The 115,343-nt window shown below is 41.2% G+C and carries 117 protein-coding genes, 1 rRNA gene and 1 riboswitch (1 of these 119 running past the window's edge); of the genes, 55 read left to right on the top strand and 63 right to left on the bottom strand.

Translation table 11 applies throughout. From position 1 onward, the window contains the following. The 8 genes from G509_RS0118920 to G509_RS23595 form a co-directional block, all read left to right on the top strand. On the top strand, positions 1 to 268 hold the end of the coding sequence (locus G509_RS0118920) for a class I SAM-dependent methyltransferase (RefSeq protein ID WP_026992974.1). 467 nt of this gene lie to the left of the window's left edge; only the last 268 of its 735 coding nucleotides appear in the window; its start codon lies beyond the left edge, outside the window; its stop codon occupies positions 266 to 268. Positions 269 to 360: 92 nt separating this feature from the next. After that, on the top strand, positions 361 to 777 hold the full coding sequence (ruvX, locus tag G509_RS0118915; RefSeq protein ID WP_026992973.1) for a Holliday junction resolvase RuvX: 417 nt from the start codon (positions 361 to 363) through the stop codon (positions 775 to 777). 82 nt (positions 778 to 859) lie between these two features. Beyond that, entirely contained in the window at positions 860 to 2,398 is a 1,539-nt protein-coding gene (locus G509_RS0118910) for a malate:quinone oxidoreductase (protein WP_316931117.1), read from the top strand. 90 nt (positions 2,399 to 2,488) lie between these two features. Further along, a complete protein-coding gene (locus G509_RS0118905; RefSeq protein ID WP_026992971.1) occupies positions 2,489 to 3,142 on the top strand; it encodes a hypothetical protein in 654 nt (217 codons plus the stop codon). A gap of 99 nt (positions 3,143 to 3,241) precedes the next feature. Next, positions 3,242 to 4,336, top strand: a complete 1,095-nt coding sequence (locus G509_RS23015) for a M48 family metalloprotease (protein WP_131450732.1) — start codon at positions 3,242 to 3,244, stop codon at positions 4,334 to 4,336. 147 nt (positions 4,337 to 4,483) lie between these two features. Continuing rightward, complete coding sequence (locus tag G509_RS22535; protein WP_051200375.1) at positions 4,484 to 5,044, top strand: putative glycolipid-binding domain-containing protein; 561 nt, start codon at positions 4,484 to 4,486, stop codon at positions 5,042 to 5,044. 5 nt (positions 5,045 to 5,049) lie between these two features. Beyond that, the gene (locus G509_RS0118890) at positions 5,050 to 5,421 is read left to right on the top strand and encodes a nuclear transport factor 2 family protein (protein WP_026992970.1); all 372 of its coding nucleotides are present in this window, start codon (positions 5,050 to 5,052) and stop codon (positions 5,419 to 5,421) included. Next, entirely contained in the window at positions 5,379 to 5,552 is a 174-nt protein-coding gene (locus G509_RS23595) for a hypothetical protein (RefSeq protein ID WP_154657784.1), read from the top strand. The genes G509_RS0118890 and G509_RS23595 overlap by 43 nt, the downstream gene beginning before the upstream one ends. Before the next feature lie 103 nt (positions 5,553 to 5,655). Here G509_RS23595 and G509_RS0118880 read toward each other — a convergent pair whose 3' ends face one another. Continuing rightward, entirely contained in the window at positions 5,656 to 7,149 is a 1,494-nt protein-coding gene (locus tag G509_RS0118880; RefSeq protein ID WP_026992969.1) for an ATP-binding cassette domain-containing protein, read from the bottom strand. A gap of 94 nt (positions 7,150 to 7,243) precedes the next feature. Here G509_RS0118880 and G509_RS0118875 point away from each other — a divergent pair, with 94 nt between their 5' ends. Then, positions 7,244 to 8,242, top strand: a complete 999-nt coding sequence (locus G509_RS0118875) for a phosphotransferase enzyme family protein (protein ID WP_026992968.1) — start codon at positions 7,244 to 7,246, stop codon at positions 8,240 to 8,242. A gap of 2 nt (positions 8,243 to 8,244) precedes the next feature. Further along, positions 8,245 to 8,934: an HAD family hydrolase gene (locus tag G509_RS0118870; protein ID WP_026992967.1), complete on the top strand. Its 690-nt coding sequence runs from the start codon at positions 8,245 to 8,247 to the stop codon at positions 8,932 to 8,934. A 156-nt stretch (positions 8,935 to 9,090) separates the two neighbouring features. Here the strand turns inward: G509_RS0118870 and G509_RS0118865 are convergent, their stop codons facing one another. The 23 genes from G509_RS0118865 to G509_RS0118745 form a co-directional block, all read right to left on the bottom strand. Continuing rightward, the gene (locus tag G509_RS0118865; protein WP_026992966.1) at positions 9,091 to 11,241 is read right to left on the bottom strand and encodes a DUF349 domain-containing protein; all 2,151 of its coding nucleotides are present in this window, start codon (positions 11,239 to 11,241) and stop codon (positions 9,091 to 9,093) included. Positions 11,242 to 11,385: 144 nt separating this feature from the next. Further along, positions 11,386 to 12,129, bottom strand: coding sequence for a shikimate dehydrogenase family protein (locus G509_RS0118860; RefSeq protein WP_026992965.1), 744 nt, complete (start codon positions 12,127 to 12,129; stop codon positions 11,386 to 11,388). A 125-nt stretch (positions 12,130 to 12,254) separates the two neighbouring features. Continuing rightward, positions 12,255 to 12,650, bottom strand: coding sequence for a hypothetical protein (locus G509_RS0118855; RefSeq protein ID WP_026992964.1), 396 nt, complete (start codon positions 12,648 to 12,650; stop codon positions 12,255 to 12,257). A 122-nt stretch (positions 12,651 to 12,772) separates the two neighbouring features. Next, positions 12,773 to 14,170 (bottom strand): tetratricopeptide repeat protein, encoded by a 1,398-nt coding sequence (locus tag G509_RS0118850; RefSeq protein WP_026992963.1) that lies wholly within the window; start codon positions 14,168 to 14,170, stop codon positions 12,773 to 12,775. Positions 14,171 to 14,272: 102 nt separating this feature from the next. Further along, a complete protein-coding gene (locus G509_RS0118845) occupies positions 14,273 to 15,466 on the bottom strand; it encodes an aspartate aminotransferase family protein (protein ID WP_026992962.1) in 1,194 nt (397 codons plus the stop codon). A gap of 346 nt (positions 15,467 to 15,812) precedes the next feature. Further along, positions 15,813 to 17,510: an OstA-like protein gene (locus G509_RS22530; RefSeq protein WP_035739346.1), complete on the bottom strand. Its 1,698-nt coding sequence runs from the start codon at positions 17,508 to 17,510 to the stop codon at positions 15,813 to 15,815. Between the two features lie 301 nt (positions 17,511 to 17,811). After that, the gene (locus G509_RS0118830; RefSeq protein WP_026992961.1) at positions 17,812 to 19,083 is read right to left on the bottom strand and encodes an adenylosuccinate synthase; all 1,272 of its coding nucleotides are present in this window, start codon (positions 19,081 to 19,083) and stop codon (positions 17,812 to 17,814) included. A gap of 110 nt (positions 19,084 to 19,193) precedes the next feature. Further along, complete coding sequence (locus G509_RS0118825; protein ID WP_026992960.1) at positions 19,194 to 19,652, bottom strand: Fur family transcriptional regulator; 459 nt, start codon at positions 19,650 to 19,652, stop codon at positions 19,194 to 19,196. An 81-nt stretch (positions 19,653 to 19,733) separates the two neighbouring features. Further along, entirely contained in the window at positions 19,734 to 20,135 is a 402-nt protein-coding gene (locus G509_RS0118820) for a hypothetical protein (protein ID WP_026992959.1), read from the bottom strand. A 3-nt stretch (positions 20,136 to 20,138) separates the two neighbouring features. Continuing rightward, complete coding sequence (locus G509_RS0118815; protein WP_026992958.1) at positions 20,139 to 22,361, bottom strand: RelA/SpoT family protein; 2,223 nt, start codon at positions 22,359 to 22,361, stop codon at positions 20,139 to 20,141. Between the two features lie 143 nt (positions 22,362 to 22,504). Next, complete coding sequence (locus G509_RS0118805; protein ID WP_026992957.1) at positions 22,505 to 23,257, bottom strand: SDR family NAD(P)-dependent oxidoreductase; 753 nt, start codon at positions 23,255 to 23,257, stop codon at positions 22,505 to 22,507. Positions 23,258 to 23,421: 164 nt separating this feature from the next. Further along, positions 23,422 to 23,697: an ArsR/SmtB family transcription factor gene (locus G509_RS0118800; RefSeq protein WP_026992956.1), complete on the bottom strand. Its 276-nt coding sequence runs from the start codon at positions 23,695 to 23,697 to the stop codon at positions 23,422 to 23,424. A gap of 435 nt (positions 23,698 to 24,132) precedes the next feature. Continuing rightward, the gene (locus tag G509_RS0118795) at positions 24,133 to 24,687 is read right to left on the bottom strand and encodes a cupin domain-containing protein (protein ID WP_035739345.1); all 555 of its coding nucleotides are present in this window, start codon (positions 24,685 to 24,687) and stop codon (positions 24,133 to 24,135) included. A 1-nt stretch (position 24,688) separates the two neighbouring features. Further along, positions 24,689 to 25,207, bottom strand: a complete 519-nt coding sequence (locus tag G509_RS0118790; protein WP_026992954.1) for a hypothetical protein — start codon at positions 25,205 to 25,207, stop codon at positions 24,689 to 24,691. An 18-nt stretch (positions 25,208 to 25,225) separates the two neighbouring features. After that, entirely contained in the window at positions 25,226 to 25,744 is a 519-nt protein-coding gene (locus G509_RS0118785) for a hypothetical protein (protein ID WP_026992953.1), read from the bottom strand. 12 nt (positions 25,745 to 25,756) lie between these two features. Further along, positions 25,757 to 26,548 (bottom strand): TrmH family RNA methyltransferase, encoded by a 792-nt coding sequence (locus G509_RS0118780; protein WP_026992952.1) that lies wholly within the window; start codon positions 26,546 to 26,548, stop codon positions 25,757 to 25,759. Positions 26,549 to 26,769: 221 nt separating this feature from the next. Beyond that, positions 26,770 to 27,657 (bottom strand): hypothetical protein, encoded by an 888-nt coding sequence (locus G509_RS0118775; protein ID WP_026992951.1) that lies wholly within the window; start codon positions 27,655 to 27,657, stop codon positions 26,770 to 26,772. 42 nt (positions 27,658 to 27,699) lie between these two features. Further along, positions 27,700 to 29,031 (bottom strand): DUF58 domain-containing protein, encoded by a 1,332-nt coding sequence (locus G509_RS0118770; protein WP_026992950.1) that lies wholly within the window; start codon positions 29,029 to 29,031, stop codon positions 27,700 to 27,702. Then, entirely contained in the window at positions 29,031 to 30,032 is a 1,002-nt protein-coding gene (locus tag G509_RS0118765) for an AAA family ATPase (RefSeq protein WP_026992949.1), read from the bottom strand. The genes G509_RS0118770 and G509_RS0118765 overlap by 1 nt, the downstream gene beginning before the upstream one ends. A gap of 74 nt (positions 30,033 to 30,106) precedes the next feature. Continuing rightward, on the bottom strand, positions 30,107 to 31,294 hold the full coding sequence (locus G509_RS0118760) for a DUF4350 domain-containing protein (protein WP_026992948.1): 1,188 nt from the start codon (positions 31,292 to 31,294) through the stop codon (positions 30,107 to 30,109). A gap of 1 nt (position 31,295) precedes the next feature. Further along, positions 31,296 to 32,120 (bottom strand): DUF4129 domain-containing protein, encoded by an 825-nt coding sequence (locus tag G509_RS22525; protein ID WP_051200374.1) that lies wholly within the window; start codon positions 32,118 to 32,120, stop codon positions 31,296 to 31,298. Then, positions 32,113 to 33,033: a hypothetical protein gene (locus tag G509_RS0118750; protein ID WP_026992947.1), complete on the bottom strand. Its 921-nt coding sequence runs from the start codon at positions 33,031 to 33,033 to the stop codon at positions 32,113 to 32,115. Before G509_RS0118750 ends, G509_RS22525 begins: the two co-directional genes overlap by 8 nt. Beyond that, on the bottom strand, positions 33,017 to 34,003 hold the full coding sequence (locus tag G509_RS0118745) for a stage II sporulation protein M (protein ID WP_035739343.1): 987 nt from the start codon (positions 34,001 to 34,003) through the stop codon (positions 33,017 to 33,019). Before G509_RS0118745 ends, G509_RS0118750 begins: the two co-directional genes overlap by 17 nt. Positions 34,004 to 34,024: 21 nt before the next feature. On the opposite strand from G509_RS0118745, the gene G509_RS0118740 reads away from it, so the two are divergent. The 16 genes from G509_RS0118740 (at position 34,025) to G509_RS0118665 (ending at position 50,488) form a co-directional block, all read left to right on the top strand. Further along, positions 34,025 to 34,768 (top strand): RDD family protein, encoded by a 744-nt coding sequence (locus tag G509_RS0118740; RefSeq protein WP_026992945.1) that lies wholly within the window; start codon positions 34,025 to 34,027, stop codon positions 34,766 to 34,768. A gap of 208 nt (positions 34,769 to 34,976) precedes the next feature. Beyond that, positions 34,977 to 36,920, top strand: coding sequence for a S9 family peptidase (locus tag G509_RS0118735; RefSeq protein ID WP_051200373.1), 1,944 nt, complete (start codon positions 34,977 to 34,979; stop codon positions 36,918 to 36,920). A 396-nt stretch (positions 36,921 to 37,316) separates the two neighbouring features. Continuing rightward, complete coding sequence (locus G509_RS0118730) at positions 37,317 to 37,655, top strand: LysM peptidoglycan-binding domain-containing protein (protein WP_131450733.1); 339 nt, start codon at positions 37,317 to 37,319, stop codon at positions 37,653 to 37,655. Positions 37,656 to 37,755: 100 nt separating this feature from the next. Further along, positions 37,756 to 39,672: a LysM peptidoglycan-binding domain-containing protein gene (locus G509_RS0118725; protein ID WP_026992942.1), complete on the top strand. Its 1,917-nt coding sequence runs from the start codon at positions 37,756 to 37,758 to the stop codon at positions 39,670 to 39,672. A gap of 3 nt (positions 39,673 to 39,675) precedes the next feature. Then, positions 39,676 to 40,074 carry an OsmC family protein gene (locus tag G509_RS0118720; RefSeq protein WP_026992941.1) on the top strand — a complete coding sequence of 133 codons (399 nt, stop codon included), beginning with the start codon at positions 39,676 to 39,678 and terminating at the stop codon, positions 40,072 to 40,074. 226 nt (positions 40,075 to 40,300) lie between these two features. Beyond that, complete coding sequence (locus G509_RS0118715) at positions 40,301 to 40,534, top strand: DUF3820 family protein (RefSeq protein ID WP_026992940.1); 234 nt, start codon at positions 40,301 to 40,303, stop codon at positions 40,532 to 40,534. Positions 40,535 to 40,596: 62 nt separating this feature from the next. Beyond that, on the top strand, positions 40,597 to 40,845 hold the full coding sequence (locus G509_RS0118710; protein WP_026992939.1) for a hypothetical protein: 249 nt from the start codon (positions 40,597 to 40,599) through the stop codon (positions 40,843 to 40,845). Then, positions 40,838 to 41,005, top strand: coding sequence for a type II toxin-antitoxin system RelE/ParE family toxin (locus tag G509_RS23880; protein WP_117590886.1), 168 nt, complete (start codon positions 40,838 to 40,840; stop codon positions 41,003 to 41,005). The genes G509_RS0118710 and G509_RS23880 overlap by 8 nt, the downstream gene beginning before the upstream one ends. A gap of 359 nt (positions 41,006 to 41,364) precedes the next feature. Then, on the top strand, positions 41,365 to 42,981 hold the full coding sequence (locus G509_RS0118700; RefSeq protein WP_026992938.1) for a CTP synthase: 1,617 nt from the start codon (positions 41,365 to 41,367) through the stop codon (positions 42,979 to 42,981). Between the two features lie 63 nt (positions 42,982 to 43,044). Then, complete coding sequence (gene yidC, locus G509_RS0118695; RefSeq protein WP_026992937.1) at positions 43,045 to 44,937, top strand: membrane protein insertase YidC; 1,893 nt, start codon at positions 43,045 to 43,047, stop codon at positions 44,935 to 44,937. A gap of 301 nt (positions 44,938 to 45,238) precedes the next feature. Further along, positions 45,239 to 45,946 (top strand): toxin-antitoxin system YwqK family antitoxin, encoded by a 708-nt coding sequence (locus G509_RS22520; RefSeq protein ID WP_242604877.1) that lies wholly within the window; start codon positions 45,239 to 45,241, stop codon positions 45,944 to 45,946. Between the two features lie 42 nt (positions 45,947 to 45,988). Further along, the gene (gene mnmA / locus G509_RS0118685; RefSeq protein ID WP_026992936.1) at positions 45,989 to 47,176 is read left to right on the top strand and encodes a tRNA 2-thiouridine(34) synthase MnmA; all 1,188 of its coding nucleotides are present in this window, start codon (positions 45,989 to 45,991) and stop codon (positions 47,174 to 47,176) included. An 85-nt stretch (positions 47,177 to 47,261) separates the two neighbouring features. Next, entirely contained in the window at positions 47,262 to 47,945 is a 684-nt protein-coding gene (locus tag G509_RS0118680; RefSeq protein WP_026992935.1) for a hypothetical protein, read from the top strand. Between the two features lie 104 nt (positions 47,946 to 48,049). Next, positions 48,050 to 49,120, top strand: coding sequence for an acyltransferase family protein (locus tag G509_RS23190; protein ID WP_081663349.1), 1,071 nt, complete (start codon positions 48,050 to 48,052; stop codon positions 49,118 to 49,120). 14 nt (positions 49,121 to 49,134) lie between these two features. Continuing rightward, a complete protein-coding gene (locus tag G509_RS0118670; protein ID WP_026992934.1) occupies positions 49,135 to 49,779 on the top strand; it encodes a TatD family hydrolase in 645 nt (214 codons plus the stop codon). Further along, positions 49,772 to 50,488 (top strand): tRNA threonylcarbamoyladenosine dehydratase, encoded by a 717-nt coding sequence (locus G509_RS0118665; RefSeq protein ID WP_026992933.1) that lies wholly within the window; start codon positions 49,772 to 49,774, stop codon positions 50,486 to 50,488. Before G509_RS0118670 ends, G509_RS0118665 begins: the two co-directional genes overlap by 8 nt. 21 nt (positions 50,489 to 50,509) lie before the next feature. On the opposite strand, the gene G509_RS0118660 is transcribed toward G509_RS0118665, so the two are convergent. The 8 genes from G509_RS0118660 to G509_RS0118625 all read right to left on the bottom strand — a co-directional run bounded on the left by G509_RS0118660 (position 50,510) and on the right by G509_RS0118625 (position 58,764). After that, entirely contained in the window at positions 50,510 to 51,901 is a 1,392-nt protein-coding gene (locus G509_RS0118660; protein ID WP_026992932.1) for a GyrI-like domain-containing protein, read from the bottom strand. Between the two features lie 105 nt (positions 51,902 to 52,006). Beyond that, entirely contained in the window at positions 52,007 to 52,384 is a 378-nt protein-coding gene (locus tag G509_RS0118655; protein ID WP_026992931.1) for a hypothetical protein, read from the bottom strand. 2 nt (positions 52,385 to 52,386) lie between these two features. Continuing rightward, on the bottom strand, positions 52,387 to 54,654 hold the full coding sequence (locus G509_RS23475; RefSeq protein ID WP_051200372.1) for a COG3014 family protein: 2,268 nt from the start codon (positions 54,652 to 54,654) through the stop codon (positions 52,387 to 52,389). Positions 54,655 to 54,689: 35 nt separating this feature from the next. Then, entirely contained in the window at positions 54,690 to 55,277 is a 588-nt protein-coding gene (locus tag G509_RS0118645; RefSeq protein WP_026992930.1) for a penicillin-binding protein activator LpoB, read from the bottom strand. A 189-nt stretch (positions 55,278 to 55,466) separates the two neighbouring features. Further along, positions 55,467 to 56,081 (bottom strand): response regulator transcription factor, encoded by a 615-nt coding sequence (locus tag G509_RS0118640; protein ID WP_026992929.1) that lies wholly within the window; start codon positions 56,079 to 56,081, stop codon positions 55,467 to 55,469. After that, positions 56,078 to 57,844, bottom strand: a complete 1,767-nt coding sequence (locus G509_RS0118635; RefSeq protein ID WP_026992928.1) for a tetratricopeptide repeat-containing sensor histidine kinase — start codon at positions 57,842 to 57,844, stop codon at positions 56,078 to 56,080. Before G509_RS0118635 ends, G509_RS0118640 begins: the two co-directional genes overlap by 4 nt. Before the next feature lie 67 nt (positions 57,845 to 57,911). Beyond that, positions 57,912 to 58,466, bottom strand: coding sequence for a hypothetical protein (locus tag G509_RS0118630; RefSeq protein ID WP_026992927.1), 555 nt, complete (start codon positions 58,464 to 58,466; stop codon positions 57,912 to 57,914). 103 nt (positions 58,467 to 58,569) lie between these two features. Continuing rightward, positions 58,570 to 58,764: a hypothetical protein gene (locus G509_RS0118625; RefSeq protein ID WP_026992926.1), complete on the bottom strand. Its 195-nt coding sequence runs from the start codon at positions 58,762 to 58,764 to the stop codon at positions 58,570 to 58,572. A 77-nt stretch (positions 58,765 to 58,841) separates the two neighbouring features. Between G509_RS0118625 and G509_RS0118620 the strand changes: the two genes are divergently transcribed. Next, positions 58,842 to 59,225, top strand: a complete 384-nt coding sequence (locus G509_RS0118620; protein WP_026992925.1) for a pyrophosphohydrolase domain-containing protein — start codon at positions 58,842 to 58,844, stop codon at positions 59,223 to 59,225. Positions 59,226 to 59,365: 140 nt separating this feature from the next. On the opposite strand, the gene G509_RS0118615 is transcribed toward G509_RS0118620, so the two are convergent. Further along, on the bottom strand, positions 59,366 to 60,433 hold the full coding sequence (locus G509_RS0118615) for a branched-chain amino acid aminotransferase (protein WP_026992924.1): 1,068 nt from the start codon (positions 60,431 to 60,433) through the stop codon (positions 59,366 to 59,368). Positions 60,434 to 60,630: 197 nt separating this feature from the next. Between G509_RS0118615 and G509_RS0118610 the strand changes: the two genes are divergently transcribed. The 5 genes from G509_RS0118610 (at position 60,631) to G509_RS0118590 (ending at position 63,243) form a co-directional block, all read left to right on the top strand. Continuing rightward, positions 60,631 to 61,278 carry a DUF4920 domain-containing protein gene (locus G509_RS0118610; protein ID WP_081663348.1) on the top strand — a complete coding sequence of 216 codons (648 nt, stop codon included), beginning with the start codon at positions 60,631 to 60,633 and terminating at the stop codon, positions 61,276 to 61,278. Beyond that, positions 61,278 to 61,745 (top strand): hypothetical protein, encoded by a 468-nt coding sequence (locus G509_RS0118605; RefSeq protein WP_026992922.1) that lies wholly within the window; start codon positions 61,278 to 61,280, stop codon positions 61,743 to 61,745. Before G509_RS0118610 ends, G509_RS0118605 begins: the two co-directional genes overlap by 1 nt. A 33-nt stretch (positions 61,746 to 61,778) precedes the next feature. After that, positions 61,779 to 62,213, top strand: coding sequence for a hypothetical protein (locus tag G509_RS0118600; protein ID WP_026992921.1), 435 nt, complete (start codon positions 61,779 to 61,781; stop codon positions 62,211 to 62,213). Positions 62,214 to 62,251: 38 nt separating this feature from the next. Further along, complete coding sequence (mnmC2, locus tag G509_RS0118595) at positions 62,252 to 62,914, top strand: tRNA (5-methylaminomethyl-2-thiouridine)(34)-methyltransferase MnmC2 (RefSeq protein WP_026992920.1); 663 nt, start codon at positions 62,252 to 62,254, stop codon at positions 62,912 to 62,914. A 134-nt stretch (positions 62,915 to 63,048) separates the two neighbouring features. Then, positions 63,049 to 63,243, top strand: coding sequence for a hypothetical protein (locus G509_RS0118590; protein ID WP_026992919.1), 195 nt, complete (start codon positions 63,049 to 63,051; stop codon positions 63,241 to 63,243). Positions 63,244 to 63,289: 46 nt separating this feature from the next. Here G509_RS0118590 and G509_RS0118585 read toward each other — a convergent pair whose 3' ends face one another. Beyond that, positions 63,290 to 64,237, bottom strand: coding sequence for a LysR substrate-binding domain-containing protein (locus tag G509_RS0118585; protein WP_026992918.1), 948 nt, complete (start codon positions 64,235 to 64,237; stop codon positions 63,290 to 63,292). A gap of 116 nt (positions 64,238 to 64,353) precedes the next feature. Here G509_RS0118585 and G509_RS0118580 point away from each other — a divergent pair, with 116 nt between their 5' ends. The 4 genes from G509_RS0118580 to can all read left to right on the top strand — a co-directional run bounded on the left by G509_RS0118580 (position 64,354) and on the right by can (position 67,590). Further along, complete coding sequence (locus G509_RS0118580; RefSeq protein WP_026992917.1) at positions 64,354 to 64,848, top strand: Dps family protein; 495 nt, start codon at positions 64,354 to 64,356, stop codon at positions 64,846 to 64,848. A 46-nt stretch (positions 64,849 to 64,894) separates the two neighbouring features. Beyond that, positions 64,895 to 65,182, top strand: coding sequence for a hypothetical protein (locus G509_RS0118575; protein ID WP_026992916.1), 288 nt, complete (start codon positions 64,895 to 64,897; stop codon positions 65,180 to 65,182). Between the two features lie 76 nt (positions 65,183 to 65,258). After that, the gene (locus G509_RS0118570; RefSeq protein WP_026992915.1) at positions 65,259 to 66,890 is read left to right on the top strand and encodes a SulP family inorganic anion transporter; all 1,632 of its coding nucleotides are present in this window, start codon (positions 65,259 to 65,261) and stop codon (positions 66,888 to 66,890) included. A gap of 49 nt (positions 66,891 to 66,939) precedes the next feature. After that, positions 66,940 to 67,590, top strand: coding sequence for a carbonate dehydratase (gene can, locus G509_RS0118565; RefSeq protein WP_035739342.1), 651 nt, complete (start codon positions 66,940 to 66,942; stop codon positions 67,588 to 67,590). Positions 67,591 to 67,641: 51 nt separating this feature from the next. Here can and G509_RS0118560 read toward each other — a convergent pair whose 3' ends face one another. From G509_RS0118560 to G509_RS0118550, 3 genes are all read right to left on the bottom strand, one after another. After that, entirely contained in the window at positions 67,642 to 68,493 is an 852-nt protein-coding gene (locus G509_RS0118560) for a tetratricopeptide repeat protein (RefSeq protein ID WP_026992913.1), read from the bottom strand. Between the two features lie 125 nt (positions 68,494 to 68,618). Continuing rightward, on the bottom strand, positions 68,619 to 70,130 hold the full coding sequence (locus G509_RS0118555) for a T9SS type A sorting domain-containing protein (protein WP_026992912.1): 1,512 nt from the start codon (positions 70,128 to 70,130) through the stop codon (positions 68,619 to 68,621). A 127-nt stretch (positions 70,131 to 70,257) separates the two neighbouring features. Beyond that, entirely contained in the window at positions 70,258 to 71,460 is a 1,203-nt protein-coding gene (locus G509_RS0118550) for an LETM1-related biofilm-associated protein (RefSeq protein ID WP_026992911.1), read from the bottom strand. 279 nt (positions 71,461 to 71,739) lie between these two features. Here G509_RS0118550 and G509_RS0118545 point away from each other — a divergent pair, with 279 nt between their 5' ends. Together G509_RS0118545 and G509_RS23470 are read left to right on the top strand one after the other, a co-directional pair. Then, on the top strand, positions 71,740 to 72,342 hold the full coding sequence (locus G509_RS0118545; protein WP_026992910.1) for a DUF4142 domain-containing protein: 603 nt from the start codon (positions 71,740 to 71,742) through the stop codon (positions 72,340 to 72,342). Positions 72,343 to 72,359: 17 nt separating this feature from the next. Next, positions 72,360 to 72,524 carry a lmo0937 family membrane protein gene (locus tag G509_RS23470; RefSeq protein WP_117590888.1) on the top strand — a complete coding sequence of 55 codons (165 nt, stop codon included), beginning with the start codon at positions 72,360 to 72,362 and terminating at the stop codon, positions 72,522 to 72,524. Between the two features lie 258 nt (positions 72,525 to 72,782). Here the strand turns inward: G509_RS23470 and G509_RS22505 are convergent, their stop codons facing one another. From G509_RS22505 to G509_RS0118530, 3 genes are read right to left on the bottom strand one after another with little or no spacing between them, the layout of a single operon-like run. After that, complete coding sequence (locus G509_RS22505; RefSeq protein ID WP_051200371.1) at positions 72,783 to 73,199, bottom strand: hypothetical protein; 417 nt, start codon at positions 73,197 to 73,199, stop codon at positions 72,783 to 72,785. Positions 73,200 to 73,225: 26 nt separating this feature from the next. Beyond that, positions 73,226 to 73,750 carry a hypothetical protein gene (locus G509_RS0118535; RefSeq protein WP_026992909.1) on the bottom strand — a complete coding sequence of 175 codons (525 nt, stop codon included), beginning with the start codon at positions 73,748 to 73,750 and terminating at the stop codon, positions 73,226 to 73,228. A 2-nt stretch (positions 73,751 to 73,752) separates the two neighbouring features. Further along, positions 73,753 to 74,013 carry a hypothetical protein gene (locus tag G509_RS0118530; RefSeq protein WP_026992908.1) on the bottom strand — a complete coding sequence of 87 codons (261 nt, stop codon included), beginning with the start codon at positions 74,011 to 74,013 and terminating at the stop codon, positions 73,753 to 73,755. A 203-nt stretch (positions 74,014 to 74,216) separates the two neighbouring features. On the opposite strand from G509_RS0118530, the gene G509_RS0118525 reads away from it, so the two are divergent. After that, positions 74,217 to 74,894: a hypothetical protein gene (locus tag G509_RS0118525; protein WP_026992907.1), complete on the top strand. Its 678-nt coding sequence runs from the start codon at positions 74,217 to 74,219 to the stop codon at positions 74,892 to 74,894. Positions 74,895 to 74,899: 5 nt separating this feature from the next. Here G509_RS0118525 and G509_RS0118520 read toward each other — a convergent pair whose 3' ends face one another. From G509_RS0118520 to G509_RS0118510, 3 genes are read right to left on the bottom strand one after another with little or no spacing between them, the layout of a single operon-like run. Further along, entirely contained in the window at positions 74,900 to 75,685 is a 786-nt protein-coding gene (locus tag G509_RS0118520) for an ABC transporter ATP-binding protein (protein WP_026992906.1), read from the bottom strand. A gap of 6 nt (positions 75,686 to 75,691) precedes the next feature. Next, positions 75,692 to 76,726 carry an iron ABC transporter permease gene (locus G509_RS0118515; RefSeq protein ID WP_026992905.1) on the bottom strand — a complete coding sequence of 345 codons (1,035 nt, stop codon included), beginning with the start codon at positions 76,724 to 76,726 and terminating at the stop codon, positions 75,692 to 75,694. Position 76,727: 1 nt separating this feature from the next. Next, entirely contained in the window at positions 76,728 to 77,864 is a 1,137-nt protein-coding gene (locus G509_RS0118510) for an ABC transporter substrate-binding protein (protein ID WP_026992904.1), read from the bottom strand. 48 nt (positions 77,865 to 77,912) lie between these two features. Continuing rightward, positions 77,913 to 78,124: riboswitch (cobalamin riboswitch) on the top strand. Positions 78,125 to 78,154: 30 nt separating this feature from the next. On the opposite strand from G509_RS0118510, the gene G509_RS0118505 reads away from it, so the two are divergent. Genes G509_RS0118505 through G509_RS0118490 form a run of 4 tightly spaced genes read left to right on the top strand, consistent with a single transcriptional unit; the run spans position 78,155 to position 83,314 of the window. Then, positions 78,155 to 79,984 (top strand): TonB-dependent receptor plug domain-containing protein, encoded by a 1,830-nt coding sequence (locus G509_RS0118505; RefSeq protein ID WP_026992903.1) that lies wholly within the window; start codon positions 78,155 to 78,157, stop codon positions 79,982 to 79,984. Positions 79,985 to 79,987: 3 nt separating this feature from the next. Next, a complete protein-coding gene (locus G509_RS0118500) occupies positions 79,988 to 81,025 on the top strand; it encodes a DUF5074 domain-containing protein (protein ID WP_026992902.1) in 1,038 nt (345 codons plus the stop codon). Positions 81,026 to 81,043: 18 nt separating this feature from the next. Next, positions 81,044 to 82,327: a T9SS type A sorting domain-containing protein gene (locus G509_RS22500; protein ID WP_051200370.1), complete on the top strand. Its 1,284-nt coding sequence runs from the start codon at positions 81,044 to 81,046 to the stop codon at positions 82,325 to 82,327. Between the two features lie 6 nt (positions 82,328 to 82,333). Beyond that, the gene (locus tag G509_RS0118490; RefSeq protein WP_026992901.1) at positions 82,334 to 83,314 is read left to right on the top strand and encodes a T9SS type A sorting domain-containing protein; all 981 of its coding nucleotides are present in this window, start codon (positions 82,334 to 82,336) and stop codon (positions 83,312 to 83,314) included. A 331-nt stretch (positions 83,315 to 83,645) separates the two neighbouring features. On the opposite strand, the gene typA is transcribed toward G509_RS0118490, so the two are convergent. Then, positions 83,646 to 85,442, bottom strand: a complete 1,797-nt coding sequence (typA, locus tag G509_RS0118485) for a translational GTPase TypA (protein ID WP_026992900.1) — start codon at positions 85,440 to 85,442, stop codon at positions 83,646 to 83,648. 301 nt (positions 85,443 to 85,743) lie between these two features. On the opposite strand from typA, the gene G509_RS0118480 reads away from it, so the two are divergent. The 7 genes from G509_RS0118480 (at position 85,744) to G509_RS0118450 (ending at position 90,904) form a co-directional block, all read left to right on the top strand. After that, positions 85,744 to 86,643 (top strand): MerR family transcriptional regulator, encoded by a 900-nt coding sequence (locus tag G509_RS0118480; RefSeq protein ID WP_026992899.1) that lies wholly within the window; start codon positions 85,744 to 85,746, stop codon positions 86,641 to 86,643. 57 nt (positions 86,644 to 86,700) lie between these two features. Next, positions 86,701 to 88,194 carry a phytoene desaturase family protein gene (locus G509_RS0118475; protein ID WP_026992898.1) on the top strand — a complete coding sequence of 498 codons (1,494 nt, stop codon included), beginning with the start codon at positions 86,701 to 86,703 and terminating at the stop codon, positions 88,192 to 88,194. Next, positions 88,191 to 89,030, top strand: coding sequence for a phytoene/squalene synthase family protein (locus tag G509_RS0118470; protein WP_026992897.1), 840 nt, complete (start codon positions 88,191 to 88,193; stop codon positions 89,028 to 89,030). Before G509_RS0118475 ends, G509_RS0118470 begins: the two co-directional genes overlap by 4 nt. Before the next feature lie 10 nt (positions 89,031 to 89,040). After that, positions 89,041 to 89,484, top strand: a complete 444-nt coding sequence (locus G509_RS0118465; protein WP_026992896.1) for a sterol desaturase family protein — start codon at positions 89,041 to 89,043, stop codon at positions 89,482 to 89,484. A gap of 71 nt (positions 89,485 to 89,555) precedes the next feature. Beyond that, complete coding sequence (locus G509_RS0118460; protein ID WP_026992895.1) at positions 89,556 to 89,792, top strand: hypothetical protein; 237 nt, start codon at positions 89,556 to 89,558, stop codon at positions 89,790 to 89,792. After that, on the top strand, positions 89,789 to 90,016 hold the full coding sequence (locus G509_RS22495) for a type II toxin-antitoxin system RelE/ParE family toxin (protein WP_207382707.1): 228 nt from the start codon (positions 89,789 to 89,791) through the stop codon (positions 90,014 to 90,016). The genes G509_RS0118460 and G509_RS22495 overlap by 4 nt, the downstream gene beginning before the upstream one ends. Before the next feature lie 135 nt (positions 90,017 to 90,151). Then, positions 90,152 to 90,904 (top strand): hypothetical protein, encoded by a 753-nt coding sequence (locus G509_RS0118450; protein ID WP_026992894.1) that lies wholly within the window; start codon positions 90,152 to 90,154, stop codon positions 90,902 to 90,904. Positions 90,905 to 90,966: 62 nt separating this feature from the next. On the opposite strand, the gene G509_RS0118445 is transcribed toward G509_RS0118450, so the two are convergent. Genes G509_RS0118445 through G509_RS0118425 form a run of 5 tightly spaced genes read right to left on the bottom strand, consistent with a single transcriptional unit; the run spans position 90,967 to position 93,541 of the window. Beyond that, on the bottom strand, positions 90,967 to 91,509 hold the full coding sequence (locus G509_RS0118445) for a DUF4252 domain-containing protein (protein ID WP_026992893.1): 543 nt from the start codon (positions 91,507 to 91,509) through the stop codon (positions 90,967 to 90,969). Between the two features lie 3 nt (positions 91,510 to 91,512). Beyond that, the gene (locus G509_RS0118440; RefSeq protein WP_026992892.1) at positions 91,513 to 92,037 is read right to left on the bottom strand and encodes a DUF4252 domain-containing protein; all 525 of its coding nucleotides are present in this window, start codon (positions 92,035 to 92,037) and stop codon (positions 91,513 to 91,515) included. A gap of 59 nt (positions 92,038 to 92,096) precedes the next feature. Continuing rightward, on the bottom strand, positions 92,097 to 92,594 hold the full coding sequence (locus G509_RS22490) for a DUF4252 domain-containing protein (protein WP_051200369.1): 498 nt from the start codon (positions 92,592 to 92,594) through the stop codon (positions 92,097 to 92,099). Between the two features lie 4 nt (positions 92,595 to 92,598). Continuing rightward, entirely contained in the window at positions 92,599 to 93,045 is a 447-nt protein-coding gene (locus G509_RS0118430) for a hypothetical protein (protein WP_026992891.1), read from the bottom strand. Continuing rightward, positions 93,026 to 93,541, bottom strand: coding sequence for an RNA polymerase sigma factor (locus G509_RS0118425; protein WP_026992890.1), 516 nt, complete (start codon positions 93,539 to 93,541; stop codon positions 93,026 to 93,028). Before G509_RS0118425 ends, G509_RS0118430 begins: the two co-directional genes overlap by 20 nt. A gap of 103 nt (positions 93,542 to 93,644) precedes the next feature. Here G509_RS0118425 and G509_RS0118420 point away from each other — a divergent pair, with 103 nt between their 5' ends. Then, positions 93,645 to 95,090: a S41 family peptidase gene (locus G509_RS0118420; protein ID WP_026992889.1), complete on the top strand. Its 1,446-nt coding sequence runs from the start codon at positions 93,645 to 93,647 to the stop codon at positions 95,088 to 95,090. Positions 95,091 to 95,146: 56 nt separating this feature from the next. On the opposite strand, the gene G509_RS0118415 is transcribed toward G509_RS0118420, so the two are convergent. The 3 genes from G509_RS0118415 to G509_RS0118405 form a co-directional block, all read right to left on the bottom strand. Beyond that, on the bottom strand, positions 95,147 to 95,989 hold the full coding sequence (locus G509_RS0118415; RefSeq protein WP_026992888.1) for an ABC transporter permease: 843 nt from the start codon (positions 95,987 to 95,989) through the stop codon (positions 95,147 to 95,149). A 9-nt stretch (positions 95,990 to 95,998) separates the two neighbouring features. Further along, positions 95,999 to 96,904 carry an ABC transporter ATP-binding protein gene (locus G509_RS0118410; RefSeq protein WP_026992887.1) on the bottom strand — a complete coding sequence of 302 codons (906 nt, stop codon included), beginning with the start codon at positions 96,902 to 96,904 and terminating at the stop codon, positions 95,999 to 96,001. A 257-nt stretch (positions 96,905 to 97,161) separates the two neighbouring features. After that, positions 97,162 to 99,024, bottom strand: a complete 1,863-nt coding sequence (locus tag G509_RS0118405; protein ID WP_026992886.1) for a hypothetical protein — start codon at positions 99,022 to 99,024, stop codon at positions 97,162 to 97,164. Between the two features lie 187 nt (positions 99,025 to 99,211). On the opposite strand from G509_RS0118405, the gene G509_RS0118400 reads away from it, so the two are divergent. Continuing rightward, positions 99,212 to 99,787, top strand: a complete 576-nt coding sequence (locus G509_RS0118400) for a hypothetical protein (RefSeq protein WP_026992885.1) — start codon at positions 99,212 to 99,214, stop codon at positions 99,785 to 99,787. 47 nt (positions 99,788 to 99,834) lie between these two features. On the opposite strand, the gene G509_RS0118395 is transcribed toward G509_RS0118400, so the two are convergent. The 8 genes from G509_RS0118395 to G509_RS0118360 all read right to left on the bottom strand — a co-directional run bounded on the left by G509_RS0118395 (position 99,835) and on the right by G509_RS0118360 (position 107,017). Then, positions 99,835 to 100,893, bottom strand: coding sequence for a nucleoid-associated protein (locus tag G509_RS0118395; RefSeq protein ID WP_026992884.1), 1,059 nt, complete (start codon positions 100,891 to 100,893; stop codon positions 99,835 to 99,837). Between the two features lie 167 nt (positions 100,894 to 101,060). Continuing rightward, positions 101,061 to 101,603 carry an IS1096 element passenger TnpR family protein gene (locus G509_RS0118390; protein ID WP_026992883.1) on the bottom strand — a complete coding sequence of 181 codons (543 nt, stop codon included), beginning with the start codon at positions 101,601 to 101,603 and terminating at the stop codon, positions 101,061 to 101,063. Positions 101,604 to 101,965: 362 nt separating this feature from the next. Continuing rightward, positions 101,966 to 102,355, bottom strand: coding sequence for an SMU1112c/YaeR family gloxylase I-like metalloprotein (gene gloA2, locus G509_RS0118385; protein ID WP_026992882.1), 390 nt, complete (start codon positions 102,353 to 102,355; stop codon positions 101,966 to 101,968). Between the two features lie 7 nt (positions 102,356 to 102,362). Beyond that, positions 102,363 to 102,737 (bottom strand): VOC family protein, encoded by a 375-nt coding sequence (locus tag G509_RS0118380; RefSeq protein ID WP_026992881.1) that lies wholly within the window; start codon positions 102,735 to 102,737, stop codon positions 102,363 to 102,365. Between the two features lie 56 nt (positions 102,738 to 102,793). Then, positions 102,794 to 103,399, bottom strand: coding sequence for an HPP family protein (locus G509_RS0118375; RefSeq protein WP_026992880.1), 606 nt, complete (start codon positions 103,397 to 103,399; stop codon positions 102,794 to 102,796). 8 nt (positions 103,400 to 103,407) lie between these two features. After that, a complete protein-coding gene (locus G509_RS0118370) occupies positions 103,408 to 104,673 on the bottom strand; it encodes a chloride channel protein (protein WP_035739340.1) in 1,266 nt (421 codons plus the stop codon). Positions 104,674 to 104,734: 61 nt separating this feature from the next. Further along, complete coding sequence (locus G509_RS0118365; RefSeq protein ID WP_026992878.1) at positions 104,735 to 105,937, bottom strand: hypothetical protein; 1,203 nt, start codon at positions 105,935 to 105,937, stop codon at positions 104,735 to 104,737. Between the two features lie 63 nt (positions 105,938 to 106,000). Continuing rightward, positions 106,001 to 107,017 (bottom strand): acyltransferase family protein, encoded by a 1,017-nt coding sequence (locus G509_RS0118360; RefSeq protein ID WP_026992877.1) that lies wholly within the window; start codon positions 107,015 to 107,017, stop codon positions 106,001 to 106,003. Between the two features lie 156 nt (positions 107,018 to 107,173). Between G509_RS0118360 and G509_RS0118355 the strand changes: the two genes are divergently transcribed. Continuing rightward, a complete protein-coding gene (locus tag G509_RS0118355) occupies positions 107,174 to 109,327 on the top strand; it encodes a TonB-dependent receptor (protein ID WP_026992876.1) in 2,154 nt (717 codons plus the stop codon). Positions 109,328 to 109,403: 76 nt separating this feature from the next. On the opposite strand, the gene G509_RS22485 is transcribed toward G509_RS0118355, so the two are convergent. The 3 genes from G509_RS22485 to G509_RS0118340 form a co-directional block, all read right to left on the bottom strand. Next, positions 109,404 to 111,239 (bottom strand): hypothetical protein, encoded by a 1,836-nt coding sequence (locus tag G509_RS22485; protein ID WP_051200368.1) that lies wholly within the window; start codon positions 111,237 to 111,239, stop codon positions 109,404 to 109,406. 208 nt (positions 111,240 to 111,447) lie between these two features. Next, positions 111,448 to 112,209, bottom strand: a complete 762-nt coding sequence (locus tag G509_RS0118345) for a hypothetical protein (protein WP_026992875.1) — start codon at positions 112,207 to 112,209, stop codon at positions 111,448 to 111,450. Between the two features lie 18 nt (positions 112,210 to 112,227). Then, positions 112,228 to 112,986 carry an NYN domain-containing protein gene (locus G509_RS0118340; protein WP_026992874.1) on the bottom strand — a complete coding sequence of 253 codons (759 nt, stop codon included), beginning with the start codon at positions 112,984 to 112,986 and terminating at the stop codon, positions 112,228 to 112,230. Between the two features lie 147 nt (positions 112,987 to 113,133). Between G509_RS0118340 and G509_RS22480 the strand changes: the two genes are divergently transcribed. Next, a complete protein-coding gene (locus G509_RS22480) occupies positions 113,134 to 114,291 on the top strand; it encodes a peptidoglycan DD-metalloendopeptidase family protein (RefSeq protein WP_051200367.1) in 1,158 nt (385 codons plus the stop codon). A gap of 828 nt (positions 114,292 to 115,119) precedes the next feature. Beyond that, positions 115,120 to 115,343: ribosomal RNA gene (locus tag G509_RS0118330) — 16S ribosomal RNA — on the top strand; the annotation flags it as partial.

Genomic DNA, 115,343 nt, shown 5'->3' with positions numbered 1-115,343 from the left:
TGCCGAACGTCGCTACCTCGACGAAAAGTATACTACTATACCTTTCCCCTTCAACGAGCTTGAGGTGCAAACGTTTACCAACCACTTTACGTGGACTATTGAGCAGTTAATTGGCTATTTAGAAACATGGAGTGCTACCCAGCATTACATTAAAAAGAATGGCAGCAGCCCCATAGATGTTATTAGGCAAGAGCTGCAACAAAGCTGGGAGAAAGGCGATAAGAGTGTAACTTTTCCGTTACTTTTGCGCGTAGGAAAGAAAGTTTAAAGTTTCAGGTTTAAAGTTGTTTTTAACGTTAGTGCGTAATAGCAATTTTGGCAACCTGAAACTTTAAGCCTGAAACTTTAAACTAAAAAACAATGAGAATCTTAGCTATAGACTACGGCCAAAAGCGTACCGGCATTGCGGTTACCGACGAAATGCAGATAATAGCATCGGGGTTAACCACTATACCGTCTGAAACGGCTATTGCATTTTTAAAAACTTATTTTGCTAAAGAAAAAGTAGAAAAAGTGCTTATTGGCGAGCCTAAGCAAATGAACGGGCAACCCTCGCAAAGTGCCGATATTATCAATGCTTTTACGCTTAAATTTACCGAGAATTTTCCCGATATGCCCGTTGTTAGGGTAGATGAGCGGTTTACCAGTAAAATGGCATTTCAGACGATGATTGATAGCGGCCTGAAGAAAAAACAACGTCAGGATAAAGCGCTTATTGATGAAATTTCTGCAACAATATTGTTACAAGATTATTTAGTGCAAAAAAATAACCGATAATTATTCGCTTATTCGTAAAAGTGATACCCTGATAAAGGTACTATTGTAATTATGATAATTTTTACACACTTTCAGAGTAAATTTGTATTTTCAAACTAATATAATGTCCACAACCACCCCACAGGAACCAGAAGTGGTTCTAATAGGCGCCGGCATAATGAGCGCTACATTAGGCATGTTTCTTAAAGAATTAATGCCACAGGTAAAAATTAGTATTTATGAAAGGCTTGATGTGGCTGCCGCCGAAAGTTCTGATGCATGGAACAACGCGGGTACAGGGCACTCTGCCTTTTGTGAGCTTAATTATACACCGGAAACCGCCAACGGCGGCATAGATACCTCTAAGGCGGTTAAAATAGCCGAATGGTTTGAGGTGTCTAAGCAGTTTTGGGCCTACCTGGTAGAAAAGCAGCTGGTTAATAAGCCGGAAGACTTTGTGCGCAGCATACCGCACATGAGTTTTGTATGGGGACAGGAAAATGTAGAATATCTTAAAAAAAGGCATGAGGCACTAACTCAATTCCCGCTTTTTCAGGGGATGGATTTTAGTACAGACCCCACGACTATAAAAGAGTGGATGCCCCTTGTTATGAAGGGCCGTAACGAAAACGACCCTATTGCTGCCACTAACATGCCTATTGGTACCGATGTTAACTTTGGCGAGCTAACCCGCGATATGTTTGCGTGGCTGGCTAAACAGCCTAATGTAGATATGCATTTTGGCCACGAAATTGTTAGCATGCGCCGTTCTAAAAGCGGTAGCAACAAATGGAAACTTAAAATAAAAGACTTAAATACAGGCGAAAAAACGCGCTCTTACGCCACTTTTGTATTTATTGGCGCAGGCGGCGGATCGCTTCACCTGCTTGAAAAAGCCGATATTCCTGAAGGTAAAGGTTTTGGCGGTTTCCCGGTAAGCGGGCAATGGCTAAAATGCGTTAACGAGCAGGTTATTAAAGAACATAACGCCAAGGTATACGGCAAGGCATCGGTTGGCGCACCGCCAATGTCTGTTCCGCACGTAGATACCCGAATGATAAACGGTAAAAAAGAATTGCTGTTTGGCCCTTACGCAGGGTTTAGCACCAAATTTTTAAAACAGGGCTCGTATTTTGACCTTGCAACGTCTATACGCCCTAACAATATTATGCCAATGCTGGCAGCAGGCTACCACAACATACCGCTAACCAAATACCTTATACAGCAGGTTACACAGTCTAAAGAAGACAGGCTTGATGCATTGAGGGAGTACATACCGGATGCTAAAATGCAGGACTGGGTGTTAGAGTCGGCAGGGCAGCGTGTACAGGTTATTAAAAAAGACGAAAAAGAAGGCGGTAAGCTGGAGTTTGGTACCGAGGTAATAAACAGTGCCGATGGTACACTTGCAGTGCTTTTGGGGGCTTCTCCGGGAGCGAGTACGGCGGTATCTATTATGGCCGACCTCCTTGCCCGTTGTTTCCCTAACCAGATCAATACTCCGGAATGGCAGAATAAACTAAAAGCCATGATACCATCGTACGGACAGGAACTGAACAAAAACCCTGAGCTGCTTGCTAAGGTAAGAGAACATTCTAACAAGGTGCTTGGCCTTACAAGTTTAGAAACTGCCCAAAAGTAAGTACAGCTACAAGTATTTTTATATCTTTAAATCCTCAAAACCGGCAAACGGTTTTTGAGGATTTATTTTTTATAACCTTTTCCATCTCCTATGTCTGATAACTATACCACATTTAGAAAATTTCCCGATGCCGGCCAGGCCAAAGAACTGCAGCAATTGTTGCTGGATAATAATATCGAATGTCTGTTTGTAGATAATTCGCCCGGCCTGGGCAGTAGTTTTTCGGGCGATTTGCTAAAGGAGTACGAAATTCAGGTGCATAAAGATAATTTTGAAAGGGCAGCAGACATTGTAGAGAACCAGGCGGCTAATATGCTGAATGATATTCCGGAAGACTACTACCTGCTTACTTTTAGTGATGAAGAGCTGTACGACGTTTTGGTAAAGCGCGACGAGTGGAGCGAGTTTGACTACCTGCTTGCAAGGCATTTGCTGGAAGAGCGCGGCAAAACCATAAGCGAAGACGAGATTATAAAAATGCGCCGCCACCGTTTAATGGAGCTTGCCCAACCCGAAAAAAACCACATAAGCTGGATAATTTTTGGTTATGTATGTGCCATTTTAGGAGGCTTGTTTGGCATAACTACCGGCTATGTACTAATGACGGCACAAAAAACACTGCCCGATGGTAACAAAGTATATACCTACACCCCGTCTGACAGGGCACACGGCAGGATTATTTTTATCTTAGGCCTTGTTGTTCTGGCATTAATTGCGATTTTAAAAATCCTTAAGTTTTTTTAAAGGGGGTATTAATTTCCTAAATTTTAGAAGGCCAATACTATACACTCCGGCTTTTGCGTTAAATGGATAGATACCAATACTATATCCCATTAAAAACGTATGAAAAGCATTAAATCCTGCATTGTTATCGCAGCGTTATGCTGTATAATGCCCGCTTCGGCGCAACAAAGCTTCGGTTTATCCAAATATACTGCCATGTGCAGCTATTATGGCGAAACCATTAGCGGCACTGTAGATGCCTACGAATCCGGCCCTACGGCAGAGAAGGTAGTAAAAAACATCATGTCAGTCATCGGCTTAAAGCCTAATTTCGAATTGCGAGCCAGCAACGTGCCCAACGCCGCCGCGGTTATGATTAAGAGCAAACGGTACATTTTGTACAACCCCGCTTTTATGGATAAAATAAACAACGCCAGTGGCACCAACTGGGCTGCCATTAGCATACTGGCGCACGAAATTGGCCATCACCTTAACGGTCATACGCTCGATAATGTAGGCAGCCGCCCCCAAACCGAACTGGATGCCGATGAATTCTCAGGCTTTGTACTCCGTAAAATGGGTGCTACCCTTACCGATGCCCAGGCGGTAATGTCTATCATCGCTTCGCCTAATGGCAGCAAAAGCCATCCACCAAAAAGAGACCGCCTTACGTATATTGCCACGGGGTGGAGCAATGCCGGTGGGCAATCTAATACTGCGGTGGCTGTAGCTCCCACCGTTTCTAAACCCGTAACACAGCCGGCAATAGCGGTAACTAAACCCGTAACGCCTGAGAGGCCAGTTGTTATCAACAAACCAATAACACAACAAAAAATGCCGGTAGTGCAGAGTGCACCGTTAAGAACTTCGGTAACACAACGCACAGTTGCAAAACGCGCTACGGTTACTACGGTAAATACACAGCCATCGCGCGAGCAAAAAATACAGGAAAGCCTGCTGTCTAATAAGACCATTAAATCAGATGCTTATTTTAGTGCCAATCCGTCCGGTAAATATTATGTTACCGCTAAGGGCAACCTGGTGCAGGTAGAAAACAATAAAGTATACCTTATTGGCAGCCTTTCAAAATCAGACAAGCAGGGCTATAACCTAATGTTTGCCGATGATGGTGCCAACAGCATTTATGTAGCTTCGGGCGGCTTGCTGGTTAACGGCAATGGCTCTAAAATTGGTTATGTAAAGGCGAGAGAGTGAGCAGTAGACAGTTTTAGTATCAGTAGGCAGCAATAAAAAAATATAAAAATACCACACGCTTTAGTGTGGTATTTTTTTTACATAAAGCTTTCTTAAAGCTAAATTTAGCATGCGGTATTTTAACTAAATTGCAGTAAATATTTAGCCATGCAAAAGAGTATTGTTTGGGAAGGTTTGCACTATGATACCGAGGAGCACTGCAACATTAATTATCTTGATGAGGCAATTATTGTGCGCAGCGAGCTGGAGGGCTGGGCGTTAACCATACCGGTGTATGTAGAGTATGTGCTTCGCCTGGACCTGTACTGGAATGTTATTGAGCTGGATATTAATTTTACCGTGGGGCAGACCTCTTTTGCATATTTATTATTTAGGGATGCCGAAGGGGAGTGGACCGATGTGGATGGCACAACCTACCCCGAGTTTAAAGGCTGTAGCTATGTTGATATTTCGCTTACGCCTTTTACCAACACGCTGCCCGTTAAAGGGTCGAGGTGGATACAGGGGCAACGCCAGCAAACCGATGTGCTTTATATAGACATTCTGGCCAACCAGTTGCGAAAAGATACCCAGCATTATACGCTACTAAGCCCTAACAATTACAGATTTGAGAATGAAGGCGGAAACTTTACTGCCGATATTATCGTAGATGAAGATGGGTTTGTTACGCACTACCCGCAACTTTTTGAAATGCTAAAACCAATTTAACCCCTATGGATACCCAACAGCAAATAGTAGCGCTTGAAGCACGCTTTATAGAAGCCATGAAGGCCAGCAATGTAGATGAATTGCAGGAATTGCTAAGCGACGACCTTATTTTTACCAACCAAAACGGCCATATTGTTACCAAGGCAGACGACCTTAATATGCACCGGTCTGGCAAGCTGGAAATTTACAGCCTGGAAACCAGCGCGCAGCTTATTACTGTTTTTGATGATGTTGCGGTAGTATCGGTAGTGCAGGACCTTGGCGGCGATTTTGATGGGCACACCTATGCCGGTATTTTTAGGTACACCCGCGTTTGGAAACAAACCAACTCTAAATGGCAGATTATTACCGGGCATGTAAGCCAGATTGTGTCTTAAATTTAGATGTTTTCTTTTGCCTTGATGCAAAAGAAACAAAAAATCAAGGCTCTAACTTCTTATGCTACAAAATACAAGCTTCTGCTAAAAGATTTGAACTCGCTGTCGCTCAAACAGCAAATCTTTCTTAACGCTCAGCTTGTATTTTGCTTAACGCAACGAAGTTTAAGGCCTTAGCTTCACTCAAATGTGCTGACTCATGCGACTAACGTCAACCCGCGAGACAAAAGAACGTTACACTACTTTCCCCGCCTCCAGTTTTAAAAACTTCGTTACACTGGCAGGAATATCCTCCACATAATGACTCACATAAATAAGGGTAACGTTGCTGTGTTTGCAAATTTTATCTACTAAAAATTTAAAATACTCCCGCTGGCTCGTATCCATGCCCTGGCAAGGCTCATCAAAAATAAGCAGTGGCGGATTTTTTATCAATGCCCTTGCCAACAGGCACAGCCGCTGCACGCTATCGGGCACACTCTTAAAAAGTTTGGCATTATAAGCCTCTATTTCTAAAAGTTGCATCCATTGTAAGATGAGGTCGCGATTTTTGGCGGATGGTGCCCTGAACAACCCCAGTGTATCATAAATCCCCGACTCAATAACTTCTAAGCAAGACGACCCCGCAGGGAAGTACTGAAAAAGCTCCGGCGATACAAAACCAATCTTCTTTTTTATGTCCCAAATGCTCTCGCCGCTGCCACGTTGCTTATCAAACAAAATAATACTGTTGGCATACGCCTGCGGGTTATCGCCATTTACAAGGCTAAGCAAAGTCGATTTTCCTGCACCGTTATGGCCCGATAATGCCCAGCGTTCGCCCTGCTTTACCTGCCAGTTTACATTATCTAAAATGGTTTTATCGCCGTATTTTATCACTACATTTTTCATTGTAATAATGGTATTGTAATGGGGTTGCGGCTGCCTTGAGAGCAGGTGTTTCAATAAATCAATATCAATAGTTTTTTTCGCTATAGCGGAAAACTGGTCGGTTTTAAAATCGTTTAGAGGTAACTGGCTGATAATTCGGCACTCTTCTAATACAGCAACGTGCGTAATGCCGTTGGGAATTTCGTTGCCCGATGTTGTTATTACTACAGTAATGCCCGATGCTGTAATTTCGTTTAAAAGCAGGTTAAAGTCGGTACGGCTTGCAGTATCCAATCCCACCAATGGCGCATCCAATAGTAACAAAACCGGATTTTTAACTAATGCTTTGGCAAACATAAGGCGGCGGGTTTCGCCATTGCTAAGTTTAATAATTTCTTTATCGGTTAATTTGCTTAGGTTGAGCCTTTCGGTAACTTTCGGCACCGTCCAGTATATCGAAGGCCCATTATATCCTTCCGAAAGGTATTCCCCAACGGTTTGTGCGTCGTCTGAATCGGACGAGTTAAAACGTTGCTGGTAGTAGAGATCGGTAGTGTTGCTACGGTTTTTAAACTGCTGCGTTACCGAAACCAGAGCCACCAGCCGGTGCCAGTTAAAAGTAGGGTCGGGGCTATTTTGCTGATTAATAACAGCATCAAAATACGGATGGCTTACTGTGCCGCCGGTTATTAATTTTTTCCCCACAAGGGCTTCCAATAGCGTACTTTTGCCACTTCCGCTTTTGCCTACCAATGCCCAGTGCTGCCCTTTATGTATTGTAAAATTGAGTCCGCTAAAAGTTACGGCACCGTTATTTCGTATGGTTACATCGCTAAATTGTACTAAGGTTTCTTCCATCAGGCATTGGTTTTGGTGAGATTGGCAGGTATATCTCAAAGATAAATTATAGTTTCAAAAACTACTTCATTAGCTTTGCATAAAATTGCAAAGTATGAGCCATTTTCCGGTAACGTCGTCTATTTTATCCAAAACACACCTTAATAATTTACTGGTTGAACAGTACAACCTGCCACAGGATTCGCAAACCAGCCTGCTAAAAGCGGGGGTTAATCATACCTATCTGGTAAAATCGGGCGATGCTAACTTGGTGTTTAGATTGTATAGTTTAGACTGGCGCACGCTGACCGATATTAATGAGGAAATTCGCCTGCTGGACTTTCTTAACGATAGCAGCATTACGGTTTCGCATGCGGTAAAGGATGCTAAGGGTGACTATATCCAGCAATTGGAAGCACCTGAAGGCCTGCGCTATGGCGTAATGTTTACGTATGTTGAGGGCGAAAAGCTGCACAATTCTCCCGAAGAACTGCATTATAAAATTGGTGCATTAATGGGGCAAATGCACGTTATTACCCAAAATTTAAAAATCGATAGGGTTACTTATACGCCCAAAGTTTTATTACACGACCCGTTAGAGGCGCTTAAACAGTACTTACAACCGGGCAACGAACTGGACTTTATGCAGAGTGCCCAAAAGCATTTGCTGCAAGAAATTGAAAATGCTGATACAACTAATATACGTACTGGAGTGGTACACCTGGATATTTGGTTTGATAATATTGCGGTAAGCAAAGAGGGCGCAATTAGTATTTTTGATTTTGATTTTTGTGGCAACGGCTGGCTGTGCCTGGATGTTGCTTATTATGTATTGCAACTGCACAGCCTGGAGCGCGACCAGGCGGTTTGCGACAGTAAAGTTAAAAATTTTCTGGAAGGGTATGAGTCGGTTACTCCGCTTAGCGCGGAAGAAAAACGACTGCTGCCGCACCTTGGTGTTGCGCTGTACTTTTTTTACCTTGGCGTGCAAATCAACAGGTTTGATAACTGGAGCAATACCTTTTTTAACGAAGCCTATGTTAAGCGTTTTGTAACCGTGCTGGTTAAACGCTATTATGATATGTACTTGCTAACCGAAACTACACCTAACTAAAAATGGATATTAAAGTTATAGCTTTTGACGCCGACGATACGTTGTTTATAAACGAGCCGTATTTTGAGGAAACCGAAAAGAAATTTTGCGGCCTTATGGAAGATTACCTTTCGCACCAGGGGCTTTCGGCAGAGGTTTTTAAAACCCAGATTGCTAACCTGCCGCTGTATGGTTACGGAATTAAATCGTACATATTGAGTATGATAGAAACTGCTATTGCCGTTTCTAACGGTACGGTAACATCTAAGCATATTGAGCGTATTTTAGATTTAGGGAAAGAACTGTTGCAAAAGCCTATTGAATTGATAGATGGGGTAGAGGCAACCCTTGCGGCCCTGCACGGTAACTACAAACTTGTGGTTGCAACTAAAGGCGACTTAAAAGACCAGCAGCGCAAACTGCACGATTCCGGGTTGGGGCATTACTTTCACCATATAGAAGTTATGGCCGATAAAGAGGCACTTAATTATGAGAAGCTTTTGGGGCGACTTGATATTAAGGCATCTGAATTTATGATGATTGGCAACTCGTTAAAATCAGATGTGTTGCCGGTGTTACAGGTTGGCGGCTATGCCTGCCATGTGCCTTTTAGAACCACCTGGGCACACGAGCGCATAGACCATGAAATTGTTCATGATAAATTTACAGTGCTTACCAATATTATTGATGTGCTGCCTTTGCTGGCGAAGTAATAGGGAGATCTATATAGCTATTATATACCTACAAGGTCTTAGAGACCTTGCAGGAATTTACAGCGCAGGTAATCACTACACCAACCTGCAAGGTTTTTAGAACCTTGTAGGTTTAAACTACTCATAAAAAAACCAGCCCTCAGGCTGGTTTACTATTTATTCCGGTTTGTTCAGGTTTCGAATTTGCTTAAGCTTATCTTTCCAGGTTTTAAGCTCTTCGCGCTGGCGCTCTATATTCTTGGTTACCTCTTTTAAGAAAGGGTTTTCGCCTTTGCCTTTCGACTTAGAGAAAAACTGAATGTTATTTTCCAGCTGGAAAATCTCACCTTGTATCTCATCAATCTTACGCATTATAAACAACTGCTCGTTTTGCAGGCTGCGGCTATCATCGCCATCGGCCATTTGTTCAAGCCTGCTGCTAAACTTAACCATATCGGTTTCCTTTTTAGAAAGGCTTAGCTTATCAAAAAGGGCATCCAGTATTTTGTTAAATTTACCTTCTATATGCCTTCTTGCCTGTGGCACACGCCCAAACGATTTCCAGTTCTCAATGTGTTTTTTAATCGCATCAAGATCGGTTTTATGATCTCCGGTAAGTTCAAAATCCTTAAGGTTATCAAGGTATTCTTTTTTCTTATCAAAAGCGTCTATCTCTTCTTTATTAGCCTCGTTGCGGTTAGCATGCAGCCTGTCGAAGTAATGGTTACACGCCGCCTTAAAGTCTTTCCAAACACTGTCAGAATACTTGCGTGGCACATGGCCAATAGTTTTCCACTCGTCCTGAATTTGCTTCATGGTGGTTGTAGTGGTTTCAAAGTCTTCGCTGTCTTTAAGAGCGTTGGCTTTTTCTACAAGCGCCAGTTTGCGGTTTAGGTTAGTTTGCTGGTCTTTTTTAATGTCTTTATAAAAAGAGTTCTTAGACGAGTTAAAATTCCTTACAGCCGCTTTAAATGATGCCCATGTATCTTCGTTAACCTCTATTGGCACCTTGCCCGCTTTAAAAAACTCCTCACGAAGCCCTTCTACACGGTCAATCTGGCCCTGCCATGCATTGTGCGCCGTAATTTTTTCGGCAGCAATAGCATTAATACGGGCAATAATATCTCGTTTATTCTCTAAATTCTCATTTTCTACCTCGCGGCTTTTGGCAAACAGCTCTTCGCGTTTGTCATGCAGTTGCTTGGTAAGCTCGCTAAAGCGGTTCCAAAGCTCCTCGCGATGATCGCGTGATACCGGGCCAATCTCTTCTTTCCATATCTTGTGCAGCGCCTGCAACTCACGGAAAGCCTTGTTAACATCGGCCTCATTAACCAGTTCTTCAACACGGGTAATAATCTTTTGTTTTTGCTCCAGGTTGTGTTTAAAATCAAGGTCGCGCGCTTCGCGGTCTAAATGCAGGTGATCGTAAAAACGCTCGATATGAAAGTGGAAGTTGTTCCAAACGTGGTTGTACTTATCGCGGGGTATAGGCCCTGCGTTTTTCCAACGCTCGCGCAGGTCGTTAACCTGTTTAAGGGCATCTTTCATGTTCTCGCCACCTTCGGCAAGGTTTTTAAGCTCCTCTACAATAGCAAGCCTTTTTTCGAGGTTGCCTTTAAGATCTGTCTGCAGCTTTTTAAAATGCGAATTTTTCTTATCCCTGTACTGGTTGTAAAGGGCGTCGAATTTATTTTTTAGCGGAAAATGGTATTCAAACTCCGTAGTATCGCCGTTGTGTTCGTGGCTGTACTCGTCTTTTTTCTCCTCTATAAAATGGTTGTACTTGTTATAAAATTCCCTGCGGATTTCTTCCACATGGTTTTTGACTGACATAACCTTATCTGCTTCGGCAAACTTTTCAAGTTCGGCTGTAAGCTCTTCCATGCTATGGGCTTCATAACTTGGCACCTCTTCGGTAGCTTCGTCATCGCCTTCATGGCTATCGGTATGTTCTGTATTTTCTTCGGTAGCCACCTCTTCGTGGGTATCCTCTGTAGTAGCTTCAGGAGTTTCTTCGTTAGCAGTTTCGGCAGCCGGAATTTCTTCTTCGGCAACTTCCGGAGCGGCAACATCTTCTGCAACAGCGGCAGGAACTTCGGTTACCTCGGGCGCAGTAGCCTCGCGGCCGGCACTAAGTACCTCTTCGGGAGCAAACGGAAGTTGCCCCTCAGTTTCATGTATCTGGGTAATATCATCAATATCATCCGGTACATCGTTGTTGTCTACAGCCTTGTTATGAGGTATGTAGCCATTCTCAAAATTGCTGCTTGCTTCGTTCAATAGCTCTCCATCTGCGTTTTGCAGGTTATCATTCTTTTCTTCTAACATTGTATAAATGCTTAAGGGTTTAACTGCTTTATTGCCGAAAGATAGTAAAGGCAGTTTAAAATTCAAAGAAAAACATTAATTTCTATCACTTTTGTTATTTTTTTGAAACAAAAAATGCGATTTTAATTAAAGGTTACGTAAGAATTATTTTTTATTCCATATTGCCCAGGCCTTTTCTGCCTGGTGCACCAGCATGTCGTACCCGTTTTTAGTGGCCGCACCCTGAGCCTTGGCCAGCCGTAAGAATTTGGTTTCCTCCGGGTTATACACCAGGTCGAACGCAATATGGTTGGGTGTAAACAACGCGTAATCTAATGGTGGGGCAGCATCTACTTCCGGAAAGGTACCAATAGGGGTGGTGTTGATAACAATTTGATAGTCGGCAAATACTTCGGGCGTAAGGTCCTGGTACGCATAAATAACATCGGTACCGGTGCGCGAAACAAAATCGTACTCTATATTTAATTTGCGAAGGGCATAGGCAATAGCTTTAGATGCCCCACCTGTACCTAATATCAGGGCTTTGGTATGATGCTCTTCTAACAAAGGCTTGAGTGCCTTTTTAAAGCCGTAATGATCGGTGTTATAACCTTTAGTGCGGCCTTTTTTATCTATGGTAATGGTGTTAACCGCGCCAATTATTCTGGCGTTTTTAGAAAGCGAATCCAGTAGCGGAATAACCTCTTCTTTATACGGAATGGTTACGTTAACCCCTTTTAAGCCTTTGGTAAGGCGCAAAATATCGGGCAGTTGCTTAATGGTTGGGATGTCGAAATTGGTGTAGGTGTATTTTTTAAGGTTGGCTTTTTTAAACTTTTCTTTAAAATACCCCGCCGAAAACGAATAGCTTATGTTGCGGCCTACAAGGCCAAATATCTTTGGTTTCATTTAAGTAAATGATTCATATTACAATGATAACTGCGTTTTACACAGTATTAATGGTATGCCTAAAGTAGGGATTTATCTTATATCTTTTAATTATTTTATAAAGTTTAGAAAAATAAAGAGGGTAATTATTTGAGAATATGTACGGTTACAGGTAAATAGAAAAAACCAACTTTATTGTCTCCTTTAAGCTTTAAAATAAAATCTGGATCGGTTGAGGGGAGTTTGTTAAAAACTTTTTTTACTTCGTTACCTAAGCCATAGCCGGGGTCTTTTACTATTTTAAGATCGCTTAGGGTGTTGTCTTCCAATATTTTAAATTTTATATATACCCTATAAACTCCTTTAGGAGTATTAGGTGGAACATTTATAAATTTGGAAATCTGAACATTAATTGTTTTAAGGTTTTCCGGGCTAAGTAATGATATTTCGGTTTTTAGGGTATCAGCTACCTCAGCTTCTTTAATTTCCTGACTAAAAACAGTGCATTGCACTAATAATAATATAAAGAGTATTCTTTTCATAGCAGGCAAATTATCGTATGATATTAATAAGATTAACGAAGATAGTAATATACAAATTATACGGCATAAAAAACCGGCATACCGCTTTAGCAGAGTGCCGGATTTTTATATGTTATAAAAAATTATTTCTTTTTATGCTTTGTAATGATTTCCTGCACTAACGGACTTGCGAATTCGTTAGGAAAGTAATCTTCCAGCAAGGTATGGTGCTTGTAGTTAAGCCTTAAACCGTTACTAAGGTGAAAAACGCCTTTATCTGTTTCCTGCATCATAATGTACAAACCGGCAAGGCGGTATTCAATCTCGTATTCTTCAGGATAGTATTCGCAGGCTTGTAATAGGGTGTTAATGGCAGTATCATACTCACCTAAAAACTGTAACGTATCGGTCCAGAATAACCACGTATCTACAGCATAATCGCCAAACTCTACTGCTTTACGGTAGCCTTCCTCAGCCTCTTCATGAAAATGCAGGGCATTGTTAATGGTGGCGTAGCGTTTCCAGTACAGTTTGTTTTCGTTATCTATGCCAATAGCCTTGTTTACATAGTAAAGTGCTTTCTGGTAGTTTTTACGGCGAATGTAAAAGTCGGTAATGGCTATCCAGGCTTTATCTAACAACGGGTCTTCGTGAACCGTTTTCAGGTAGTATTTAAGTGCTTTTTCTAAATTACCAAGGCGCTCGTAACATTTACCCACACGCAGCAGTGCAAAAGACGTAGGATCGTCTAACTCCATAGTGGTCTGGTAGCAGGCAATGGCATCTTCCCAACGTTTTAGTTTTTCTAATGTTTTTGCTTTTTCAAGAAACGCACCCAGAAAACTATCGTCTATAAGCGTGGCATATTCAAACGCGCGCAGGGCACCCTCATAATCTTTTATGGCGTGGTACTGCCTGCCCAGTTGGTGCCATGCTACCTCGCTGTACGGGTTTTTGTCTATAAAGCTGTTTAAAAACTCGATAGCCTCAAGGTTCTGGTCTAAAAAGTCGAAGCAATACACTACGTTATACAGTGCAGAGTGGTCTTCGGTATCTTCTTCCAGGCACTTAATAAAACTCTCTTTAGCAAGTTCTAAATTGTCCATAAAAAGGTATTCCATGCCAATAAGCGAGTACACATCGGCAAAGTCATCGGTATATTTAAGGGCAATTTCAAGGTATTCTACAGCTTTGTCATGTTGGTCTCTCTTGCTGTAAATATTGGCTTTTTGTATGTAAATTTCTTCATTAGTTGGCTCAATAGCGTACAGGTCGTTTAATAACCTTTCGGCGATATCAAGCTTATCATCAAAAACTAAAATTTCTACCTGTACTAATTTTAAGCCTGTTGACCTGGGATGTTGTTCCAGGCCCAATTTTAAGGCCTTCTTAGCCAAATTAATTTTTCCGGTATCGAGGTAATGAAGGATGATATCTTCAAACTCCTCAGAGTCAAAAAAGAAAACTTTGTTGGTTTTCAGCATCGACTCAAATTTTGATAGGGATAAACTGCGATCTTCTTCTTCGTGGCTCAGATTCATACTCCTTTGTTTAAAATTATCCTTCTTAAAGTTACGAAAACTTTAGCTAAAAAGGAATTTGTTTAGATTTCTTTTAAACAATTTAATTAACAATTTTTAAAGTTAATTTTTTTGTTCTTCAAGAATCTCGTTCATAACTTCAATAATAATGCCACACCCTTCTTTAATTTCATCATTAGAGATGGTTAGTGGCGGTGTTATCCTGATGGCGCGCCCTTCGAACAAAAGCCAGAATAAAATAAGGCCTCTTTTGTGGCACCTAAGTATAACTTCGTCAGTTATATCGGGCCTTTCGGTCATGGCGGCAATCATAAGGCCTTCGCCGCGCACCTCTGTAATAAGCGGGTGCACTAACAGGCTGCGGAACAATTTTTCTTTTTCAAGCGCCTGCGCCATAATGTCAGTCTCCAGTATTTCCTGCAAGGTAGCCAAACAAGCCGCAGCAATTACCGGATGGCCGCCAAAAGTGGTTATATGGCCCAATTTAGGGTCGTGGCTTAGCAAATCCATCATGGCTGGCGATGCCGTAAATGCACCCACCGGCATGCCACCGCCCATGCCTTTGCCCATTACAACAACATCGGGCACTACATCATAATTCTGGAACCCGAATAATTTACCGGTACGGCCAAAGCCGGGCTGAATTTCGTCGAGTATCATAACGGCGCCTACTTCGGTACAGCGCTGCCTTACTTTTTTAAGAAAGTCGTTATGCGGCTGAATAAATCCGGCGCCTCCCTGTATAGTTTCCAGTATAATACCGGCTGTTTTGGTGGTTATTTTTTGCAGGTCTTCTTCGTTGTTAAACGTAATAAAATCTACATCGGGCACCAGGGGACGAAATATCTGCTTGCGCTCCTCATGACCCATAACGCTCATTGAGCCCATTGTATTGCCATGATAAGCATGATGGCACGAAATAAGCTGGCTCCTGCCTGTTACCCTGCGCGCCAGTTTAAGGGCACCCTCTGTAGCCTCAGTACCGCTGTTGGTAAGGTATGTTTTGCTAAGCGGGGCAGGCATGTTTTCAGCCAAAAGGCGGCATAATTCTGTTGCCGGGTTCTGGGCATATTCGCCATACACCATTACGTGGCTGTATTTATTTAGCTGGTCTATAATGGCCTGGTTAATGCGGGCATTTTTGTGCCCAAGGCTGGTTGCCGATACGCCAGCCACAAAATCAAGGTACGATTTACCGGCGGTATCGTATATATAAGAGCCCTCGGCATGCGAAACTTCCATGCCTAACGGGTAGGGGGAGGTTTGTGCCTGGTAGTTGTAAAAATCGTTAATCATGGTATTTTATTCTTGTAATTTTTACGCAGGTAATGTCATTTCGACGATAGGAGAAATCTTTTATGATGTTCTGATTTCGTTACGTATAACATACTGCGTATTCATTCTTTATGTGAGATTCTTCGACTCCGTTGCACTCCGCTCAGAATGACAAATAGTGTATTAGTTTTGCTTGACTTATCTTTATGAGATAGTGATTTATATAGATTCTTCGACTCCGTTGCACTCCGCTCAGAATGACAAACGCGACTGTAAACTGCGACTGAACACTGACTACTGCCCAATCTGGAAACCGCGACTGTAAACTGAACACTGACTGCTGCCCAATCTGTAAACTGAATACTGTTTACTGCCCACTCTTGGCTGCTGCCGGCGGAGCTGCCTCCGGCTTTGGCTTAGGTTTCGGGTGGTCTTTATCGTAATCCAGGGTTTCCTGCATTACCTCCATAGGTTTGTCTACTACTTTTGCGGTCGCGCGGGTTTTTTTAAGGATGGCCTCATGCAGGTCTTTTTCTTCCTGCGGAAAAATATCATCCTTTGTCAGTATCCGTTCGTCGCCCCGCCAAACAAAGTTTTTAAGCTTGCGTGCATTTTCATCCAGGTCGGCATCAGGATAGCTGGTGCTCTTTGGCATTACAAGCGACTGTACCACTACAATCTGGTTATTTTCCAGCTCTATGTGTATCTTGCTGCTAATGCCTTTATCGATGCCAATTAGCTCAGTACCGCCATCGTTATACATATAGTACAGCTTCTCGGTGTTTTTTATAAGGTCTATTTCATACAGTTTATTATCTCTGAATTTACCGTACAGGTTTACACCCTTAATCTGGCTGTACCGGGGCTTATCAGGGTGCACTTTAGACCATATAGTATCTTTTTGTACGATAAACGCATTGTTGAGGACTTTGATGGAATCGAGTTGCTCGGTCTTGCTATTACTTATAAGGTGGATAACATCTCCGGTTACCTGGCTTTCGCCATTCCACACTACCGGCCTTTTAATAAGCTGCGTAAGGCCAATAGCCTCGTTAGAGTGTATGGAGTCGCACTTGCCGCTCATATCGGTTTTATAAAAACGGGCATCGTTATACCCCCTCATAATCCTGAAGCCCGGCTTGCCGGTAACCACCATGCGCTTGGCGTGGGTGTAAAGCGAATCCTGTTCTACCAACGTGGTTGCAACGGCGTGTTTGGTTATAAAAAGCGAATCTTTTAGTTTGTAAACCTCGCCATAATGGCCTTTAATGTCGAATTTATTTACAGTATCTGTAACGCTTACGTTATTGGTGGCAGATGAAAATTCCCGCTTTCGGTCGTAATAAATACTGTCGCCCTTAATAAGCTGGGTATCGTATTTTATGTACGATTTGGTAAGCAGGTGCGCCACGTTTTTCTTGGTGTCGTAAAAGCCTTTTTCGGTATAAATAAAACTGGTTTTACCGGTAATGGTGGTTGGCCCAAAAACGTAGGAGTGCCCCGAATTGGTAAAGTAATCCAGATGGTTGGATTTCATTACATACTCTGGATTGGTAAGGGTAACCGCGGTGGTAAACTGGTATTTTTTCTGGGTCATAAAATAACGGCCCGACTTGCTTTTTAGGGTGTTCTTGTCGTTTACAATGGTGCCGTAGGAGTTGTAATAGGCCTCCTGAATGTTACGGTCAAAATAAACGGTATCGGTAGTAAGGCGCATTTCCGGAGAGCGCATGCTAACATCGCCACTGGCAAAAGCAAACTTTTTGTCGCCGTTGTATTCGGCATATTTGCTGTTCATAAAAATGGTATCGCCCTGGTTCATAACCACGTTACCAAAACCTTTTATATAGTTCTCGCTTTCAAACTGGTAGGCTTTGTTACACGACATTTTAACGCCATCGTGCAAAATGCGAACGTTGCCGGTAAGCACCACAGCCCCGGGAATCTCGGTCTGGTTGCGGTCTATAAAGTCGGCATTTTCTATAATTATCTTCTTTTTATCCTGTGCAACAGAGGGTACGCCCCAAAGGACGATGCTTATTATAATGAAAAAGAGTTTTTTCAAGGCTAAGAATTTTGTGGCAAATTTACGTAAAATACATTACAATAAGCAGGCCGCTTTTACCGAAGATTAAAACGAAAATTTTGGGGAGGGATTGTTGTTCGTTTCAGTCCTCACCCCCAACCCCTCTCCGAAGGAGAGGGGAGCCGAAAACGGGTACAGTTCGGATATGACTAATGCATTTCAACAACGGTTGAGTGAGCTATCCCTCTCCTTTGCTTCGCCAGTTAGCTGCGCTCGTGTGGAGAGGGTTGGGGAGAGGATGAAAACAAAAAGGCCATTCTCTCGAACGGCCTTTTAAAAATTATTTCATTATCGTCTGGGTCCTGTCCGGGCCCACCGAGATAACTTTTATAGGTACTTCTACCTCTTTTTCTATAAACTCAATGTATTCTTTAAGTTCTGCCGGAAGCTCCTCATAGGTAGTCATACCTGTAAGATCGGCAGCCCAGCCTTTTTTCTCAACAAATACCGGGGTAACATTTTCCGGCTCAATGTTGTAAGGCAGGTACGATGTTTCTTCTCCTTTATATTTATAGGCAGTACACACTTTTAGGGTATCAAAGCCCGAAAGTACATCGCCCTTCATCATATACAATTGTGTAACACCGTTAACCTGAACCGCATATTTAAGTGCAACAAGGTCTAACCAGCCGCAACGGCGCGCCCTGCCGGTAACCGAGCCAAACTCGTTACCAACGCGTGCCATAGTAGCACCGTCTTCGTCAAACAACTCAGTAGGGAAAGGGCCGCTACCCACACGGGTAGTGTATGCCTTAAATATACCAAATACATCTTTAACCCTGTTTGGGGCAATACCTAAACCGGTACATGCACCTGCAGCAGTGGTGTTAGAAGATGTTACAAACGGATACGTACCAAAGTCGATATCTAAAAGAGAACCCTGTGCACCTTCGGCAAGGATCGATTTTCCTTCTTTCATGGCTTTGTTAAGGTACTCTTCGCTATCAATAAACTGTAGTGTTTTTAAAACTTCAACGGCTTCAAAAAACTCTGTTTCAAGCTCTTCAAGATCGTACTCAAGGTCTACGTTATAAAAGTCTATCATGGCCTGGTGCTTATCTGCCAGGGCACGGTAGTGGTCTTTAAAGTTAGTAAGCTCTATATCGCCAACACGTATGCCGTTCCTGCCGGTTTTATCCATATAGGTTGGGCCAATACCTTTAAGGGTAGAGCCAATTTTTGCTTTGCCCTTAGAAGCCTCAGATGCAGCATCTAAAAGTCGGTGGGTTGGCAATATAAGGTGGGCTTTACGCGAAATAAGAAGACGCGATTTAATGTCGATATTAAATTTCTCCAGTCCTTCCAGCTCTTTCTGGAAAACTACCGGGTCTATAACTACACCGTTACCAATAATATTAACCGATTTTTTATGGAAAATACCCGATGGTATAGTTCTTAACACGTGTTTTATGCCGTCAAACTCCAAAGTGTGGCCTGCATTTGGGCCTCCCTGAAAACGGGCAATAATATCATATCCAGAAGTGAGTACATCAACAATTTTTCCTTTGCCTTCGTCGCCCCACTGTAATCCGAGCAGTAAATCTACGGTCATTCCTTTTTAAGTTTGTTTATATTTTGCGTAAATGTTATAATCTTTTAAAAACAAAAACCAATCCTTATGCAGGGTTGGTTTGCTTTGCCATTGCACAAGCCCGGGTTTAATTAACTCTCGGTCTCGGCGGCGGGCTGTTTTTTATTGCCGTAAAGGTATAAAGAATGGTTATGAATTTCAATACCAAAAATCTCTTCTATTGTTTTTTTAATAGACTGTATCCTTGGGTCGCAAAACTCAATTACCTCTCCGGTATCGGTCATAATAATATGGTCGTGCTGTTTATCAAAATACGATTTCTCGTAGTGGCTTTGGTTCTGGCCAAACTGGTGGCGCCTAACCAGGCCGCATTCTAACAGCAATTCTATCGTGTTGTATAGCGTTGCGCGGCTAACACGGTAGTTTTTGTTCTTCATTTTAATATACAGCGATTCAATGTCAAAATGCTCAAGGCTGTTGTAAATTTCCTGTAATATGGCGTAGCGCTCAGGAGTTTTCCTGTGGCCCTTGTCTTCCAGGAATTTTGTGAAGACATTTTTTACAATATCCTGGTTTTTATTATTTTCCATGGTTTTATGAATCAATGTGCAAAGATAAACTAATTTTTTTGAAGTGATGATACTAACTTGCGGATTAAGATAAATGGCTTATTATCCTGCCTTAAGCACTACCTTTTGCTTTGAATCGTTAAGAGAAAGTGTTATCCTGTCTTTAGTAAGCGAATGTATTGTCCAGGTATCTTTACCTTTTTTATCTGTGGTGTTAATTGTTTTTTTGTCTTTATCTAAAGTCCACGTTCCGTCTATCACGATAATAAAATCTTTAGAATAGGTTTTATCTTCATTAAACTTTAGCCATACATAGCTTAGCATATCTTTAAGCTCGGCTATTTCTTCTTTTGTTTTTTCCGGATTTATAATGTCTTCTAAAACCCATTTTTTAGAAACATTCTTCTCGGTAACTTCTATTTCGCCTTTTTTGATACTTTGCTGGGCATTGCAAAAATTATTTTGTGCTGCAAAAAATAGTAACAGCAATAGTGTTTTCTTCATGATCTAATTATTATAAATCCTTGTCACCTTATCTATACCGTCTATTTTTCTAATGTTTTCTATAAGTTTTTTAAGGATGGTGTTGTTTTGAACCACTACCGTTAGCTGCCCGTTAAAAATACCGGCGTTACCGCTAAGCGATATGCTCTGGATGTTAACGTGCATGTTGCCCGATATTACCTTAGTAAGCTCGTTGGTAAGCCCAAGGGAGTCCATACCCGTAATTTTAAGGGTAGCCTTAAACTCTTCCTGGCTGGAGTCTATCCACTTGGCCTGGATAATACGATAGGCGTAGTTGCTTTGCAGCCTTATGGCATTGGGGCAGTCGCGTTTGTGTACTTTAATGCCCTCGTTAATAGTAACAAAACCAAAAACATCGTCGCCGGGAATAGGGTTGCAGCAGTTGGCCAGCTTATAATCCAGCTTATCTTCGTTCTTGCCAAAAACAAGCAGGTCGTAATTGCGGCTAAGCTCTTCTTTTTGCACCTGTTCCTGTGGCAGGTTAGGGGTGCGTTTAATTTTGCCCTTAAAAAAGTTCATAAAACTATTGCTCTTAAGGGCGGCATAGTCTTTAAGTTGCTGGTTGTCAATTGTACCTACGCCTACGCGGTAAAATAAGTCCAGGCTGGTTTTAAGCTTAAAATAGCTAACCAACTCGTTTACCGTAGCCTCGTTAAAGGTAATTTTAAGGTGGCGCAGCTTACGGGTTAGTAGTTCTTTACCATCTTCGGCAATAAGCTTGGTGTTTTCGTTAAGTACATTCTTAATTTTATTCTTGGCACGGGCCGTGGTAACATAATCCAGCCAGTGCGAATTGGGTTTTTGGTTTTGCGATGTTATAACCTCCACCTGGTCGCCGCTGTTTAGCACATGGTTTAGGGGTACTAACTTGCCGTTGACCCTTGTGCCACGAGTCCGGATACCGATTTCTGAGTGGATGCTGAATGCAAAATCCAGCGATGTGGCACCCTTGGGTAGCGACTTTATTTCCCCTTTAGGGGTAAACACATAAATTTCTTTAGCATAAAGGTTCAGCTTAAAGTCTTCCACAAAATCTACGGCGTTAGATGCCGAGTTTTCCAAAGCTTCTTTAAGCAGGTTAAGCCAGGTTTCGAGCCCATGCTCTTCGGTATTGGCGCCCTGTTTGTATTTGTAATGGGCAGCGTAGCCTTTTTCGGCCACCTCGTCCATGCGTTCGCTACGCACCTGCACTTCTACCCAACGGCCTTTAGGGCCCATTACGGTTATGTGCAGGGCTTCATATCCGGTAGATTTAGGCGACGAGATCCAGTCGCGCAGCCTGCTTGGGCTTGGGCGGTAATGGTCGGTCACAATAGAATATATTTTCCAGGCTATGAATTTTTCGTCGTGCGAATTGGATTTGTAGATGATGCGGAGCGCAAACTTATCGTACACTTCATCAAAACTTACGCCCTGCGCCATCATTTTACGTCGGATGGAGTAGATGGATTTTGGCCTGCCCTTAATGGTGTATTCAATACCCTCGCTGTCCAGCGATGTTTTAAGCACATCAGATATGGCTTTTATGTAAGCATCCTGCTCTTCTTTGGTTTCCTTCATTTTACCAACAATGTCGTTATAAACGGCAGGTTCGGTATATTTAAGGCCAAGGTCTTCCAACTGGTTTTTAATGTTGTACAGCCCAAGGCGGTGGGCCAGGGGCGCGTAAATGTATAAGGTTTCAGATGCTATTTTGGCCTGCTTATAATCGGCCATGCTCTCCATAGTCTGCATGTTGTGCAGGCGGTCGGCCAGCTTAATAAGTATTACCCTAACATCATCGTTAAGGGTAAGGAGCATCTTACGGAAATTCTCTGCCTGCATCGATATTTCCTGGTCGGTCTTTACCTGTGCAATTTTAGTAAGGCCCTCTACTATCTGTGCCACTTTTGGGTTAAACATTTTTTTAATGTCTTCCACAGTAATATCGGTATCTTCTACCACATCGTGCAGCAGGGCAGAGGCAATAGAGGTTGCCCCAAGGCCAATTTCAGACGCGACTATCTTGGCCACCGCAATGGGGTGGAAGATATACGCCTCGCCCGATTTACGGCGCTGGTCTTTATGGGCATCTACCGCCACATCAAAAGCTTTGCGTATCAGTTTCTTATCGTCTTCAGATAGCGTTTGATAGCTTATGCGCAGTAATTCCTTATATTCTTTGGCAATTGCCTTGTTTTCCTGTTCTATATCAATCTCAATCATATCATCTTTCATCTGCTTTAAAAGTACGTAAAAGGTTTAACAAATGCAAGTGTTTTGCGCTGCCGATTGCGTGGCTTTTGCAAAATAAAAAAGGGGCGCGGAAAATTTCCCGAACCCCTTTTTGGTTATTTTATGGCTAACGATTAATGCAGCCCGCCCGAAGCGCTTATGCGCTCGCCGGTAAGCCACGCCGAATCGTCTGACGCTAAAAAGGTTACCACCCGTGCAATGTCGTCGGGCTGGCCGGCACGCTTAAGCGGGGTGTTGGCAATTATGGTACTTTCAAAATCAGAACCCTTAATACCGGCGGTTTCTGTACCTTCGGTTTCGGTAAGACCCGGGGCTACCACGTTTACACGGATGTTTCTTGGCGCCAGCTCTATAGCCAGTTCTCGGCTAAGGGTGTCTAACGCACCTTTTGTAGAAGAGTATATAGCACTGTTAGGGCCGGGGCTAATGCTTACTACCGAGCTGATGTTGATAATGTTACCGCCACTCGACGGAAAATGCTTCAAGGCCTCCTGTGTAGTTAATATTGGGCCGTATACGTTGATTGCGAATTGATGGTTGAACTCCTCTAAAGTTATGTCTTCTACCGCGTCGAACTTATACACGCCGGCGTTGTTAACCACAATATCTATTGGGCCAAAGGCATCTTTGGTTTCGTTAAAAATACGTGCAACATCGTTGGCATTACTAACCGACCCCTGTACGGCCAGGGCACGGCCACCGTCTGACGTTATTTGTGCCACAACTTTATCGGCACCCTCGCGGCTGCTTGCATAATTAACAGCTACTGCGGCACCTGCAGCGGCTAAACTTTTTGCTATGCCGGCGCCTATGCCTTTAGAGGCTCCGGTTACTATGGCTACTTTGCCTTTTAAGATTAAACTCATTATTGTTTGAATTTGTAGTTATTAAATATTTAAATATTTATATTTATCAATGTTTTTTAGTTTAAAAAAAGCTTTAAATTTTTAAAGCTGATTTTTGTGCTACTGAACCTGACGGTACAAAGCTATAAATATAAATTGATATATTTAAATGTTTCTATAAATATTTATTCTTTTAAATGGTTAAGAAAGCTGATGTACTCTCCAAGCACCTCTTTATCTATGCTATAGCTAATATTTCGACCGTCTTTTTGGGCGATAAGCAGCCCGGCATCTATAAGCTGTTTAATGTGGTGCGAAACCGATGGCTGTGCCAGATCGAGCATATCTACAATGTGCGAACATTGGGTGCTGCAGGTATTTTTTTTGACTTCCTGTATGATGCGCAGGCGGTTGGGGTCTCCCAATGCCTTGCTTATACGCTCTATATCTTTAGGTTTCATAATGGTAGTATTGAAAAATGCAAATTTATCAATTTATTTTTTGATTGCCTAACGCGTTAACGTTTGGGGGGAAGAGGTTAATGTGGAAAGGGATAATCTGATCTGTAATGTTTATAAAATAATGAGATCGCTTCGTACCTCGCGATGACGGTGCGTGAAGATGGGAGAGGATATACGAACTGTACCCATGCCGTCACTGCGAGGGAGGTACGACCGCGGCAGTCTCATCCATAAAAATGGAATACCACGATTACTATTTGAAACCCTATGCCTTGTGCATCTTTGTGCCTTCTTTGCGAACCTTTGTGTAAGATACAGCCATACCCCATTACGCCAAAGGCTTGACTCTCGGTGTAATAACCTTACGATACAAATTGGTGTTAAATTTTTATAGAGATTCTTCCTTCGTCAGAATGACAAAAAATACGGATAAACCTACTCCCCACAATACTTTTTCAACAACATTTTATCAATACCCAGTTTTACGGCACGTTTATAAAACAGCAGCACTAAAGGCGAGAACCACTTAAAAAAAGGATTGGTAAGGTGTGTATCGCCCCACACAAACACTACGGCAATGTGGTAAATATTTTTAGGGATTTGGTTTTTGGTAACAGTCTGCCCATCGTTAACAAGGCCAAACATTACTTTTAAAAAGTTCTCGAAACCGGGCTGGCCGGGTGTTAGCTTTACCCTAAAGGTTATTTCCTGGGCACTATTGTTAAAAAAGCGATGGTGACTGCGGATGGGTACCAACAGGCTTTGCCCCGGTTGCAGGTGTATGGTTTGTTTGCCCTGTTGTAAGCCTAACGGCCCTTTAATGGCCATAAACTCTTCGGTAAATTTAGTGTGGTAGTGCAGCGGATTGCCACCTCCCGGTTTTAAGGTGACTTCAAAATGCGTATAGGCCCCGCCGGTTTGCTCGGCACTTTCCAGTATGGTGGTGCGCTCGCCGTTTATGGGGTTGTAATACGTTTTGGGCTGCTGCATATTAATAGCATGAAAACATATAATGTACCGCTGCCAGCTTGCCGGCCTTAAAGCGAAACTCCCATTCGCCTTCGGCAGGGGTTTCGGGTACCGTTACAATGGTGTAGGTGCCATCGGCAAGTGCCTCTGTTTCTTTTGTTTTTTCTGAATCGGGGAATGTTTTTAAAAAGGCCTCCCAGGTGGTATTCTGGTCGAAACGGATGCCCTTATGCGTAAACGAAGACGTAAACTTCCTGTCGAAAACAATGCTCCTGAAGTTAAGCATGTTGTTGTCTACCTCAAAAGTAACGTCTTTATAATGCAGCATTTTTACGTTAGCCTCATCGGGCGTGCCGCAGGTTTCAAATTCGGTAGGGTTGGTTAGGGTGTAGTCTTTTTTGTAGATGGCCTCAAAATCGCGTTTGGCAATAGTAAGGGTAAGCTTGTTGTTTACAGTGGCATCGTCCCAGTTAATAGCCTGGTTGTTTTGAGCCAGTGCCGTTAAGCTTGTAAAAAATAAAAAGTAAAGTAAAAGTTTCATCGGGGGTAACTAAAAAAATTATTCGCAAACAAAAAGGCACTCTATCATAACCAGTTTGCCGTTGTTAAAGTAAAAAAGCCATTCGTAATTATCGGGGGTATCTTTGGGCAGCAGGCTAATCATATCATACACATCGCCGTCGGCCGCTATAAAATCTTCCATAAACTCCGATGCTGCCGGATACGTTTTCCTAAAGCTTTTAAGGGTGGTAGTATGGTCGAACCAATCGTACTTAAACGATAAAAAAGTGTGGCTGTTCTTGGTAAAATCGATACTCCTAAAACTCAGCACATCATTAACCAGCTCGAATTTTGCACCTTTGTGGTATAGCATTTTAACGTCGCCTTTAGTGCAGGTTTCGCCATCTTCGGGAGCCATAAGGCTATCGGGCACGCGGTATAGTTTTTCGTACTCTTTTTTAGTTACCGTAAGGTCCAGGCGGTTGTTAAGGCGGGCCTCCTTCCACGAAAGTGCCTCAATATTCTGGGCAAAGGCGCTGCATCCGGCAAGTAAAAATAAAACGTAGAGTAATTTCATTGTGTTTGTTGGTTATTTAAATCCGCGTTGCCTTTTGGCTTCAAAAATCAAAATTGCTGCGGCTACACTTACATTCATAGAGTCTATTTCGCCCTGCATAGGTATAATAATATTCTGGGTAGAGGCGTCGCGCCACGGCTGGCTTAGCCCGGTAGCCTCTGTGCCCACAACCAGTGCCGATGGCGTTGTGTAGTCCTGCTCATGATACAACGCAGAATCCTGCAATGTAGCGCAATAAATACTTATTTTTTTTGATTTTAGAAAAGAAATTACTTCATTGGTACTACCTGTAGCTATCTGGTTGGTAAACAGGCAGCCAACGCTCGATCGTACAATGTTGGGGTTATACAGGTCGCCTTTTGGGTCGGCTATAATAACGGCATCCATTTTGGCGGCATCGGCCGTGCGCAGTATGGCGCCAATATTACCCGGTTTCTCGGTAGCTTCGGCCACTAAAATCAACGGATTTTCGCCCAATTGTAAATCGGCAAGGCTAAGGCTTTTGCTCTGGGCAACGGCAATAACACCCTCGGTAGTATCGCGGTACGCCAGTTTTTGATATACCTCTCGGCTAATTTCTATCAACTCAGTCTGGCGGCCGGCAAGGCTTTTTACTTCCGGTTCCGAAATTAGTTCGGGCACAAACAATGCAGTCTCAATTTGGTAGCCGCCTTTGCGCGCCAGTTGCAGTTCGCGCTGGCCCTCTATTAAAAAAGTGCCGGTTTGCCTGCGGGCTTTGGCTTTTTCCTGTAGCAGTACCAGTTGTTTTATGTAAGGGTTTTGCGAGCTTGTAATTTGTTTCATTTTTAAGTGGCAGGGTTGCAGAGTATCAAAGTGGCAAAGTTACAATATGTATAAACATTTTTAGAGCCTGTTTAAAAATTATTAATAATTTGCCTATGGTTATTTTTGGCTGCAACTGCGTTAAATTTTATCATGATAGCGCTGCTATCCCTCAAAAATTTGCCTTGCTTCGCTCAAAAATAACCTATAGCCATTCTCAAAAATAAAATTTAAACAGGCTCTTACTTTTGTTGCAAATGTTTTTCCTGCTCTTTTTGTATGGCAACCCTTAAGGCATCGTAATTTTTGCCGTTATTATCGATAACCTGTTGCGCTAATTTTGAGGTAAAACTGTTGGGGTATTTTTTTATAAAGCTATTAAATTCCGAAAGATTTTCGGGATAGATGGAATTGTCTGTAGATTCTACCGTGGGGGTGTTGTCCTGCCCGAAGAGATAATCGTACTGGTAGCTTTTATAGTTTTCTGTAGCCTCTTGTGTAAGCTTGCTGTTGGGGTATCGGGCAATGTAATTCTCCCAAAAAATAACCCTTTCGCCTACGGCTTTGAATGGTATGGCAATGCCGGCATCGGCAGAATAAAGGTCATCTTCCTCATAGGCCGTTTGCTGTAAAAAGTCTTTATAATCGGGCGTTACGTAGTTTTTAAAGATAGAATAGTAAAAGTCGTGCACGGTACGAATCTCGACATAGCCTTCGCCAATTTCCCAAAATTCAAGCCCGGCACTTTTTAGCAGGTTTACCTTACGCTGAATAGAGTCCGGCGCGCTAACGGGTCGGCCTTCTTCGGCAGTAAAATAAGAGTAGTAATTTTCGGTAATGTTACTTTCGTACTTCTCTAATTTACGCACAGCGCTGTCGTTTTCTACTTTGTAAGCTTCGTAAAGAGCATTGGCCTTTTCAGGCGATAACGTCTTTACCTGCACTTTAATACTGTCCCTGCGCTCTATAAAGTTCGCGATGATGGTGCGGGTATTGCCCGTTGGCACAATTTGAGGTTTGGGTGCCGTTACGGTATCGGTTACGGGTTGCGCTATTGTTTGTTCTTCCGCCTCTTTTTTGCAGGAGGTTATAAACAATAAAAGTGCGAATATTGAAAGAAAGTATTTCATTTTCATAATAGTAATTTTAACTCCTAACCCTAAACCAAAAATTTACAGGATACCGCGTGCCTTAATTTCCAGATATTTATTGATGCTGTCTATGGTAAGGTTTTCGGGTTTTGTGAGCACCGAATAGATACCGTATTTCATCAGTTCGTTTACAATAAGCCTTTTTTCGAAGGCGAATTTCTCGGCAATAACCTGGTCATAAATTTCCTGAATGTTACCCGCTTTTTTATGAATAAGGTCTTCAAGTTCGGTATTCTCAAAAAACACTACAACCAACAGGTGGTTCTTGGCAATACCTTTTAAGTAGGGTAACTGGCGTTTAAGGCCATCGAGCGTTTCGAAATTGGTGTATAAAACAATCAGGCTGCGCTGGGTAATGTTCTTTTTAATATCGGCGTAAAGGCGGCCAAAATCGCTTTCAAAAAAGTCGGTTTTAATGTTGTAAAGGCTTTCCAGTATTTTTTGCATCTGGCTCGACCGCCTTTCGGCAGCTACGCGGTTCTCTATTTTTTTAGAGAATGCAAACATACCCGCCTTGTCCTGCTTTTTAAGGATAACGTTAGAGAGCACCAGCGTTGCGTTAATGGCATAATCCAGCAGGCTCAGGCCGTTAAAAGGCATTTTCATAACACGGCCCTTATCTATGGCCATGTACACGTTTTGCGAACGCTCGTCCTGAAACTGGTTAACCATAAACTGGTTTTTCTTGGCCGTGGCCTTCCAGTTAATGGTACGGATGTCGTCTCCGGATACATACTCCTTAATTTGCTCAAACTCCATAGTGTGCCCAATACGGCGTATTTTTTTTAACCCGTACTGAAACAGCCTGTTGCTAAAGGCCATGAGGTCGTACTTGCGCAGCTGAATGTACGATGGGTAGGTGGGTACCATTTGCCCATCGCCAAAGGTAAACCTGCGTGCCACCAAATGCAGCGGAGAGGAGGCGTACACATTAAGCTTACCAAAATAGTATTCGCCACGCTCTGTAGGGCGCAAAAAATACTCAAAGGCATCGGTAATGCCGGCGCCAACCTTGCGGGTAACCTCAAAATTACGCACCTGGAACTGTACCGGTATCTCGTCTATTACCTTAAGCGATACCGGGAAACCGTAGCCGCTTTCTATCCGTATGGTTATCGGGTTCTCGTCTCCGTTAGAGAGTTTTTCGGGCGCTTCCCTAAAGGCGGTAAAGCGCTGGTTGCTGGCAAAAAGCAGCAAAAAGTCGACCACTATAAAGCCCAGGTATATAAACATAAGCAGCCATGTGGCGTTGTACAGTACCGGGAACAAATAAGCCAGCACAAAACATACCAGTATGCCTATAAAAACATAAAAGGTAAAGTTGTTAAGGTATATGCTTTTAAGCCACTTCATTAACGTGGAATTTCTACGGTGTCTATAATCTGCTTGATGATCTGCTCGCTGGTAAGGCCTTCCATTTCGCGCTCCGGCGCTACCATAACGCGATGTTGCAGTACCGGTATGGCGCTTTCTTTAATATCATCGGGCGTTACAAAATCGCGGCCCCTAAGTGCGGCGTAGCCTTTAGAAGCATTTAATATGGCGATAGACGCACGCGGTGACGCCCCTAAATACAAAAAGGCATTCTCTCTTGTATTGGTAACAATCTTGGCAATATATTCTATAAGCTGCGGCTCTATAACAATTTGTTTTACAAGTGCCTGGTATTTAATAATATCGGCTTGCGATAGTACCTTTTTAATATTCTCTAACTTAGGGCGGTCCTGCAAAGCATTTTCACGCTGAAGGATGGCAATCTCTTCGTCTAACTTAGGGTAGTCTATTACAATTTTGAATAAAAAACGGTCTAACTGCGCTTCCGGTAAACGGTAGGTACCTTCCTGCTCAATAGGGTTTTGGGTGGCAATGGTTAAAAACGGCGCTTCCATCTGGTAGGTAGTGCCCTCTACGGTAATCTGGCGCTCTTCCATAACCTCAAAAAGGGCGGCCTGCGTTTTGGCAGGGGCACGGTTAATCTCGTCGATAAGCACAAAGTTAGAAAAGATAGGCCCTTTTTTGAAGGTAAATTGCGATTTAGACATATCGAAAACCGATGTACCCAAAATATCCGACGGCATTAAATCGGGTGTAAACTGTATCCTGCTAAAATCCAGCGACAGTGTTTTGCTCAACAGTTTGGCCGTAATGGTTTTTGCCACACCGGGAACACCCTCTAACAGCACGTGGCCGTTAGATAGTATGGCTACCAAAAGCTGGTCTATCATTTTATGCTGGCCTACAATCACGGTATTAATTTCGTGCTTTACGGCCTCTATGGTTTGGCGCAGTGCCTCTAAATCCAGTCTCGACCTAAAGTTAAGGTTCTCGCTTTCGGGCTCTGCAACGGCAGGTATTATATTTTCTGTTGGGGTAGTTTCCGGCTGGTTGTTTTCCGGCTGTTCTTCCGGGTTTGTTTTTTCAAATTCTATCATAACCTTAATTTTTCGATGGCGTTGTTAATGGCTGCCACTTCTGCTTCCGTACTCTGGAATGCGTGGCGGTGTTTTTTAATTAAACTAACTGTTGTTTGTATATCGGTTACAGGCTTGCCTGTTTTTAAATGCAGTTTTTCTATAAAATTATCGTCGAGAGCGTAGGTATCTATAAGGTACTCGGTACGCACTTTTTCCAGGAAATAGATAATTTTCTTTTCGATAATGGTGTGGTGGTTGCCCTCCATAAAATACAGATTGCCAATGGTTTTGGCAAAATCTACCGTGGTGTTGCGCACGGGGGCAATTTCCGGAATGATGCGCTGCTTTCTCCTGGCATTAAAAAAGATGAATACCACCAGGCCTATCAAACCTAACCATAACGCCCATTTAAGGGCAGGCTCTGATAGTATATAGCGCAGAGGCGATTGCGATACCCCCTGGTTGTTGCGCCCGTTTTGCCAGTACACATTGCCTTTTGGCAGATACGAAACCAGATCTTGCGTATAGTTGTAATGATTTGCCTTAAGCAGGTGGAAGTTACTAAAAACAGCAGGCTGGGTGTGCAGCAAAATGTGGCCACCGCCAAACTTAACCTCTATAAAGTTAGCGTGTTTGCTTTTAAGGGATTCCTGATAGCCCAGCACCTTAATAGTATCGTTAACCGCAATACTGTCAAAATAATTAAGGCCAATGCCCTCGTTATACCAGTAGCGTTTAGACGGATTGTTTTGCAGGCTTATTTGCAGCGAGTCGGCCACAAAATCGGCGCCGGCAATGCTAATATTAAGGGTGTCTAAAAGTTTGCCCGGAAAAGTTTTCATGCTTAGCAGCACCGTGTTGCCATAATCGACAAAATTAAGCAGCTCCTTAACCGATTCTTCGTCCATGTCATCGGACTCATCTATGGTTATAAACGAGCCTTTTATTTTGTACTTGCTGTTATCATAATCGTAACGGGTATCAAAATACTGGTAGGGCGTGGTGCTAAATTTTACTACGCTGTCGCCCGTAAACAGGTTAGGGGCTTCCTCATTAAAAATATACAGCCCTAACGGAATTTTATCTTTAGCGCCATAGGTGGGCGACCAGTCGATGGGTTTTGGGCGCATAGAGTCTATAAACAGGATAAGGCCTATTACAACAGCCACCAGTACGATATAAATTGTGAGTTTCCTGTTCATCTTATAGCGTATTTATGGTTTTTTTAAACGCCCTTTCGGCCTTGGCAAAATTCTTTTCGTCTACCGGAAAATCGCCATACCAGCTATGGTCGTACACGTAAGACAGGTACTCAAAATCGTTTCTCAACAGCGTATCTTTAATTTCGTATAAATAATCGGTATTGGTTTTATCCCAATGCCAGTCTATAATTTCCCTGTTAGACAGCTTTTTAAGCAGCCACAGGTAATAGTAGCGCACGGCAAGCTTATAATCGGCATTGGCCTTGGTCTGGTCGATCAGGCTGCTAAAGTCCATCTCGTGTATGTTCTCTGCATCGGCATCCTGGCTGCCAATATTACCGCGCGAGCGGCCAAAAATCCACATGCCTTCTTTATTAAGTACAGCGCGCGCAATTAAGTATACCACAAAACCAATAATGGCAATGGCAAGTATCCTTATTATCAACCCAGTCCAGTTAGAATCCGATTTCTTGCCGCTTCCGCCAAAAATAGCATCCAGTATGTTGCCCAGCCATTCTAAAAAGCGGTCCCACCAGGTTTTGGTAGCTGCTTTAACCTGGTACTTATATTCGTTACCATCGTACTTTTCTTTAAACCTGGCATCAAACGTACGTGCTTTTACCACAGGTGCAACGGCGGCTGTTTGTGGCAGTGCCATTTTTTTAACGGCCATTTTAGGCGGGTCTTCGGTATAGGTTTCCGCGTCTTCGCCGGTAACGGTATCGCTGGTATACGTAGTATCAGCAACAATAGTGTCGGCATCCTGCTGTGCCGTTACAAAGAGCGGACAGCATAGCAGGGCTATATAGAGTATAAATTTATTCACTGTCGGTTCCTATTTGGTCAATTTCACTGTACAACGTTTTGTTCTCTGTTTGTTCTTTACAGCTGTAATAAATCATGCCGTGCGCCAGCATTAAAATGTTGCTAAAAAAGTAGCTTATGGCAATAGACAGTACAAACAACACCACGGTAATAACAATATTGCCGGACATATCCGGCCCATTGCTTACGGTAAAAAATACTGATGATATAGTAGATGTTATAAGGCTGATGATCATTTGTATGGCAAAGCTAAGGAGCCAGAATATAGCGGTGGTGCCCATATGTGGCCAAAAGTTGCTAAACAACATTTTAAAGCCGTTTTGCATGGCTGTAAAATAACCTGCCTTAGCGGTAAGGTAGTCGTAAAAGCTTAAAAAGAACCAACAGATTACCGCTGCCATTATACCTACCGATACCGGTATGCCAATTATGGTAATAAGCAAAAAAAAGCTTATTACCCCAAGTATAACAAACAGGGGTAAAAAGGTAATGAGCGAAAGTAGCGTAAACACAATAATGCGCCCTGCACTGGCCTTTATCCGGCTTAGCAGCATTTGCGATGTTGGCTTTTCTACATGCTCTAAAAGCGACAGGTACAGTACCGGGAAGCTAAAGTTTAAGAGGCTTAGCATTATAACCAGCAGCAGTGCCAAAAAGCCACCGCCTATAAACAGGCCAACGTTGTTGCTAAAATAGTCCTGTAGCATTTGGGCGGCCTCGGGCGACCCAAACCCGCTAAACATGCTCTCAAAAAATACCCTGCCCACTACAAACAGCAGTACCATTATTAATAGCACAAGCGGGCCAATTACCGTTAGGTAGGTGCTAAAATAGTTTTTGCCGCCCGCTTTTAAAAACACAAAGGTGTCGTTTATAAGCGCGTTAAAGTTGCGTTGTTTATAGAGCTGGAACATGTAACTGCTTTAATTTTTTGTTAACCCTAAACGGGTATATAAGGTAGTACCATGATATGGCGCCAAGTGTTGCTAATATAATAAACAGGTTAAGAGCAATGGGCATATCTGGCGAGTAGCGGGTAATAAAACCCTCCAGCAAACCGGCCGCTATGGTAAAGGGCATGGTGCTGAACCATATTTTGAGTCCGTTCTTTAATCCCATTTTTAAAGACTCTACCCTGGAGTAGGTTTTTGGGAAGAGTATTGCCGCGCCAAAAATAAGCCCTGCGCCGGCCTCTATAATCATGGCAAAAATTTCCATAGAGCCGTGTATCCAAATACCGCGAACGCTTTTCCAGAAAACGCCTTCGCCCTGTTCGTAAAAAAAGTACTGAAAGGCCCCCAGCATAATAGCATTTTGCATTAGTACCCAGGCAGTGCCCAGGCCGCCAAATATGCCCATTATAAAAGAGAAGGCGCCCACCCTTAAATTGTTTAGGGTAATGCCAAAGGCGCTGCCCCAGTTGCTGCCGCTTTTGTAAATGGCTACGGGGTTGCCCTGGTCTATAAATTCGAGGGTTTTATTAACATATTCGTCGCCTAAAATAAGGCGAACGAAGTTTTCATCGTTCATTGCAGAGAGCACGCCAATGGCAGTAAACACAAAAAACAGCAAAAAGGCGTAAAAAATGTAGCGCCTGTTTTGGTAAACAATAAGCGGAACCTCGGTTTTAAAGAAGTAAACCAGCCTGTTGGTATCTTCGCGCTTTGTTTTATATATTTTTTGATAGGTTAAAGCTGCAAGGTGGTTTAAGTAGGTAACGGCTTTGCTTTTAGGGTAATACGTTTGGGCATACGACAAATCGTTAACCAAATGAATGTACAGGCTTGCCAGCTCATCCGGATTTTTCTTAGCTTTACCAAAAATAGCCTGCTCAAATTCAAGCCATTTTTCTTTATTTTGTTTAATAAATGCAACTTCTCTCATAAGTAAGCTAAAATATAAAATATGTCACAACTATCTATAACTACTACACAAAATGTGAATATTAATTTTAATACGGCCTCGGTAGGCGAGCGCATATTGGCCTATCTGCTTGATTTGCTGGTGTGGATAGCCTATATGGTGGTGTTGTTTGCCATAGTGTTTCCGCTTACCGGTTTCGAAGATGTAATAGATGGCCTTGATGGGTGGTCGCAAAATGCCGTGTATGGCTTTTTTATGCTGCCCGTAATGTTCTACACCTTGTTTTTAGAAAGCCTGCTGGAAGGGCAAACCATTGGCAAACGCATTATGAAAACCAAGGTTATAAAGATAGACGGCTACCAGGCCGGCTTTGGCGATTACCTGGTGCGCTGGCTCTTCAGGATGGTAGAGGTAACCAGCATAATGGGCGTTATTGGCCTTATAACCCTAATGACGAGCAAAAAAACGCAGCGCCTGGGCGATATGGCAGCTGGCACGGCAGTAATATCACTTAAAAATGATATTACCATTAACCATACAATTTTGCGCGAGGTGGCTAATAATTACGTGCCGGTGTACCCGCTGGTAATTAAACTTAGCGATAATGATGTGCGTATCATTAAAGAAACGTTTGACAACAGTTACAAATCGGCAGATTTTGAAATGATGGAAAAACTGCAGGTAAAAATCGAGACGGTTACGGGTATAAAATCGGTTAGCAAAAATGCCATGGCTTTTGTAGATACCGTTTTGGAAGATTACAATTACTACACCCGAAATATGTAGGCCAAAGTAGCGAATCTCGAAGTCTAAAAGTGAAATATTAAGGGGTAAAAGAGCAAAATTTCTAATTCAAATTCCAAAATTGACACTTTCAAAATTTACATTTTAGTGTTTGCTTTTTGTGCTTAAATTGGGTTCTTACTTTTCGTAATTCATAATTTGAAATTCGTACTTAAAATAATTATATCTTTGATTATCAAACCTCCACGATATGAAAGATAAAATTACATTACCCTTACTGTATTGTTTTACAGCACTTATAACAGCCGCAACTGCACTCGCGCAGGATATCCCCGTAGCTGACAACCTTGTGGCTAAGCTGCCTCCTATACCTGTAAGCATTGCCCAGGCCGTTAAACCCTATACCGATGCCCGTGGTGCCTACCTTTCGGCGTGGCATCCTGCTAAGAAAGAGCTACTTATAGAAACCCGCTTTGGTAATACTACCCAAATTCACCAGGTAAAAATGCCGCGTGGCGACCGCAAGCAGCTCACTTTTTTTGATGAAGCACCATCAGGTGTTAGTTATCAGCCGGTTACGGGAAGTTATTTCCTGTTCACCAAAGATAAAGGCGGCGATGAATTTGCAGGCCTTTACCGTTTTGACTACAGCACGGGCAAAAGCACATTACTGGCCGGTGCACCTAAGTCGCAGAATGGCAACGTAGTATGGAATAAATCGGGCACTAAAATACTTTACACCAGCACCCGCAGGAATGGCGCCGACCGTGATGTCTATATTATGGATCCGCTTCATCCTGAAGGAGATATGAAACTGTTGGATGTTGCCGGCGGTGGCTGGGATATTGCCGACTGGAGTGATGACGAGAAGTTGGTGCTGCTTAGTAACTATGTGTCGGTTAACGAGATACATACCTATATATACGATATGGTAACAGGCAAGCTCACTAAATTCTTACCTAAAAAACAGGAACGTGCTATTTACTCGGGCCTGCAGTTTACCCCTGATAATAAGGGCATTTACCTTGGCACTAACGTGGGCAGCGAGTTTGTAAAGCCCGCTATTGCTGATGTTGCCACCGGTAAAATAACACACCTTGTTACTACAATTAATTGGGATATAGATAATTATAAAATTACTAAAGAAGGTAAAAAGGCTGCCTTTATAACTAACGAAGCCGGTGCCTCTAAGCTTTACATTCAGGATCTTAACACTAAAAAATACGAGCCTGTTACGGCATTGCCTACAGGTGTTATAACCGATCTTGAATGGCACAATGATGGTGTTACCCTTGGGTTGGCATTTGGTACATCTACTTCAAGTTCTGATGTTTATGATTATAATATCCAGACCAAACAGCTTACACGATGGACGGAAAGTGAACTTGGCGACATGAACCTGGATGGCATAGGCGAGCCCGAACTTATTAAGTGGAAGAGCTTTGACGGCCTGGAGATATCAGGGTTTTTATACAAAGCCAATAAAAAGTTTACCGGGCCAAGACCTGTTATTATAATGATACACGGCGGGCCGGAAGGGCAGTCACGCCCCACATTCTTAAGTCGTTACAATTATTATCTGAACGAATTGGGTATCGATCTGATCTATCCTAACGTGCGCGGAAGCGTTGGCTACGGCAAAACCTTTACCGACCTGGATAATGGCTTTAAGCGCGAAGACAGCGTTAAAGACCTTGGCGCACTAATAGACTGGATAGGCAAGCAACCGGGTTTAGATGCATCGCGCATTATGCTAATGGGCGGTAGCTATGGCGGTTACATGACGCTGGCTGGGGCATTTCATTTTAATGATAAAATTCGCTGTAGCGTTGATATAGTGGGTATTAGTAACTTTAATACCTTTCTTAAAAATACCGAGAGCTACCGCCGCGATTTGCGCAGGGTAGAGTATGGCGATGAGCGCGATGCTAAGATGGCGGCTTTCTTCGAAAAGACTGCCCCACTAAATAATGCCCAGAAAATTACCAGGCCCATGTTTATCATTCAGGGCAAGAACGACCCGCGTGTGCCCTATACCGAAGCTGAGCAGATGGTAGGTAAGATACAGGCTAACAACGGAGTAGTGTGGTACCTGATGGCTAATGACGAGGGCCACGGTTTCAGGAAAAAGAACAATCAGGATTTTATGTTCTATGCAGTGACTAATTTTGTGAAGGAATACCTCCTTAAGTAAATATCTTATTTTTAATATATTACAAAAGGCTACATCGATGTAGCCTTTTTTGTATTTTGTGGGTATTCATTTTTTACATAAAATATTCACTTATTGGTTAAATCCGACGTTTTTTCAATCTATTAATAGGAAAACCACTATTAAGTAGTCAGTTTTATAACAATATCTCCAAATTGAAAATCAGGTAAAATTTTAATTTCGTAAGAAAATATTTCCCAAACCATCTCTTAACATGTTGATAACTTTTAATAACTCGTTTTTTAGTAAGATTTACCATGATAATATTAAAAATCAGGCAGTTAAAAGTGTTAAAGTCAAAATTTGATTAACATAACAGATTATTAAATTTTAAATTTATAATCCACACTATTAATCAATTAAAGGCCAAAACGAATCATGATGAAGAGAACTTTACTTACCGGATTATTGTTAATTATTACAATGTTTACTGCCGTTGCCCAATCTGATAAAGACAATGCGCAGGAAGAATCTCAAAATTTAGTTGCACATAGGGTAGAGCAGGGCGAAACAGTAATGCTTATCTGCAAAAAATACCTTATTACGCCACCCGATATTTACAAGCATAATCCCGATGCAATAGAGGGCATTAGCTATAATATGGTACTGCAAATACCGGTAGATAAAAAGCTGGACGTAAAGCCTAAAGCAAAAAACAGCAGTGTTGCTGCTAACTCTAAACAACTTACACAGGGTGTCTTAGGTAAAAACAGGTAAGGTTTTACGTGTTTTAACTTAAAATTATGTATTTAAAATTAGCAATTAAGCCGCTGTAAAAACTAACTTTGCAGCGGCTTAATTGTTTAAAAACATACGTATGAAATATCTGGTAGTATTATTTTTTTCGCTTATTTGCTCTGTGTCTGCCTACGCGCAGGATTATACCAAACATAAGGTAGAAAAGGGCGAGACTGTGGCAAGCATTGCTAAAAAATACAAAATTACCCCGTACGATGTTTACCGCCTTAACCCCGATGCCAAAAACGGCTTAAAGACTGATACCATACTGCTTATACCGGATGGCAAGACCAAACCTGTTGCAGAGCCTGCAAAAGAGCAGCCTACAAAAGTGGCCAACCAGGTACACGAGGTGGCTGCTAAAGAAACCCTTTACAGCATTGCCAAAAAATACAATATTACCGTACCCGATCTTGAAAAGGCTAATGCCGATGCACTTAAGGACGGCCTAAAAATGGGTCAGCAACTGGTTATACCTATTAAAGGCAGCGGTGTAGAAGCCCAGGCTAAAGTGGCCGAAAAACAACAGGCTAAGAAAAACGAGCCATCGTACTTTTTTCATGTTGTAGAGGCCGGCGAAACCAAATACAGCATTGCCAAAAAATTTGGTATGTCGCTGCAATTGCTGGAAGAGCTTAACCCAGAGGTTAAAGATACCCTGCCGTTAGGCTTTAAGCTTAAGCTGGCTAAAGATGCCATTATTGCCGAGGTAGAAGCCCCTGCAGTGGTTCCTGTGCCTGCAAAACAAGCGTATACAGATTATACCGTTCAGCCTAAAGAAACGTTTTACAGCCTTGGTAAAGCCACCGGCCTTACCGAAGAGCAAATTGTTGCCCTTAACCCCGATGCTAAAGACGGGCTTAAAGAAGGTATGGTGCTTAAATTGCCTACCAACGCGCCAACCCCGGTGGCACTGCCTGCAACTATGGGTTCTATAACAGGCCTGGCAGCTACCATTAAAAAAGGAGAGCAAAAAGAGCTTGCCCTGCTGTTGCCCTTTAACCTGTACAGGGTTGAGAGCGATACGGTGCGTTCTAAACTGCTGCGTACCGATAAATTCATCAACCTTACGTTAGATTTTTATGCCGGTGCCCTTGTGGCAATAGATTCGGCTAAGGCAATGGGCCTTCCGTTAAAGGTAAAAATAGTAGATTCTAAAGAAACGTCTAAATCGTCTGACCTGTCTTCTTTAAAAGGTAGTATCTCAGGTGCCGATGTAATTATTGGTCCGTTTTTCCAGGCCCATGCAGAGTCGGCAGCGGCTATGTTCCCGGCAATTCCGGTAATATCGCCACTGGCAAAAGACGCCAGCAAACCTTATAAAAACCTGTACCAGTCCATACCAACAGACGAAAGCATGCGCCTGGCACTTATAAAATACCTGCGCAGTAAAGGCGGCAATGTGGTGGCTATTGTAGATGCTAAAAAGGCCAGCTCTAAAGAATTTATAAAGGCTAATTTTCCTGAAGCGCGTTTTGTAGAGGGTGGTATTACTACAGATAATATTAAGGCACTGCTTAGTAAAGATAAACCTAACTACGTGCTTTTAGATGCCGAGGGCATTACTACCATTGCAGGTACTACAAAGCTGCTGGAAGAAATTCAGGCAACCTATAACATTCAGCTTGCTGTAATGGATAAGACTGACAAGTTAGACCATGATGAGGTGCCGCTGGCAAGGCTTATCAAGCTTAAAATGTTGTACCCGGCCTTTATGCGCGACGACGAAACTCCGCAAACCCTATTATTCGCAAAAGTATTCAGGGAAAAGAACGGTTACTCGCCGTCTACCTACGCAACACGTGGTTTTGATGTTACTTTTGATGCCATACTGCGCCTTTTTCAACCCGAAGACCTTGTTACGGTTTTGGGTACAAAAGCATCAGAGCAAGTGCAGAACAGGTTTATATACACGGCACAAAACGGTGGTAACTATAACACGGGCGTGTACATTATGCAATACGACACTGACTTTAACGTAATACAAGCACAATAACACATGACATCTAAAGTAACATACCTGGGCGATCTTCGCACATCATCAATACATATAGCATCGGGCAGCGAGATAATATCCGATGCACCAATAGATAACAACGGCAAAGGCGAAGCGTTTTCTCCAACCGATACCGTTGCCAACGCACTGGCAAGCTGCATGCTTACCGTTATGGGTATTAAAGCCCGTGATATGGGTGTTAGCCTTGACGGGTCTGTAGCTGAGGTTACCAAAACCATGCAGGCCGAACCAAGAAAAATATCGGGTATAAAAGTAGTGTTTAGCATGAAAAGCGATGCTGACGAAAAATCACGTACTATACTGGAGCGTGTAGCGTTAACGTGCCCTGTACACCAAAGCCTGCATCCGGATATGGTTAAAGACGTGGTATTCAATTGGTAAATAAAACATCCTGATTGAAAAGAATAAAATTCAAATTTTGAATAAATATCTAAAAAATACCCATTAATGGGTATTTTTTTTGGTTATAATTTTGTGCAAATTTGCAATGTAAATATTCGATTGTAGTTGAATAGTCACCATTTTATAAGCCCCATTTATAACAATGTGCTATTTTTGCCCCTGCTAACACAGGGGTTTTTTTATTCCCGCTAATACCACCTATCTTTTGGATGCCCAACACCAGTTTCTTATAAAGCTTGCCCATAGCAAAATGCCCTTTGGCAAGTACGAAGGCTACTATCTTATCGACCTTCCGGAATATTACGTTGTTTGGTACAACAACAAAGGTTTCCCAAAAGGAGAACTGGGGCTTATGCTGCAACAGGTGTATGAACTAAAGCTTAACGGACTCGAAATTTTAATAAAGAATATTAAAAAGCAGTACCCTAAGCCGAGGTAATATAGCAATGAATTTATTTTGTTTACGTTATTATTTGTAATTTTACATTATATACAATCGATATGGATAATCCTGCATTAAAATTAGAATTATTAGACTGGCTAATGCATTTAGAAGATGATGTGAAAATCAGACAAATTCTAAGCATTAAAAATGAATCTATCGACGATATAGTCGCTTACACAACTACAGGTAAGTCATTGACAAAATCACAATATATTTCAGAAATTGAAAAAGGTTTTGATGATATTAAAGCAGGGCGTTTAAAAACGTCTCAGCAATTAAAAGATAAGTATCGAATAAATGAATAGCCCTAATGTATTCTGGACATTAGAGGCTGAAAATGATATTGACGCTATCTATGAATATTATTTTGAGAAATCTCCTGATGCAGCTGCACGCATAATTAATGATATAATTAATTCGGCAGAAAGTATGGTTCACAGCACAGTTTCAAATCGAGGAATATAGAATTAATGTCCGCAGAATTATTATTAGAAATTATAAAGTACTTTATACTTTCGAGGATGAAATCGTTAATGTGCTAAGGGTGTTTGATACAAGACAAAATCCTTCTAAAATGTGATTGCTTGTTTTAAGCACTGCCATTATTGAATTATACCTGCGTTATTTTATGTAGGCTACTTCTGACGATGTGTCAGCAAATATGCTAAAGTAAATTTTAGGCTGCCAGTGGTATAATAATTGACTAACTACCATATCGTTGCATTAACAAATCGTTACATTGGTAAATTGCTTTTGCAATCAATTAATTTTCGTACTTTTGCAGCGTTTTTTACAACAACAACACAACAACAGGAGGAATTACAATGAATCAGACAAAGTATATTTTTGTTACCGGAGGTGTTACATCTTCCCTTGGTAAGGGAATTATTGCAGCTTCGCTGGCAAAACTATTGCAGGCAAGGGGATACAGGACAACAATCCAAAAATTTGACCCGTACATTAACGTAGACCCGGGTACGCTAAACCCGTACGAACACGGAGAATGTTATGTTACCGATGATGGTGCCGAAACCGATTTGGATCTTGGCCACTACGAGCGTTTTTTAAATGTGCCTACAAGCCAGGCCAACAATGTTACCACCGGAAGGGTTTACCTGTCGGTTATAGAAAAAGAAAGAAGAGGCGAATTTTTAGGTAAGACCGTTCAGGTTGTACCTCACATAACCAACGAGATCAAGGAGCGCATGCAGCACCTTGGCAACTCGGGCGATTATGATATTGTAATTACTGAAATTGGTGGTACCGTAGGTGATATCGAATCACTTCCTTACATTGAGTCGGTTCGCCAGTTAGTGTGGGATCTGGGCGAGAACAACAGCCTTGTAATTCACCTTACTTTAGTGCCTTACCTTGCAGCTGCGGGCGAGCTTAAAACCAAGCCAACGCAACACTCTGTTAAAACATTAATGGAGAGCGGTATTAAAGCCGATATACTTGTTTGCCGTACAGAGCACGAACTATCGTCTGACCTTAGGCACAAGCTTGCGTTGTTTTGCAACGTAACCAGAGAGTCGGTTATACAATCTATCGATGCCTCTACAATTTACGATGTTCCTAACCTTATGTTAGAAGAAGGTTTAGATAAAATATCGCTTAAAAAATTAGACTTACCAGAAAAGAACACTCCGGATCTTAAACAATGGAACCAGTTCCTTTTCAGGCTTAAAAATCCTAAGCATACCGTAAATATTGGCCTTGTGGGTAAATATGTAGAGCTTCAGGATTCATACAAATCAATATTAGAGGCGTTTATACATGCAGGTTCGGCAAACGAAACTAAAGTAAACGTAATAAGTGTACACTCAGAATATATCGACAAAGAAAACGCTGCCGAGAAACTTTCAGGCCTTGATGGTATACTTGTAGCACCGGGCTTTGGCGAAAGGGGTATTGAGGGTAAAATAGAAACGGTTCGTTTTGCAAGAGAAAACAACATCCCATTCTTTGGTATTTGTTTAGGTATGCAAATGGCGGTTATAGAGTTTTCAAGAAACGTGTTAGGCTGGAAAGAGGCTAACTCTACCGAGATGAACGAGCACACGGCATACCCGGTTATCAACATCATGGAAGAGCAAAAAACAATTACAGACAAAGGTGGTACAATGCGCCTTGGTGCCTGGAAATGTACACTTACAGATGGTAGCCTTGCAAGCAAAATATACAACGGGCAAACTGATATTTTAGAGCGTCACCGTCACCGTTACGAGTTTAACGGCGCTTACCTTAAAGAGCTTCAAAATGCAGGCCTTAGCACTACAGGTGTAAACCCTGATACCGGCCTTGTAGAAATTATAGAAATAAACAGTCACCCATTCTTTATCGGGGTACAATACCACCCAGAATATAAAAGTACGGTTGCTAACCCGCACCCGCTATTTGTAAGCTTTGTTAAAGCTGCAGTAGCAAAAAAAAGTAAATAAGCGCTAAGCGCATAAGTTTTGGCAGATGCCGGAACGCATAAAGTGAATCAATCTTAAAACTAAATGGAAGAAAAAAAGTTAGACTTAAAAACCATCATCGGCTTCGGTTTAATAATGGTGCTGTTGCTATACATGATATACAACAACAGTGCAGAAAACGAAAAAGAGAGTAGTGAGAAGGCAAAAAAAGAGCAGGTAGACAAAGCAAAGGCTAAACAAATACCTGAGCAAAAAACAGCTGCTGTTACAGATTCTACTTTAAGCGATTCGGTACGAATTCAAAAATTAAAAGGTTCGTTAGGGGCTTTTGCTTACAGCGCAACGTTGCCATCTGCTAAAGATACCGTTACAGAAATTAATAGTAAACTGCTTACCCTTCGCATAGCCAACAAAGGTGGTTATATAGCCGAGGCTAACCTTAACAGTTACGAGCAGTTTAGCAAAGGTTCTAACAAGCGCGTAGAACTTATTAAAGGTAACAACGCAAACTTTAACCTTCAGTTTAAAACGGCCGATAACCGCATACTTAATACAAGCGATATGTATTTTGAGCCGGTTGTTACTACCGAAGGCCAGAACCAGGTATTAACCATGAGGCTTAAAGCCGGTGCCAACCAGTTTTTAGAGTACCGTTATGTACTTAAGCCGGATGATTACATGCTTGATTTCTCTATCCGTTCGCAGGGGCTTGCCCAAATTGTAGACACTTCTAAACCAATGGATTTGGAGTGGGATTTACAAGCGTACAGAAACGAGAAAAGTGTATCGTATGAAAACCGTTATACTAAAATGGTATACGAGTACGAAGATGGTAAAGATGACAACCTTAGCGAAGGTGGCGATGATGCCGATAAGGCAGAAAACGTTAGTTATATAGCGTTTAAACAGCACTTTTTTACGTCGATACTTCTAACCGATACACCGTTTAAAACGGCCGACTTAACATCTGAAAACCTTGTTAAAGATGATAAGATAGATACTACTTATACCAAAAAGTTTACAGCAAAAATGCCTCTTGAATTTAAGGGTGGCGAGCTTAGCTATAACATGAACTGGTACTATGGCCCGTCTGACTATAAAATACTTAACAGCTACGACCGTAACCTTGATGAGGTGATGCCATTGGGCTGGGGCATTTTTGGCTGGATTAACCGTTATGCCTTTATACCGTTATTTACTTTCTTAAGCGGTTTCTTATCTTACGGTATTGCCATTATAGTATTTACAATACTTATTAAGCTTATAATGTCTCCGGTAACGTACAAGTCGTACTTATCGCAGGCTAAAATGAAGGTTATCCGACCTGAAATAACAGAGCTTAACGAAAAGTATAAAAAAGACCCGATGAAAAAACAGCAGGAAACCATGAAGCTGTATACCAAAGCAGGTGTAAACCCCATGGCGGGCTGTTTACCTGCGGTAATGCAAATTCCGGTATTCTATGCGTTGTTCCAGTTCTTCCCGTCGTTCTTTGATTTCAGGCAGCAAAGTTTCCTTTGGGCAAACGATTTATCGTCGTATGATGCCGTAGTGCACCTGCCGTTTTACGTTCCGTTTTACGGTAACCACATCAGCTTGTTTCCAATACTGGCATCGGTAGCCATCTTCTTTTACATGAGGATGACAACAGGCGACCAGTCTATGGCAGCACCTCCGCAGGAAGGTATGCCGGATATGAGCAAGATAATGAAGATAATGATCTACATTTCTCCGGTAATGATGCTAATATTCTTTAACAACTATGCATCGGGCTTAAGTTTGTACTACTTTATCTCTAACCTTATTACAATTGGTATTATGTATGTAATTAAAAACCACATTGTAAAAGAAGAGAAAATTCATGCCATGATACAGGAAAACAAGACCAAGCCTAAAACGCAGGGACGTTTTCAGCGTAAAATGCAGGAAATGATGGAGCAGGCCCAGGAGCAGCAAAAAGATAAAAACAAAAAATAGTTTTCTAAAAGCACTCTTCGGGGTGCTTTTTTGATATTTTAGTATGCAGTTTTTTACTTCCGTTACGCAGATTGAGTGAAGCTAAGGCCTTAAACTTCGTTGCTTTGAACAAATTAGGAGGAGAGGCGTTAAGAATGATTTGCTGTTTGAGCGATAGCAAGTTCAAATCATTTAGCCGAAACGCCTAATTTGTAGCAAAGAAGTTAGAGCCTTGAATTTTTGGTTCTTTTGTTTCAAGACAAAAGAACATACAAAACAATAAAAAACTATATTTCAGGTTTAATAGAATAAACAAAAAGTTATGCAAAAACAGTTGATGGCATTTGTGTTTTTTATAAGTATATGTGCAGGCTTACAAGCCCAGGACAGTAATAAAAATGATGCCGCCGGCAAGCGCCACGGTATGTGGAAAGGCATTTACGAAAAAAGTAAACGCCCACGCTACGAAGGTACTTTTGACCATGGTAAAGAAACCGGCACCTTTAAATTTTTTGAAGATGATGCCAAATCTACACTTGCTGCTACAAGGGTATTTGCCGCCGATGGGTCGTGCATTACAACGTCGTTCGAAAAAGGTGTAAAATCCAGCGAAGGTAAAGAGGTGAACAAACTTAGGGAAGGCGAATGGAAGTTTTACCACCCCGATGGCAAAACGGTAATGTCTATAGAAAACTATACAAAAGGCAAGCTAACCGGCATCCGTAAAGTGTTTTTTGCTGATGGTATTATTGCTGAAGAAGCCCAGTACGCAAACGGATTAAAGAACGGCACGTATAAAAAATTCTCGCCTAAAGGTGTGGTTTTTGAGCAGACTACTTATAAAGATGATAAGCTAAACGGGCCCGCCCTGTTTAACAATGCACAAGGTCAGTTAACATCTAAAGGTGCTTTTACCAACGATGTAAAAACCGGTAAATGGACGTACTATACCAACGGTAAGGTAGTTAAGGAAGAAACCGACGCCGACCGTAAAATAGAGTTAGGCGCAAGGAAACAGCGACCTAACTAAAATTGTTGTATTTTTGCATAAATTTTACAGAAGGAGATTATCATGAAACGTGTAGTAGTAGGGCTTAGTGGCGGTGTAGACAGTAGTGTGGCAGCATACTTACTTATGGAGCAGGGATATGAAGTTATTGGCCTGTTTATGAAGAACTGGCATGACGAAGCTGTTACCATTTCTAACGAATGTCCGTGGCTGGAAGACAGCAACGATGCACTGCTTGTTGCCGAAAAGCTGGGTATACCCTTCCAGACGGTAGACCTGAGCGAACAATATAAAGAGCGTATTGTAGACTATATGTTTAACGAATACGAAAGAGGCCGCACACCCAATCCCGATGTGCTTTGTAACCGCGAGATTAAATTCGACGTGTTTATGAAGATTGCTCTTAGTCTGGGTGCCGATTATGTGGCCACTGGCCATTATTGCCGTAAAGATACTATAGAGGTTAACGGTAAAGAGGTGCACCAGCTGCTTGCCGGTGCCGATGGCAATAAAGACCAATCATACTTTTTATGCCAGCTATCGCAAGAGCAGTTGTCTAAAGCGTTGTTCCCGATAGGGGAATTAACCAAACCAGAAGTGCGCGAAATTGCCGCTAAAATGGAACTGATAACGGCAGAGAAAAAAGACTCGCAAGGGCTTTGCTTTATTGGCAAAGTGCGCCTGCCGGAATTTTTACAGCAGCAGCTTCAGCCTAAAGAAGGTGTTATTTTTGAGGTAGGTGCCGATGCACAAACCTACGCCGAAGCAACGCCGCAATTTACGTCGGTTAAAGAGCAGTTGGCCTATGAGGCTAAAAATATAGCCTATAACCCGCAAATGGGCAAAGTAGTAGGCAAGCACCAGGGTGCACATTACTATACCATAGGGCAGCGCAAAGGCCTTAATGTAGGCGGCACTAAAGAGCCGTTGTTTATTATTGCTACCGATGTAGAAACCAACACGATATACACAGGGCAGGGGCAGAACCACCCGGGCTTGTTCCGTAAAGCGCTGTTTATACAGGAAAACGAAATACACTGGGTACGCGAAGACCTAACCCTTACCGATGGCCAGACAATGGATGTTATGGCGCGCATACGCTACCGCCAGCCGCTTCAAAAGGCTACGCTGCATAAGTTTGATAACGGTATGTACATATCGTTTCAGGATGCACAAAGTGCTATTGCCGAAGGGCAATTTGCTGCATGGTACCACGGCGATGAGCTTATTGGCAGTGGGGTAATATCGTAATTTAATTATAATCAAAATATATAAATGCCCAATGCTTTAATGTGTTGGGCATTTTTTTATATTTTTAAGCTTCAAAATAATCACTATGAAACTGTATTGCCTTCTTTTATTATGTGCTGTTTTAACGTGCTGTTGCAGTAAAACTGAAGCTAATAAAAATAGTAAAATAGTATCAAATATTGTTAGTGACACTTTACTTCCGGCAGATTGTATACCCACAGATTTTACAACGCCTTTAGGTACAAAAATCACTTATATACGTGTAGGTAATGCAGTAAAACTTTCCTGGGGCGATGGCAATTATACCCGAAGCCATGATAGCTTATTTACCTGCGTTGATTATACCGATAGCGGCAGGTGGGATCTTATTCCTAAGTACGAATCGGAAACCAAAAATTATCTGGTTTTTATTAATGTCTTGTCTACGTCCAGCGGAGGCAATCCTGCTCCTATAGATTTTTCGGTAATGGTGCTTCCTAAAAATGTAACCGATTCCATTTATGAAAAAGAAATGTACTTAGACCACGCAGGAGATTACATTATTTATCTTACAGGAGCTTCGGCAGACAGCCTTAGCGTACTTAATTTAGAAACAAAGAAAATACAGATTTGTAGGTTAGATCCTCAACCCTTGATTTTTGCCAAATCACCTACATTTATAATTCAAAAAACTAAAATTAAAAATAAAGTGCTCCATGTTGAATACGAAGACCTCGATAGTAATGATAGCACTGTAATCCGTAAAAATAAATTCAGGTTAGGTATTTAGTTCCATATTATAAATCAATTTTTATTTTAACAACATATTGGCAATTAACAATCAAAAAACTATCTTCGGGGGCATAATAAATTTTCACAGTAAACCTTACCACCTTGAGATTAGAACAATTAACATTTACCCGTTTTATTGCAGCTATAGCCATAGTTATATTTCATTTTGGGGCACAAATAAGCCTGTTTAATAATGGTTATGTTAGCTTTATACGCGAACAGGCCAATATTGGGGTAAGCTACTTTTTTGTGCTTTCGGGTTTTATAATGATTGTAGCCTACAACAGGTTTAATAAAATAGATACTGCCGATTATCTTAAAAACCGCTTTGCGAGGGTATATCCGCTTATAGCAGTATCAGTTATTCCGTTTGTAATGGCTTATTTTTTATTTCCGGGCACGGTAACCTTAACCGAAATAGCCCTTAACTTATCAACACTACAAGCCTGGATTCCGGGTATGGCAACAGTGGGTAACTATCCGCTATGGTCCCTCACGGTAGAAGGTTTTTTTTATCTCTGCTTTCCTTTCCTGTTCAATCATTTCTATAAAAAATATTCAATTGCTAAAATATCAGTAGTTGTTTTTATTATCTGGCTGGTTTCTTTAATAGTGCAGAATTACTTTTTAAACACACCGTTCTATAAAGGCAATGTAACGCCAAGTCACGATTTGCTGTATTACTTTCCGGTAATGCATTTAAACCAGTTTTTAATAGGCAATCTTGCCGGACTGTTTTTTGTAAGCAGGACTATAAACACAAAAAGGCAATACGATATTTTTGTTGTAATTATATTGGCTGTATTGGTTTTGCTTTTAAAATATCCTGTTGGATTAAGCTACCACAATGGGTTTTTGGCTTTAGTGTTTGCCCCGCTAATAGTTGTTATAGCACAAAATACAGGTTTAATAACCAAATTGTTTTGTAAAAAGCCCTTGGTGTTTTTAGGCGAAATAAGCTACGCCATCTATGTGCTTCAAATTCCTGTTTTCGAGACCGGGACCAAGCTTATGGAAAAATTTGGTATTACTACCAATCCTTCTGCAATCTTCTGTATTAATTTTATTATTTTGCTTGTAGCCTCGGCTATATGTCACATTTATATTGAGCTGCCGTTGCGCAACCGTATAAAAAATATAAGGTTAAAGCCGGTGTTTACTAATGGCAACTAAACCCAAGTATAAGCATGCTCTACAACCTCCATACCCATTCTGCTTCCAATAATCATGATGTTTTTGAGGTAGTTAACCGCTATCCGTATGAGGTTATAGATGTGCCGTATTTTTCTACAGGCATCCATCCCTGGCATATCGATATTGATAGAGCAGACGAGCACCTTGCCATTATAGAACAGCGGCTGCAACTACTCAATTGCCTTGCCCTTGGCGAGTGCGGTCTCGATAAACGCATCGATATTCCGTTAAATATTCAGATAGAAGTGTTCGAAAAGCAACTCTTGTTAGCTAAAAAATACCAAAAACCTGTAATTTTGCACCTTGTTGCCGCGTTTCAGGAACTTATAGAAATCAAAAACAGGTTGCAGCCCGGTGTGCCGATGATAGTTCACGGCTACAGCAAAAATGCGCAGGTGGCAAAACAGTTACTTGATAATGGTTTTTACCTGTCGTTTGGCAAGTACCTGCTGCGCAATCCTGAATTATCAGCAGTTTTTGCGGGTGTACCGAAAGACTGTTTCTTTTTAGAGACCGATACGATTGAAGAAGGTATTGCCGAAGTGTACGCTAAAGCAGCATTGGCACGGAATATGGATATAGAGGTGCTGAAAAGCATTGTACAAAATAATTTTAAAAACATTTTTAAGAATGGCTGAATGGACAGAGCGGGCCGAGCTTTTGTTTAAAAAGGAAGGGCTTGAGAAATTAAAAAATGCACACGTTATGGTAGTTGGTTTAGGGGGCGTTGGCTCTTTTGCTGCCGAATTTCTTGCCAGGGCAGGAGTGGGCACCATGACTATTGTAGATGGCGATGTGGTAGATATTACCAATATTAACCGTCAGCTGCCGGCTTTGCATAGCACTGTGGGTCAGCCAAAGGTAAAAATTGTGGGCGACAGGCTTATGGATATTAATCCGGAGCTTAACCTTATCCGTATTCAGGAATTTTTATCGCCGGAGCGTGCTTACGAATTGGTTACACCCGAATATAATTACGTTTTAGACTGTATAGACAGCATTACGCCCAAGCTAAACCTTATTATGTCGGCCAGGCGTAAAAAGGTTAAGATAATAAGTAATATGGGCGCAGGGGGCAAATATGAGGCTGCCAAGGTTAAGGTTAGCGATATTAGCAAAACCAATTACTGCCCGCTTGCCAAAACGGTACGCAAACGCCTTAGAAAGGAAGGAATTTCTAAAGGGGTTAAGGTGGTTTACTCTACAGAGGAACCCGACCAGAGCAGCCTTAAAATGACCGACGGTAAAAACTTTAAAAAATCATTTTTTGGTACTAACAGCTGGATGCCTGCACTATTTGGGCTGCATTCTGCCGAAGCGGTGGTGAAACATATTATTAAAAACTAAAAATCCCCGAAAGGGGATTTTTTAATTATTTAGGTCTAAGGTTTCTATGTTGGTGGGTGCCGGTGTTGCTGGCTTTGCCGCCGGCTTGCTTACAGGCTTACTAACCGGCTTTGTTGTAGCGGGTCTGGTAGTTGTGCCGCCTGTTCCTGTAGCTGGTTTAGGTGTTACAGGTTTAGTTGTGGTTGCAGGTTTTGTGCCTGTTGTAGTAGCGGCCGGTTTGCCGGTAGCAGGTGTGGTAACCGGTTTAGAAAGTCCGGTACTGGCCGGCTTAGTTGTTGATGTCGTTGTAGTGCCCACAGGCCTTGGTTTGGCGGCTGATGGCAGGTAACCTGCCTGACCTGAAGCACGTGGCTTAATGTATGGGTTTTGCACCTCAAGGGCTTCAGGTATAATTTGCGGTGCACCTATAGGTGTATACACATCGGTAACCCAGGTAGAGGGTTTGCGGCTCTGCTCTATGTTTTTGGCATATACTTCTATATAAACACCGGTGCTGTTTTCCTGTAAAGCATTTTCGGCCATGTATTTTTCGGCTGCACTCCACGCCTTCGGCAGGTGCGAATAATCGCCTTTAAGGGTAGTTTTAAGCGCGTTAAAGGCCAATAGTTTGCCGCCTTCATATTCACTGCCGGCAGCGGTAAAAATCTCGTCCTGTATAGGTATGCTAAAGGCATAAGTTGCCTGTTTTGCTACTTTATCAATCGACTTATAAATTATAAAAGGCGAACCTGTAACCGTAATTTTATTTTCCCTTGCAAAAGCAAGCAGCCTTTCAAACGCAGGCCCTGCTTTTTTATTTACATCGGCCATAGATGATGTTGTGGTTTGCCCAAGGTAAAACGCCCCTTTTTTACTAACTATGCCGCCAACTTTTACATTGTACACCTTAAGTTCTTTTACTAAAAAAGTATTCAGGTTTTCTAATCCGCTGGCAAGCGTATTTTTTAGTTTGTTGTTGGTGTTTCCATTAATAAGGGCATACGCTTTTTCGGTAAACGTAAGGTGGCCTTGTACGTTTACAGCAATTTTAGTGCTGTTAAGGGTATCTTTAAACCTCCACGAAATTTGCGATGCAAGATTGTCTATAACCACTTTTTGGCTAATAGAATCGTTAGCTACGGCGTTTATGGTTTGTATGTTGCCGTTGGTTGCATTTTTTACCCATGCCATAGTAGCATTTTTGCCCACCGTATTTTCAGAATAGGTGTATTGCGCGGTGGTATCGGCATTGGTAAGCATGCCAAGGTTTTCCCAGTTTCTGTAGTCGTTTATATAGTTATAAAGTACTGATTTAGGAACGTTTATAACTTTTTCTTCTTTAATATTATATTTTCCTTCCTGCGTAGCAATAAACACTGTAATGGCAATAGAAGCCAGCACCAGCAGTAGAAATATATATTTAACAATTTTCATGTACCGAAAATTTAGATTGTTGTAAAAATATAAATATTTATGTTAACAATCCAAATTAGTTTGAAGAGGCTTAACACGGGTTTATAATAATTTTTTTTGGATATTTTAATTGCAATCTATAAAATCCTGAGGGTAGGGCGATAGGCTTACTTTATCTACCAGGATATAAATATTATCTTCTTTAGTAAAAATCTCAATTTCCTTACTCAGCTCGTTTGCGTTCAGCGTTTTTCTATGGGTAGTGATATTGTATTGCTGCAGCTCGTCGGTAAGATTATAATTAAAGGATATCAACTCCGGATAATCACTTTTAAACTGGATTTTCCAGATGTGCTGCTCGCCCCGCGTGCCGGCATCTTTAAGGCGAAACGATATTTTGCTGTAGCAACTTGTTTTTTGCCAGTCTTCCCAGCCGTTATCGGTTTGAGCCGCCGCAAACTGAACGCCCGTAAGCAATACGAAAAGTAACAGGATATTTTTCATAACTAATTAATTTTAAAATCGGCATCGGTAACGCCTTCATTAATTTTAAGCTGTGTAATACGTTCTTCGCTGGTAAAATTATCTCCTTTTGTGGTTATGGTGTACGGAAATTTAAGTCCGTTTACATCTTTGTAATCAGTAAAATAACTTGTTGTTACTATAAGTTCTTTACCCAATGGCGTACTGGTTTTAGTAGCAATAAGCAGGCTGGTAGCCACACTGTAGTAATTTATAATACCCGAATTTGTTACCGGCTCTATAAAGCTAAGTGCATAGGTTCTTTGGTTGTTAACAATGGCAATGCCTTCGTATTTTAAGCTTTGGCCTTCTAACGGAAGGTTATAATTTTGTAATGGCCTTGGCAGCATAAGCGATGCGTTATATTGCTCAGGACTCATTTTTATATACTTGCTACCATCTTTAACAAAGCCTTCATAACCTTTTAAGGTTACCGTTTCTACAGCTTTACCATTAGTAACTATTTTTTGGTAATTATTAGTGTTGGCTGCTGTTTTAGAGGTTACCTCTTTAGTTATGATTGCACCATCCTGCGCGGTTGTTTTTACAGAACTGATTGTAAGCGTTGTACTAACCGTTTTTAACTTCTCAATTCCTCCTAAAGCTTTAGTATATTTTGCCACGATGTTTTGCGCCATGCCGGGAGCTTCGGCAGGTATAGCAGCCGAATTACTGGCTAAGCCATCTTTTGTGGCAGGTTCTAAACTGGCATTGGGTACAAATTTAGACGTTGTAGTAGCATTATTGTTTAAAGGGAGTATCTGCGTACGGCCAAGGTCAAAATAATTTACAATTTGTAAACCTCGCCTGTAGGGAATAGTAAGGGTATCGGTATCAATACCTTTAGGGCCGTATTTTTTTATGATGAATTTATTATCCACACCTTCCTGTAAAGGCACACGTGCATAGCTAATTGAAGCGGGTAGCGACTGCCAATTACGGGTATCGGCTTTTTCTGTAGCTGCACCGGCAATATCGGCACCAAGCCTAACCAGGTCGCCGAGATCGTTACTACCATCTTTATTATCTTTGGTAGCGCCATCGGCCAGGGCACCTAATAAGGCACTTGCCCCTTTTTTTGTTGCGAAACGCAGCACAAGGTCTATAGTTTCGCGCAGCATACGGTCTTTAAGGCATTGCTTGGCTATAGGATAAAAATCCTGTGCCAACTCAAACTTCTGCTCGTTACCATTTACAAAAATGGATGCTTTGCTGTAATAATTCTCTCTTTTACGGTATTTGGGTATTGCAATGGCATTTACCGTACCAATGTTAATGCCAGATGGAATGGGTATCAGGATGTCTTCCATAACATCACCATCCATATAGGTGGCATAAAAAAAGTAGCCCGTGCCCGATACCGTTAAGATAATCTGGTCTTTGGCGGGGCCAAGGCCGTTTTCCCAAAATACCACAGCCTCTCCGGTAGGGGTGGGCTTAGGCATAGGGGGCATACCCATTTCTTTTTTAGGATTTTTTGCCGATGGCTTGCCACCATTCGAAAAATCCTGTGGTCGAAATTTTTTAAGGTAATCGTTGTGCTCCTGCGTAAAGCCAAGTTGGCGACTGGTGCGCAACAAATCTTCTTTAAGCTGCTCTGGCAAGGGTACATTAAAGTAAGTACCGCCGTTAAGATCGTAAATTTCCTGGGCATTACGGTAAGCAATAAAGGCTCCGTTAATATCGCCGGTGCCTTCGTACAAAATACCCTGGATTATTTGCGAAAAAGCATCTTCTTTATACTTGTTCTTATTGTCAGGATAACGGTCGTTAAGTTCTAATAGCTTAATGTTAATACGCTTGGCTTCTACAAGGGCCTCGTTGGGCATACCCAGGTGCGAATAGTTTAGCGCCTTGTAGTAGTGTATGGTAACTTTCTCAAAATCTTCGCCTTTGTAGGGCTCGGCCATTGGGTTAGTAAACTTAGCCGCAACAGCCTGCCCGGCATTGGTTTTTATCTGGTCGTCTATTAAAATGTAAGCATCTTCAAAAAACTGGTTGCTAACCTCGTAGTTGCCTTTAAGGTGTTCCAGCTTTCCTTTTTCTAAAAGGTACAAAAGCCTGTTCCTGTCTTTTTGCAGAAATTTATTTTTATCTATATTGGCAATGGCATTATCAAAGTTGCCGTTAAGAAGATCACTTTCAATTTCTGAGGTTTTGGAATTGTAAGTCCCACAGGATTGAAAACCAATCAATAACAGTACTGCTGCCGTTTTAAAAATAACGGCACCCGTGTTTTTGGCTGCTTTCATGGCGATGTAAAAAAGGAAGGTTTGCTACGTGTAAATTACTTTATAAGTTTTTTGATCTTTTTGTCGCCTATCCAAACTTTATCATTGGTTTGTATGTGCGTAAGCTCAAGGTCTATCTGGTAGTAAACGCTTTTTTCTTTTTTGTTAGAATCAACAATAGAGTTAATGGTACCCTGAAGCATAAAATCGGCACCGTTTTCTAAACCGAATTTTTTCATGGTAGATTGCGATGCGTTGTTTTGCTGATCGGCCCTTTCTGCCCTTATCTCCTCGCGCATGTTACCCGCCTGAACCAGTTTCATCCTTCCTGAATTGATGATAGCTTTCTCTATATCTTTAGAAAACGTTTCGGTGGCAATTTGCTCGTGCGATTTATTGGTAATAAGCCCAACAATTATAACCGGTTTTTTACCGCCATTTTCTGAAGCATAGGTGCTGTACCAGGCGTGGTCCATAAGTTCGGCAGTAATTTCTTCGGCAGTAAGCCTTGAGTCGGTCTCGTTCCAGCGTCCGCTAAGGTCGGTTACCGTGTTTTCGCTAACGCGTTCTACTTTTGTGGCGCAGTTTACAAGGGTAAATCCAAGAGCTATAGCCAAAACAAATTTTAAGGTATTTGTTCTCATTGTTTTATGGTTATTTGATTAATGATTCAAAGGTAATTAAAATAATTTGTGATAATATGCTCACAAATACAAAGAGTGTGCCAATAAGAAAAATCTGTTAAAAACAAAAATACCCGGCGGGAGGCTACCGGGCATTTTTTTCAATTTAAAAACTAACTAACATAATATAAATATCTAAACCTAAGATAATTAAAAGTCGTATTTCTTTTCCATGCTGTAGCGCAGCAACTCGCTCTTGCCTTGCAGGTTAAGCTTTTTGAGTATGTTTTTCCTGTGCGTGTCTACTGTGGTTTTGCCAATAAAAAGATGGTCGGCAATTTCCTGAGATGTTTTACCTTCGCCCACAAGCTTTACAATTTCCTGCTCGCGCCTGCTTAGGGGCACATCGCTTTCGTTATTGTTATGCTCTTTCTTTTTAAGCGAATCATCAAAATACTTCTTGCCATTCATTACACCCCTTATGGCTTCTACAACGGTTTTAAGCGATGAATTCTTCATTATGTAGCCCGATGCTCCGGCTTCCATCATCTGCACCGCAGCCTCATCCTGTTCGAACATACTAAAGGCAAGTACCTTGCAGTAGGGAAATTCTTTTTTGAGCAACCGTGTAGCGGTAATGCCATCCATTTTAGGCATACGGATATCGGTAAGTACCACATCGGGCTGTTTGGCGCGCACAATTTCAAGCAGCCTTTCGCCATCGTTAGCCTCGCCTACAACGGTAATATCACTCTCATATTCCAGAAATATTTTAATACCATCTATAAGCGATTGATGGTCTTCTGCAATTACAACTTTTATCATACCGGTAAATCTATTAAAATGGTTGTTCCGCGGCTTGGAGTAGCATCAATAGTAAAAGTGCCACCCAATTGTTTGGTTTTCTTTTTGATGGATGTAAGCCCCATACCATCGGCATCAATTATTGCCTCGGGTTTAAAGCCTACACCATTATCTTCAATAATAATATTAATATTATCGTCGTGGTGCGTTAGGTGTATCGTGGCTTCTGTAGCTTGGGAATGCTTTATAATGTTGGTAGCCAGCTCCTGAATTATCCTAAAGATAGCAATTTCCTGGGTATTATCCAGCCTGTCTGTAAATCCAAAAGGTATTACTTCTATTTTAAGCTTTCCGGGTATCGATATTTTCTCGGCCAGCTTAACAATGGCGGGTATAAGGCCCTGACTGGCAAAAACCCCGGCATTTTTAGCATGTGCCAGCCTGCGGACTTTTTGGTACGCCTCCTGTATAAGCTCATCGGTACGGTCGTAAAGCTTGTTCTCGTGTTCCTTAAGGTCGTTTTTTCTAAGTTTCAGGTTTTCGAAATTAAGTTTGAGCGTTGCCAGCATACTGCCAAGGTTATCATGCAGGTCGTTAGCAAGGCGTTGGCGTTCTTTTTCCTGGCCTTCCAGCATCATATCTATACTATTAAGCTCGTAATCTTTTAAAACCTTATCCAGTTTTTGCTGTTCTATAAGTTTCTCCTGCGCAGCTATTTTTTCGCGCTTACGCGAATTTTTAACAATAAGAAAGGCAATAATTAATGCCACAATAAAAAGCGCTATAAAGGCATACATTACTATTTTCTGAATTTTATTATCGTTTTTTAAAACCGTGTTTTCAAGTTCTTTCTCGGCGGTTTGGTATTTGGTTTGTATCTCGTTTATAGAGATGTTTTGATTGGTAATATTTAAGCTGTCAGAAAATTGCTTATTTAATAAAGCATACTTGTACGCATTATTATAATCGTTTATTTCGCCATAATTTAGAGCTAAAGTTCCGTATATAAAGGGCTTAGTTACCTGCGAATTAAAGTTTAAAGAATCTGCCTGTAACAATAGTTTTATAGCTTCTTTATAATGCCCCTTGTGTGTGTAAGCCGATGCGCGGTTGGTGTAATTGTAATAATAATCCTGGGGCTGGCCTTTTATCTTTATATAACTTAAATCTTTATCTAAGTAATACAATGCAGAATCTGGCATTTTAAGGGCCTCGTTAAAAAGCACAGCCAGATTATTATTTATGGCAGATTCCATTGCCGGCTTACCAATTTTTTTTACAAGTAGTTGTGCCTTTTTATAATAATCAAGGCTTTGGTTGTATTTTTCTTCATCAAGGTACAGCATTCCTAAATGAGTATATGTTTTTGCCTTTAAAATAAGATTATTAGACTTATCGGCATACCTAAGCGACTCGTTTGCGTATTTAAAACAATCTATAGAATTATTTTGCTGAGCAGACAGTAAATAACTTATTTCAAGGTTCATTTCCATAGCCCTGTCTATACTATCTATAGCCAGATAGGCTTTTTTAGAACGTATAAAATAATCAAAAGCGCTGTCCTGTATGTTAGTCAGATCATCGCATTTGGCTCTTAAGTATAGATACAAGGCATTATCTGCTGTCGATAATGATTTTGTATCTATTTTCTTTAAAATATCGCACGCGCTATTTTTACCCGCTTTTATCTCTTTGCGAAGACGTATTAAATTGTCAGAATATTGAGAAAATGCATTATTAGTAAAAAATACTATGCATACAATAAGTTTTAAATAACGCGGCATTATTTTATATAAAATTCTTTATAAGGCTAATAAATTTATAGCTTGTGGCTATGTATGGATTTACCATTCAGGCTGTAACCATGGGTTTTAACTGGCCCAGTTTATATTTTTTAGGCTGGTATAATATAGTTGCAGCAGCAGCGGTTGCCGTTGTAATAGGAGCTTCGAGCGTAGCAGCCTGTGTTGCACTACCTTTGTTTACATTGGCATTTACAGTGGTTGCAGCACTAAAATTTATAGGTGTTGGCGCTACACAAAATGCTTTGCTTTTGGCATAAGGAATGTCATACTGGGTATCGTGCATTATAATTACATTAATATCCTCTAACGTATCAAGAGGTACACATCTAGAGTCAACATTAACTATGTCTATGTTGCTAAGGCTAAAGTTTACAGGTATACCCGGCTGGCTTGTCATACCACTAAGGTCTACATTAGGTCCGTTTTTAACCTTCATAAAAATAAGGATGGTGTTGGGATACTCTGCGCAAGAAAAATTATAAATTTTTGAAGTGTAAAATAGATAGGTACCTTCTGTAAGAAGCGGTAAATAAACATTGTAGGTTGCGGCAAGGGTGCTTTTATTATAAGTGCCTGTGCCTGTGTAAACTTCATGTTCCATAATTATTGATTGTTATTGGTTAACATTGCAAATTTGAGCAACTTAAATTAAAAAAAAATCCCCATCAATGGGGATTTTTTACTATAATAGTTTTAAGAAAATTTTAAGAAGGGTCTTTGGTTAAAAACTTAACCACAAACAGTGCTGCTATAAAACTTAAAAAAGCAATTAAAATCCAATAACTGCCCTTGTAATATTTTTTGTGCAGTGCAAGGTCTTTACGATAAACATATATCATGGCTATTACAAATACTACAATAAAACTGCCTGCAAAATATAATTGACCCGAGGTAAACATGTTGAAATCTTTTTTGCAAAGCTACAATATTGCAGGCGTATTTTTGGTTATTTTTAACCCATAAATTTATAAAAAACATGAAAAACCAACTGGATGCCGTTAAAGAATTTCATAGTTCTTTTGGGCTTGGGATAAGCGAGATACCTAAAGCAAACCTGGGCGAAGCCGTAAATCTGCTGCGCTATAACCTTATGAAGGAAGAAAATGAGGAGTATCTTGAGGCTGTGCAAAATAACGACCTGGTTGAAATTGCCGATGCCCTTGGAGACATGCTTTATATACTGTGCGGAACTATTATAGAACACGGCCTGCAATATAAAATAGAAGAAGTTTTTAGCGAGATACAACGCAGCAACATGAGCAAGCTGGGCGCCAACGGCCTGCCGGTGTACCGCGAAGACGGCAAGGTGATGAAAGGCCCTAACTATTTTAAACCCGATTTTACAGAGATACTTAAATAGTTTTCAGTCGCAGTCGCAGTTTTCAGTTTTGTGTATAAGCAAAGTCCCGGTTTTGGTAATCAGTATAAACTGAAAACTAAAACCAGGACTTTATATTAATAGTAGCTGTCTGTAAACTGCGACTGCGACTATAAACTATATTATATCTTTACCGTCCACCCAAAGGTGTCTTCGGCAAGTTTATGCTGTATGTTAGTAAGCTTATCTTTAATTTCTAAGGCAATAGGGTTCTCCTGTTTAGGCAGTTCGTAATAATTATCCTGGTAGGCAAAACCAATAATAGGGTTAATTACTGCGGCAGTACCTGCGCCAAAAATTTCTTTAAGAGAGCCATCTTTGGCAGCTTCAAGTAATTCGGCAACCAGTACAGATCGTACTTCCAGTTTAATATTATCGCGCTTGGCAAGTTCTAAAATACTTTTACGGGTAACGCCATCCAGTATCCTCTCGCTTGTTGGAGCGGTGTAAAGGGTATCGTTAATTTTAAAGAAAACGTTCATAGTACCTGCTTCCTCCAGCTTTGTATGGGTAGCATCATCGGTCCATATAACCTGCTGGTAGCCCTGCTCGTTAGCCAGGCGGGTAGGATAAAACTGAGCCGAATAGTTACCGGCAGCTTTAGCAGCACCAATACCACCGTTTGCAGCGCGGCTGTAATGCTCTGCAATAAGCACTTTAACTTCGCCCTGGTAGTACGATTTTGCAGGCGACATAATAATCATAAAACGGTATTGTGCAGATGGCGATGCAATAACGCCATGTCCGGTAGCTATCATAAATGGGCGAAGGTATAACGAGTTGCCCTTACCTTTTTTAACCCAATCTTTATCAATGTTAATTAACTGTTTAAGGCCTTCCATAAAAACAGGTTCCGGAACCTCTGGCATTGCCAGCCTTGTAGCCGACTTATTAAAGCGGATAAAATTTTGGTCGGGCCTAAAAAGCCAAATTTCGTCCTGCTCGTCTTTATAGGCTTTCATGCCTTCAAAAATGGCCTGGCCGTAATGAAACACTCTCGACGACGGATCCATAGGTATTGGAGCATACGGCTCAATAACCGGTGTACCCCATTGCCCATCTTTGTAGTCGCAATACATCATGTGGTCTGTAAAAATGCTTCCAAAAGGCAGGTTTTCAAAATCTACAGAATCAATTTTAGATGTTGCGGCTTTTTTTATCTCAAAGGTATCAGTTGGATTGTGGCTCATTAATTATTTGGGTATTAAAAGTTAGTCGTGTTATTGCAAATTTAATAAAAAATCATGTTATTGGGCTTTTTATGTTCAAAATCTGGAAATTAAAAAAGTAATTTACTGAAATAAAGTGGTATAAAAACCAAACTTGCTTTGTTGTATTTAAAGATTCTGCATAAATTTGTCACATTAAATTTAATTTTCGTTACAAAATGAAAAAATCGTTTATAATAGCCGCCGCATTGCTAAGCCTTGCTGCCTGCCAGAAAAAAGAGACTACAGTTAAAACTGAAGATACCGTTATAGAAGGCCAGACGGATACCGTTAGCGTAGACACTGATACTGTGGCTGCTGCAGAAGAACAAACTCCTGCCGAGAACGTTGCTGTGACGGAAACTGAGACCACAGCCAAACCTGAACCTGTTGTAGAGGTTAAAGCTGCTAAGGAGGTTAAGGTTGATTATGCTTCTTTTGGCGATAAAATATTGGCAGACAACGCCCTTAGTAAAGAGGCTATGCTTAAAAAGTATAACTCGCTTAAAGCGGGCGATACTGTAAACATAAAGTTTAAGACAAAAATTAAAGACGTTTGCAAAAAGAAAGGCTGCTGGATGGCGTTGCAACTACCAGGCGAAAAAGAATCGTTTGTAAAGTTTAAAGACTATGCCTTTTTTGTGCCGCTTAATGCAACCGGCCAGGATGCCGTGGTTAGCGGTAAGGCTTTTGTTAGCGAGGTTAGCGTTGCCCAGTTAAGGCACTACGCTAAAGATGGCGGCAAAACCGAAGCTGAAATTAGCAAAATTACCGAGCCCGAAATTACATATGGCTTTTTAGCCGATGGTGTACTTATTAGCAAATAATGATTAGACTTTTTACAATTGCCTGTGCGGCGATGCTCTTGCTAACGGCCTGCAACAAAAAAGTTGAGGCTGAACCTGAAGCTGGTATAAAAAAGGATTCGGCATCTTGTGCCAAGCCTCTTACAAAGGAGTTCCAGATGTACAAAATGAGCGAAATGGCAGCGCTTATGGAGCAAATGTACGTAGATAATTTGCGCTTAAAAGAGCGTATTACCAAGGACGATTCCATTGGCACGTTCCCGCAGCATATTTTAAAGATACATTCGAGCGCCATGACGGATGAATCAGAGAACGATGCATTTTTTAAGCTTCAGGCGGCAAAATTTATAAAAGCTCAGGAACTTATTTATAACGATCCAACCAATGCCAAGCAGCATTTTAACGACGCCGTTACTGCCTGCGTAAAATGCCATGAAGGCAAATGCGACGGCCCGATACCGCGCATTAAAAAATTGTATATAAAATAGCATTAGGTTGTAATCACTTCATAAACATCATAAATGAAAAAAATATTTTACTTTTTTACAGTTGTACTTTTTGTAAGCTGCCAGTTTAACGGTACTAATGTTAATGAAGAGTCTAAAAAAGGTGAAGCCGAGAAAGTGGCTGAAGTTCTTTATACAGATATTGCTAAACAGGATTTTAAAAAAGCTGAAATGCTTTTTGGCGATAAATTTTTTGAGGTTACTACAAGAGAAGATCTTCAAAAAATGTTTACAATGCTAAACGAAAAACTGGGTAACTATAAGTCGCGTAAATTGGCAAACTGGCAAACTACAAGTACTGTAGGTACCAATCCGGCAACTAATTATGTCTTAGTGTATACTGTTGAATACGATAAGTTTAGTGCCGAAGAAAAAATTATATTATCAAAAGTAGATGATGATATTAAAATACTTGGATATAATGTTAACTCGAAGGCATTTTTAAATTAATATAACTGTTGTAGTACTAATAACTTAAAGTATTTAGATTGAAAAGAGAAATTATTACTACCCAAGACGGATCTGTTACTATTTACCTGCCCGAAATGCAGGAAACCTACCATTCTAAATTTGGCGCCATACAAGAGGCGTATCATGTATTTATAAAAAACGGGCTGGAACTTATTAAAGACCGTCCCATTTCTATTTTAGAAATTGGTTTTGGTACCGGCCTCAACGCTTTTATTACCTTTTATGAAGCTGCTAAGAGCGGACAGCAAATTCATTACACCACGGTAGAGGCATACCCTGTTTTGGCCGAAGAAGCGGCACAGCTTAATTATGTGAGCCAGCTTAATGCTGATAAATATGCTGATATTTTCTTAAAAATGCACAGCAGCCCCTGGGAAGTTGATGTTAAACTTACCGATGGCTTTACGTTAAATAAACGCCAACAGCATTTTCAGGATATAAAAGATGTAAATAAGTACGATCTTATTTATTTTGATGCTTTTGGATACCCATCTCAGCCCGATTTATGGAGCGAAGCTATATTTAATGCTATGTATGCGGCCTTGAAACCCAGCGGTATATTAGTAACGTATGCATGCAGAACAGTTATTAAAAAAGCCATGCAGCAAGCGGGTTTCAGTACACAAAAACTTGCCGGGCCACCCGGTAAACGCGAAATGCTTCGAGCTTCAAAATTGTAATATTTTGTTAATTTATTGTTATATTCTGATTTTTAGGTAATAAAAAATATTTAATATAACGTTGTAGTTGTGTAAATTTGTTTACATTTACACATTCGTTCTTATCACCTAATAATCATAATCACTATATTAAAATGCCTACACCTATGTTTGGTTACACTAAAACAGTGTTGGAAAATGTGAGTTTCGACCCAACGCTTTTTTGCAAAGAGGTTGAAAAAGCACTTAAATTGCTCCTGCCTTACGAATTGGAGCAATTGGTAGACTGGCTTTACAAGTTTACTAAAAGTAAACCCGAATTGCAAGCCTGTTTGGCGTATGTAGAATAACAAAAAAGCCCTCTGTGAGGGCTTTTTTTGTAGGCATAACTTAGGTTTATTTTTTATGAAGCGGGCTTGTAATAGCTACATTGTTAAATGCTATGGCACCCCTTACAACGCCGGATATTGTGCTGCGCAGCGCCTCTATAATATGCAGCTTAAGCTCTTTTTTAGAGTAGATAAGGCTAACCTCTCTCGATGGTTTTGGTTCCTTAAAATGGCGCAGCTTATCGGCATGTTTGCCGGTCATATCAAGCGTGTGCAGGTAGGGCAGGAGGGTCATTCCCAAACCTTCATCGGCAAGCTTAACCATAGTTTCAAAGCTACCGCTTTCAATCTGGAAATGGCTGCTTGGCCCAAGCGATGTAGCTTTACAGATATTGAGTACGTTGTTTCTAAAACAATGCCCGTCCTGTAACAATAAAATGCTGCTCAGGTTAATTTCCAGGTCTTCTACATCAAACTCTTTTTTAAGGTATGCGGGGTTGTTCTCCGGCACGTAGGCAACAAAAGGCTCGTAATATAAAACAATCTCTTTAATTGTTTCTTCGTTAAGGGGGGTAGCAGCAATAGCGGCATCCAGCTGGCCATTTTTAAGCATTTTAATAATCTCCTCGGTAGTGCGCTCCTCTATAATAAGGTTAACCTTTGGGTATTTATTTATAAAATTAGCCATAAACATAGGCAGTAAAGTAGGCATAACGGTAGGTATAATTCCCACTTTAAAATCGCCGCCAATGTAGCCCTTTTGCTGGTCTACAATGTCTTTAATACGGCCGCTTTCGTTAACTATATTTTTGGCTTGTGTAACAATTTGTGCGCCAACATCGGTAAGCTGGATGGGTTTTTTACCGCGATCAAATATTTGTATATCAAGCTCTTCTTCAAGTTTTTGTATTTGCATGCTAAGCGTTGGCTGGGTAACAAAGCACTTTTCGGCAGCCAGGGTAAAGTTTTTATGTTCGGCAACGGCCAATACATAATGCAATTGGGTAATTGTCATATATAGATATTTATGATAAAATTATAAAAATGATTGATAATACCTATCGTTTTTCTAATTAAATTTACTTAAATTTATAGAGGTAAAAACTTACAATAACAAACCTATTTAATACCATGAAAACAAAAGAAGAAGCCTTTAATATACTGGGCCTGCCGGTTAAAGAAGCAGAAGTAATTGCAGCAGAACTAAACATACTTTTATCTAACTTTCAGGTGTACTACCAAAACCTGCGCGGCATACACTGGAACATTCGCGGCAAGCGTTTCTTTCAGTTGCATGTAAAATTTGAAGAACTGTATACCGATGCCCAGGATAAGATAGACCTTATTGCAGAAAGGGTGCTTACACTTGGTGCTACACCACTGCATACTTTTGAAGATTATGTGGCTAACAACAAACTTAAAGTAGGTAAAAATATATCTAAAGATACAGAAGCAGTACATCTTGTAATTGCATCTTTGGCCGACCTTTTAACCATAGAAAGGGTTATACTGGATGAGACTGCTAAAATTAACGATGAAGGTACCAACTCTATGATGAGCGACTTTATTAAAGAGCAGGAAAAAACCATGTGGATGATGAAGGCATGGAGCGAAGAAGAAATTTAATGTGCATTTAAATTGATGCAAATGTTTTTTTGCTACCTTCGTAGGTATGAAGGTTTGTGTCAAAATAGTCGTATTACTATTTTTCCTGTTTTTAGCAACTCCTACCATTGTGAGCCTGCTACAGGATGATGATGCAGACACGATTGTTGTATGCAGCATTACAGAAGAAGAAGTACACAAAGAAATTAAAGAGGTAAAAGCAGGCCCAAGCCTTGTTTTTGAGTTTGGCGTTTTACCTGCAATAAAAAAATCTACACTTATAAAATCTAAAAATCTCCTGAGGCATAATAATGTTTCAGGAGATATTTTTATACCCCCTCCGGAAGTAATATAATATATGATTAGCCCATAGTGGGTTAATTTAAATACGCCTGTATTTAAACAATATCTGTATTATATTTCTTTTGGTTATGACAAAAAAGACAAATTTTTTTGATAACCTCAGGTCTGATTTTCCATCGGGGCTTGTGGTGTTTTTGGTGGCATTGCCACTGTGTTTGGGTATTGCACTGGCTTCTGGTGCACCACCGCTTTCGGGCATTATTGCCGGTGTTATAGGCGGTATTGTAGTAGGCTCGTTAAGCAACTCCAACATAAGTGTAAGTGGCCCTGCGGCCGGCCTTACTGCTATAGTATTAGTAGCTATATCATCGTTCGGGTCGTTTGATGTGTTTTTACTCAGCGTGTTCCTGGCGGGTGTTATGCAGCTTATATTGGGCTTTATTAGGGCAGGTAGCATAAGCAATTACTTTCCGTCTAACGTTATAGAGGGCATGCTTGCCGGTATTGGGGTAATTATTATCCTGAACCAGATAGAGCACGCCGTTGGTTACGACAAAGATTATGAGGGAGACGAAACCCTGTTTCACCTTGATGGAGGCAACCCATTTTCTGATGTGCCCGAAATACTGGGCCGCATAGAGCCGGGAGCACTTGTAATTGCGCTAATATCGTTAGTTATACTTATTGCATGGGACAAAATTGGAGTGCTTAAAAGGCTTAAACTGGTACCGGGAGCATTGGTTGCTGTTATTGCCAGCATTGTTATAAACGAATTGTTTACGCAAACCGGCAGCCTGTTTGCACTAAGTGGCAACCATTTGGTTAAACTACCCGTACCGCAGTCTTTAGAAGAGCTAAAGGGCATTGTTGTAACTCCTAATTTTTCGGCAATAGCCAACCCTAAAGTATGGATAACCGCTGCTACCATAACGGTTGTTGCATCTATAGAAACACTGCTTTGCATAGAAGCATCGGACAGGATGGACGTGCAAAAGCGCTATACCAATACCAACCGCGAGCTTAAAGCGCAGGGTATTGGTAACATGCTGAGCTCGCTTATTGGCGGCCTGCCCATGACATCGGTTGTGGTACGCTCATCGGCCAACGCAAACGCGGGGGCTAAAACAAAAGCGTCGGCTATAATACATGGCGTATTATTGCTTATCTGTGTGCTGGCCATACCAACAGTGCTTAACAAAATTCCGTTGGCTACACTGGCCGCTGTATTGTTGGTGGTAGGATATAAACTTGCCAGCCCGGCCAAACTTATGCATTTTTGGCACAAGGGCAAATACCAGTTTATACCGTTTATTGCCACGCTCGTAGCCGTTGTTGCTACAGATTTGCTTAAGGGTGTTGCTTTGGGTATGGTTATAAGTGTTGTGTTTATACTTAGGGGTAACTTAAAAAGGGCTTACAATTTTAAGAAAGAAGAATATAAAGAAGGTGACGTTATACATATAGACCTTGCGCAAGAAGTATCATTCCTAAACAAGGCGGCCATTAAAGCTACCTTAAATGATATTCCGGAAGGGTCTGTTGTTATTATTGATGCTTCAGATACAGTTTATATTGCACATGATGTGCTTGATCTTATTCAGGAGTTTAGGGATATAAAAGCACCCGAACAGGATATTACAGTTACCCTTACCGGGTTTAAGGAAGAATATGAGCTTGCTAATACCAACAACAGCGGCAAACAAAATGTGTTTGTAGAACATCCGTCAAAAAAAGATTTACAGGAAGAGATAACTGAATAACAACTGATTTACTTCTGCTATAGCAGAAATTTATATAAAGTACAAGATTATGGAACACGGACACGACGATTTTTATAAAAAGATATTAGACAATAACAAAATATGGTCTGAGACCAAACTTGCCAACGACCCACAGTATTTTCAGAAACTGGTAGCCGGCCAGTCGCCACCCTTATTATGGATAGGCTGCAGCGATAGCCGTGTGCCTGCCAACGAGGTTATTGGTGCCATGCCGGGCGAAGTTTTTGTACACCGTAATATTGCCAATATGGTGGTGCACAGCGATATGAACATGCTTAGTGTGTTAGACTATGCTGTTAACGTACTTAAGGTACAACACGTTATAGTAAGCGGGCATTATGGTTGCGGTGGTGTTAAGGCCGCTATGGGTAACTCATCTATTGGAATTATAGATAACTGGATAAGGCATATTAAAGATGTGTACAGGCATAACCACGAATACCTTAACGCGATAGAAGATTTTAATGAGCGATTTGATGCTTTTGTAGAAATTAACGTTAAAGAGCAGGTGTACGATCTTGCCAAAACATCGATAGTACAAACGGCATGGAAACGGGGCCAGCAGCTTTGCATTCATGGATGGGTTTACGGACTTGGAGATGGTATTGTAAAAGACCTTGGCGTAAATTTTTGCGACAACAACGACCTTGGTGAAGTAGACCGATTAATATTTCAATAAACAAATCCCGCCCTGAGCGGGATTTTTGCTTTTACGGTATTAGCTGATTCATCAATCAACTATTAAAAGATGGCCTTTAGATTTACACAAGTCGATTTTGTATTTAGGAACATCATATCCTAACTCGGCAGCTTTGATGTAATCGGGGCAGGCATTTTCTTTTTGCTTGAGCTGAAAATAAACTTCGGCACGCCAAAAATACAATTTGCTCTCTGTAGGTGCCAGTTTTATGGCAACGGTAAAATTATCAATTGCATTTGTAAGATTTTTTGTGTCGTGGTCAAAATCAAACAAATCAAAATAAAGCCGTCCACGGGTAAGGTAGTACCAGCTTTCCTGCTTTATAGCAATGGCTTTATCCATATACCCAATGGCTGTTTTTTTGTTCTTAGCATTATCTATACTGCCATACGCGTTGCCCATATAGGCAAGTACTAAGGCATTGTCCGGATCGTACGAAAGGTAGGTGTCAAACACCTCAATAGCTTTTTTGTAATCTTCTATGTTGTATAAATATATTTCTCCCGATTTTAAAAGTGCCCGTGTTAGCGTTGCATCACTATCATAGGCCTCCAGTAAATCTTTTACCGCGCCCTTATAATCCTTAAGGTCTTTTTTTACAAGGCCCCTAAAAAATAACGCCTGATAGTTTTTACTATCAAGTTTTATGGTCTTATCATAATCTTTTAAAGCTTCGGGGTATTTTTCTAAAACGGTATAGCACATGGCCCTGTTAAAATAAACCGCGCTGTTTTTGTTGTTGTCTTTTTCAGCGAGGTCAAATTTCTTGATAGCCTCGATATACTGTTCCGTTTTTAGCAGCTCGATACCGGCATCATAATTAGACTGGCTAAACAACAGCGTAGTATATAAAAATAGAAACGTGAAAATAATTTTGTCCATAGTATTGCCTTAACGAGTTACTAAGGTAATAAATTTTTGATAGCAGCTAAGAGCCCACCAAGAAAGCTGTGGTAACAAAAAATCCCGCACAGGAGCGGGATTTGTTTGTATAGAATATTTTTCAGTTATTGTTTGATTACTTTTTCTGAGAAAACGCCGGCATCAGCAGTTTCTATCCTAACAAGGTAAGCACCTTTCTGTAAAGAAGAAAGTTCTACATTTATTACACCGGTAGTGTTGTTATAATTTTTATTTGCTACCATTCGTCCGCTAAGGTCGTAAACTACTATATTTTTTACCTGTTTGTCAGTTTGTACAGTAATAACATTTTCGAACGGATTAGGGTAAAGTGTTGCTTTACTCGCTTTAACATCATCAGTACTTAGTGGTCCGCTTGTTATGCGCGTCATACCAAAACCATGGCCATGTATGTAATTATTGTTGGCATCAAAATAATCTCTGTACACAGACCCGCCTATTAGTATATTACCGCTATCATCTTTAACCAGTACACTGGACAAGTCGTTAGAATTTAACTGGTGAGGAAAATCGTAATTATAAGATCCTGTAGTAAAAAAGCTTGTATCTGCAGCTCCGGTTGTAATCAATTTTCTGTCAAGGTTAAAATTACAATTACCCAGTTCAGGTGATCCAAACGGATTGCAATTTAATGTGCCGGTAACATACATGCCTTCATCTGTGACTAAAAAGTTGGTACCTGTTCTGTACGCATCAATATTAAAATCGGTTTGATTAGTAGACAGATTGTATTTAAGTATTTTAGCATTTGTATCTAAATTAGATGTACCCCTCCGATAACTAATGTATAGAGCATTATTATATAATTGCACCTGATTTACAGTAGAGCTTGCATTTGAATCCAACGGCTCTACTTTGTAGCCATCTGTGCCAAAAGACGTTACCAAAGCGCCATCCTGGCTTACTTCTAACATTAAAAGAGAATAAACACCGTTGCCAATGTTAGTATTGCCGGCAATAAAAAAATTATTGTTGTAAGCACTTATAAAGTATCCTGCACTGTAATTATCTACCGAAAAAGTTTTATATCCATTAGTATCAAAAGTGGTATCAACAGAACCATTATTGTTTACTTTAAAATATAGAACTTCGGCTGTGCCGGTTACATATTTTGTACCTACACAAAAAAGTTTATTATCGGTTACTACAAAATCTTCAAGAGTTTCGTTTCCAGAAAAATCAAATTTCGCCATGCCATTGGTTGCAAAAGTACTATCAAAATTACCTGTTTCGTTTATTTTGCATATAAAAGCATCTCTGGTGTTCGCTGCGATATTTGTAGCTGTGCCATAAACGTAGAAATAATTGTCAATAAATTTAAAACCTTCAATTGTAAAAGTTTCTGTAGATGAAGTTAAAGTTATAAAACCATTTGTGCCAAAGTTTGTGTCTATAGCTCCGTCATAATTTACTTTTCCTAACTTGTTTTCGCTGGTAAAATAATAATTGTTGTTTACAACTCCCCCTGAATCAGGGTAAAAAGAAACACCATCATAAAAAGCCATTGCATTGTTTCCAAAAGTAGTGTCCGGTACGTAGTTTTGTGCAAATAGGCCGGTGCTGGCTAAAAGCCCTAAAAAAAGAGTAATTTTTTTCATGGTGTGAGATACTTTAGTGATGATTGATTTTTAGTCTAAATTAAAAATTTTACCGACAATCGTATTATAATTTAAGAAAAAAAGAAAAAATTGTTTTAGCAACAAATTACAAATTAATGAGCTACGGTTATTCTCCATCCCTTTCCAGGTTCTCATTAAGAACACTTGGCAGCAATTGCGGAATAAATTTTATAAGCAGCGGTAAAAGCAGACTGCCGCCGGGCAACAGGAAAATAGTAAGAGATGGTATGGTCTTGCAAATTTCCAGCAGTTGTTTTTTAATTTTTTTCTTTTCCTTATCGTTAAGGTTGCGGTGGGTAGAGTGGGTAAGCAGCACCATAAGCTCGCCATTATTGGATAGCTCTTTAACGAGGCGGTTTTTATTACGGTTAATAAGCAGCATAACACTTTGTGCAGCATGGTCGTAAAAATGCTTAACCGGGTTACTGTATTTAAAGTACGGAATGTGCTTTTTATTGATCTTTAAAAAAACATCAAAAGATGCCATGCTTTCGGCAGCGGCATCATCGGTAAGGCCCAGCCTTTCAGACAGGCGGTATAAAAAGCCTATTTCGCTTTGCTGTGCGCGGCCATCACTCCAGATAGCCATTGCGGCCATATCCAACAGATAATTTTTTTCCGATTTCGACTCAAAGTAATCAAAACCGGCTTTATCCATATCATCTGCATTAATAGCCGATAGCTTGGTATATCGCACAGACGATTCAAATAACTTTATTAGTAAATCGTCATAATCGCTCTTGTCTTCTTTACTTTGCAGCGCAATAGTAACAATACCCATTACGGTTTCTTCCAGCTTACGGAGGTACTTTTCCGGCTTTTCTGCGTTAAGCAGGTACTGCCTAAACGCCAGTACATCCATAAACAAAAGCGCATTGGTAAGTATGTGGCTAAAGTTGCGGCTAATAATATTGCTGTTTATTTTAATGCGCTCATCTAATATATTCTCCAGTTCGTGACTGGGGGTAACGGTTGGCAGCATTTTTTTAAGCAGCTCGAAACCCCCGGGCTGCATGGCCTTGTAAAAGGCACCGGCTTTTTCTATAAACAGGGTAGTGTCTTCATTCTGATCAATAAGGCGGTATACATCATACAACGTGTTAAGCAGTGCCGCTTTGGTAACCTCTTCGGTGGTCCAGCCTTTGGTTTCTTTCTTGTCTAAATTATTAAAAGATACCACGTGGCCATATATAAACCCGGTGTCCCGTATTGCCCTGTAAAAGGCATGGGAATTTTGATACACGGGCAGCCTGTTTTTTAGTTGCCCGAAAAACTTATCAATCCAACCGCTGGCAGATGGGTTTATCATTTGGTTTATATACTATGGTGCAAAGCTATGCATTTTTAAGGGCATAGAACAGGAGTTGGGTAAATCCTATATTCAATTTCCTGTTAATTTTGGTTTTGGCAGCTATAATGCATTTGTATTAACAAATACGTTTATTTAATGTGCTAAAGCAAATTATTCATTCTGCGTAAATACTATAACATTTAGTATTTTGCTAACACTTATTGTGATAGTGCTAACAACATGGCCTTTTTATAAGCAGTAATTTAGCTTTAAACAAATAACAAAATATAACCAATTATGAAAAAGTCCAATTTATTTAGCAAAGCACTTCTTGGAGCAGCTGTAGTAACAATGTCTTTTGGTATGGGATCTTGTAAAAACGAACCTAAAGCCGAAGACCCAAAAGAAGTAGCAGAAGATGCTAACGAAGCCAATCTTGATACCGAAGCTACAGATAGCTTAGAAGATGATTCTCAATATCTTGTTGACGCTGCCGAAGTTGATATGAAAGAAATTGAGTTAGGTAAACTTGCCCAGACAAAAAGTACTAACCCAGATGTTAAGGCTTTAGGTAAAATGATGGTAGATGAACACACTAAAGCATCTGAAGCTACAAAAGCACTTGCTGCTAAAAAAGGTATTACATTACCTGCATCGTTAACAGAAAAAGGCCAGGACAAATATGGCGACCTTAACGATAAAACAGGTTATGACTTTGATAAAGCGTATACCGATGCTATGGTAGACGGTCATGAAAAAACTATCGATAAGATAGAAAAAGCATCTGAAAAAGCTAAAGATCCGGATATCAGGATGTGGGCTGCTAATATGCTGCCAGAACTTAACAAGCATTTAGAGCACTCTAAAATGGCTAAAGAAAAAGTAGACGCGGTTAAATAATCGCATAAAATATCGCTATGAGAAATTTATTATATATAGTTGCCATAATACTGATAGTATTTTGGGCTCTTGGAAGCTTTGCTTACCACGTAGGCAGTGCATTAATCCATTTGTTGCTTGTTATTGCAGTAATCATGATTTTGTTGAATTTACTTCGACGCAACAATAGGCCCCTGGACTAACAGATTTAATATTGCAGCTATTAGAGCGCCGTTTTGGTTATACCATAACGGCGCTTTTTTGTATGTTTATTGTGATGATAATGTATCATAGATAGGTAAATAATTGACGCACAAACTTATAATCTAAGATATGCACTCCAACATAAATAAATACGCCCGAGCTTTTACGTAAGCAGGGGTTGCAAATCTGTCTACTGATAAGACACAAAAAAAACCAGGACTTAGAAATCCTGGTTTTTTATGTTGTGTAGTATTCGATTACTCCGAATCTCCAAAATGGGTGTTGCCACGCACTTTTTTGTTATCAGGATGGTCTGCCGGATAGCGGTTTTTCTCAGTATCCGAATTAAAATCCCGGTTCTCTGTAGTTTCCATGTCTTCAGCATCGCTGCTTGTGCCACGGCTTTTATTTACAACTTCGCCATCTTCCTCACTTTCACCGGAAAGGCTGTTAACTGCAGGGGCTTTTTTCTCGTCAATATCGCGGGCACGCTGCACGGTTGCTACACTGCCGTCTTTCCTCTTTTCCAGCTCGGCATCAAGCTTATCTTTGCTTGGGTCGTAGTTTTTTGGCAGGTTTTCGCCGCTAAAACCTTCGTTCTTATCGCTGGTTTTCTCGGCATTGTTTATTTTTTTGTCACCTAAGTCTTTAGGGTCGTCGGTTCCTGGTGCCATAATAGTTTATTTTTAGGTTGATGTAGTTACTTATAGTTTACTATAAAATTGTAATGCGAATTAACAATATCGTTTACCGTAGTTTCTAAAGATGTGTCCAGCTCCAGGTAACCTTCCTTAAGCTTACCGGCCGATGTAAAGTAATTCGGAATATTATATTCCAGTTCTACATCGCTGTCGGTAAAAATTTTGTTTACCGTAAAAGTTACAGAGTAGCTGTTTTGGCTAAACACAATCTTCATGCTATAGTTTATCTTGTGCTCAAAAGCCTCGCCGCGGTCGCGGTAGTAAAACGCATTCTTTTTAAATGCCGATATAGTTATCGTATTATTGGTAACATCGGTAGCATCAAAGCCACGGTTATTGCGCTGGCCGTATTTATTATACTCTGCCGCCCAGGCTTTGGTAATCTCTACCAGTTTTTCGTTAGGAATACTGGGAATGGTTACTTGAACAGGAGCAAAGCCGTTTGGCTCTAACTCCATGCGCGGTGGCTGGGCCAATGCTGCCACACCCACTAAAACACATACAAAAGTGTACAGTTTTAGCATGGTTATGCTTTTTTAAGGGCTTTTTCAAACTCCTCCTGAATGCGGCCGTTAGATACAAGAAACGGCTTTTTGTCTATGGTAATGTTAATATCATCGCCCTGAATGGTGTACGAACCTTCAAAACTGCCCACAGGGGTGCTGCCTTCAAATTTGCCTTGTTGGTCGTTACCGTCAAGTTTACCTTTAGTGCCTACGGTGCTTCTTATTTTATCAAGTAATTCGGCCTTATCGCCCGGATAACTTACTTTAAACTTATTGCTCATAATTATTTGTTTTTACTGTTATATGTAAATATAATAATTGGCTAGCCAATTTGTGTTTAGCTTTTGTTAAAGGTAACTAATTGCAGATTAGTACTAAATTGAATATTTTTAGTCACTTTACAGATTAAATTACCCATTGTTGGTTATTTTTTAATAATTTTTTAACGTATATATTTGATATGTAAACATTTATATCCCTTATTATGAAAAAAATTACTAAAATTTTAAGCTTCTTAATGGTTATGGCTTTTACCATTACCATAATTTCCTGTGAGGATGAAGAACCTATTAGTTTTGAGAACGATGAGAGCTCAAGTTTTGAAGGCGACTGGAAACGCAGCAACATGGAAACCTACGTGCGCTTTAGCGGAACGTCGGCCATTACTTGTTCAAATAACGTAGAAACGGTAGGATCTTTTGACGCATCAGAACCCTCTATGACTTTTGTAGTTAATGGTGAAACTATTAAATTTCCATTGGCAATAGATGGCGACCAAATGCTTGTAGGCGTGCCAGACCAGGTGGTAGATACCCACACGGCACAGATATATTATGCATCGGATAATTTTCCTTGTGATGGATCCGGTGGAGGTGGAACTGGCGGAGGCGGCGGTACCGGTGGCTCTGGAGATGGTAATATTACATTCTGGGTACAGTCAGATCTTGGTTGCGGGTCAATCAGCGTTTCTTTAACCGGACAGGGATCTGGTAGTATATCGTCTTTCTTTAGTTCGTCTCCCGCATGCGGTTCATCTGGCTGCGCTAACTTTACAGTGCCGGCAGGTACGTACAGCTATAGTGCAAGCTGCTCCGAAAAAACGTGGGAGGGTACATTAACCGTAGCTGCCAATCAATGTTATAAGATGCAGCTTACCAATTAATCTTACTACTTTACTACAAACCCGCCCTTATCTTTATCAAACACAATGTTGGCATCGTTAAAAAGGGTGTCAAATACGTTGTTATCAATAAGGTTTTGCGGGGTGCCCTGCACAACGGTTTGGGGCGTCATTACAATAATCCGGTCGCTTAGTTGCAGGGCGAGGTCAAGATCGTGGGTAGAGTATAAAATACATTTATTAGCCTCTTGTGCCAGTTTTTTTAGAAGGCGCAGGAGGTTTACTTTATGTAATAAATCCAGGTGGGTGGTAGGCTCGTCTAAAATAATAAGTGGGGTATCCTGTGCCAGGGCGCGCGCTATAAGTACTTTTTGAAGCTGGCCATCGCTTATTTCAAAATGTTTTTTGTGCGATAAATGTGCTGTTTGGGTAAGCTTTAAAGCAATATTAACCTTTGTAAAGTCATCATCAGACAGGCTGCCCAACCAGTTAGTATACGGCTGGCGACCGAGTGCCACTAACTCAAAAACGGTTAGGTTACTTGGAGGAAGCGCTTCGGTTAAAACAATGCTTAAGTTTTGCGAAAGTTCCTGCGCACTATATTCGGCAACAGCCATATTGTTTAGCAATACGTTGCCGCTTAAAGGCTGCTGGATTCCTGTAAGGGTTCGCAATAATGTAGACTTTCCAATACCGTTGGCGCCGATAAGTGCGGTAAGGCTTCCGGCTTTTAGTTCCAGGTTAATATTGCTCGCAATTGTAGCTGCCTGCTTTTTAGCGGTGTAGCCAATGCTGAGGTTGATAGCCTGTAATAAAGTGGTGCCTTTTTCCATAACCGGTTAATTAAAAATTCCTTTACGTTTACCAAGTAATAAGGCAATAACCACCGGTGCACCGACAATGCTTGTTATAGCGTTTATAGGCAGCACGAAAGAGCTGCCGGGCAATTGGGTAAAGATATCGCATAGCAATAGTAATATGCCTCCGCAAAGCAGCGTTGCCCAAAACAACAACATGTGATTACTGGTTTTAAACAACAGTTTTGCCATGTGCGGCACTACAAGCCCAACAAAGGCTACAGGCCCGGCAAAGGCCGTTATACAGCCTGTAAGCAGGCTGGTTGCCAGTATTATTATAAAGCGTGTTTTATTAAAGTCGATGCCCATGCTTTTGGCGTAGCGTTCGCCTAATAATAGCGCATCTAAAGGTTTTATACAAAGTGCAGAAAGTAACAATCCGGCAAGCGTTACCAAGCCCAAAATTATAATGTTGCCCCAGCTTAAGTTACCTAAACTGCCTAATGACCAAAATGTATATTTCTGAAGCTGTTCGGCAGTGCTAAAGTAAGTCAGCACTCCTACAATAGCGCCCGTAAAGCTTGTAAACATAAGGCCGATAATAAGTATTGCCATAGTATCGCGCAGGTGCTGTGCCACGGCTAACACAGCCAGTAATACCACAAAACTGCCCAATGTAGAAGCCAGTACAATGCCGTAAGATGAAAGAAAAAAACCTGCCATTGCACCGGGCAGTACCGCCGACCCTAATATTACAAAGGCCACACCCAGGCTTGCGCCTGAACTTAATCCTAAAACATCTGGCCCTGCAAGCGGATTACGAAACAGTGTTTGCATCAACAATCCACTGACCGATAAGCCCATGCCTACCAGTAAGGCTGTAATGGCTTTTGGTAGCCTGTAGTTTATAATAATATACTGCCAGGTAGTTTTAGAGGCATCGCCGCCGGTAAGGCTTTGCAGCACATCCTGCATTGGGATTTTAACCGACCCTAAACTAATATTTACTATAAACAGCAACGCAAGGGCAATGCCCAAAATGATAAAAAGCGCTATGTTGCGTTTAGGGTGTTGCACGTTATTTTAGTTTTTCGAAATAGTTTAACTGGTAGCCCGGTAGTAGTTCAGGGTGAAAAATACTAATCAGGTCTTTTAAAACCAGGTCGGGGCGGTTAGGGGCCATCTCAAAATAAATAAGCCCTCCTGTCTTGCCCTTTTTTACACTATACGAATATACCTCTTTGTTTTTAAACGATTTAAACTGGCTGTAATGCGGGTTGGCATCGGTCATTTCTTTTAATGATGTAAACTGGCTCGGGCCAATCCATATCTCGGCATTCTGGGCTTTATCCAAAACAGTTTCTAACGAGAGGCTCAGGCTGCCCGTTCCTTCGGCATCAGCCCAAAGGTAATTGGCGCCAGCATCTTTTAAAAATAACGACCCCCAGCTGCCACCCTGCGGCATAAACCACTGATCCTGATAAACTGCCCCTGCCATAGCGGTAGGCTTTTTGGTAACATTTTTAGTCAAGGCAAGGGCATCATTATAATCTTTTTCTATTTGAGAGAACAATGCATCGGCCTGGGCATCTTTCGCGTAAAGCGCGCCAAAAAATTTAATCCATTCAGCTTTACCAAGCGGAGATTGCTCAGTCCAGTCGCCGTTGTAAAGCACTTTAAGTCCGCTTTGTTCTAAGGTGTTAAGTGTCTTGTTGGTGCTGTTAATGCCAAAAGCCACCACAGCGGCGGGGTTAAGGTCTATAACCACTTCGGTAGTAAGGCTCTCGTTAGCACCGGCTTCTTTAACCTTGCCGGCCTCAATAAGGGCGCGTGTTTTTTGAGACGATATATAATCAGTACCCGGAAAACCCACCAGAGTGCTTTCTACACCCAGCATTTCGAGTGATGGTATGTGTGTAGTTGAGGTTACAATAACGCTGGTTAATGGCACGGGAATAATGGTAAACTGCTTTAAACTATCGGGCACTACCGCGCCTTTTTGCTGCATTACATAGGTAAAGCCTTGCTTGGCATCGGGCCAGAGTTGGGTAACTTTTACAACGGTAATGCCATCATATTTAAATATTTGCAGGCCTTTGGCATATTTAACGGCATTTTTTACCTGTTGGGCTTTTGCCAATGGTGCCTGCGTTTCGTTTTTGCATCCGGCAAATGCCAATAGTGCAATAAAAAGAATAAAATATAGCTTTCTCATAAATAAAATTCAGCAGATGCAAATGTATAAATTAAATAATTCAATATATCTTTGCCATCCACTTAAGGTTGTGATTGTGCACTGTAGCATATCACATTAAAAGGGAATCGGGTGTAAATGCCCGGGCTGTTCCCGCAACTGTAAGCTAATCTCAAATATGTTGAGAGGCTGTTGTTAACTGCATGCCACTACGCTATTTAGCGCGGGAAGGTAAACAACAGTACGCAAGCCAGGAGACCTGCCTTAAGCGGTAACTAATAACGAATCCTCGGGAAAAGGGTTTTGTGATTATGACGCTGAAAAAACTGTTCTTACCGCTATTGTTGTTGCTGTGCCAAACCCTTTTGGCGCAACAGGACGCTGTGGTTCAGCTTAAAGAAGTTATAATTACCGATACCCAGCTGCACAACTTCTCAGGCACACAATCGGTACAGCAGTTAAACGATTCTGTTATCAATAAAAATGCAGCCTCGTTAACCTCCCTTTTAAACTACAACAGTGTAATTTACTTTAAAGAAAACGGTTTGGGCATGGTGTCATCGCCATCGTTTAGAGGTACTACCGCACAGCAAACCGCCGTTATCTGGAACGGAATCAACATTAACTCACAACTCAACGGGCAGACCGATTTTAATACCGTTACCACCCGCGATTTTAATTCGGTTACAGTTAGGGCAGGGGGCGGCAGCGTTATTTACGGTAGCAGTGCCATAGGGGGTAGTATCCATTTAGATAATCGGGTAGCGTTTGGGCAACGGTTTACTAACGAACTTCGCGTAAACTACGGCAGCTTTAATACGCAGGGTTATCATTACTCCACTAATATAGCGTCAGATAAATTTAGTGCTTCGGTTAGCGTTACAAGAAACAGTTCTGATAATGATTATGACTATGCCAATGGCGGCACCAACCTTAACGGGCAGTATTACAATACCAGTCTTAATGCCGTTGTAGCCTATAAGGTAGATGAAAAGAACAGGCTAACCTTTTACAGTTACCTTTTTGATGGCGAAAGACACTTCTCGCTTATTTTCCCGTCGGAAGTTAAAACCAAGTACCGCGATTCCAACACCCGCAATATGCTGGAGTGGGCAGGCCTGTATGGCAAGTTTACTTCGAAATTCAAGGCCGCGTTTTTGCAGGAACAGTACAAATACTACCAAAATATAGAGAGCCCCGGCTTTACCTACGGCAGGGTAGAATCGTTAATAGCCAAATACGACCTGCTTTTTAAAGCAGGGGAGAAGTTTAAGATAAACACGGTGTTCGATTTTATGCAGAACAAGGGCTTTGGCAGCGACATCATTAACAAAACCCGGCATATAGGTGGTGCCAGTATTTTAGCTACCCACAACTTAACTGACAGGTTTATGTATGAGGCCGGGCTTCGTAAAGAAGTAACGAGTAATTATGAGAGTCCGCTGTTGTATTCAGCAGGAATAAAATATAAGGCTACCGGGTTTTATACGCTTAAGCTTAACACGTCTAAAAACTTCAGGATACCCACTTTTAATGATTTGTATTGGATGGATGGTGGCAATGCCGACCTTATGCCGGAAACATCATGGCAGGCTGAACTGGGCAATGCCTTTACTTTTGGTAACCTGAATTTTACCCTTACCGGATATTACATTAAATTAAACGATATGCTGCGCTGGGTACCTACCGGCAGCGTGTGGCGCCCAATGAACACCGATAAGGTTACTACCAGCGGTGCAGAGCTTTTAGTGGCCTATAAAAAAGCTTTTGGCAGGCATAATTTTGAGGTAAACGGTACTTACGGCTACACCGATTCTAAAGATGAGACTACCAACAAACAGCTTATCTACGTGCCCCACCACAAGGCTACGGGAGGAGTATCGTACGGGTTTAATAAATTTTCGGCGTATGCCCAACTCTTATACAATGGCGAGGTATTTACCCGTAGCGATAACGACTCTCGCTATAATATAGAAAGCTACACTACTGCTAACGCCGGTGTGGCCTATAATTTTGGCAAAACCAATACCTACACTTTGGGTGCGCAGGTTTTAAACTTTGCAAATAAAGATTATGTAAGTGTAGACAGCAGGCCTTTGCCGGGTCGCAATTATAATATGTACTTAACAATTAAATTTTAATATATGAATTTTAAAAAATACCTGATAGCTTTTGCAGCATCTGCAGTATTGGTATCGTGTAACAGTGATGATGATAACGGTACAAAAGTAGAAAACCAGGCTTTTGATAACGGTACGTTTGTACTTAACGAGGGTAACAGCAATGTATCATCGGCATCGGTAACTTTTATTGGAGACAATAGCACCGTGCAACAGGACATTTACAATACTGTAAATCCTGGTAAACCGGGATTGGGTTCTTATTTACAGTCCATTTTCTTTACCGATGATCTGACGTTTATCATATCGGGTTCGGCAAATAAAGTAACAGTAGTAAACCGCCATACGTTTGAGTTTGTTGCCAATGTAGATACCAACTTTAGCAGTCCGCGTTATGGCGCTGTAGTTAACGGCAAGGCATACATTACCAATTATGCCGATTACAATACTGGCGATGACGACTTTTTAACCGTGATTAACCTTACCGATTTTACTACAAGCAAAATACAGCTTAACAACTGGTCGGAAAAAATTACCGAGGAAAACGGTAAGCTTTACATTTTTAACGGCTATTACGGCAGCGGAACATCGGTAACGGTATTTAACCCTGCCAATAATACAGTTGAAAAAGTTATAGAGCTTAACGACTCTCCTAATTCGTTTGACGAAGAAGATGGTATACTGTATGTATTAGGCGATTCTAAACTTAGTAAAATAAACCTCTCTAACAACACCATTGCTGGTACGGTTACACTACCGGAAGCTTTACTATATTCTAAAAACCTTACTATAGAAGACGATAAGATTTATTTCACTAATGATACATCTGTATATACCATGGGCGTAAATGCTACTACGCTGCCTGTTACGCCTTTATTTAGCTATGTGTCTACATCGGCTTACGGTGGTATGTATGGCTTTAATGTAGAAGACGACAAAATTTATGTTGCCGAAGGCGGCGATTTTGCATCTAACAGTCAGGTGTTTACCTTTTCGCTAACCGGGTCGCTTTTAGGTGCCTATAATGTTGGCGTAGGCCCTAACGGATTTTACTTTAATTAATTTTAAACCTCAATTATAATGAAAAAAATTACTTTTTTAGCCTTGGTGCTAATGGCCTTTGGCTTTGGTGCACAGGCACAAACCTTTTCTGAAGGTGTATTTGTATTGAACGAAGGTGGCTTTGGTCAAAACAATGCTTCGCTGTCTTTTATATCTAATGCGGGTGTACTTCAAAATGATGTATATGCTACAGCAAACCCTGCAACAACTTTTGGCGATACTGCACAAAGCATGGGCTTTAAAGGTCAGTATGGTTATGTGGTATTTAACGGCTCTAACAAAGTTGAGGTTGTAAATGCATCTACTTTAGTGCATGTTGCGGCTGTAACCGAGGGCCTTGATAACCCACGTTATATTGCATTTTACGGCAGTAATGCTTATGTTACCTGCTGGGGAGACGCATTAGATACTACCGATGATTATGTTGCTGTAATTAACCTTGCCACTAATCTTGTAACATCTACCATTGCGGTTGTAGAAGGCCCTGAAAAAATTATTGAGTTGGATGGAATGCTTTACGTTGCACACAAAGGAGGCTATGGTTACGGTAATACTCTTAGTGTTCTTGATGCTACAACCAATACATTTGCTGAGTCGCTAACGGTTGGCGATGTGCCAACATCTCTTGTAGTAATAGATGAGTACCTTTTTGTTCTTTGCGAAGGAAAACCATCGTGGACAGAGGATGAAACCCCGGGCTCGTTATTTATTATTGATTCCGGCGATCTTAGCCCTTTAGGCGCTGTAGCATTTGGCGAGGCACAACACCCAACCAACCTGCAAACTGATGGCGAATCGCTTTATTATACTATAGATTCGGGTGTTTACCGTTTGTTAGAAACAGATTCGTCGTTGCCAACAGAGCCTTTAATAACACTTGAAGAGCAGGGCGTTTATGGCGTATATGGTTTTGCCTTAATAGATGATAAGATATTTGTTGGCGACGCTGTAGATTATGTGTCGGCAGGTAAAGTATTTGTATATGATACCAATGGCGAATTGCTTGATGATTATACAGTAGGCATTTTGCCTAATGGTTTTTACAAAGCTCCGCAAGTTACTGCCGGTGTTAAAGATATTGCTGCTTTAAACGTAAGCGTATATCCTAACCCGGTTGCAGAGGTGCTTTATGTTGATACTGATGCTGCCGATGTAATCATATATGATCTTGCAGGAAGGATAGTTAAAACCGAAGCTTACACCGCTAACGGAATCAACGTTGCAGGTTTACAAAAAGGTACTTACCTTGTACAAATAGTTGCAGGTAACGCAAAAACAGTTAAAAAGGTAGTTATCCAATAATAACCCATGAAAAAGTTACTACTTCTGTTTCTTATTTCGGCTACAGCCCAGGCGCAGCTATCATATCCACCTGATGCTGATACTGCGGGCACAACGGCCATACCACAGGATAGCAACGTGTTTATTGCGTGGGCTACAGGCGTAACAGTGGAGAGAGGCTATATACAAATATCCGATCCTACTGTAGAATACCAGGGCAGCAATATGGCAACTTACGGCACAGCCGATGATGCTATTGGAATGCCGGGTTCTGGCGCACTAAGCCTGGGCGATGCCGGTACTGCTATTGCTACTTTTGCAACACCTATTGCTAATGGAGCCGGTTTTGACTTTGCAGTTTTCGAGAATGGTAGCAATACCTTTTTAGAGCTGGCTTTTGTTGAGGTAAGTTCGGATGGGGTTAACTATTTCAGGTTTCCGGCGCACAGCCAAACGCAAACCGCAACGCCATTAGGCGGGTTTGGACTGTTAGATGCGCGTAACCTTAACAACCTTGCCGGTAAATACAGGGTAGGTTTTGGTACACCTTTCGACCTTAGCGATGTGCCCGATAATACGTTGTTAAACAAGAACAACATTACCCACGTTAAAATAGTAGACGTTGTAGGTTCTTTAGAGCCTGCCTACGCCACTTACGACAGTTTTGGCAACATGGTTAACGATCCATACCCAACGCCTTATAATACCAGCGGTTTCGACCTTACGGGTATTGGTGTAATACACCAACAGGTTTTGGATGTAAAAGAGGTAGTAGGATTGCAATTTAGCGTATATCCTAACCCGGCCAGCACTGTGCTCTATATTAAAACTGAAATCGATGGCATTGCTGAGGTAACTATTTACGATGTAGCGTCGCGGTTAGTGTATAGCAGCCAATTGCAGGGCAGCGGCAGTGCAGATCTTTCGGGTTTGCATAGCGGCATTTACTTTGTAAACGTAACGGCTAACGGCAAAAAAGCTGTAAAGCAAATTGTAGTATACAGATAGTTTAGATTTATATCTTACTTATTATAGAAACAGCCCTGCAAGCAATTGCGGGGCTGTTTTGTTATATTAATTAGATGCTTCATTTTCAATCCAGGAAATTTTTACCCGCTTGCCATTTGTTCTTTCTATGATAATTAAGTTGATGTATTGGAGGAGTAATTGTCAGTACAGGAACATGATAGTAAAGGAAATGAGATACAGTTGTTCTATCGTAAAGAGAGCATTAAATATGGGTGTAAGTTTGTGATATTAAGTATTCCTATGAATGTATAAGTACAAAAAAGCCCCACCGTTTGGTGGGGCTGATTCTATAAAATCTAAAAGTTTCAGATTAGAATTTAAAACGTTTCCTGTCGGTTTCGTTTAGGTATATTTTACGTACACGTAAGCTCTTAGGAGTTACCTCTACGTACTCATCTTTCTGGATGTATTCTAACGCTTCTTCAAGAGAGAAAATAACCGGAGGTATAATCCTTGCTTTCTCATCATTTCCTGATGAACGTACGTTAGATTGTTTTTTCATCTTAGTAACGTTAACAGTCATATCATCGCTACGGCTGTTTTCGCCAATAACCTGACCTTCGTAAATTTCGTCGTTAGCATTAACAAAGAATTTACCACGATCCTGTAATTTATCGATAGAATAAGGTATAGCTTTACCGTTTTCCATAGATATTAACGAACCATTGTTACGGCCTGGAATTTCGCCTTTGTAAGGCTCATAACCAATGTAACGGTGTGCCATAATAGCTTCACCTGCAGTAGCTGTAAGTAATTGGTTTCTTAAACCGATAATACCACGAGATGGAATGTTGAATTTAACGATCATACGCTCGCCTTTAGCTTCCATTGAAAGTAATTCTCCTTTACGGATGGTTACAAATTCAACAGCACGGCCAGAAAGGTTTTCAGGTAAGTCGATTGTTAATTCTTCAATTGGCTCTGATTTTTTACCGTCAATTTCTTTAATGATAACCTGTGGCTGACCAATTTGTAGCTCGTAACCTTCTCTTCTCATTGTTTCGATAAGAACAGATAAGTGTAGTACACCACGGCCAAAAACCATAAATTTATCAGCAGAATCAGTTTCACCAAGCTTCATCGCTAAGTTTTTCTCTAACTCTTTGGTTAAACGATCTCTAATGTGGCGTGATGTTACAAATTTACCTTCTTTACCAAAGAAAGGCGAATCGTTAATTGTAAACAACATGCTCATTGTAGGCTCGTCGATAGCAATAGTTTGTAATGCTTCAGGATTTTCAAAATCAGCAATAGTATCGCCAATTTCAAAACCTTCAACACCAATAATTGCACAAATATCTCCAGCAATTACCTCTTGTACTTTTTTACGGCCAAGACCTTCAAAAGTGTGTAATTCTTTAATTCTTGATTTTGTTACAGTACCATCTCTTTTTACAAGAGATATAGGCATACCTTCTTTTAAAACGCCTCTTTCTAAACGACCGATAGCGATACGGCCTGTAAAGGCAGAAAAGTCTAACGATGTGATTAGCATTTGTGGCGTACCTTCAGATACTTTTGGAGCCGGTACATTGTTGATAACCATGTCCAGTAAAGGCTCTATGTTATCAGTCTGGTTTCTGAAATCGTCAGACATCCAGTTATTTTTAGCAGAACCGTAAACAGTAGGGAAATCTAATTGCTCTTCGGTTGCGCCTAATTCAAACATCAGGTCGAAAACTTTTTCGTGCACTTCTTCCGGAGTGCAGTTTTCTTTATCTACTTTATTAATAACCACGCAAGGCTTAAGGCCAAGGTCTAACGCTTTTTGAAGTACAAAACGCGTTTGTGGCATTGGGCCTTCAAAAGCATCCACCAAAAGGCAAACACCATCGGCCATGTTAAGTACGCGCTCAACCTCTCCACCAAAGTCGGCGTGACCCGGGGTGTCGATAATGTTAATCTTTGTACCTTTATATACAACAGAAACGTTTTTAGAGGTAATGGTAATACCACGCTCACGCTCAAGGTCGTTGTTGTCAAGTATCAGGTCGCCTGTGTTCTCGTTATCACGGAACAACTGGCAGTGGTACATAATTTTGTCAACCAGTGTAGTTTTACCGTGGTCAACGTGGGCAATAATTGCAATGTTTCTTATAGATGCCATCTGTCTTTTTTTGAAGCTGCAAAGGTACACATTATTTCGATAAAAAAAACTTTAGTATGAGCACTTTAGAATAAAACTGTAAAATATAACGTATACGTGCCCATTTATTAACAATTTATACCTAAACCAACTGATATTTAAAAATTTAGGCCGCCTGTTTTTGCTCCCGCTCTTTACAACTTACTGGCTGCACTTTAAGACTTTCAGCTTTACAACTTTTGGCATCTCTCCCAAATTTACCTTAACATAAAATCAGTTAAAATTTTTTTGTATACTTTTGTTTAATGTTTACAGCAAAAGAATGAACAGTCCGAAAAACGTATTTACTATAAAAGACCTGGAGAACCTATCGGGTATAAAAGCGCACACCATCAGGATATGGGAGAAGCGCTATAGCGTATTGCAGCCCATGCGTACTGATACCAATATACGTGTATACGATGTGCACAACCTGCAAAAGCTGCTAAATATATGTACGTTACATTCTTTTGGATATAAAATTTCGGCTATTGCCAAACTGCCTGAAGACAAAATTCCGGCAATGGTAAGGGGTATTTTATCTAACAAAACACTTGACAGCCATGTGCTTAATAACTTTAAACTGGCCATGATGAATTTTGATCAGCAATTGTTTTTGAGTACTTACAATAGTTTGCTGAGCGAGAAATCGTTCCGTGATATTTTTTACGGATGTTTTATTCCGCTTCTCGAAGAAATAGGCGAGTTGTGGCAAACCGACACCATAACCCCGGCGCACGAACACTTTATAAGCAGCCTGGTTAAACAAAAAATAGCATCTAATACCGAAAAACTGCAATTGCAGCCGCCTGTAAAAACCGATCGTGTTTTTGTATTGTACCTGCCTGAAGGCGAGATACATGAAATTGGCCTGATGCTGCTTAATTACGAGCTTACACTTAACGGTTTTAAAACCATTTATATTGGCGAGAGTGTGCCTCTGCCTGGGGTTAAAGATGTAAAAAACTACTTTGATAATATTACGTATGTAACGTATATAACGGTAGAGCCAAGCCCGTCTGACATTAACCGCTACATAGAATCGATGAAGCGTGAGGTGCTTACGGATAATCATACCAACTTGTATGTATTTGGCCGATGTGCGGCACATATAAGGCCCGAGCTTTTAAGTAATGCAATACAGGCGTTTGCCAGCGTTAAAGAATTTGGAGACTCGCTGTAATTAACACTTTCTTAAATAAGTTTTGTTTAATAAAAACTTATATTTGTTAAACAAAATATGAAAAAAGATATAAAAATTATTGGTTCAGGGTTTTCGTCGCTTGCAGCGGCATGCTACCTTGCACAGCAGGGTAACAATGTTACTGTTTACGAAAAAAATGCTACCGTGGGTGGCCGTGCCCGCCAGCTTAAAAAAGGTGGATTTACGTTTGATATGGGGCCTACATGGTACTGGATGCCCGATGTGTTTGAACGTTTTTTTGCCGATTTTGGTAAAACTCCTCAGGATTATTACAGCCTTACTAAACTCTCACCGGCATACCGCGTAGTTTTTGGCGAAAATGATTTTGTGAATATTGCCGATAACATGGCAGATATTGCTGCAACTTTTGAGAATGTTGAAAAGGGGAGTGGTTCGAGCCTGACCGAATTTATAGACGAAGCCCAAAGCAACTACAATATAGCTATTAAAGATTTGGTGTACCGTCCCGGCGAATCTCCTTTGGAACTGGTCACTACTCAGACCATGACGAGGGTAGGGCAGTTTCTGGGTAATATATCTAAAGATGTGCGCAGGCGTTTTAAAAACAAAAAACTCGTTCAGATACTGGAGTTCCCGGTATTGTTTCTCGGCGCCAAGCCAAGCGATACGCCTTCTTTTTACAGCTTTATGAACTATGCCGATTTTGGCTTGGGTACCTGGCATCCTAAAGATGGTATGTTTAGCGTAGTGCAAGGCATGGTGCAGTTGGCTACAGAGCTTGGGGTTACTATACAAACCAACGCTAATGTGGGTAAAATACATTCTGAGAACGGGTTGGTTAAATCGTTGTTAGTTAATGGAGAAGTTATAGCCGCAGATATTGTGGTGTGTGGTGCCGATTACCATCATGGGGAATCACTTTTGGATGTGGCCAACCGTAAGTATTCTGAAAAATACTGGGACAAAAAAACCTTTGCACCATCATCATTACTATTCTACGTTGGTTTTGATAAGAAGATAGAAAATGTAGAGCATCATACACTGTTTTTTGATACCGATTTTGATGTACATGCCCGCGATATTTATGATAATCCGCGTTGGCCGGATGAACCACTGTTCTATGCCAGCTTTCCATCTAAAACCGATGATAGTGCTGCACCGCAAGGGCAGGAGGCAGGTATATTTTTAATCCCGCTTGCACCGGGCATAGAAGATACGCCGGAACTGAGGGAGCAATATTTTAATAAAATTATAACACGTTTTGAAAGGCTTACCAATCAAAGCGTTCAAAAAAATATTATATTTAAGGAGTCATTTTGCCTAAACGATTTTATAAAAGACTATAACTCGTATAAAGGCAATGCCTACGGCCTTGCAAACACCTTATTGCAAACCGCTTTTTTACGCCCTAAGCTAAAAAGCAGTAAAGTGCAAAACCTGTACTTTACCGGTCAGCTTACCGTACCGGGGCCCGGTGTGCCCCCCGCCTTAATATCTGGCAAACTGGTTGCGGGATTGATAAAAAAACACACCAAAGTAACTAACGTAAACCCAGCCACAGCCCTATGAAGTCTATTTTTGATAAAATATCTTTTGATTGCAGCCGCAACGTAACACGTGCCTACAGCACCTCGTTTTCTACTGCGGTAAAAATGCTTTCGCCGCGCATAAGGCAGGATATATATAACGTGTATGGCTTTGTGCGCCTGGCCGACGAAATTGTAGACTCTTTTCATGATTATGATAAAGAGCAGCTGTTTGCAATGTTTGAGGCAGATTTAGAAAATGCGCTGCAGCAGGGTATAAGTCTTAACCCCGTGCTTAATGCGTTTCAGCATACCGTTAGGCAATATAACATTCCGCGTAGCCTTATCGATGCATTTATGAAGAGCATGAAGCAGGACCTGATTAAAAAATATTACGCAACTTTTGCAGAGTATAACGAATATATTTATGGCAGTGCCGATGTTGTTGGCCTTATGTGCCTTAAGGTATTTGTAAATAATGATGATGCGCGTTATGAGGAGCTTAAGAACCCGGCGATGCGACTGGGGTCGGCGTTCCAGAAAATAAACTTTTTACGCGACCTAAAGGCTGATATGGAAGAACTTGACCGTAGTTACTTCCCCACCCTTAACCTAAACGAGATGGACGATGCCACTAAAAAGGCTATTGTAGAGGAAATTGAAGCCGATTTGCGCGAGGGTTACAAGGGCATAGTGCAATTGCCAGCCGAAGCTAAATTTGGCGTTTACACGGCTTATGTGTACTACAAAAAGCTGCTTAGCAAGCTAAAAAACACACCGCCGTTAGAAATTAAAACTACCCGCATCCGTGTGCCCGATTATCAAAAAATAACCCTGCTGGCTAAATGCTACCTTGATTATCGTTTTAATATTATTTAAACTTACCGTTATGTGGCTTTATATTTTGGTGTTTTTCCTTACGTTTTTTATGATGGAATTTATGGCCTGGTTTACCCATAAATACATTATGCATGGCTTTTTGTGGAGCCTGCATGCCGATCATCATCGTAAAGACCACGACTCCTGGTTTGAGCGTAACGATACCTTTTTTATATTTTATGCCGCCATTAGTATTGGGTTCTTTTTGCTTTGGCGCTACGATATTTTAAAAATTGGCCTTGCCATTGGCCTGGGCATTTTTGCTTATGGGCTTACCTACTTTTTAGTACACGATATTTTTATACACCAGCGTTTTAAAATATTTCGCAATGCAACCAGCCGCTACGGCAAAGCAGTACGCCGCGCCCACAAAATGCACCACAAACACCTGGGTAAAGACCAAGGCGAATGTTTTGGTATGTTGCTGTTTCCGTTAAAGTATTTTAAAAAGTAAACCGATTTCAAAAATACGTTCTCAACGGCTATCGTTAATTTAAATTCGTATTTTTGTAAAAAGCTTATGCCATGGACATTCAATCAAGAAAAATAGAATTTGTACAGGAGTTTCTTAAACTGCAAAGTGAAGAAGTAATTTCGAGGTTAGAGAAATTACTAAAAAAGGAAACAGCTAAAACCCGCGATCTAAAGCCGTTTACAATGGAGGAACTTAATGCCCGTCTTGATAAATCTGAAGAAGATTTTAGGAATGGGAGATATATAAGTTCTGAAGATTTACTAAAGGAGATTAAAGGTTGGAAATGAAAATTATTTGGTCTGTATTTGCTAAACGCCAACTACAAGATATTTTTGATTATTATAATGAAAATGCATCTTTGAGAGTGGCAGAGAAATTAGTAGAGGGTATAGTTGATGAAAGCTTTAAGCTTGAAAGGCAACCTGAAATTGGGCAGGAAGAAGCATTGTTAACTGGTTATGATTTTACCTATCGATACCTATATATAAAAGTTATAAAATTGTTTACATGATTGACTTCAATCGCAATAATGTTGAAATTCATGACGTTTTTGATACCCGCCAAAATCCAGTAAAAATAAGTCGTAAAAAGTAGCGTTTGGTAGTTTGTTTTTCATTTAAATTTACTGCATATCTGTAATTTATAAATGAAAAATACCTTACCCTACCTAATTTTCCTGTCTTTAATTAGTTTTGTAATTATTGGTGGAAAACCTCATAGAGTTAGCGATACCAAGGAGCTAAGCATATATAATGAATTTATAGGCGATTCGGGATTTATTTTAAAACAGCAGGGCATAAACTTACTGGCTCAGGTAAGTGGCAATGACACTATTGACCCGCATGGAGGGGACATAAAAACTACCGATACTATTGGGAAATATTATAAAACCTATACTGGCAGGTATATAGCCTGTGTTCTGGATATTATACATCCAAACCAAAATTACGTACCTGTTGTAATAGAGTTTACAAATAAGGGAGGGATTTTGGAAAGCGATAGTTTTTCTGCGGGAATGTATTTATGCTGCTGGCATAATAATTTTGAGGGCTTTAAAAAACACGGCGATTATTTTAGTGTAAAGGTTTGTGGTACAGGTTCTGGTTTTTGCTCGGGCGAAATTTATCTTTTTAAATCAATGCAGGATATAACAAGCGGAACAATTGTGCAAACAGTATGGTCTAATTTATGTATAGAGGGGCCAATGTCTTGCCGTATTACATCTAAAATGGAAATTAAATTGGATACAGTTATAATGCATTATAAAAAGGAGATTCTTAAACCTAAGCGTAAAAGTTATAAAGTAATGAAAACCGAATTTTTTGATATAAAATATATAGAGAAAAATGCTGCCTGGATGGCCTTAGACAGCACTAAAATTTACGAAATGCCAATGTAGCAAAAAACAAAATCCCCTGCAGTACATAACTTGCAGGGGATTTTTATTTCAACTAACTAACTCTATTGTTTGTTGGGCATTAACTGTTCCAAAGCCTTAAACTGCTCGGCATTAACCCCCGATTTCTGGATGATGGATGCAATTGTCATAACATTATTAGGCGTCATGTTGTTGCCGGAAACCCTTATCAGGCCAAAGCCATTTTCGGGCTGTTGGGCATACACCACAAACTCTTCAATATTATTGCCTTCGCCTTTAGTGTTAATAGAGGCTATAAAACCCTGAGCATTAACTTTTATTAGCGACTCATAATCATCCGTTTTTAAAAGGCCTTTTGCAGCATCGGCTTCCTTCTCAAAAGTTGCTGCATTGTCTTTGTTGGCTTTAAACACCAGCACATTTACATTGTGAATGGATTTTAGCGCACTTTGCTCTTCTGCCGTAAGGTTATACTTGTCGGTTTTTAAAATAGAAGGTGCAATATCAAACGCTACAAAATCTTTAGCCTCTGCTTTTTCTACAAAATACTTTTGTACGGTAGGCTCGCTGTTGCACGAAACCAGTAGCAGGGCTGCCGCGGTTATTATCATTAAGATTTTTATCATGGCTTATTTTTTAGCTGCTTTTTTAAGTGCACTACCACCCGGAAGGCTCATTTTATCTGTAAGAACAGAAAGTTCGTTCAGGTCGAAACTACCGGTTAACGATAGTAGTACGGTGCTGTCTTTAGGGCCGTTGCCCTCTATAAACATTAGTAGCTCTTTAACCTGAGATGCTGTAGAACCAGATTTTACAAAAATCTTTATAGCACGGCCTTCTTCGTTAATTCGCATAAGCTCTTCAAGCGGGTGGCCTTTAAGATAGGTATCTACAGTAGCCTTCATATCTTTAGAATATTTAGAGCTTTCTGTGGTAAACACTTTAAGGCTTTCCAGTTTTTTAACCAGGTTAAGATACTGCTGGCCACTCTTATCTTTAGGGTCCATTTTTAACTCGCTCATTAGCTGAAACATCTTCTTGTTTACTATTACCGATGTAATCTCGGTTTTGTCTTCAAACTTCTCAAAAGCAGTCTGAGCAAAGCTAAGCATTGGTAACAGGGTTAAGAGTAAGGCAATTATAAGCTTTTTCATTATTTCTATAGTGTGTAATTTATTATTTTTTTGTTTTTGGTGTGGTGTATGCGTTGTGCTTATTTAGCTCCTTTAGAGCCTTTAAAACCCTTTAGGTCTTTAAGATCGTTAAGGTTAAGCGTACCCGTAAAAGATATAAGTACTACCTGTTTATCATCGGCATCTTCTACAAACAGCAGGCCCTCTTTTACAATGTTTGCACTGGCACCCTGCTTAACATAAATCCTTATAGTCGATTTGCCATCTTTAACGCTCATTAACTCCTCAAGCGCATTGGTTTTAAGATAATTGGTAACCGCTGTTCGTATCTCTTTCCTGTATTTTTTCTCGGCGGTACTAAATATCTTAAGGTTATCAAGGTTTTTAACCTGGTTAAGTACCTTTTGCGTTTCGGCATCATTATCGCCGGCTTCTACGCTGCCAAGCATTTCGAACATTTTACCGCTAATAGTTACGGCTTCTATACCATCTACATTGCTAAATTTATCAAATGCAGACTGGGCAAAGGTTACTGCAGGTAATGCTGCAAGTAATAAAGTGATTATAAACTTTTTCATGATGTTAGTCTTTAAAAATTGTTTTTTTAGATTTTTCGTATTCTCCTAAGTAATTAATGCTGCTAACCCCAACGTTAACGTTTTTAGAAACCATGTTAAGTGCTTTTTGCGTTTCCCTAAAGGCAGTTTCAGGATCGTTGTAAGTACCTAAGTCGTTAGTATTAGCGGCAGGCTGTGTTGTATTAAAAAAGGTAAGCATGCCGGCCATAAGCACAAGGCTTGCAGCTACAGATAGCCATTTGCCATATTGCTTTTTGGCTTGTAACGGTACAGATTTTTCAAACTGTTGCGTTGCCTGGTTGGCAAAGTACCCAAACATTGGCCTGTACTGCTCCAGGTGTGGCGCCACATCCGGTAAAGAAAAGTAAGCCTTAAGCTGCTTCTCTTCGGCAATACTGGTTTCTGCATCAAAGTACTTATCCAGTAGTTGTTCAATTATTTTTAATTCCATAGCTGTGTGTTTTTGTCAATTCTTCTCTTAATGTTTTTCTTGCCCTGGATAGTGCCACCCTAACGGCGGTTTCGTTCATATCCATAATCTTGGCAATCTCTTCAAACTCGTACTGCTCTATATCGCGCATTTGCAGTATTAGTTTTTGCTGTTCGGGCAATGTTTGCATTATCTTCTCGGCCCAGCTCCAGCTATCGCGGTCTTCTGCCTGTTGCTGCAGGCCTGCCTGCCTGTCGCTGTAGTTAGAGTGCACAATTCGCATTTCGCTGGCCTGTTTGCTCTTTAGCCTGTCCAGAGAGTAGTTCTTGGTTATCGTCATAGCCAGGGCTTCTACACTGCTATAAGTAGCAAGTTTTTCCCGGTTGTTCCATAATTTAACCAGCACCTCCTGGGTGGCGTCCTCCGCTTCCTCGGTACTTACAAGCAGCCGTTTGGCAAGCCTGAAGACCCGGTCTTTAAACGGGGAGATGGTTTTTATAAACTCCGCCTGATTCATTGGTTTGTTATTGGTTTGTTTAATGAAGACGAATAGTGATATTTTTTGTTACAAAGAATAGTAAAAATATTTAAATTTACGTTCTATTAATAAAAACTGCTTAATGAAAAAGATAACTCTACTGCTGTTTTCGCTGATTATAGGTGCCTTAGTGCTACAAAGTTGCGAAGATGAAGATGACAAGGCCGTACCCGTAAATGATTTTATCTGGAAGGGCCTAAACCTGTATTACCTGTGGCAGCAAGACGTGCCCAACCTTAATGACAATAAGTTTTCTAATCAATCAGCGCTTAACGACTTTTTAGCAACCTACGGCAGCCCCGAGGAGCTTTTTGAAAGCCTTTTGTACAAGCGTGGTGAGGTAGATCGCTGGAGCGTAATATTCTCTGATTTTCATGTGCTGGAAAATGCCTTGCAGGGTATTGTAAAAAGCAATGGGGTAGAGTATGGCCTTTTATATACCGATAGTAGCCAGACTACTGTTTTTGGCTATGTGCGCTATATTTTGCCCGATAGCGATGCCGCTACTAAAGATATTCAGCGAGGCGATTTATTTTATGCGGTTAACGGCACTACGCTAACGGCAGATAATTACCGTACGTTATTAGGTGCAGATAGTTACACCCTTAACCTTGCCGATTATAATAGCGGCACACTAACGCCTAACGGACAGGAGGTTGCCTTAACCAAAGCGCAGTATGCAGAGAACCCTGTATATTTATCTACAGTGCTTGAGCAGGGCAGCCACAAAATAGGCTACCTTATGTATAATGGCTTTTATAGCGATTATGATACACAGCTTAATACTGCTATTGGAGGCCTTAAGGCGGGAGGTATTACAGATCTTGTATTGGATTTGCGATATAATGGTGGAGGATCTGTTCGTACAGCCGGATATCTTGCAAGTATGATTACCGGGCAATTTGACGGGCAGGTGTTTACAACGCAACAATGGAATGAAAAATTACAAGCCTATTACGAAGAGAATAATGCGGGTTCTTTAGTAACTAAATTTTCATATAAACTTTCAGACGATACAGGTATTAATAAACTTAATCTTAGTAAGGTTTATATACTAACGTCGGCTTCTACGGCCTCTGCCAGCGAGTTGATTATTAACTGTCTTAAACCTTACATAAATGTTGTTGTTATTGGAGACCTTACCACCGGTAAAAACGTAGGGTCTGTAACACTGTACGATTCGCCCGATTATTCAAGCAGTAACCGCGACGGTAGCCATACCTACGCTATGCAGCCTATTGTATTACGTACCGTAAATAAAGAGGGTTTTGGCGATTATAGTAATGGTATTAGCCCTGATATATGGAGGGAAGAAGATATGAGTAACCTTGGTGTGCTTGGTAGCCCAACGGAGCCACTGCTTGCGGCCGCAATAGCGCAAATTACAGGTACCGACAGGAGTGGTAATGCCCCGCGCCATACCCATAAACTACTTAAAGACTCTAAAAGCATACTGCGTTTTGGTAACGAAATGTATTTAGACGAAATGCCCGAAGGCTCAATAGGCCTTAACAGCACTTTAAAATAACAACAAAGGCTCTCAGATTTTTAGAGCCTTTTGTTTATTAAGATATGAAAGAGAGGCTACAGGTCTCTCTTTTTTAATATCCTGTACGATGCAAATACAAAGAACGTGATCCAGAATATTACTATAACTACGCTGTACCAGTGCACGCTGTAATCTTTAGGTTCAATTACACCTTGCTGCACAGTGCTCTCTATTGCTTTATAAGCTTTAAAGCGGGTAAAGGGCTCTATAATAAGGTTGGTCATAGATTCTAACGGAAAAAATGCCATAATTTTGTTCGTAACACTTTCATCTAAAGCTATTTTCCATAATATAACGCCATGAAAAATTTGTTCTATTATGTACCAGATAAAAATAAACCCTATGGCAAAAGCCGATCTCTTAATTAAAATACCCACAAAAAGGCAGAACGAAAAGAAACCTACCAGCTTTATAAAATAGGCACCAATGTATTCTATACCCGTTAAAACAATGCTTGTTTCTGTATACGATGAAAAACTATAGCCCAATATAAGTGTCATTATAAAAACAAATACCGCCGAGCAAAAAGCAAAAAGGCCTACCGTATAAAATTTAGATTTTATAAATTCTTTTTTACTTAAACCGTCTATAAGATTTTGTTTTAGAGTGCCATACGTGTATTCGTTAGCCATCATAGATACAATTACTATAGCTAAAAAGAATTTAAGTGCCGATGCTACATAGGTATTAAAATGCCAGATGTACGGAAAGTTAAAGATACCCTGTTCGGCTATATTAAATTCTACACCAAAAACAGTAAATCGTATTGAGGCAATAAGGGCAATAAAAGAAAGTATGATAAAATAGGCAAGTATAAGTATTTTGCTGGCCCTGTTTCTCCATAATTTTTGGAGTTCTATGCTTATAAGTCGTTTCATGGTAGGGTGTTAGTTTTCGGGTTGGTTAGATGTTAACTGGATAAACTGCTCTTCTAAGCTGCTTTTGCGTTTTACTAAATGGTCTACACAAATGCCATTGTTAAACAAGTAGCGGTTTAAGTCGGCGGCTTCCAGTGGTGCTTTAGGATACGCAAACAATATACCCTCAACCAGTTCTGTTTTATCTATAGCCGGATGTTCCTGTAAAAGGGCCTGCAGGCTGGTGTTATCGGCTGCTTTAAGCTCAAAAAAGCCTTCGCTGTTTATCATACCATTAACAGTGCCGGTATACAACACCACGCCCTTGCGTAATACTACAACGTGGCTGCAAACTTTTTCTACTTCATCCAATAAATGCGATGCCAGTAATATAGTAGTGCCCTGAGAGGCAATTAGCCTTATAATATCGCGTATTTGGCGGATTCCCTGTGGGTCGAGTCCATTGGTAGGTTCGTCTAATATTAAAATTTGAGGATCGTTTAATAGGGCAGAGGCTATGGCAAGGCGCTGTTTCATACCCAAAGAAAAAGTGCGGAATTTACTGTCTTTCCTGTCTAAAAGGCCTACCAGTTCTAATTTTTCGTCTATTTTTTGGAGCGGTACCCCTTTAATGTTGCATACCAGCTTAAGGTTGTTGTAAGCCGTCATGTAAGGGTAAAAATTTGGGCGCTCTATAATGGCGCCAACATGCTTAAGGGCTTCGTGAGTTTCTTTAGCACCGCCAAACCAGCTGTACGTACCAGCCGATTTATTTACTACACTAAGTATAATGCCCAGTGTTGTACTTTTACCGCTGCCGTTGGGGCCAAGAATGCCGTATACGTTTCCTTTTTGTATATCAAAAGAAACATTGTTAACAGCGTGCACTTTGCCATAATGCTTGTGCAGGCCGTTTATAGATAAGATAGTTTCCAAAATAGGTTATTTATTGGTTGTTAAATGTTAGACGATAACCCGCAACATTTGTTACCACATAAATAGAAAATAAGTTAAAAAGAGGAGAAGATAATAGATAATAGACAGAAGATGATAGGCGTAGGGCGAAGAAAATTGTTGATAAACAATTAGCGCTAATCAATTGGCAACAGGCAGTAAGGAGTTATGATGTAAGTTTTTACCAACAACCAACAACCAACAACCACAACCAACAACAACCAACAAGCAACAACGAATTACTGATACGGAACTATACCCGGCTTGCCCACTTGGAAATCCGGCAAAATGATATCGGTGTTTTGTATGGTGTTTGTTTTAAACAGGTTAGTGCCCCTGTCTGGTATGCTTGGGTAAAACGCCAGCGATAGCTGAAAGCTGTTAAAAATAAGGTAGTCATTATAAATTAACAAACCAACTCCTATTTTGGTATATACTTTACTTTCAAATAGTTTCCGTTCCTCTGTACCCACTACTCCCATAGTAAAACTGGCGAATGGATTAAGACGGAAGCCTAACAAATTCCACGGCGCATACGACTGGGTTTGGAGTGTTAGTAGTGCCTTTTTTGTGCCGAGCAGGGTACGGCTGTCAAAACCTGCAATACCAGTAGCATCGCCGTTAATATTTAGCTGATCGGTTATTATGGACATGCGGTTATCGCCCATAACAACCATAGGTTTTATAAAATGCCTAAAGCGCCAGTTGCCCCACGTTTTAATATTGGTAAAGTACAAAGCATCTAAGCTTAAGGTAGTTTGCTGCGTGTTGCCCCGATAGTAAAAGGAACCCACCTGTGTATTGAGGCTAAAATAACCCCACCTGTAGTAGTTACCAAAGGCATACCGGCCACCTAAATAAAGCCGCCGTTCCTGGTTCTTGTCCTGTAGGCCAAACGTGACCGAATACACCTTACCTATGGGGATATCCTCCACAATATCGTAGTTGAATAAAAACTTATCCTGCACGAACTTACGCGATGTTAAACCTATACTGCCCATGTAAAAATGCTCGTTAGAGTAATATCCAACCGAGTCATATTCTACAGTAGGGGTTTCAGAGTACTGGCGTGCATAGTAGCGTGCTGTAGTTACAAGCCTTGTGGTACGGTCGGCCTCGGTTTCTCCTTCGTAAATCTTAAAGGCATAACCACCCCAAAAATCCTGTGCTTTGGAGTTAAAGTTCTGGTAGTTCCACACTTGCTGTGCGTTAGGTAGTGTATCGCGCTGCACCCTCGATTCTACATAAGCACCACCGGCCCAACGGGTATATGCCGAGAAGAAATCTCTATTTAGACCAAAGGCTTTCAGCGAGTTATCGCTTTGCCATATCTGGTAGGTTGCCTGTGCGGTAACATAGGTATTCATTATGTTGGGTACGGTATAGCGCGCCAGGTACGATGTTTCGCCGGTATTAAACCGCTTATCAAAATCGTTTTCAAACTGGTGCCCCAGCCCAAAAAAGTTACGCTCTGTAAGTTTTATAGAGGTGCCCGAACTGGACGCCGACCCGTTGGGAATAAGGCTCCAGGAGTCGAGTACCCTGATGTAAACATCTATAGAGTCTTTACTGGCTGTAGCCTGCGGTTTTATGGCAACGCGGCGCACAAAGCGCTGGCTACGTATTAAACGCTCTGAATCTAATATTAAAAGCGAATCGAGTGGCTTGTTTTTTTTGAAGAGCAGCAAATTCCGAATCGTCATTTGCTTGGTTTTTAGGTGAATACCATTACCTGTATTTTCTAACCAGGTGTCGGGCTTGCGAGTGGTATCGTTAACCGAATATCCAAACGGGTCGAGTGTTTCGATGATAATTTTGCGCACAATTTTGCCCTGTACCCGTGCATAATTGGTTTGCATTTCGGGGGCCTTGTTTTTTACATCCCTACGTTTTTTAGATGGTTCTTGCTCTTTAACTGCCCTAAAAACAAGCTTATGCACAAATTTAGTAAACTTACGCCTGCTGGAATAATCCTGTAGTTTTTTGTACATCTGGTCGCGATGCTGCTGTACCGTATCTTTTTTCTTAATAGTCTCCTGGGCGTGCAATGGCGCAATGGCAAAAAACGCCAGCAATAAAAGCAGCCTGTAATGTAGTGCCATCTTGTGTCCCTCCTGAAATTAGCCTGAAAATTAGGCAATAATACCCTAATAAAAAGCTAAAATTATGCGTGCATCCATCTTTTACCATACATTTAACAGCAAAATAATGCTTAGATAACTGCTGTTAAAAATAATTTTGTAAAAAGCATTGTTTTTGTAGCTTTGGTTTAATTTAAAAATAAATTATATGGGACTGGATATCAGTGTTATTACCGATAATTATGACAATTTGCTATCTGGCGAGTATATGGATAATTTAAAGAGCAACCATCAGCTACATGGCTTGAGCCGAACTTTTTGCAACTTTATGTGCCGTAAAAACGTTGTTGACCATATTGCGGAGTTGGATCAGATAGGGGAGATAACCAATGTTGATGTATCTGTGTTTTATGATATGGAAGCATACCCGGATGACGAGGGGCTTGAGTTTTTTTTAGAAACTGCCGAGAATGAAGAAGAGCGTGGACAAATAGTTGCAAGTGCCGAGGCTGATAAACAAAAGGTTAGCGGTAATATAGATTTGATATTGAATACAGTAGCTACAATTATTAATAGGTTAACCCCAATTGATAATTTGCCAGCGATTCTATTGCCAACCGAGTTTGATTCGCTAAATAACGCTGTTTATTTTACTGATTTTAAGAAAGATAAGGTAGAAAGCTATACGCGAAATAACTTTGGGCAAGATCTGCGTAATTTTAAACAATTTTTAGAGTATGCTAAAAATACAGGAGCTACAACTGTTTGGTTTACATATAATTAAAAAGCCCTACTAAAATTTAGCAGGGCTCTTGGTATAGTTAGGGAGTATTAACTCTTTTGTTCTTTGTTAAAGTACACAAGGTAGTAATACATTTGTTTCTCTTCATCCCAGCCTTTTTCTACAAATTTCTCGGCACTTTCAGGGTTAATAAAGTCCAGCTTAATTTGTATGTTGGTATCCAGGTTAATAACGTTCTTGATTTTTTTACGGGCATCGCTAACCGCTGCATTAGCAATGGGGAAGGTTGTAACATCCTCAATACTATACTTTGGCGCTTTTTCTACCTTGTAATTTTTAAATTCAGATGCAATGTCCGGATTATCAATAACATCGTTCATAAAAGCAGTCTCTTCAAACGTGTCGTTTTTGGCAAAGTGGTTAACGGCCCTGTTCATAAACATAACCTCTTCTTTCTTGTCTTCTGCCGGAAGCACAACATCTTTAGCAAAATCCTGAACAAACTTCATGTACTTTTTAGTCATAAAGTTCTCATCCTGAAAGGCATCCACCGATAAAAAATGCTCCAGCCAGTAGCGGGCATCATAACGGTTATGGTCTATAGTAAGTATTTTGTAGCCTTCTTCTTTCTTAAAGTTAAAGATAAGGCATCCTTTATCTAATTTATTAAGGTTGATACCCTGTTGAAGCATAACTTCCAGATTATCACCCTTTTCGTCAAACTGAAGGAAGTCTGTTTTTATCTCGCTTTTAAAGATACCAATAGCGTCTACAGGGTTATTGTCGATAGTAAGGTGCGTAAGATAAGCAACATACACCTCGCCATTTTTAATGTGCGGGTGGTTAGACTGCTCAAAAAGGTGCTTGGTTATTTTTTTAGAAACCTCGTGTGTCTTGCTTGGGTCTGTAAAGATCTCTGTAGCAAAGTTATACATGTCGTGGTAGTCTAAATGTACATCGTGCGCAAACTGAAAGTAGTTCTCTTCCTTATCCCTGAAGGGCTTAAAAAAGTACTCTTTTAGCAGCGGAGCAATCTCATCGCTTGGGCTGTACTGCTGCTCCGACAAAAATATAGCCTCGCTGCGGCTCTTGTTACCTACCCTGTGAACCGAAAGGCTCTCTATCTGCGTATTAAATAAGTTGATCATTTTTTTTATGAGTAGCTAAGTTGCTGAGTTACAAAGTAGCTAAGTTAGTGAGTTAAGATTAAAAAGCAGCATAGTAACAAGTTACCTGCTGCCGTATGTTTGTTTTGTTTTAAAAGATACTTTGTTACTATGCCACTTTGAGACTTTGCAACTCAGAACCTTAAAAATTAATTCCAGCTATGGTCGTCAAAACCAAGGTCTTCCATGCTGTCATCGCTAAACATGTCCAGGTCTTCTTCGTCGTAATCGTCGTCAAATTCGCCGTAAAGGTCGTCGCTGGTACTATCGGTACCAAAGGCCATTTCGGGTGCGTTGGCAGGCATTTCGCCATGAGAGAAGAGTAAATCGGGGTAGCTTACGCCAACTTCCGGCTCTTCAATAGCAGCAAGCTCCACAAAAAACGTCCACATATTTAAAAAGTCGTATACATATATAATCTTATTAGCCTCTCTGTCAAGTCTTTCGCCTAAAATATAGTCGGCCATTGTTTTTTGTTCGCCCGGGGTGTCGCCGGTATCAAAAAGCGGAATCTCTTCCTCTTGGGTCCACTCGTCATCGCAGGTATAGAACGAGGCAATCTCCAGCCCGTCAAAGCCAAAGGCATTTACAATTGCGTTGTGCAAATCTTCGAGTGTATCTTCCTCAAGAATAGCTATATCCCTGAAAATATCTTCCTCTGCATCTAGTATTACTCTAAATTTGTAAACCATAATAGTAGTTGTTTTAAAGTTCAAAGGTACTCTTTAAATTTATAAATTGAATTTTGGAATTTTAGAAATTTTAAATAAGAGGGTAAAAATTACAAAAATCCAGGTTCGAAATAACAAGCATCAAAATACAAATTTTAGGCTAAAAAAGGGCTTAATATTTCACTTTTGGACTTCGAGATTGGCAAATAATTTCAGGTTTTCGATTTCGGAATTCAGATTGAAAAAATGTACCCTAAAATTGAAAATTTAACATTGATATTTCACTTTTGGACTTCGAGATTGGCAAACATTTTCAAATTTGAAATTTCAGATTTCAGATTGAAAAATTGTATCCGAAGTTGTTTTTTGTAATTTCCCAAAATTTACCCCTCATAAAACTCCACCGGCAAATCATCCGGGTCGGCAATAAAAGTAAAACGCTTTCCGGTAAATTCGTCTACACGGATGGGTTCGGCCTCAATATTATTTTTGGCGAGCCATGCAACGGTGTCGTCTATATCAGGCACCTCAAAAGCAATGTGTCTTAAACCCTGTGCTTCGGGCCGCGATGGCCTTGCCGGCGGATTGGGGAACGAAAACAGCTCTATAGCATAAGTACCGTTAACAGCAAGGTCTAATTTATACGAGTCGCGCTCCTTACGGTAATTCTCGGCCACAACTGTAAAGCCTAAAATATTGGTGTAAAAGTGTTTAGAAGCCTGATAGTCTTTACAGATAATGGCTACGTGGTGTATTTTGCTAATTGTTATCATAAATAATTTATTCGGGTTGGTTTACCCACCATTGGTTGCCAAATGGGTCTTCGAACCCTGCGGCATAGCCATATTCTTGTTTTGCAGGAGGTTGTAACGATGTGCCACCCTGTTCAATGCCCGCGTTGTACACCCGGTCTACGCTCTCCACGTAAATAAACATGCCGGCAGGCTTCTGTTTCCAGTTGTCGTTGCTTTGGGCAAACATAATTACAGCATCGCCAATTTTAAGCTCGCCATGCATAATAATGCGCTCTTTTTCGCCGGGAAGTATTAGTTGCTCCACAGCACCAAACACTTTTTTGGCATACGTTAAAAACTCGGGGGCGTTATCTAAAACCAGGTAAGGCATTACGGGCAGGTAGTTGGCCGGGATATTCATAAGCTATACGTTTTTGATTTGCAGCACTAAGATACTTTTTTTTGACCGAAAATACCTTATCTGCGCGCCAGCCTTTTTATGCGTTTACCGTATAGCTTTATATTTTTGATGGCCGATGGCGATGGGTACTGCCTGTGCTTGTGGATGTTATTAAAAATAAGTGCCGCAATTAACAGTATAACGGCCCCGCTTAAAACGGGCGACAGCACATACATATATCCCAATGCCTTTATTTGCGCCGACCCCGTCACGGCTATTAGTGCCGTGGCGCCGCCGGGTGGGTGCAGCGTTTTGGTTATCTGCATAAAAATGATGGAGAGCGATACCGCAAGGGGCGCGGCTATCCAAACCGTTTCGGGCAGTAGTTTCTGGATGGTTACGCCAATGAGGGCCGAGATTACATGCCCGCCAATAAGGTTGCGGGGTTGCGCAAGCGGACTCAGTATTACCCCATACACTAAAACACACGATGCCCCAAACGATCCTACAAGTAGTACAACATCCTGCGGGCTAAACATTTTGTATTGTAAAAAGGTAATGGTGCCCAGGCCGATAAACGAACCCACAAAAGCCCAAAAGTGTTCTTTAAAATCTACAAGTGTTTCTTTATAAAACACATAGCGGGCATGGCGGTAGGTGCGCTTAATTTTTTTAATGGGCATAGTAGTGCTTATTTTTTTGCGAAGCTGTACACCGTGTACGGAAAAATGCGCTGTGCGGTGTATTTAGCTACAAAACTTACTATAAGCAAAGGTATAAATAAAGCGTAGTTGTTTATTAACCCACATACTAAAAACAAGGCTGTAAGCGGCGCATGTATGCTGGCACTAAGCATGGCAGCCATGCCCACTATCATAAAATTAAGAGGTATAACGCCGGCATCAAAAAAGGTGTTTAGCGTAATGGCCAGCAACAGGCCTAAAAATGCGCCAATAAAAATGCCGGGTGCAAACACGCCGCCATCGCCACCGGCAGATAGGGTTATGGATGTTATTAGCGGCTTAAGCAGCAGTATCCCCAAAAGGGTAAAGGCTATAAACGGTGTAAGTACAAGGGTATTGGCCGTAAGTAGGCTGTCTTTTAAGGCGTGGTAGCCTTCGCCATACAGTTGTGGTAGCAGCGTTATCATAATAGTAATGGCTGCCGCGCCAAAGAGTATTTTATGGTAACCGGTACTGAATTTTAAAAACTGCTTTTTAAAAAATAACACGCTCTTGGTTAGGTAAATAGAGTTGATACCCGCAAGTACACCCAGCAGCACAAACCACGGCAGGGCATATAAATGCCATTGCGTAATGTTTACGGTAAACAAGGCTTCTTCGCCCAGCATGTACACAAAACCATAGGCCACTGCTGCCGATAGCAGGTTGGTGACAATAAATGCTTTGCTCACTTTTTTAAAGATAACCTCATAAGCAAACAACAATCCCGCAAGGGGTGTGTTAAACAGTGTCGTTAGCCCGGCGGTTATGCCTGCGCAAATAAGCTCCTGCTTGTATTTTTTAAGAAAGGGTTCTTTTTGGGTGGCGACCGACCCAATTGCGGCCGTGGCCACAACGGTAGAAACCTCTATGCCCGTGCTTCCGCCAAAACTAACGGTTAGCAGGCCGTTTATAAAATGCGATGGTATTTTGTACGATGGCAGCGGCGTGCCGGTAGCATTGGCATCAAACACTTCTTTAATGCCTTTGTTCTCTTTTTTCTTAAACAGGTAAAAGCGCAAAATGTAAATTAGCGATAAGCCCACAAACGGAAAAACCGCATACCATAAGTGGTTTTTGGCTGCCCTGTGGTATAATATCTCTTCATAATGTTCTGTAATATGCTTTAACGATACGCCAAGCAATGCTGCCATAAAGCCTATTACAAGAGAAGCGATGATTAATTTTTTATTGAAAATGAGCGCTTTAAGTAACTGTGAAAAAGAAAACTGCATTGTATAAGTGTTTACTATACAAAGATAAAGTCTGCATAAATATTTTCTATAAAATTTAACATTAAAATAGTTTGTAGCCCAGTATAAAGCTAACCGAACTGTATTCTGATTTTACAAGGACATAGTTATGCAGTATACCGCGATTTAGATTTAGCCTAACTTCGGCACTGTATCTGCTATAGCTAAAACCGGCACCAATCGCAGCATACGATGTTTTTGTAACATCAAAAGGGTTAGCATACTGCTGCCCATCGCTTAAATAGTTATAACTAATTTGAGAAGTACCAACATTAAGGGCAAGTACGTACATGGCATCTATAAATAGCTTCGAATTTTTATTAAGATACATATAATGCCTAACACCCGCCGGAACTTCAAGATACTTAAAGTCGGCGTTCCACTTATAGTTCTTTAAAGTACCTTTGTTTTTATACTGGCTGTAGTTAGGATCTACAAACAACGCCCATTTGTTGTTATTAAAGGGTAATTGAAGTTCTATTTCGGCTCCTATTCTAAAAATTGCTTTACCATCAAAGTCAAATTTCTGTCCAGCACCGTCGCGGCGCATGGCATCTAAAGAAGTAAAATTAACCCCGGGTGTAATCTTAAAATTTATAACCGACTTGTTTTGAGATGCGCTAAGGTTGCTTACTTCCTGCCCGCTGCCACCGTTATATTCTAAAAACAGTTTAACCAGTGGGTCTTTGCTGTACCTTATAGATTTAAAACGTTCAGGATCTTTAAACTTATCCTTCATAATATCAAACAACTGTCCTCTAAATTTGTTGTTGTAACCCACTTTGCCGTCACTCTCATACTGCTTATAAACCAGTTGCTGTGCTGTTGCGTTATCATCGGTACTTACAAAATAGCGTACCAGGTTGCTGTCTTCGTAATGCAAAAGTGTAGCTTTGCCATCAACCAGAACCTTTAAAAACAAGGTTTCGCGTATAAACTCCGGAGCTTCTTTAATGCTCATGCGCGATACATCGTTGCCGGAACGGTCTATATCGGTGGTAAAACGCCTAAATTCGTAGCCCGACACATTAAACTTTTGTACGATCTTTATGTTTGCCTTTTGGGTTTCAGCTGCTTCGGTAAGCTTATAGTCAAATTCGGTTGGGCTGTCTTTCCAGCCAATATTGCGTATCAGGCAATTGGTTGTCGTGCCATCGTTACTTACAAAATAACCGGGTTGATACGAGTTTTGCGAAAAGCCTAAAAATGCGGTAAAAAGTAATAGTAGGGTAATTGCCTGTTTCATGGTTTGTTTTTGGAGCTGCGAAAGTATTAAAATAAACCAAATTATACTGTAACGTTGCTATTATTAATACGTTCGCCTGCGCTTACGGCTGTAAAAATCAAAAATATAATACAGTACCGTACCCACCACAAGAGCAGTGATTATATATAAAGATGTATTAGTTACCTGCATCTTCTTTAAAAAAACAAAGGTTATGGCATGCGACAGGTACAACGGGTAGGATATGTTGCCCAGCAAATTGGCTATTTTAGTAAAAGCAGGTTTAAATGCCGTAATTTTAGCATTATGCACCAGTGTAAAATAAGGTATCGCTAAGCAAATGGTCTTGCCAAGAAATACGGGCAGGTCGGTTATTAGTAGATCAATGTCATGGTTCTTGATGCGATAGGCGGTTTGTATGGCAATGGTTAGCCCCGCAGTACCCAACAGCAGCAACCCGATGATAGCATTACTTTGTTTTTTATTATATGATGTTGCCTTATTAAAACCCGCCAGCCATATAAAAGATAAAAGCAACAGGTTAAGCCCGAACGGGATACCCGCATAGTACCGCCAGTTAAACAGCGTGCGCCCGCAGGTATATAAAACATAGCATAAAAAGGAGAATCCAATAAGGTAGAGCAGCTGGTTCTTTTTTAGTTTTAGGAGCAACGGCGCGAGGCAGTACAGCCACACTTCCAACGATAAAGACCAGGCCGCGGGTATGTATGAGACTTCGGTTACCACCTGGTTCAAAAAAAACACGTTGGCTATAAGCGTCGCAATCCCGGTAATGTTAAGATGAAGCCCTGCAATAGCAACGGTAAGCGCAATACAGGCCAGGTACACCGGATAGATGCGCTGCAGCCTCCGCTTAAAAAAATGCTCTTTATTATTGGAGATGGAAATGCCTATCGAAAATCCGCTTATAAGCAAAAAGCCCAGTACAGCCTCAAAAGAGCCCATGTTGTAAAGCCATTGCAGGCTGGTTATATTGGCAAACTCCTTTAAATGCCAAACCATTACAACAAACGCCAGCACAAAACGGGTAAGCGATAGGGCTGCCCAGTTGGTGTTTTCTTTAAGATTGTTGGTCGCCATATATAAAGTTGAATTGCTGCGTAAAACTATACTTTTTTTATTCGGTGTACAAAATATACTACACAAACAACTCATCCTTAAAATTCTGCAACTCGGCAACCTTTTTTATGAAAGCAGGCGGCACTAACGCAACTTTGCTTCATCAAACCAACAGCCATGAAAACACTTTTACTCCTAACCTTATTTTTAACAGCATTTACGGCCCAGGCGCAAACCGTTATCAGCGGTACCGTTACCAACGCTAAAGGGCAGCCTGTTGCCGGCGCCAACATTTATATAGATGGCACGTATGATGGCGCCACATCGGCCGAAGACGGTACCTTTAATTTCGAAACTACCGCCACACGCGCACAGGTACTGGTAATTACTTTTTTAAGTGCCGATGATGTAAGGCAGGATATAGTGGTGGAAAATTTTAAGCCGCAAACATTCAAACTCCGCGAAAGCGTAAATACGTTAGATGCCGTGGTAATTTCGGCCGGTACGTTTAGCGCCGGAGATAACAGCAAGGTCAACGTACTTAAACCGCTGGATATTGTAACAACGGCAGGATCTGCCGGAAATATTATAGCCGCGCTGCAAACACTACCGGGCACACAAACAGTAGGCGAAAGCGGCAGGCTATTTGTGCGCGGCGGCGAGGCCGATGAAACACAGACTTTTGTAGACGGTATCCGTGTGGCGCAGCCCTACAATGCCACCGCTAACAATTTGCCGACCCGTGGCCGTTTTTCGCCCTTTCTTTTTAAGGGGATGACGTTTAGCACCGGGGGGTATTCGGCTGAGTTTGGCGAGGCATTATCGAGCGTGCTGCTGCTTAACACGATAGAAGAGCCGGCGGAAGAAGCTACCGAAGTAGCGGTAATGACGGTAGGACTTGGCCTTAGCAACACCCAAAAGTGGGATAAAAGTTCGCTTAGCGTTAATGCGGCCTACACCAACCTGCAACCCTACCAGTGGATCGTTCCGCAGGATGTTAACTGGAACAAGCCCTACCAGTCTATTGCCGGCGAGAGTGTGTACCGCTATAAATTTACCAATGGTATGTTTAAGGTGTACGCCGCTTTTGACCATGCCGACTTCGACCTGAACCAAAAGGATATTAACGAGCCTGCACCGGTTAGGGTAAATATGGCTAACGATAATTTTTATGTAAACTCATCGTATAAAGGTATGTTCGGCACGCAGTGGACCATACAAACGGGTGTGTCTTACGGTTACAGCCACAACAATATTGGGCTTAACGCCGATAAGGTTACCAATGGCGAGCACAGCAGCCATCTTAAATTAAAACTAACTAAAGGTTTTAGCGACAGGGTAAAGCTGACTTTTGGTGGCGATTATTTTATTACCGATTTTAATGAGGATTATAAAGAACCCACCGGCTTTGCCTACAACAGTGGTTATTACAACGGCATTGGCGCGCTGTATGCCGAGGGCGATGTTATCTTTTCTAAAAACTTTGCCATTAAGGCAGGGATGAGGAGTTCGTACTCCCAAATAATTGGCAAGACTACCATAGAGCCAAGGGCGGCACTGGCGTACAAGGCGGGTAAAAAAGGACAGTTTTCTTTAGCCTACGGCGATTTTTACCAAACCCCAAAGCAGGATTATATTAAATATTTCAAACAATTTGATTTCGAAAAAACCGCCCACTATATTTTTAACTACATGTACAACAGCGAGGGCAAAACCTTTAGGGCCGAAGCCTATTACAAAGACTACAACAGCCTTGTAAAATACAACACCCAATTGCCGGAATATAACAGCCAGTACACCAATGGTGGTAAGGGCTACGCGCGGGGTATCGACCTTTTTTGGAGGGATAACCGTACCTTTAAAAACGTTGATTACTGGATTTCGTACTCGTACATAGACAGCAAGCGCGATTACAAAAATTACGAAAGCAAAGTAACGCCAAGCTACATAGCCCCGCACAATTTTTCTGTAGTAACAAAATACTGGATAAACGATTTGCGCTCGCAATTAGGCGTTACCTACAGCTACAACTCGGGCCGCCCGTACGACAATCCTAACGAAACCAGGTTTATGAATGGCCACACCAAAAGCTACAACAACCTTAGCCTTAGCTGGGCCTACCTGCTGTCGCAGCAAAAAATACTGTACTTCTCGGTATCTAATGTTTTAGGAGCCGATAATGTTTTTGGCTACAACTATGCCGACAACGCGGGTGCCGACGGCCAGTTTGCACGCCAGGCGGTTACGCAGCCCGCAAGCCGTTTCTTTTTCGTAGGCTTTTTCTGGACCATCAGCTCCAATAAAAGCAAAAACCAACTGGAAAATTTGTAAGCTGATTGTTTTAATAACAAAGGGCACAACCGTAGTAATTGTGCCCTGTTGCCAAACAAACTTAAATAGTACAAAATTAATGGGTCATTCGTACGGGTGTAAATGTTAGTACATGCGCCAGGTCGAATACCCTTATGTTGGTACAGCGGTTATTAATAAAATCGGTAAGGTCCAGCCTTCGCCTTTCAAGGTCGTTAAAAGTTCTTACGGTGGCTGCACCCGTTGGCCTGTTCGCGGCATCGGTTACAGTAATGCCCGTTAAAAACCCAGAGAGTTGCGCCTTAGAGCCAAAAGGTGCGGGCTTAACATGGGTAAAAAACGTATTGGTTTCGCCGCCGTGGCAACCGCTGCATGTATTAAACGAGAATATGTGCCGGGCTTCATCACTGGTAATAAAGGCGCCCCCGGCCGCAGTTGCAGTACCGTTCCAAAAATGGCCGGGACTCATAGTATGAGCCTTACCGCCCAAAAACGCAGTAGTAGGCGTTGTGGTACCCGCTGTTAGCGGCACCTGCTCCGGAACTTCATAATTATTATTTACAATAATGCCTGAATTATTGTTAACATAGGTAATAAGGCGCTGCACATCGGCATTATTAATTTTTGCATTGTACTTTTTAGCAGGCTCCTGCTTTACCGTTGCCGGAACAAGCAGCCCTGTATCGGCAAGGTTAAACTCCCTTAGCTCCCACGGCGATGTTAAAAAATCATCCGTACGTATCTGGTTAATAGAATTTTGGTTAGGCTTATTAACATTGGTGCCGCTTTGGGTAAACTGCATGGTTATATGCTCCAGGGCATTGTTGTAAGCGGCACTGCCTGTTGCAAGGGCATCAAGGGCATGCCATTCTCTGGCAAAATCTTTAACGGTGCTGCATTTGGATTTATTAATACCATATTCAAAAATAACGGTAAACTGCAACGGACTGCAATTGGCGCCCATTGCGCTAAAAACAAACCTGCCTTCGCCGGCATTGCTAAAACCGTAGCCAGAATTTCCTCTCAAGTCCATGCGGTTTACAATAGCCAGTAATTTAAAAGGGGCAAGCTCCATTTTAAGTTCACCATTAGGTGCTCCCGCAGCCTGGCTGGCATTTAACCACGGCGTTAATAATGTGTTTTGCACAGTGGCCCTTGCCGGCACATCTTCGCCATTTATGGTTTGGTTGGTTTGCCAGGTATTAAGCCATTTTATAACAAAGTCAGACACCTGGGCATCGGTAGCAATGGCCCCGGGGTTGGGCGATGCCATTTGCCGCATTAGCGCACCAAATGTCCACACGCCGTTTGCAGTACCGGCACCCGTGCAGGGGTTAAATGTACGTGCAGGGTCTTCAACCACGCTTACCTCATTAATCAACAGTGTTTTTGCAGGATCGGTAAGGCCAACGGTAATCCTGAAAATATCGGGCGGTATTCTAAAAATACGCCCGGCAGTAAACCGTGTAAGGTCGGCCGTGTGCAATTCTTTTGTGTTTAGGGTAAGCATCTGCCTGTTTTTAAACACCGTCATCCGGTCGTTATCCAGGGCAGCTTTTTGCCTGCCCGCAATTTCCTGCTTAAACTGGCCCAGGTCTTCCTTTAAAAATACCGAAAACTGGTTGTCGTTAGCCTTCTTATCGGCAAACTTACCATCATCACGCAGTACCACCTTTTTGTCGTCCAGCAGTAGTGCCAGATACCTGCCCCTTATAACATCTTTATCAAACTGGGCAATAAACCTCATGTTGTTACCATTATCTAATGGTTTCTCTAATGCTTCAAAAAAAACATTTTTGGCAATTGGCGGCGATTTCTCAAATGCCGGATTAATTTCTATTTTTTTGAGCAATTCATCATAATCGTCTTTTCGTTTGCACGAAAAAACAAGCAGCGCAATGGCTACCAGCAGTACTACTTTTTTTGCATTCATATATATAATTATTAAAAGGTTGGAATTTCCTTACAGTGTAATTATGCTATGAATTTAGTTGTGCAAAACAGAGTACGATATTACAAAATAAATACAAGTTTTGTTTTTAATTACCTTAAAATCAGTTAATTTACTGTTTTTTCGGGTCGAAGTGCATTTACAGCCATCAAAAACAATAAACACAAACCAGATTACGTGATTTATAGTATTAAAGCCTGAAAATCAAATCGTTCTGGTTATTAAGGGTCGATTTGGTAATGGCGGTAGGCTTAAAGCCATATTGTTCTACCAGCTGCTCTTTATACTGTTTAAATTCCTGGTGGGTTAACGATGGGTCAAACCGTACCGACGATATAAATTCCGACGGCTCGATCTTTAAACGGCAAAGCCTGCTGTTGTTGGCATCAATCAAACCTGAATCGGGCAGGGCAATAAGGCGTATCTCCTTCTCATAATTGTACGATTTTCGTTTTATGAGCAGCGATTTAATGTGTTCTTCATTAATCTCCTCCGATTGAAGGCATCGTACATACTCCTCGTTAGCAGGCAGCTTTAATAAGTTTTTATTAGTTAAGTAGTTAACCATCCCGTAATAAAAATTGCCTTTATTAAGGTCGGCTATATGCTGTAGCCTGTCAAAATGTGTGGTAATACGCACTCCGGGGTGCCTTTTGGTAACGCCTTCGTTATTGGCTTTGGTAGTGTATATTTGCCATAGCGCATACGAATCGTCATCATAACTCCAGCACTGGGCATAAATTTTATCTTTGGCAGGATGCTCGTATGGCAGGCCATTTTTAATAATGCGGGCATTAAAAATAATATTCTCCATAGGGTCTGTCCAGCAATTGGGCTGTACAAACACAAGCTCTTTATTGTTTAATATCTGAAAAAACCGGTCCAGCAACTCAATACGGTACAGGTAAGGTTGTTCCAGCAACGGTTTTTTTAAAGTTCCAATTAGTTTCATTTTCGTAATCTAAAAATCCTACTTCACCCTAATATATATGTGTCGTGTGTTGCCCTTACCGGTTTCGCGCTCGTCGATCTCAAACCTTTCGGTACTCTTAATCAGCGGCAGCAGCTTTGGGAAACCGTAATTGCGGGGGTCAAAGTCGGTACGTTTCTTCACAATAAAATTACCAAGGTCGCCCAAAAACGTCCAGCCCGTGTCGTCGGCCAGGTCGCTCGCGCTCTTAGTAAGCAGTTTAGTAAGCTGGTCGTCAAGGCCGGTAAGCGGTTTGTTCTCTACTTTAGGGGCTTCCTTGCCTTTAACGCTTTTAACCACCGGCGGCGCAACATCGGGTTTTAAAATTTCAATATAAATAAACTTATCGCAGGCGGTAATAAATGGGGTAGGGGTTTTCTTTTCGCCAATGCCAATAACCTTCATACCCGCTTCGCGCAGGCGCATGGCCAGTCGTGTAAAATCGCTGTCGCTGCTCACAATGCAAAAACCCTCCACCTTTTCGGCATACAAAATATCCATGGCATCAATAATCAGGGCACTGTCGCTGCTGTTCTTTCCGCTGGTGTAGCTGTACTGCTGTATGGGGGTAATGGCGTTATCCAGCAAAACATTTTTCCAGCCGTTAGCGTTAGGCTTGGTCCAGTCGGCATAAATACGCTTAATGGTGGGGGTGCCGCTCTTGGCAATTTCCTCCAGCATTTCTTTAACGTGCGTGTACGATACGTTATCGGCATCAATTAAAACGGCCAGGCGCAATTCTTTTCTAAAAGTATCCATGGGTTTGGTATATATATAGGTGTACAGAAGTATAGTAAATTGTAGTATAAACCTACAACAATTTTTACAGGCGCACAACAAAGTGGCTACAAAACAGGGGTACAGCATTTTAACAAAACATGGCACAGTATTGGCATAATAGAGGTTGTGAAAAGAAACAACCTAATATACACCACAGTAGCAGCCGTTGCGCTGTTGCTTATAATATCGTGCTCCGGCTTAACCCAAAGCATATCTACCGGATTTACTAAAGTGGCCGATGCGGTTACCAACCCCACCGCACGCCAGGTTTACGCCCGCGAGTTTAACGATAACAAAACTATTTATACCGAATGGGATATTGCCTACAACACCGCTAAAGCCTATGATAGCCTGCAGGTTACATTGCCTTACGGCGAAAAAGGGGTTTTTACGCCCAACAGCAATGCCGTGTATACCTACACCGTGCAGTTGCAGGAAGGGGAGGTGTTGCAGGCTGCAGTGGCCGCCGACTCCGTAAACCAGCGTATGTTTATAGATGTGCTTGCCCAACAGGACACCGCCTATGTACCGGTGCTAAGTACCAAGATTGGCGAGGCATCTTTAGAATACGAAGTACCGCAGACCGGATTTTATAAAGTAATCATCCAGCCCGAACTGGCGGCCAACAGTAATTTTTTTATCAGCCTGAGCAAGCGTCCGCTTTATGTATTCCCGGTATCAGGCAAAGGCAACGCGGCAATAGGCAGTTTTTGGGGTATGGAACGCGATGGCGGCAAACGCTCGCACGAGGGAATCGACATTTTTGCCAAACGCGGCACCCCTGTGGTAGCCATTACCAACGGCTCTGTTAGCTACACCGGCGAAAAAGGCCTGGGCGGCAAGCAGGTCTGGCTGCGCGACGGGCTGTTTGGCAAATCGTTATACTATGCCCACCTGGACAGTATAGCGGTGCAAACCGGCGCCAGTGTAAAAACCGGCGACACCCTTGGCTTTGTGGGCAACACCGGCAATGCAAAATTTACGCCGCCGCACCTGCACTTTGGCATTTATAAAAGTGGCGCCGTAAACCCGCTGCCCTACGTGTATCAAATTCCTAAAGTTACACCGGCCCAGTTTACCCGAAGCTTTGCCGCCGCAACCCTAAAAACAAAAGGTAAAGCCAACCTGCGCCAGGGGCCATCTACAAGCGCACCAACCGTAGGTGCACTAAGTCCAACCCAAACCGTAACCCTGCTGGGCCAGCACAACGACTGGCTGCACATACAAACCCCAACCGGCCAAAAAGCCTTTTTGCACAAAAGCCTGGCCAAAGCCATTAATTAGTACTCCTTATATATATATAGGAGTTGTTTTGTATAAGCTAATATTATCCCTGCTGTACCCGTTCTTGGCTCCCCTCTCCTTTGCTGCGCCAGTTCGCTGCGCTCGTGTGGAGAGGGGTTAGGGGAGAGGACTTATTATAAATAAGAGTAACCTTTGTGTAACTTTGCGCCTTCTTTGAGAATCTTTGCGAAATAGCCTTTAGTTATATTACCAAATCGACAAAACTGCCCCAATCTACCTCTTAAATTTGATAAAACCCCACCCAGATCCACCTCCCGATAAAAAATAACAAAAAACTTTCGTATTCAAGCTTCACATTAACAAAGAGTTAAGAAAAACATTTAAAAAAGGTTTAGATAAAGCTTTGAAAAGCGAAAAGAAGTGGTACTTTTGCACCCGCATTAGAGAGCAAGTTCTTACACAAACTGAAAACGCAAACAAGGCATTAACCGATAGCAATAAAGGTTAAAAAAAAGTAAAATAAAGCTTGGATGATAAAGGGAAAAGATAGTATCTTTGCCCTCCCTAACCGAAAGGAAAGGTGCTCATTGTAAAGCTGAAATACCAAGCCTGGCTTACCGCACCGAGAGGGACGGGTTTAAAAAAAAGGTTAAATTTTTTTTTGAAAAAGCTTGTGGGTTTAAAAAGAAGTTGTACTTTTGCAGCCGCTTACCGAGACAGCCATTGTGGCGGGAATTGGAAAGCGAATTAAAATAAGAAGACACGTTCATAGACATATTGAATTGACAGCATAAGAGAGAGTAAGACTACTTGATTTTATCGAAATAAATACCTAGCATATAAGGTCGTAAAAAATATTTAAAATATACGATGAAGAGTTTGATCCTGGCTCAGGATGAACGCTAGCGGCAGGCCTAACACATGCAAGTCGAGGGGTAGAGGCTTTCGGGCCTTGAGACCGGCGCACGGGTGCGTAACGCGTATGCAATCTACCTTGTACAGGGGGATAGCCCAGAGAAATTTGGATTAATACCCCATAGTATATAGAGAGGGATTCCTTTTTATATTAAAGTTCCAACGGTACAAGATGA

The organism is Flavobacterium subsaxonicum WB 4.1-42 = DSM 21790, from assembly GCF_000422725.1.
In the GTDB taxonomy this organism is placed as follows: Bacteria; Bacteroidota; Bacteroidia; order Flavobacteriales; family Flavobacteriaceae; genus Flavobacterium; species Flavobacterium subsaxonicum.
The sequence above is the reverse complement of the archived record's forward strand: the minus strand, read 5'-3'. Positions and strand labels throughout refer to the sequence as shown.

Bases quoted from the DNA above. Each gene is read 5' to 3' on its own strand.
- ruvX (WP_026992973.1), top strand. From the start codon at position 361: ATGAGAATCTTAGCTATAGACTACGGCCAAAAGCGTACCGGCATTGCG.
- G509_RS0118905 (WP_026992971.1), top strand. From the start codon at position 2,489: ATGTCTGATAACTATACCACATTTAGAAAATTTCCCGATGCCGGCCAG.
- G509_RS23015 (WP_131450732.1), top strand. From the start codon at position 3,242: ATGAAAAGCATTAAATCCTGCATTGTTATCGCAGCGTTATGCTGTATA.
- G509_RS22535 (WP_051200375.1), top strand. From the start codon at position 4,484: ATGCAAAAGAGTATTGTTTGGGAAGGTTTGCACTATGATACCGAGGAG.
- G509_RS0118890 (WP_026992970.1), top strand. From the start codon at position 5,050: ATGGATACCCAACAGCAAATAGTAGCGCTTGAAGCACGCTTTATAGAA.
- G509_RS23595 (WP_154657784.1), top strand. From the start codon at position 5,379: ATGGCAGATTATTACCGGGCATGTAAGCCAGATTGTGTCTTAAATTTA.
- G509_RS0118880 (WP_026992969.1), bottom strand. From the start codon at position 7,149: ATGGAAGAAACCTTAGTACAATTTAGCGATGTAACCATACGAAATAAC.
- G509_RS0118875 (WP_026992968.1), top strand. From the start codon at position 7,244: ATGAGCCATTTTCCGGTAACGTCGTCTATTTTATCCAAAACACACCTT.
- G509_RS0118870 (WP_026992967.1), top strand. From the start codon at position 8,245: ATGGATATTAAAGTTATAGCTTTTGACGCCGACGATACGTTGTTTATA.
- G509_RS0118865 (WP_026992966.1), bottom strand. From the start codon at position 11,241: ATGTTAGAAGAAAAGAATGATAACCTGCAAAACGCAGATGGAGAGCTA.
- G509_RS0118860 (WP_026992965.1), bottom strand. From the start codon at position 12,129: ATGAAACCAAAGATATTTGGCCTTGTAGGCCGCAACATAAGCTATTCG.
- G509_RS0118855 (WP_026992964.1), bottom strand. From the start codon at position 12,650: ATGAAAAGAATACTCTTTATATTATTATTAGTGCAATGCACTGTTTTT.
- G509_RS0118850 (WP_026992963.1), bottom strand. From the start codon at position 14,170: ATGAATCTGAGCCACGAAGAAGAAGATCGCAGTTTATCCCTATCAAAA.
- G509_RS0118845 (WP_026992962.1), bottom strand. From the start codon at position 15,466: ATGATTAACGATTTTTACAACTACCAGGCACAAACCTCCCCCTACCCG.
- G509_RS0118830 (WP_026992961.1), bottom strand. From the start codon at position 19,083: ATGACCGTAGATTTACTGCTCGGATTACAGTGGGGCGACGAAGGCAAA.
- G509_RS0118825 (WP_026992960.1), bottom strand. From the start codon at position 19,652: ATGGAAAATAATAAAAACCAGGATATTGTAAAAAATGTCTTCACAAAA.
- G509_RS0118820 (WP_026992959.1), bottom strand. From the start codon at position 20,135: ATGAAGAAAACACTATTGCTGTTACTATTTTTTGCAGCACAAAATAAT.
- G509_RS0118815 (WP_026992958.1), bottom strand. From the start codon at position 22,361: ATGATTGAGATTGATATAGAACAGGAAAACAAGGCAATTGCCAAAGAA.
- G509_RS0118805 (WP_026992957.1), bottom strand. From the start codon at position 23,257: ATGAGTTTAATCTTAAAAGGCAAAGTAGCCATAGTAACCGGAGCCTCT.
- G509_RS0118800 (WP_026992956.1), bottom strand. From the start codon at position 23,697: ATGAAACCTAAAGATATAGAGCGTATAAGCAAGGCATTGGGAGACCCC.
- G509_RS0118795 (WP_035739345.1), bottom strand. From the start codon at position 24,687: ATGCAGCAGCCCAAAACGTATTACAACCCCATAAACGGCGAGCGCACC.
- G509_RS0118790 (WP_026992954.1), bottom strand. From the start codon at position 25,207: ATGAAACTTTTACTTTACTTTTTATTTTTTACAAGCTTAACGGCACTG.
- G509_RS0118785 (WP_026992953.1), bottom strand. From the start codon at position 25,744: ATGAAATTACTCTACGTTTTATTTTTACTTGCCGGATGCAGCGCCTTT.
- G509_RS0118780 (WP_026992952.1), bottom strand. From the start codon at position 26,548: ATGAAACAAATTACAAGCTCGCAAAACCCTTACATAAAACAACTGGTA.
- G509_RS0118775 (WP_026992951.1), bottom strand. From the start codon at position 27,657: ATGAAATACTTTCTTTCAATATTCGCACTTTTATTGTTTATAACCTCC.
- G509_RS0118770 (WP_026992950.1), bottom strand. From the start codon at position 29,031: ATGAAGTGGCTTAAAAGCATATACCTTAACAACTTTACCTTTTATGTT.
- G509_RS0118760 (WP_026992948.1), bottom strand. From the start codon at position 31,294: ATGAACAGGAAACTCACAATTTATATCGTACTGGTGGCTGTTGTAATA.
- G509_RS0118750 (WP_026992947.1), bottom strand. From the start codon at position 33,033: ATGTTCCAGCTCTATAAACAACGCAACTTTAACGCGCTTATAAACGAC.
- G509_RS0118745 (WP_035739343.1), bottom strand. From the start codon at position 34,003: ATGAGAGAAGTTGCATTTATTAAACAAAATAAAGAAAAATGGCTTGAA.
- G509_RS0118740 (WP_026992945.1), top strand. From the start codon at position 34,025: ATGTCACAACTATCTATAACTACTACACAAAATGTGAATATTAATTTT.
- G509_RS0118735 (WP_051200373.1), top strand. From the start codon at position 34,977: ATGAAAGATAAAATTACATTACCCTTACTGTATTGTTTTACAGCACTT.
- G509_RS0118730 (WP_131450733.1), top strand. From the start codon at position 37,317: ATGATGAAGAGAACTTTACTTACCGGATTATTGTTAATTATTACAATG.
- G509_RS0118725 (WP_026992942.1), top strand. From the start codon at position 37,756: ATGAAATATCTGGTAGTATTATTTTTTTCGCTTATTTGCTCTGTGTCT.
- G509_RS0118720 (WP_026992941.1), top strand. From the start codon at position 39,676: ATGACATCTAAAGTAACATACCTGGGCGATCTTCGCACATCATCAATA.
- G509_RS0118710 (WP_026992939.1), top strand. From the start codon at position 40,597: ATGGATAATCCTGCATTAAAATTAGAATTATTAGACTGGCTAATGCAT.
- G509_RS23880 (WP_117590886.1), top strand. From the start codon at position 40,838: ATGAATAGCCCTAATGTATTCTGGACATTAGAGGCTGAAAATGATATT.
- G509_RS0118700 (WP_026992938.1), top strand. From the start codon at position 41,365: ATGAATCAGACAAAGTATATTTTTGTTACCGGAGGTGTTACATCTTCC.
- yidC (WP_026992937.1), top strand. From the start codon at position 43,045: ATGGAAGAAAAAAAGTTAGACTTAAAAACCATCATCGGCTTCGGTTTA.
- G509_RS22520 (WP_242604877.1), top strand. From the start codon at position 45,239: ATGCAAAAACAGTTGATGGCATTTGTGTTTTTTATAAGTATATGTGCA.
- mnmA (WP_026992936.1), top strand. From the start codon at position 45,989: ATGAAACGTGTAGTAGTAGGGCTTAGTGGCGGTGTAGACAGTAGTGTG.
- G509_RS0118680 (WP_026992935.1), top strand. From the start codon at position 47,262: ATGAAACTGTATTGCCTTCTTTTATTATGTGCTGTTTTAACGTGCTGT.
- G509_RS0118670 (WP_026992934.1), top strand. From the start codon at position 49,135: ATGCTCTACAACCTCCATACCCATTCTGCTTCCAATAATCATGATGTT.
- G509_RS0118665 (WP_026992933.1), top strand. From the start codon at position 49,772: ATGGCTGAATGGACAGAGCGGGCCGAGCTTTTGTTTAAAAAGGAAGGG.
- G509_RS0118660 (WP_026992932.1), bottom strand. From the start codon at position 51,901: ATGAAAATTGTTAAATATATATTTCTACTGCTGGTGCTGGCTTCTATT.
- G509_RS0118655 (WP_026992931.1), bottom strand. From the start codon at position 52,384: ATGAAAAATATCCTGTTACTTTTCGTATTGCTTACGGGCGTTCAGTTT.
- G509_RS23475 (WP_051200372.1), bottom strand. From the start codon at position 54,654: ATGAAAGCAGCCAAAAACACGGGTGCCGTTATTTTTAAAACGGCAGCA.
- G509_RS0118645 (WP_026992930.1), bottom strand. From the start codon at position 55,277: ATGAGAACAAATACCTTAAAATTTGTTTTGGCTATAGCTCTTGGATTT.
- G509_RS0118640 (WP_026992929.1), bottom strand. From the start codon at position 56,081: ATGATAAAAGTTGTAATTGCAGAAGACCATCAATCGCTTATAGATGGT.
- G509_RS0118635 (WP_026992928.1), bottom strand. From the start codon at position 57,844: ATGCCGCGTTATTTAAAACTTATTGTATGCATAGTATTTTTTACTAAT.
- G509_RS0118630 (WP_026992927.1), bottom strand. From the start codon at position 58,466: ATGGAACATGAAGTTTACACAGGCACAGGCACTTATAATAAAAGCACC.
- G509_RS0118625 (WP_026992926.1), bottom strand. From the start codon at position 58,764: ATGTTTACCTCGGGTCAATTATATTTTGCAGGCAGTTTTATTGTAGTA.
- G509_RS0118620 (WP_026992925.1), top strand. From the start codon at position 58,842: ATGAAAAACCAACTGGATGCCGTTAAAGAATTTCATAGTTCTTTTGGG.
- G509_RS0118615 (WP_026992924.1), bottom strand. From the start codon at position 60,433: ATGAGCCACAATCCAACTGATACCTTTGAGATAAAAAAAGCCGCAACA.
- G509_RS0118610 (WP_081663348.1), top strand. From the start codon at position 60,631: ATGAAAAAATCGTTTATAATAGCCGCCGCATTGCTAAGCCTTGCTGCC.
- G509_RS0118605 (WP_026992922.1), top strand. From the start codon at position 61,278: ATGATTAGACTTTTTACAATTGCCTGTGCGGCGATGCTCTTGCTAACG.
- G509_RS0118600 (WP_026992921.1), top strand. From the start codon at position 61,779: ATGAAAAAAATATTTTACTTTTTTACAGTTGTACTTTTTGTAAGCTGC.
- G509_RS0118590 (WP_026992919.1), top strand. From the start codon at position 63,049: ATGCCTACACCTATGTTTGGTTACACTAAAACAGTGTTGGAAAATGTG.
- G509_RS0118585 (WP_026992918.1), bottom strand. From the start codon at position 64,237: ATGACAATTACCCAATTGCATTATGTATTGGCCGTTGCCGAACATAAA.
- G509_RS0118580 (WP_026992917.1), top strand. From the start codon at position 64,354: ATGAAAACAAAAGAAGAAGCCTTTAATATACTGGGCCTGCCGGTTAAA.
- G509_RS0118575 (WP_026992916.1), top strand. From the start codon at position 64,895: ATGAAGGTTTGTGTCAAAATAGTCGTATTACTATTTTTCCTGTTTTTA.
- G509_RS0118570 (WP_026992915.1), top strand. From the start codon at position 65,259: ATGACAAAAAAGACAAATTTTTTTGATAACCTCAGGTCTGATTTTCCA.
- can (WP_035739342.1), top strand. From the start codon at position 66,940: ATGGAACACGGACACGACGATTTTTATAAAAAGATATTAGACAATAAC.
- G509_RS0118560 (WP_026992913.1), bottom strand. From the start codon at position 68,493: ATGGACAAAATTATTTTCACGTTTCTATTTTTATATACTACGCTGTTG.
- G509_RS0118555 (WP_026992912.1), bottom strand. From the start codon at position 70,130: ATGAAAAAAATTACTCTTTTTTTAGGGCTTTTAGCCAGCACCGGCCTA.
- G509_RS0118550 (WP_026992911.1), bottom strand. From the start codon at position 71,460: ATGATAAACCCATCTGCCAGCGGTTGGATTGATAAGTTTTTCGGGCAA.
- G509_RS0118545 (WP_026992910.1), top strand. From the start codon at position 71,740: ATGAAAAAGTCCAATTTATTTAGCAAAGCACTTCTTGGAGCAGCTGTA.
- G509_RS23470 (WP_117590888.1), top strand. From the start codon at position 72,360: ATGAGAAATTTATTATATATAGTTGCCATAATACTGATAGTATTTTGG.
- G509_RS22505 (WP_051200371.1), bottom strand. From the start codon at position 73,199: ATGGCACCAGGAACCGACGACCCTAAAGACTTAGGTGACAAAAAAATA.
- G509_RS0118535 (WP_026992909.1), bottom strand. From the start codon at position 73,750: ATGCTAAAACTGTACACTTTTGTATGTGTTTTAGTGGGTGTGGCAGCA.
- G509_RS0118530 (WP_026992908.1), bottom strand. From the start codon at position 74,013: ATGAGCAATAAGTTTAAAGTAAGTTATCCGGGCGATAAGGCCGAATTA.
- G509_RS0118525 (WP_026992907.1), top strand. From the start codon at position 74,217: ATGAAAAAAATTACTAAAATTTTAAGCTTCTTAATGGTTATGGCTTTT.
- G509_RS0118520 (WP_026992906.1), bottom strand. From the start codon at position 75,685: ATGGAAAAAGGCACCACTTTATTACAGGCTATCAACCTCAGCATTGGC.
- G509_RS0118510 (WP_026992904.1), bottom strand. From the start codon at position 77,864: ATGAGAAAGCTATATTTTATTCTTTTTATTGCACTATTGGCATTTGCC.
- G509_RS0118505 (WP_026992903.1), top strand. From the start codon at position 78,155: ATGACGCTGAAAAAACTGTTCTTACCGCTATTGTTGTTGCTGTGCCAA.
- G509_RS0118500 (WP_026992902.1), top strand. From the start codon at position 79,988: ATGAATTTTAAAAAATACCTGATAGCTTTTGCAGCATCTGCAGTATTG.
- G509_RS22500 (WP_051200370.1), top strand. From the start codon at position 81,044: ATGAAAAAAATTACTTTTTTAGCCTTGGTGCTAATGGCCTTTGGCTTT.
- G509_RS0118490 (WP_026992901.1), top strand. From the start codon at position 82,334: ATGAAAAAGTTACTACTTCTGTTTCTTATTTCGGCTACAGCCCAGGCG.
- typA (WP_026992900.1), bottom strand. From the start codon at position 85,442: ATGGCATCTATAAGAAACATTGCAATTATTGCCCACGTTGACCACGGT.
- G509_RS0118480 (WP_026992899.1), top strand. From the start codon at position 85,744: ATGAACAGTCCGAAAAACGTATTTACTATAAAAGACCTGGAGAACCTA.
- G509_RS0118475 (WP_026992898.1), top strand. From the start codon at position 86,701: ATGAAAAAAGATATAAAAATTATTGGTTCAGGGTTTTCGTCGCTTGCA.
- G509_RS0118470 (WP_026992897.1), top strand. From the start codon at position 88,191: ATGAAGTCTATTTTTGATAAAATATCTTTTGATTGCAGCCGCAACGTA.
- G509_RS0118465 (WP_026992896.1), top strand. From the start codon at position 89,041: ATGTGGCTTTATATTTTGGTGTTTTTCCTTACGTTTTTTATGATGGAA.
- G509_RS0118460 (WP_026992895.1), top strand. From the start codon at position 89,556: ATGGACATTCAATCAAGAAAAATAGAATTTGTACAGGAGTTTCTTAAA.
- G509_RS22495 (WP_207382707.1), top strand. From the start codon at position 89,789: ATGAAAATTATTTGGTCTGTATTTGCTAAACGCCAACTACAAGATATT.
- G509_RS0118450 (WP_026992894.1), top strand. From the start codon at position 90,152: ATGAAAAATACCTTACCCTACCTAATTTTCCTGTCTTTAATTAGTTTT.
- G509_RS0118445 (WP_026992893.1), bottom strand. From the start codon at position 91,509: ATGATAAAAATCTTAATGATAATAACCGCGGCAGCCCTGCTACTGGTT.
- G509_RS0118440 (WP_026992892.1), bottom strand. From the start codon at position 92,037: ATGAAAAAGCTTATAATTGCCTTACTCTTAACCCTGTTACCAATGCTT.
- G509_RS22490 (WP_051200369.1), bottom strand. From the start codon at position 92,594: ATGAAAAAGTTTATAATCACTTTATTACTTGCAGCATTACCTGCAGTA.
- G509_RS0118430 (WP_026992891.1), bottom strand. From the start codon at position 93,045: ATGGAATTAAAAATAATTGAACAACTACTGGATAAGTACTTTGATGCA.
- G509_RS0118425 (WP_026992890.1), bottom strand. From the start codon at position 93,541: ATGAATCAGGCGGAGTTTATAAAAACCATCTCCCCGTTTAAAGACCGG.
- G509_RS0118420 (WP_026992889.1), top strand. From the start codon at position 93,645: ATGAAAAAGATAACTCTACTGCTGTTTTCGCTGATTATAGGTGCCTTA.
- G509_RS0118415 (WP_026992888.1), bottom strand. From the start codon at position 95,989: ATGAAACGACTTATAAGCATAGAACTCCAAAAATTATGGAGAAACAGG.
- G509_RS0118405 (WP_026992886.1), bottom strand. From the start codon at position 99,024: ATGGCACTACATTACAGGCTGCTTTTATTGCTGGCGTTTTTTGCCATT.
- G509_RS0118400 (WP_026992885.1), top strand. From the start codon at position 99,212: ATGGGACTGGATATCAGTGTTATTACCGATAATTATGACAATTTGCTA.
- G509_RS0118395 (WP_026992884.1), bottom strand. From the start codon at position 100,893: ATGATCAACTTATTTAATACGCAGATAGAGAGCCTTTCGGTTCACAGG.
- G509_RS0118390 (WP_026992883.1), bottom strand. From the start codon at position 101,603: ATGGTTTACAAATTTAGAGTAATACTAGATGCAGAGGAAGATATTTTC.
- gloA2 (WP_026992882.1), bottom strand. From the start codon at position 102,355: ATGATAACAATTAGCAAAATACACCACGTAGCCATTATCTGTAAAGAC.
- G509_RS0118380 (WP_026992881.1), bottom strand. From the start codon at position 102,737: ATGAATATCCCGGCCAACTACCTGCCCGTAATGCCTTACCTGGTTTTA.
- G509_RS0118375 (WP_026992880.1), bottom strand. From the start codon at position 103,399: ATGCCCATTAAAAAAATTAAGCGCACCTACCGCCATGCCCGCTATGTG.
- G509_RS0118370 (WP_035739340.1), bottom strand. From the start codon at position 104,673: ATGCAGTTTTCTTTTTCACAGTTACTTAAAGCGCTCATTTTCAATAAA.
- G509_RS0118365 (WP_026992878.1), bottom strand. From the start codon at position 105,937: ATGAAACAGGCAATTACCCTACTATTACTTTTTACCGCATTTTTAGGC.
- G509_RS0118360 (WP_026992877.1), bottom strand. From the start codon at position 107,017: ATGGCGACCAACAATCTTAAAGAAAACACCAACTGGGCAGCCCTATCG.
- G509_RS0118355 (WP_026992876.1), top strand. From the start codon at position 107,174: ATGAAAACACTTTTACTCCTAACCTTATTTTTAACAGCATTTACGGCC.
- G509_RS22485 (WP_051200368.1), bottom strand. From the start codon at position 111,239: ATGAATGCAAAAAAAGTAGTACTGCTGGTAGCCATTGCGCTGCTTGTT.
- G509_RS0118345 (WP_026992875.1), bottom strand. From the start codon at position 112,209: ATGAAACTAATTGGAACTTTAAAAAAACCGTTGCTGGAACAACCTTAC.
- G509_RS0118340 (WP_026992874.1), bottom strand. From the start codon at position 112,986: ATGGATACTTTTAGAAAAGAATTGCGCCTGGCCGTTTTAATTGATGCC.